This window comes from Pseudonocardia sp. TMWB2A (assembly GCF_017312135.1).
Genome location: NZ_QKQY01000002.1, coordinates 5,579,123 through 5,694,465 on the forward strand (window position 1 = coordinate 5,579,123; position 115,343 = coordinate 5,694,465).

The window sequence follows — 115,343 nt, forward strand, 5'->3', positions numbered from 1 at the left end:
CCTGCAGCGGGCCGAGCTTCGTCAGCGTGTTGGTGGCCTTCCAGGTGAGCTGCCCGAGCTTGCGGGCGTAGGCGTCGCCGACGGTGGTGGGCTCGCCCGCGAACACGAACCGCCCGCCCGGCTCCAGCACCCGCAGGACCTCGCGGAACGCGGCCTCGACGTCGGGGATGTGGTGCAGCACCGCGTGCCCGACGACGAGGTCGAAGCTGTCGTCGGGGAACGGGATGTGCTCGCCGTCGACGACGGCGCCCTCCACCTCGAGCCCGAGGTGCTCGGCGTTGCGGGTGGCGGCGGCGACCATGCCCGGGGACAGGTCGGTGACGACGCCCCGCTCGGCGACGCCGGCCTGCATGAGGTTGAGCAGGAAGAACCCGGTGCCGCTGCCCAGCTCCAGGGCGCGCAGGTAGGGCCGGCCGTCCCACGGGGCCGCGGCGCGGAAGCGGCCCGCGGCGTAGTCGATGCAGCGCTCGTCGTAGCTGATCGACCACTTCTCGTCGTAGGTGCCCGCCTCCCAGTCGTGGTAGAGCACGTTGGCGAGCTTCGGGTCGTGCCAGGCCGCCTCGACCTGCTCGGCGGTGGCGTGCGGGGTGGGCGCCGGGTCCGAACTCATGAGTAGGAGTTTTGCAGAACACGGCCGCCGACCTGCTCCCCGCCCGGGCGCGTCGCGCGTCCGGGCGGGGGCGGGGTGGCTCGGCGGCGGCTCAGCGGCCGGTGAAGGTGGCCTTGCCGGGGCCGTTCTCGACGAAGCTGGCGGTGCCCGCCTTCGCGTCGTCGGTGGCGAACACGCCCGCGAACAGCGCGGACTCGATGTCCAGGCCGGTGCGCAGGTCGGTGTCGAGGCCGTTGTCGATGGCCGCCTTCGCGGCGGCGTAGGCGAGGGCGGGGCCCGCGGTGAACTGCTTCGCCCAGGCGACGGCCCGGGTGTAGACCTCGTCGGCCGGGACGACCTCGTCGACGAGCCCGATCGCCAGGGCCTCGTCGGCCTTGACCATCCGGCCGGTGTAGATCAGGTCCTTCGTGCGCGACGGCCCGATCAGCCGCGCGGCGCGCTGGGTGCCGCCACCGCCGGGGAAGATGCCGAGCAGGATCTCCGGGAAGCCGAGCTTGACGTTGTCGCCCGCGATGCGGCGGTCGGCGCCGAGCACGACCTCCAGGCCACCGCCGAGGGCGTAGCCGGTCACCGCGGCGACGGTCGGCTTCGGGATCGTCGAGATCGCGCCCAGGCCGGCGGACAGCTTGCGGGCCACCACCGTCATGTCCGCGTAGGACATCGACGCCATCTCCTTGACGTCCGCACCCGCGGCGAAGGTCTTCTCCCCGCCGTGGACGACGACCGCACGCACGTCGGCGCGGGTGGCGGCCTCGTCGGCCACCTCCAGCAGCTCACCCTGGATCTGGCGGTTCAGGGCGTTCATCGGCGGGCGGTCGATCCGGATCGTCCCGACGCCCTCGTCCACGGACAGGCTCACGAATTCGGTCACGGAGCGGACTCTAACGGGCTCCGGCGGCGGGTTCCCACGGCTCGGGACCCAGTCCGGTGAGGCGGCCCGCGAGGTGCGCGACGACCAGCTCACGCCGGTTGCGGCAGCCGGTCTTGCCGAACAGCCGGGTGAGGTGGTTCTCGACGGTCTTCTCGCTCATCGTGATCCGGGCCGCGATCTGCCGGTTCGACCGGCCCTCGGTGATGAGCCCCACCAGTCGCATCTCCAGCTCGGAGAGCCGCTGCTCGCCGAGCTCCGGGGTCCGCACGGCGATCCCGTACCGCGACATCGCCCGGCGCACCGAGCGCCTGATCCGGGTCGCCTTCAGGTCGTCGGCGATGGCGAGGGCCTCGTGCAGCAGGGGCTCGGCCTCCTCGGGCCCGACGACGTCGGCGGCCTGCAGGCACGCCTGTGCCAGGTCCGGCAGGCTGGCCCGTTCGCGCCACCACGCGACGCCCCGGCGGGCGGCAGCGGGGTCGTCGCGGAGCATCGCCTCGATGAGCTCGCCGTACTCCGGGCCCACCGACTCCGGTTCGTCGGCCAGCGCCTCCTCGACCGCCTCGGCGATCCGGCGTCGCCACCCGTCGTCGCCGCTGCTGCGGGCGAGCATCGCCAGCCAGTTCAGGACCTCCCCGGCGTGCGGCCCCCGGGAACCGCGTCGCAGCTCGCCGCAGTACACCGCCCAGGTCGCGGGCAGCGCCTCCAGCGGGTTCTCGCCGGTGTGGGCCAGCCGCGCCTCGGCCCACTCGCGCAGCGCGGGCACGGCGGTGTCGGTGTCGGTGTAGTCGGTCTCGGGAATCGTCTGTGCCCACGCGCGGGCGCGCCGTTCCCGGCCCCGGAAACGGTGGACGGCCGCGGCGGCCAGCGCCGCCCACGGCCGGGAGACCAGGTCCGCGGACTCCTGGGTCTGCAGCGACCGGGCGGCCGACAACGCCCGGTTCCAGCGCCCGTCGCCGTAGGCGATCATCATCCGCTCGAACGCGGCGAACGGACCGTCGGCCGGGGGCCGGTAGTAGGGACCCAGCAGCCACCGGAGCATCGGCACCAGCCGTCGCCGGGAGAAGGCGTGCCGGACGTCCGCGGGCACCCGCAGCGAGTCCGCGGACAGGTCCCGCAGCGTGCGGACCGGCCCGCCCGGCGCGAGCGGCGCGAAGCCCTGCACCAGCTCACCGATCGAGAGGTTCTCACCGCGCCACCACCGTTCGCAGAGCTGCAGCGGACAGTAGGGGTCCCCGATCCCCGCCAGGGCCGAGCGGACCGGCGTGCTCACCCGGCGGCCGAGCTGCAGGGCGGCGAGCGCGGCGGCCGCGGCCAGCTCGGCGCGTGACCCCGTCGTCCGGTACCCACCCTCGTCGACGGCGTCGGCGACGAAGTCGGCCAGCTCGTCGAAGCGGCCGGCGGCCCGGGTCGCGCGGATCAGCTCGGCCTGCACACGACGCCGGCCGTGTCCGGGCCCGGCGTGCCGCCACGCACTACGGAGGTGGCTGATCGCGAGGTCGGGGTCGCTGTCGGCGATGCGGACGGCCTCGTCGTGCAGCACCACCGTCAGCCGCCGCTGGACCGGCCACGCCGTCCCGGCCGCGGCGACGTGGCCGGCGAGTGCGGACAGGTCGTCACGGCTGCTGATCCCGACCGTCGACTGCACCCGGCGACCGATCCGCACGTGCAGGTCGCGCAGTGCGTCCTCCCCCAGCCCGGCCCGCACCGTCGTCCCCAGTGCCCGGCACAGCGGGGTCAGACGGCCCCGGAAGTCGCACTCGAGCGCGGACTCCGCGGCGAGGGCGTCGACGACGGCGCCACACCCCACCGCGGTCCGTCCGGTCGCCCCGGCGACGGCGTCGAGGTCGGCGATCCGGAGCCCCGTCGGGCCTGCCGCGAGGGCGACGAGGTCCTCCCCGGCACGGCCTGCGGCGCGCACCGTCTCCACCAGGAAGTGCCCGGTCGGGAGCCCGATCGCCACCCGGTCGTCGCGGAGGCAGAGGGTGCGGTCCACGCGCACGACACGGCCCTCGTCACGCAACGCGGCCAGGGTGGAGATCAGGGTCCCCGGGCACCCGAACAGCAGCCCCAGGGACTCCCGCAGGGCGTCGACGAGTCCCGGGTCGACCGGGCCGCCGGCCGCCCGTCGCAGGATCTCCACCGATGCCTCGTCCGACAGCATCGGGAGGTCGATGATCTCGTCGGCGGCGTCGCCGACCTCGGCGAGCTGCTCGGTCGGGAGCTGCACCGACCGCATCGCGGCGAGCACACGGTGCCCGGCGCGCCGGGCCTCCGCCAGCACGAACAGCGGAGCCGCGACGTGGTCGGCGTCGTCGACGGCGAGGGTGACCGGGCCCCGGGTCCCGACCGCGGCGAGGAGACGACCGGTCTCGGCGCGCAACCGGGAGCGGCCGGCGATCGACTCGTAGGTCTCGGCGGTGGCCAGGCGGCGCACCGACCTCATCGCTCCGGGCAGCTCGGGGCCGGGGTCGAGCTGCTCGAAGGACCGGCCGACCGCGGCCAGCAGCGGACGGACGCCGAACCGGTCCCAGCGCGCATGGTCCTGGACCGCGTCCACGAACAGGACCGTGGAACCCGACTCGCGCAGCTCGTCACCGATCCGGGTGAGCAGCGCGGTACGTCCGCTGGACGTCGGTCCACGCAGGACCGTCAACGACGCCTCGGGGATGCCTCGCAGGGCGTCCAGCACCTCGTCCCGACCACAGAACTCGATCTGTTCCCTGCTCATGTCACCGTCCCGGTCGTGCGGCCTCGCGAGCTACGAAGATCATGACATGTGCCGCGAAACGGTACGATCGACAGCAGGGTCCGGTCCGCACCGCCAGGACCGGTACCCGGGGGGCCGGCGTCGTCCCCACCCGAAGTCCGCTCGTCGTCCCGTGGTGCGAGGAGTTCCTCGCACCGTCGTCGACGACCTCCCTGTGGAGGCACCCTTGCCCGTCCCGGACCTTCCGGACGACGGAACCCGCTCGGCTCTCGTGCACGGGCCGCCGGGTATCGGGCGCACGACCGTGCTCGACCGGCTGGCCGTCCGCGTCGGGGAGCAGGGCGGCGACGTCCTGCGCCTGCGCTACACCCCCGACGGCCCGGTGATCGACGGGAGCACCGCGGTGCTCGCCCGGGTCCCCCCGACACTGCTGCACCCGGTCGACGGCGCGCGTCACTCCCCCGCCCTCGCCGCCCGGGTGGCGGCACCGATCGCGATGGTGCTCGACCGGCACCGGCTCACGCTGCTCGTCGACGACCTGCAACGCAGCGACCCCGACTCGATCGCGGTGCTCGCCGCGCTGGTGCCGTCCCTGACCGACGCCGGTGTCCGGGCGGTGTTCACCGTCCAGACGCCCGTTCCCGGATTCCTGCGCCCCTTCGTCGCGGTGGTCCGTGCCCTGCGCCGCGACGGCGTCCTCGACTCGCACCGGCTGCGGCCGCTCGACCGGGCGCAGACCGCGGTGCTGCTGGGCGAGCAGCTGCGCAGCCGTCCGGCACCGGAGCTGGTCGACCTCGTGCTCGAGCGGACGCGGGGGGTGCCAGAGGCGGTGCTGGACCTGCTGGGGAGCCTGTCGGCGGGCGGCCGGGTGGTGATCTCCGACCGGCACGCCTACCTCGGCCCGGGACCGGAGCCCGGGCCCCGGCCGGACGGACCGCTGCTGCGTCCGGTCCGGCGGCTGGGGCCCGCCATGTGGCCGGTCGCGACCGCCGTCGCCCTGCTCGCACCCCTCGGGCCCGCGCTGCCCCGGCTGCTCGCCGCGAGCCTCGACATCGACGTCGAGCAGGCCCGTGACCACCTCGACGAGCTCGTCGACGCGGGGGTGCTGCACCGTGGTGGGGCCGACGACGGCTGGCGTTTCCCGGTCCCCCAGGTGGCTGTCGAGCTCGCCGCCTGCCTGCGGCCCTACGAGCGGCGCTGGGTGGCCGTCACCGCCGTCGTCGCGCTGTGGACGGGTGTCGCCCACGCCGAGGACCCCGACTACCTCACCGACCGGATCGCCGAGGCGGGCGCGCTGCTGGACACCGCCCGCGCCCGGTCCGAGCTGATCCAGCGGGCCACCATCCGCGCGGCCGACGACCCGCACCGGACCAGGGCCTGGTGGCTGACCGCCGCGGACCTGTCGTCCGACCGCGCCGACGAGGCGCTGGCCCGCTGGATGTACGCCACCAGCTGCTACCGCACCGGTGACTACGCCACCGCCGTCACGACCATCGAGTCCGTCCTGGACGAGCTCGGCGACGTCCTGCCCGAGCACTGGGTCGTCGACGCCGGTGCGACGATGCTCGGCTCGATGCGCAGCCTCGGCGACCTCGACGGGCTCCGCGCCATCGCCCACGGCCGCCGCGAGCTCCCCGGTGACGTGGCCGCCCGGTCCTCGTGGCGTGCGCTGGCCCTGTTCATGCTCGGCCGGTGGCGGGACGCCCTGGAGCTGCTCGACGACACGCGGTGGGCGTGGCGCGGACCGGGGGCGACCTCCTACCTCGGGGACACGCTCTCGATGATGGCCGAGCTGGGGGCGGGGCGTCCGAGGACGTTCGAGGCGCTGCTCGCCGATCGCGGGTCGTGGCCGGAGGACAACTCCGCCCGTCGCCGACTGGCCTTCACCCAGGGACTGGTCACGCTGCTGCTCCTGCTCAGCGAGGTCGACCGGGCGCGCCGGCTCATGGCGGACGAGGGGCTGACCCCGGAGATGCTGAGCCTGTCCGACCGGGCCTCGCTGGCGTTCCTGGAGGGCCGGACCGCCGAGGCCAAGGACCTGGCCCGCCGCTACCGCGTCGGCGGGTTCGTCGTCGGGCACGACGCGGGCCTGGAGATGATGCAGCAGCACCACGCCTTCCTGCTGCTCGCCCGGGGCGAGGTCACCCGGGCCCGGGAGTTCCTCGACGAGGCGATCGCGGCGAAGTCCTCGCTGCGGCACCTGCTCGCCGCCCCGCGCGCCGTCGCCGACGTCGCCGTCGGGGATCTCGACGAGGCGGTGGACCGGCTGCAGAGCTCGGTGGCCGACGCGGAGGAGCGCGGCGTCCTCATCGGCACCGACGCGACCCACCTCCAGGTGGCGCGCATCGCCATGGCCCGCGGCGATCTCGACGGCGCGCGGCGCGCGGGCCGGTCGCTGGAACGGCTGCACGGGATGCTGGCCACCTCGCGGACGGAGCTGTACCTCCAGCTCGTCCGCTCCCTCGTCGACCGCGACCGGGCGACCGTCGAGAGCTGCCTGCGGATCGCCCGGGAGCGCGGCCTCCCCCTGGAACTGGCGACGGTCATCGGCATGCTGGGTGAGCAGGACCTCGTGGGGCCCGACGACCTGTGGGAGTGCTACGACCTCTACGGGGAGCTCGGCGCCCTGCTGTGCCGGAGCTGGGTCCGCGGTCTGATGACCCGCGCCGGGATGACCGTCCCCGGCCGCACCACGGTCGTCGCGGAGAACGAGCGGCTGCTCGGGCTGCTGGTCGGGCAGGGCTTCGGCAACCGCACGATCGCCACGATCCTGCAGGTCAGCGAGAAGAGCGTGGAGGGCCGTCTGGGACGGCTGTTCGCCCGCGCCGGGTACCGTTCGCGCACCGAGCTGATGGCGGCGATGCAGGGCGTGCGGTCCTCCGGATGACCGGGCGCGGCCCGTGCGCGCCGCGGCCTCAGACGGCGAGCTCGAGATCATCCACGGTCAGCAGGGTCAGGTCGGCGGGGTCGACGGCACCGCCGGCGCTGAGCCGGGACGCCTGCCGGTCGGCCATCCGCTCGAACACCCGGCGCGCGGTACGTCCGTTGCCGAACGTGCCGTCCTTCGGGATCCGCTCGAAGTAGGTGAGCAGGGCCTGCTCGGCCTCCGGGGCGAGCCGGTAGTCGTGGCGCTCGCACTGGCTGCGCACGATCGTGACCAGCTCGGGGGCGTCGTAGTTCGCGAACTCGATGGTCCGGCTGAAGCGGGACTCCATGCCCGGGTTGGCCTCCAGGAACTGCTGCATCTCCTTCGAGTAGCCGGCCGCGATGACGACGACGTCGTCCCGGTGGTCCTCCATCAGCTTGACCAGGGTGTCGATCGCCTCGCGCCCGAAGTCGGGGCCGGTCCCGCCCCGGCCGCTGGACAGCGTGTACGCCTCGTCGATGAACAGGACCCCGCCCAGCGCGCTCGTGAACGCCTCGGTGGTCTTGATCGCGGTGCCGCCGATGATCTGGGCGACCAGGTCGGCGCGCGCCACCTCGACCAGGTGCCCGGACCGCAGCACCCCGAGGCGGGCGAGTACCTCGCCGTAGAGCCGGGCGACGGTCGTCTTGCCGGTGCCCGGTGCGCCGGCGAACACCAGGTGGCGGGCCATCGGCGGGGCGGACAGCCCGGCGTCGACGCGGCGCTTGGCCATCTTGTTGAGGTTCACCAGCGAGGTGACGTCGGCCTTCACCCCCTCCAGCCCGACGAGTGCGTGCAGGGCGTCGAGCGGGTCGTTGGTCGGGCGCCGGGACGGTGCCGCACCCGGCGCGGACGCGACGGCCTCCTGCGGGCCGCCGTCGGCCGCCGCGGCCGGACCACCGGACCGGGGCCCCGGCGCGTCCGGGGTCCCGTTGGCGAGGCTGGTCAGACGTTCGACGGTGAGCGACGCGGCGGGGGCCGTCACCCGCAGACCGGCACCGGCGTTGCCCTGCGCGGTGCAGCCGGTGAGGCGGACCGGTTCGGCCGTGGCGACGACGACACCGTCAGCACCGCCGTCGCCGGCGGCGCACTCCTCCAGCGTGCCGCCCGAGCCCGCGCCCAGCCGGAACCCCGCTCCGGGGGCGCCCGCGACGCGACAGTGCTGCAGGGTCAGGTCCGCGCCGGTACCGGCGGCGACGCCGTCGCCGCCGACCGCCGACAGGTCGCAGTCGGCCAGCGACAACGCCGCGCCGGTGACGGCCACACCGGACCCGGCGGCACCGCGCAGGGTGAGCCCGTCGATCTGCGGGCGGGCCCCGTCGGTGACCCGCACGCCGTCGGCGCCGGCCCGCTCGATCTCCACGTTCTCCAGACGACCGCGGGCCCCGCCGGAGACGACCAGTGCGCAGGTCCCGGCGTCCAGGACGCGCAGCCGGCGCAGGAACGGGTCCGCGCCGTCGTCGACGACGACGCCGGCGCCGCTGTCGGCAGCGGTCTCGACGGCGTCGAGCTCGGGGGTGCTGCGCCCGGTCACCCGCAGCCCGTCGCCCGCGGTGGACCCGACGGTGCAGCCGGTGGCGGTGCCCGAGGCCCTGCCGGTCCACAGCAGACCCGCCCCGGTGGCGCCGCGCACGGTGACCGAGCGCAGCTGCGGGCGGCAGGCCTGGTCGACGTGCACACCGACAGCGCCGCAGGGTCCGATCCCGGCCCCGTCGACCTGGACGGAGGCGCTGCTCGCGAGGTAGAGGCCGACCCCGGCGGCGTCGGTGACCTGCAGGTCGGAGGCGGTGAGGGCGCCGTCCTGCTCGACGGCGACGGCCGGCTTGCCCGCCCCGGCCACCGAGGTCCGGGACAGCGTGAGCCGGCCCCGCTCGTGGACGAACACGCCGTTGCCGGCGGGGCCGTCGATCCGGGTCGCGGTCAGGTCCAGCACGCCGTCCCCGGCCACCACGACCGCCGTGGTGCCGATGTCGGTGATGCGGCACAGCGACACGGAGCTGCCCACCGGGGAGCTGACGACGACCCCCGCGCCCGCCGGGGCGGACAGCGCGCAGTCACCGGCGTGTACCGCGCCGTCGTCGCGGGCGAGGACCGCCGACCAGCCCGCGCCGGCGACGGTGCACTCGGTGAGCCGCAGCGCCCCGCTCGTCACCAGCACCGCGGCGACGACGCCCGGCGCGCCCTGCACGGTGATCCCGGACAGCTGCGCGGTCGCCGACGGCGGCCCGGCCAGCACCACCGCGACACCCTCGCGCGGGGCGATCCGGACGGTGCCGGGGCCCTCCTCCGCGGTGACGGTGACCGCCCGGCGCAGCACGAGGGGCTCGGTGTAGGTGCCGGGGGCGACGCTGATGACGGCGCCCTCCGGAGCCGCGGCCACGGCCTCGGCCAGGCTGCGGTGTCCGGACCCGCCCATCGGCGAGACGGCCAGGGCCGCGCTCATCGCGGCACCGGTCCCGTACGGCGTCGCGGCTCCATCGCACCCCTTCGGCAGAGTCGGTTCCGGCGGTCCTCCCCTGTCTAGTGCGGACCCCGGCACCACGGAGCGGCGACGGGACCCCGCGCGCGCCCCACGGGGGACATCCCCCGCGAACCGGTCACCCGGTGGGGGCCCCGCCGGTGAGCGAGCGCAGCGTCGCGGCCGGGATCAGCGCCGGGGCGGGCGAGTCGGGGTTGACCACGACGTCGACGCCCTCGGCGGGCAGGGCGGCGGCCAGCTCCGCGGCGGTGGTCTCGCGCCAGGACGCGACGCCGGTGACCCGGTCGCGGTGCGCGGCGGCGGTGACGACGGGGACCACGCCGCCGCCGGGCGCCGGCCGGACCACGGCGACGCCGGTCTCGTCGAGGGCCACCCCGAGACGGGCCTCGAGCAGGACGGTGTCGAGCAGCTCGAGGGTCTCCTCCTCGGGACGCAGGCCGTCCGCCCGGTCCAGGGCCAGGATCTGCAGGACGGCGTCGACGGGGTCGGTCGGCGACCCGGGGTCCGCGGGGACGTAGTCGGGGTTGGTCTGGAACCCCTCGACCCCGCCGTCGGCGCGCAGGATCCAGGCCCCCACGATCCGGGTCGGGTCGGGCTGGGACTGCTCCGGGGTCGGCCGCCAGGCGGGGTCGACGAGGTAGGCGATCCGGTCCTCGGCCGTGCCGGGGACCTCGGGCTCGGCGGGCCCGCCCTCGGGGGCGGGCGTGTGGTCGGGGGCGGTGCTCATGGACGGTGCTCCGTTCGGGGGCGGTTCGTGGTGTCTGCGGGTGGACGGCCGGGCACGGGGGCGGGCGCGTCACCGTCGACGTCCCAGCTCGGGACCGCCTCGGAGACCCAGCTCTCGTGCACCGGCGGGGCGGCGGGGGCCACGACGACCTCGTCGGCACCCGTGGTCGGACCGCCCGGTGTGGCCACGGTGTCGTCCGGGGCGGGACCGTGCAGCCGGAGCGGGTTCCCGTCGCGGTCCGTCCCCACGGCCGAGACGACCACGCCGGCGCCCGGCTCCCGCCGCACCGCGGCGACGACGCCGCCGTCGGACGGGGTCAACACGACCACCGCCCCCCGGCTGTGGATCATCGACACCGTCTCGGTCCGTCCCGTGGCCGGGTCGTGCATCCGGACCAGCGCCGAGCTGCCGTCCCCGCCGTGGAACAGGCCGTTGTAGACCTGCACCCAGGCGGCGACGCCGGTACCGATCTCCACCGGCGGGGCGCCGAAGGTCTGCTCGACCGCATCCGCCGCGGGCTCGGCGACGACCTCCCGCGGGCGTCCCCGCCACAGGTCGTGCAGCGCCAGATGCCCGTCGAGACCGGCGTCCGCCAGCTCCTCCCACGCCCCACGGTGCAGCGCGAACCGGTCCGTCCGGTCGGTGGTGAACGGGAGCAGGTCGCGCACCAGGTTGCGCATCTCGGCCAGTGCGACGGTCGCACGGGCGAGCGTGTCGACGTCGAAGGGCAGCGGGGAGGTCCGCCGCCGCCACGCGTCGTAGGCGTCCAGCAGCGCCGTGCGGTAGGCCTCGTCCCCGTGGTACGCCGCGCGGTCACGCGCGGTCGCCGCGGCATCGCCGGACCCGGTCGGCCCGTCCGGGGCGATCGGCTCCGGGAGGTGGTCCCGGACGACGGGGAGACCCAGGTCCCTCAGCACGTTCTGGATCGCGGCCCACTGGTGGTGGCCGGGCACCAGCCGATCCCCGGCCGTCGGCGCGGTGACCGACGGCAGCGGCCTGCTCGGCAGCTGCGACCCGCCGAACAGGGCGTCGAGGCGGGCCAGGTCGGCCTCGGTGTACACCAGGATGCCGTCGGGCCCCATCAGGGCCTCGTACGCGGTGGTCCCCCCGACGGCGGCGTCGTTCCCGTGCGGGCCGTACCTGTCCGGCAGGCCGAACACGTGGGAGAGCTCGTGCGCCGCGACGGCGGACCCCGTCGCCTTCAGGCTGCGGATCTGGTCCAGCTGCCAGCGCCCCTGATGGGACGTGGCCGACTGCCCGCGCACCCACGGCACGTCCTCCACCACGACGACCTGGTGCTCGGGGCGGGTGGGCGAGAGATCGAGGCTCAGGTGCAGCTGGTCCCCGCCGGGAAGCCGGTAGCGGTGGTTGAGCAGCTCCAGCTGTTCGACGGCCAGCGCGGTGGCCTCGGCGACCGCGGCCGGGTCACCCACCAGGCGCACCGCAGCGGTCAGCTCACGGACGAAGTGCCCGGGGAACACCTCGTAGCGGCGCACCTCCACCGGCGCGAGGTCGGCGTACCGGGAGACCCCGGTGCCCTGTCCGTCGGGCGGGAGCACCGTGACCGCGTCGGGCCGTACGACGGTCACCGGGGCCGCGGCCCGCTGGGCGTCCCAGACGACGTCGCGGCGGTACAGCTGCTCGGAGTCCGCCGCCGGCTCACGGCCCCCGTGCCATCGGGGGCCGACGCGGTGGCCCGGCTCCGCACCGCCGGGGAGGGCGGCCGGACGGGCGTCGGCGGGCGGCAGCGGCGGCGCCTCGGGCGCCGGTGGCCCGGGCACGGACGGTGCCGGCTCGCCGACCGGGACGGTCCGCACACGGTCGCCCGCGCCGGTGACGCCCACCGCGGTGAGGCGCGCATCCTCGGGGACGACGACGTGCTCGGCGAGCACGACGCCGCCGTCGGACGGGGTCAGTACGAGAACGTCACCCTCGACCTGCACCACGGAGAGCGTCTCGACGCGACCGTCGCCCGGGTGCTCGATCCGGACCAGGCCGGAGCCGCCATGGCCACCGGTGTGCAGCGCGTCGGCGAACCGGGCCCACGCGTCCGGGCCGGCGCCGATGTCGACCGGCGGGAACCCGAACGTCCGCTCGATCTGCTCCCGGGCGTCCTCCCGGTTCCTCCCGCTCCCGGCCGGGTCCGCGGTGCCGACCGGATCGGGTGCGGCGGCCGGCTCGGGCGTCGCGACGGCGTCCGGCGTGGCGCGGGGGCGGCCCCACCAGAGATCGTGCACCGCCAGGTGCCCGTCGAGCCCGGATCCCCGCAGCTGCCGCCAGGTCGGCTCGTGCAGGCCGAACACGGCCGTCGGGTCGTCGGAGAACGGGATCCGCGGAACGAACGGGCGGTCCTCCCGGGGGAAGACCAGCGCCACGCCGTCGGCGCCGGTCCCGACCGCCTCGACCCGGCCCAGGTGGCTCAGGTGGTCGCCGGTGGCCGGGACGACGTCAGCGGTACGCAGCTCGACGAGCTGCACCGCACCGCCGTCGTTGAGCAGGTTCCAGTAGGTCGGCCCGACCAGCCGGAGATGCCCCTCCCCGGTCGCGGGGATCGCGGGGTCGCGCTCGAACGAGCCCCAGACCACCGCGTCGGCGCCCGGCCCGGCCGCCCGGACGGTGTCGATGACCGTGCCGAGCGCGGCCGGACCGGTCCCGATCGGGGTCATCGGGGTGCCGAAGGTCTGCTCCAGCATCCGACGGGTGCCGACGGGCCCGGACGGCTCCTCGCGGGGAGCGGGCGACCGCCCGTGCCAGGCCTCGTGCAACTCGGCTGCGTAGGTGGGGTTCGATCCGGAATAGGTCCAGGCCAGGTCGTCCACCGTCCGCGGGGCCGACGATCTCGTCGCGGCGGAGCCGATCGTGCCGGGGTCGAGGACGACGAGCGACGGCACGGTCGGACTCTGCCCCGCGACGGCGTCGTCGACGGCCCGGAACGCTCCGCGCGCCACCCCGAGCGCGACCACGGCACGGGCGGCCTCGACGACGTCGACGGCCAGCGGCGTGGTGGTCCGACGCCACCGTGTGTAGACCGAGCGGACGTCCTCGTCGCTCGCGGTCAGCCGGCGGGAGGCGAGCTCGGTGTCGATCGCCTCCCGCTGGTCGACGCCCGGGGTGATCGTCGTGCGGGCCGAGGCGTCGATCCCGGCCGGGGCCCCGGGCAGCCGCTGCTCGTCGACGACGACCTGGCGGACCGTGGTCTCGATCTCGTCCAGGTCGGCCTGGGTGAGCACGTCGCGCCGGGTCTCGAGGACGCCCATGACACCGTCGGTGTCGACGACGCCGCCGACCAGCGCCAGGGTCGCGTCGCCGCCGTAGCGGTCCTTCAGGCCGACCAGGTGCAGCAGCTCGTGCAGGGCGACGTCGGCCCCGGTCGTGGCGAGCTCGTCGAGGATCCGGTCGACCCGCCAGTGCCGGTGGTCGGAGACCCCGTCGAACCCGTCGCCCAGCTCCTCGTCGGTGACCCGGATGCGGTACCGGGGGCCCGGCCGCGGATCGGGGTCGACGGCGAGGTGGAACTGGTCCCCGTCGGAGAAGGCGTAGGTGCCGTTGACGCGGGCGACGGCCGCCTCGGCGAGTGCGCGGGCCTGCCGCCGGGCCTCGGGCGGGCCGTCGAACACGATCGGCAGCGTCACGTGGGTGACCCGGCGGCCCGGCTCCGCCTCGAACCGGCGGACCTCGAACAGCAGATCGCCGCCGACGGCGCCCATCGCCCCGTCGACCTCGGCGGCCCGCGGCGTCTCCGGGAGCGCCGTCCGGCCGGGAGCGGCGAGCGCACGCTCCCAGGCGGGACCCGGCTGCAGCGGGTCGGTGAGCGGCGTGGCGCGCGGCAGCGTCCCGGGGTACCAGGTCGGGCCGGTGTCGAGGCGCCCCGGACGGAGCTGCCCGTCCCAGGCCAGCAGCAGCGGGTCCGGGCCACGGCGCGGGGCCGGCGCGGGGCCCGCAGGCGGGGGCGGCGCGGCCGGGCCCGGGAGCGGGGCCGGTGCCGGCCGCTCGGGGGCCGGGAACGGCAGCCGGCCGCCGTCGGCGCCGACACCGACGGCACGGACGACGGCGCCGTCCGGCACGGTGGCCTCCCCCGCCCAGGCGGCGCGGGGCCCGTCGGGGAGCACGACGAGCGTCTGCCCGTCGGCCCGGACGACGCTGACCGGGGTCTCGGTGGTGTCGCCGGGGGCACGGACCAGCAGCAGCGCGTCGGCGCCGTCGCCGGCCCGGCGGACCGTCTCGACGGCCCGGTCGAGCGCCGCCTGCCCGGTCCCGACCTCGGTGGGCGGGTGGCCGTAGGTGCGTTCGACCGCGGCGGCGTGCTCGCCGGCCGGGAGGTCGGGGTCGGCCGGGCGGGGCCGCCCCCACCACATGTCGTGCAGTGCGAGGTGGCCGTCGAGGCCGGGCCCGAGGAGCCGGTGCGCGTCGGACCGCAGGGCGAACCGGGCGCCGGGCTCGTCGGTGACGTCCAGCCGCGGACGGCCGGTGTCGACCGGCGGGAGGTCCAGCGGGCTGCCGTCGGGGTGGGCGGCGACGGCCCGCAGCCGGCCCAGCCGCTCGATCCCGCCCGGGGTCGCCTCGACGTTCGTCCCCGCGGCCAGGTCGACCAGCCGTACCGAGCCCGCGTCGTTGACCAGGAGCCAGGTGCGGCGGACCGGGCCGACCCAGTCGCCGCGCCGGGACCGGGTGCCCGCCGGGAGGGGCTCGGGCATCCCCTGCAGCAGCGCGTCCGCGCCGGGACCCGCGTCGGCCACGGCGCGGACGACCCGCACCATGGCGGCCCGGCCGGCACCCACGTCGGCGGGGTGGGCGCCGAAGGCCTGCTCGACGGGGTCGCCGACCGGGGAGCCGGCCGGTGCCGGGTCGCCGCGCCACAGGCGGCGGAACTCCACCGCGTCCGCGGCCGACCCGGTCCACTCCCCTCCGGACGGACGACGGTCGGCCCGCGGCTGCTCCGGCGCGGCGCCGTCCGCACCGGACCGCGACGACGGATCACCGAGCAGCAGCGCGTCGAGGCCGGCGGCCGGGGCGGGACCGTCGGCCCCGGGTGCCGGGCGCCCGAGGAGCAGGGCGTCCAGCCCGGCCGGGGCCTGCCGGGTGGCCGGGGGGCCGCCCAGCAGCGCGGTGATCCCGGCCCCGGGCCGGGGCCCGGTCTGCGGGCTGAGCAGTGCGAACGGGTCCGCCGCGGCGGCCGCGGCCGGGGGTGCCGCCGGCAGCGTCCTGGCCTCGCCGGAACGCTCGATCAGGTCGACGGTGTGCGCCGCCAGCTGGTCGGTCGTGTAGGACAGGCCGGAGGTCCGCTCGTTCCACCGGGAGTAGGCGGCCAGGACCGCCGAGCGGGGGGCGGCGAGTCCGCGACCGGCGAGGGCCCGGTCGATGGCGGCGAGCATCTGTCCCGACGGGACCGTGGAGGGCCGGAACCCGGCGTCGGGCGCGGGCTGCACGACGATCTCCGGCACCCCGGCGGGCGCGGCCCGCCGGCCGCGGCCCGCCGCGGCGGTGCCGGCGTCGGCGGTGGGCAGCCGCAGGCTGTGGACCACCGCGTGCCGGGACGCCAGGTCGATGCGCTCGATGTCGGTGTTGCTGAGCAGGCGGCTGCGGTTCTCCAGCGCCCCCATGATGCCGGTCCAGTCCCGCACGGAGGCGACCGCGGAGTCCGACGCATCGCGGGTGTAGCGGTCCACGGTGCCGAGCCGGTGCGCCATCTCGTGCATGGCGGTGGAGCGCAGGCCCGCGGCGAGGTTGTCCCGGATCTGGACCAGGTTCCAGCGTGAGCTGTGCGAGTGGTCGGTGCCGTGCACGTAGGAGTCGTCGACCACCTCGACCGTGTGCGGGGTGATGCGGTGGTCGGCCAGCTCGACCGAGACGTGCAGCTGGTCGCCGTCCGGGAACAGGTAGTTCCGGGCGCTGATCTCCTCGGCCGTCTCCCGGGCGAGTGCCGAGGCGGCCTCGACGGCCCGCGGGGTGCCGGTGAACCGGATCGCCAGCGTCAGCTCCCGCACCCAGCGTCCGGGTTCGACCTCGAACCGGCGGACGTCGAAGGTGGCCCGGGTCCCGCGGGCGGCCGGGCGGCCGTCGGCGTCCACCCACGGCTGCACCACGTCGGCGCCCGCCTCGGCGGGTGCGGCCTGCTCGCGTTGCCGGCGCCAGGCCGCGCTCGACGGGTCGAGCGGGGAGGACGCGACCCGCGCGGCGGGCAGGTAGCCGGGCACGGCCGAGGGCCCGGTGGACACGCGGAGGGGGACGCCGTCGCGGGACGCGCCCAGCGGGCCCCGGGCGGTGCCCAGGACCGGAGGCGGGCCGGGCGGGGCCACCTCGAACGGCAGGCCCGCACCGTCGGCGTCCGTGCCGACGGCCGCCACCCACGCGCCGACCGGCACCGACGACGACGCCGGGTCCACCGCGGACCCCGCGGCCGGGTCCACCAGCCAGACCGTGCCCCGCACGTTGACCAGGGTGTGTGCGGAGCCGTCGTACAGCGGGCCGCCCGAGGCGAGGACGAGGGCCTCGGCCCCGTGTCCCGCCGACCGGACGGTCGCCGCCACCGACAGCAGCGCGTCCGGGCCGGTACCCACCCGCACCGGCGGGCGACCGTGGGCACGGGTGACGGCCTCGAACCGGTCGGCCACCGGGACGTCCGGTCCCGCGGCCCGGGGCCTGCCCTGCCACATGTCGTGGAAGGCGAGGTGGACGTCGAACGAGGTGCCGGTGAGCATCCGTGCCCAGTCCCGGTGCAGCGCGAAGCGGTGGTTGCGCAGCAGGGAGACCGGCAGCGCACGCCCGGCGGAGACCGGTGTCGGCAGCGGTGTGCCGGGGCCGGTCATGAGCCGCCGGACCCGGGTCACCGCGGCGCGCAGGACACCGTCCGGCCGGGGGACGGACGGCCGCGGGACGGGAGCGCCGTCCGGCCGCGTCGCGGGGGTGTCGGCGACGGGGCCGGACCGGTGGGCCGGACCGTCGGGGGCGCCGCCGCGCAGCCGCAGGACACCGCCGGTCAGGGCGACCTCGGCGACCTCACGGGCGAGCCGGCGCGCGTCGGCCGGCATCTCGCGGTCGAGCGCGGACCAGCGGTCGAACGCGCGGCGGGCGTCGAGGTCGGCCGCGTCCGGCGGGGTGCGGGGCAGCCCGGCGTCGTCGCGCAGGTCCCGGAGCGCGGAGCGGATCTCCGCGAGCCGCAGCGGGGTGAGGACGGGTCCGCCGGCGTCCGGGACGGACTCCTCCATCGGATCCGGCTCCGTCGGCTCCGTCCGCGACGTCGGCTCCGTCCGCGGCGCAGGTTCCGGGCGTGGGGTCGGCTCCGCACGCGGCGCGGGCTCCGGGCGTGGGGTCGGCTCCGCACGCGGCGCGGGCTCCGGGCGAGGGGTCGGCTCCGCACGCGGCGCGGGCTCCGGGCGAGGGGTCGGCTCCGGGCGCGGCGGGGTCTCCGGCCCGGCCGGGTGGGTGGGCAGCGGCAGCGGCGCCCGGCCGCCGGTGACCGCGGCGGCGCGCACCCCGCGGACGGCGGGCGGACCGTCGGGCCCGACCCGCGTCGCGGTGCCCGCACGCGGGTCGACCAGCCACTGGGTGTCCCCGTCCTGGAGCAGCACCCAGGTGGCGGGAGCGACGCGCGGCCCCCGCCGGCCGGTGTCCCGGACGGCCTCCACGACGGCCGAGGAACCGTGCCCCGCGTCCCGGACGGCCGTGGACACCGCGGCCCACGCGCCCGCGCCGTCGCCGACGGCGACCAGCTCGGTGCCGAGCCCCTCGGCGACGACCTCGTCCGCCGGGCGGCGGTAGCCCGCGTCGGGCAGCCGGGGAGCTCCGTGCCAGGTCTCCACGACGGCCACGGCGGAGTCCGCGGTGTCGCCCTGCAGCAGGTGTGCCCAGCGGTCCGGCGACACGAACGGCCGCGGGGCCCCGTCCCGGCCGGTGACCGCGGTCGTGAGACGTCCCTCGGCGGTGTACCCGTTCCGGTGGGCGTGCTCGACCGCGGCGCGGGCCAGCTCGGTCGGTGACCCCGGCACCGGGCGGCCCTGCTCGCGCCAGCGCTGGTAGACCTCGAACGAGTCGTCGCGGCTGGAGCGCAGCCCGCGGTTGTCCAGGGCGACACGGAGGGCGTCCATCTGCGGTCGCGTCGGCATCTCCGGCGCCGGGAGGGGCGGGTGCACGACCGTCCCGGGGCCAGCCGGGGCCGTGCTCCTCCCCGGCCGGGTCGGCGCCGGGGTGTCGCGCGCGGTGCCGGCGTCCTTCCCGCCTGCGTCCTTCCCGCCTGCGTCCTTCCCGCCTGCGTCCTTCCCGCCTGCGTCCTTCCTGCCGGGGTCCTTCGCACCGGGGTCCTTCGCCTCGGCGTCCTTCGCACCGGCGTCCTTCGCCCCGGAAGCCTTCGCTCCGGGGTCCGTGGCCGGCCCGGTGGTCGTGCGCGGCCCGGTGACCGTCGACGAGCGCGGGGCCCGCTCCGAGGAGGTGTCGGCGGGGCGCGGCGGCGACGGCGGGGTCGCCGGGGGCTCCTCGCCCTCGGGGATCGTGGCCAGCCGCGGCACCCGGGGCGGCAGCGGTGCGGACGCCACCGGACGCCGCTGCACCCACTCCGCGGTGCGCCGGTCCAGCTCGGTCTTGGCCTCGGCCCACCCGCGGGCGGCGTCGGCGTACTTCTCGCCGGCCACACGGAGGTCGGTCGCGATGTCACCGGTCTGCTCGCCGCGCAGGCCCTCCAGGCGGGGGCGGTCCGCCGCGGGGGTGTCGAGCCAGAGCGCGTCGTAGCGGTGCTGGACCGCGACGAGCTCCTTGTCGGCGGCGCGCCAGTCGTCCGCGCGGGCCTTCTCCTCGGTCATCGCGGAACGGACATCGGCCGGCATCGGGCCCAGCAGCGTCTCGGCGTCGCGTTCGGCGATGAACAGGCGCAGGTCCCCGCCGCGCGTCGTGCCCGCGACGTGCAGGTCGTCGCGACCGGGCCGGGTGAGGACCGCCTCGACGTCGTAGCGGTAGGAGCCACCGAGGATCCGGACCGAGCCGCCGAGCTTGGTCTCGTGCTCGCGTCCGGTCAGGGGCAGCTGCATCGACCGGTTGCTCGCCGACGCCTGCCCCTGGGCGTCGCCGCGCAGGTCCCCGCGGGACTCGCCGACGGTGCGGCCGTCCCCGAGCAGTCCGGCGCCGACGCCACCGGACACGTCGCTGTAGGGACCGGCGACCGTCGAGGTCATGGAGTTGGACTCCGCACCGACCCCGAGCTGGGCCGACACGGCCTCGGTGTACAGCGACTCGGGCACGATGCGCAGCCGCGGCGTCAGCACGTACCCGGGCAGGCTCGGGTGCGCGACCGGCGGCAGGTCGGTCGGGCCGTCGAGCAGCAGCGGGATCCAGGTGTCGAGGTACTCGGGGGTGAACATCGCGTCGAGGGCGTGGTGGCCGGGCTCCCCCGGGGTCGTCCAGGCCCGGGGGACGTCCGCGGTCTGCAGCGCCTGCTGCAACGCGGTCCGGGCGCGCTGCGCGTCGCCCCGGATGTTGCCGAGGACGGTCTCCGGGTCGACCGTCGCCGCGGGGCGCCCGTCGGCCGCCGGACGCATCTGGTCCGGCGGCGGGACCGCCGGGTCGGGCCGGGTCGACAGGAACGACACCGGGACCCGCCGGCGCAGGGTGAACGGCACCGAGGCCAGCGACGGGGTGGTCGTCCCGTTCCGGGACACCGACAGCTCCAGATGCCCGTCGCGGCCGAGGATCGCGGTCGGGCCGTCGGATCCCAGCCAGCGCCAGCCGCGGTAGGTGTGGGCCGTCGCGTCGGGGCGGTGGGTCGTCGAGGACCAGGACGCGCCCGCGGCGGCGAGCCCGCCGCCGTAGTGCGCGCTCCCGTCGACGGAGCCCTCCCGGCCTCCCGCGCTGCCGCCGATGTCGGCGCTCGGCCCGGACGACACCGCGGTCACGCTCATCCGCTGGTCGCTGACGTACTGCTCGACCTTCGGCGCGTGCCCGTCGTGGACGACCCGCTCCACCCGCGCCGCGTCCGGTGCCGGGTCGGGCACGAACCGCAGGGTCCCGGTCAGGTCGTGGTGGCCGACCACGCCGCCGCGGGAGCCGGTGAAGGTCAGGCCGTTGCCGCCCAGGCTGTCCTGCATGCCCTTCAGGTCCGTCGCGGTGAACCCGCGCTGCGGGTCGGTGAACCGCTCGGTCAGGGTGCGGACGTCGGCCGCCGGGAGCCTTCCGTCGAAGTGCCCGGGGATCTTCGCGGCGAGGTCGGCGAGGGGGCGGGCGATGTCCTCGTCCATGGCCCAGCCCAGGCCCACCACCGGCGAGGTCCCGCGCAGCCGCGACGGCACCAGCAGGGGCACCTCGGACGTGTCGGGGCGCGGGAGCTCCGGGGGCAGCAGCCCCCAGTCCCGCAGCTGCGCCTCACCGGCGGAGACGTAGACCTGCCGGCGCAGCTCGACGTAGCGGGTCGCGGTCCGTTCGGCCGGCGTGCGCACCAGGTCCAGGAGCTGGTTGGTCACCGTCGTGCGGGCCGTCGCCTTGAAGACCCCGTCCATGACGACCACGTAGGAGCGGCTGCTGCCCAGGTCGTGGAAGGTCTCGCTGGCCCCCGCCGTGCCGCGCGACCGCCCGGCCCGGTGCGACGCCCTGTAGCCGGCGTGCGCGCCGCCCGAGCCGGTCGGGTGCCCGTCGGCCGCGGCGATGTCCTGCGCCGTCAGCGCCTTGTCGCTGATCTCGACGCCGGTGCGGCCGGTGACGGTGTGCGTGCGGTTGCTGCTGCCCGAGGCCAGGCCACCGCTGTAGACGACCTCGCTGCGGGAACGGTCCACCGGCGGCGCGTGGTCCACCGACAGGATCCGCGGGCGGTACAGCATCAGCTCGCCCTCGCCCGTGCCGCGCCGGTCGAACAGGCGCCCCTTGTGCACGAAGACCGGTGTCCCGATCCCCTTCTGCGTGACGGTGCGGTCGTTGGCGACCCGCTCCGGGCCGAAGGTCATGTCGAGGGCGCGGCCGTCATCGGTGCCGGACCGGGCGAGCACCCCGGCACCGGTCGTCGCGTCGAACGCCGCCTCCATGGCCGCGCGCCGGGCGCCCGCCCCGCCGACCCAGGTGATGATCGTGTCGGGCCGCAGGGTCGGGGCGAGATTGGTCCGGTTCGGCCGGATCGGGGTGGCCGTCGGGGCGCCCGGCATCGGGATGCGCCGCAGGTGCGGCGGCGCGCCCGGCCGCAGCATCTCGTCCTTCGGCACGTCGAGGGCGAACGGCTCGGCGACGGGCGGCTCGGCGACGTCGCGCACCGGGGTCCGCTCGACGGCCTGCAGGCCCGGCGTGCCGACGCCGGTGACCCGGCCGAACGCGTTGGTGACCGCGAACCTCTCCGCCGTCACGCGGTAGGTGTTGACGCCGGTGACCCGGTGCGCGTCGCCGCCGGGGCCGCCGACGCTGCGCCGGCCGGTGACGGTGCCGACCGCGCCCCCGGCGTCGCCGCCGTGGGCGTACCCGGCACGGGCCGTCCCGCCCAGGTACACCGGGCCGACGTCGAAGCTCAGGCCGAACCGGCCGCCGAACCCGGCGTCGAACGCGCTGCCCGAGCTCGCCGTGGACTCCTTGCGGTGGCCCGCGCTGGTCTTCACGGCGACGCCCGCCCGCGGGCCCTCGTCGACGACGTCGGACATCACCGCGTCGACGCGGACGTGCAGGTACTCGGTGTGCCGTACCCCGTCCCGGGAGTACAGCAGGTGCACGCCGCCGTCGTAGAGCTGGTCGGCCGTCGCACCGAGGACGGCGTGGGTCGTCTGGTGGTCGAGCATCCGCCAGCTCTCGCTGAAGCCCTCGACCGTGCCGGCCTTCGACGCCGTGCGCTGCGACCCGTCGTGGTCGACCAGCGAGGCCATGCCGCCCTCCTCGGAGGCGGCGATCCGCTCGATGCGCTCCCGCAGCCGGGCCGGGGCGTCGCCCAGCGAGTGCACGTGGGCGCGACCGATGCCGCGGCCCGCCGCGATGTAGGGCGGCAGGGTGTCGGTGCGGGCCGAACGGGGGGCGTCGCGGATCTCGTCGGGGACCGGTAGGCCGGCGTCGCGGGCGTTGTGCGGGTCGTCGGCGAGCAGGGTCTCGACCGGGACCCGCACCGGCGGGGCGGTCTCGCTCGTCGAGCCCCAGGCGACCTTCATCTCCAGGTCGAAGTCGACGTCGAAGGCCTGCAGCCGGGTCTGGTCGACGTTGCGCCGGGAGGCGCTGATGTGGTTGGCGGCCCACCCGCGGCGGTGGTTCCAGCCCGCGCCGACGTAGGGCCCCAGGTTCATGAACAGGAACTTCGGAGCGACCCGCCAGCCGCCACGCAGCTCACCGGACACACCGCGTCCCCGGCTGCGGCCGGACTCCACACCCCAGTCGATGCGCTGGGACAGCGTCGTCTTCCCGGCGACCGGACCGCGCCACGAGCCGGCCCTGGGGACCAGCCGGGCCATCACGAACGCCGACCGGCCACCGCCGACGGCCAGCTCGTCGGACTTCATCCAGCCGCCGGTCAGCCGCTGGAAGTGGTGGGTGAGGGTGTTGTCGGACAGGAAGTGCGCGAGCCGGTTGTGTCCCGGGGTCCCGGGCCTGACCAGCGCCGGCGGGAGCTGACCGGCCAGCGCGGCCAGTGCGGCGTCGACGCCGGGGGTGCGGATGTCGAGGACCGCGGCGTTGGACAGCGCGGGGCCCGCGGTCCCGTCCAGCGGGGCGGGGACGCGCCCGCCGGGCCTGCGGTCGGCGGTGTCGAACCAGCCGCTCGCGGTGCCGGCGAGGGTGCGCGGGCCCGGTCCGACGAGGGCGCCGGAGTCGTCGCGCAGCGTCACGGTGAAGCGCACCGGGACGTCGCCGGCCGGGGCGTGCTTGCCGTCGTAGCCGACGTCGACGTTCACGGTCTTGCGCGTGCGGTGGTGCACGGTGTCGCTGCCGCCGAGGGTGATCCCGCCGCCGGCGAAGCCGGTGATGGAACCGCCGGTGCCGACGACCGGGACCGACAGGCCGGAGGTGTGGTCGAGGCCCTCGACGTGGTTGGCGGTGCCCCGGCGGATCTGCTCGGTGCCGTCGGTGGCCGCGGGGGCGTCCGCACCGCGGGCCGGACCCGGACGGGTCGGGTCCTCGCCGATCGCGACGACGGCCTCGTAGACCCGGCCGCCGACCCGGACGTCGAACGGCAGGCCGCTGTGCAGCGCCTCAGGACGGGCCTGCAGCATCTCGTCGAGCTGCTCGGCCACCGCCCGGTCCCGGCGACGGTGGCGGCCGGGGACCATCTCGTCGATCAGCTCGGCGACGGCGCGGCGCTGGTCGGCGCCGACGGTCCGGACGCGCAGCAGCCGGTCCGGGCCGGGACCGCCGGCGCGGGTCGACGTACCGGCCCCCGCGGGCCCGTCGCCGCGCCGGGGACCGGCGTCGGGACCGGTCCAGGGGGCCAGGACGTCGTCATCGACGCGGTAGCGGCCCGACTCCAGGTCGTCGCGCAGCGCGCGCACCGCGTTCGGGTCGCGGGGCGCGTCGAGGTCGACCAGACCCCGGTTCTCCAGGTACTCGTGCAGCCGACCGGCGACGAAACCGTCCTCGGCCAGACGCGGGGAGTCCAGCAGCGCACCGAGGAACGGCGACCCGGGCGGGGCGACCACGAGCCCGGTGGGCGGCGGGGCGGAGCCGTCGCCGTCGGGTCGGGTGAGCAGCGGGTACAGCGGTTCGCCGTCGACGAGGCCGCGCGGCATCCGCGGCATCGTGTCCGGAAGCGGGCCGAGGGCGCCCGGGAGCACTCCGGGCTCGGCCCAGATGCCGCCGTCGCGGTGCAGGACGGCGACGGCGACGTCCGCACGGGCCCGGTCGAGGTCGCCGGCGATCAACCGGCTGAGGATGCGGTCAGAGGGTCGGGTGCCCGCGGGGAACTCGGTGGCGACGTCGCGGATGGTGAACCCACGCCGGTCCAGGCCGGCCCGGGCGGTGTCGGTGAGCCGGCCCGCGTCGGTCCAGACGTGCACGGTGGCGGGGTCGCCGGTCCGCTCCGCCCACACGTCCAGCGACTGCAGGATCTGTGCGTCCAGCCGCCCGTCCAGCATCGGGAGGTGCACCCGGCGCGGGACGTCGGCGAGGTGGCGCCCGTCCTGGTCGCCCATCACGGTGCGCCGGACGGGCTGGTCGACGAGCGCCTGCACCCCGCGCGACGGGGGTGGGACGACGCCGTCGGGCGCGTCGACGGCGGAGCGGGCGGTGACCCGGACCCCGCCCTCGACGTCGGCGAGCAGGCCGCGCAGGTAGACCGCGGCCGCGGTGGCCCGACCGTGCCCGGTGGTGCGGCGGTGGTCGACGTCGTCGCGCGCGCGACCGGCCCGGTCGGTGTCGGCGTCGCCCAGCAGCCTGCGCGCGTCACCGCGGAGCCGGTCGGCGCGGTGGCCGATGCCGTCGCCGACGAGCCGGACCCGCGGCGGCGGCAGCCCCTGGTCGCGGGCGAGGCGGGCCCGTTCACGGACCTGCTCGGCGATGCCCTGCAGCTCACGGCGGGCGGCGGCGTCCAGGCGGGTGGTGTGGCTGCGGAACGGCACGTCGTGCACCGAGTCCACGGCGGTGACGTCGGCGGTGTCGCGCCCCAGCACCGCGACACGGTGCTCGGCCGGGGACGCCCCGGGCGACGGCGGTCGCACGGTCCCGGCGGCGACGATCCGGAACTCCCGTTCCGCGAGCCCGCCGGTCGCGCCGTTGACGACCCGTGCGCGCAGCCGGGCCCGGGCGATCGACTCGACGTCGCGGGCCCGGTCGAGCCCGGTCCGCTCGGCACCGGTGCGGTCGGCCCACGCCCGCGACGACGAACGGGAGCCGTTGCCGTGCCCGGTCACCGTCAGGGCCGGGGTGGGGCGGCCCTCGGCGCGGGCCGCGACGACGTCGTCGATCCACCGGTCGGTGGCGGCCTGCACGGCGGCCCGCCCGGTCGCGTCCACCCGGTGGACACCCTCGTCGAACGCGACGGTGAGCCGGGTCGCGTCGCCGGGACCGTGGGTGCTCCCGGTGTCGGACGAGCCGTGCGTGCTCTCCGGCCCGAGCGGATCCCCGGTGTCCCCCGGGGCGTCGGTGCCGGAGCGGGTCGTGCCCCAGTCGAAGGAGTCCGGGGCGATCGGGTCGCCGTCGGCGCCGCGCACCGGCGGGCCCTCCGCGGCGGGCGGGGCGGGTGGGGTGGCGTCCCGCGGCGCCGGCAGCGGCAGGTCGTGGGTGGGGGCCTGGCGTGCGACCTCGTCGATCCGGGCCAGGTCGGCGCCGGTGAGCAGCGTGCTCCGCCAGTCCGTGCCCATCACACCGGTCCCGTCGACGACCCCGCCGAGGACCGCGCCGGGGACCCGGTAGCGGTCGGGCAGACCGACCCGGTGCAGCAGCTCGTGGAACGTGCGGCCGACCGCCTGCGCGGGGTCGTCGCCGCGCTCGAGGTGCTCCATCCGCCAGTGCAGCGACGTCGAGTTCGCCCCGGTGTACCCCGGCTCGGAGGTCACGAGGACGCGGTTGGCGTCGGCCCGCGTCGTCGGCTCGATGCGCAGGTGCAGCTGGTCGCCGCCGGGCAGCGTGTAGCGGCCGTCGACGTGGTCGCGCAGCGCCTGCGTGGCCAGCTCCGTGGCGCGGGCGACGTGTGCCGGGTCCCCGACGAGGTGCAGCGGCAGGGTCAGCTCGCGCACCCACCGTCCCGGCTCGACCTCGATGCGGCGCACGTCGACGGTCACCGGGTTGCCCTGCGGGGTCAGGGTGCCGTCCGGCTGCTGCAGGACGCGGATCTGCTCGGTGTGCGCGGTCCCGGGCGTCGCGTCGCCACGGCGGGCCTCCCACTGCGCGGGCTGCAGCGGGTCCCGGAGCTGCGGGGCGGCCGGCGTCGCGTCCGTGCGCCACAGCGGGCCGGGGCGCCACGACCGGGAGGGGGCGGGCGGCCCGGTGTCCGGACCGGCCGTGGTGGTCGGCCCGTCGCCGGGCGGGCCGGTCTCGGGGCGGGCCCCCGCGCCCGGGTCGTCCGGAGCGGTCCGGGCCGCGGCGTCGGGGGTGAACGGGATCGGGGCCGCGTCGGGATCGGCGCCCACGGCGAACACCCGGCCGATCCGCGGGATCGGGTCCGGACCGGCGACGGTGGCCGTGCCGGTCCGCGGGTCGACGAGCCAGACGGTGCCCTCGTGGTTGACCAGGTTCCAGACGCGACGCACCGGCCCGACCCAGTCGCCGCGACCGTAGGAGCGGCCGGGCTCGGCGGCCTCCGGGTAGGCGTGGACGATCGCGTCGGCCCCGTGGCCGGCCCGCCGGATCCGGTCGACGACCGTGCCGAACGCCCCCGGCCCCTCCCCGACCGGGGCGAGCGGAGCGCCGAAGGCGTTCTCGACGTCGGCGACGGCGGCCGCGAGCGGGGTCGCCGCGGAGCCGTACGCGACCCGGGGGGTCCCCCGCCAGGTCTCGTGGGCGGCCAGCCCCGCGTCGAGGCCGGCGCCGAGGCTCTCACCGCGCAGGGCGGGGGCCCACGTCCCCGGGGCGGCGAACGGCGTCGCCGCGATCGACGCCTGGGCGAGCAGCGCCTCGGCCGCGCTGTAGGCCTCCCGGCTCGCCGTACCGATCTCGCGGATGCCGGTCTGCAGGTCCTGGGGACCGGCGAACGGCGACCCGCCGTCGCGCTGGGTGCGCGGCCCCTCGTGGCGCATCTCCCCCACGGCGGCGGGCGGGGTCAGCCGGGGCGTGCCGTCCGCGGCGCGGTTGTGGTCGAGCTCCGGCAGCGTGGTGCTGATCCCCAGCGCCTCGTCGGGGCCCACCCGGCGGCGCTGCGGGTCGTCGCTGAGCCCGCCGTACAGCCAGTCGCGCAGGGTCGCGGTGCTGGGGTCGGAGTCGTTCATGCGGCGCGGGGGGAGCCTGCGGTCGAGCAGGCCGGGGTCGGGGTCCCGGCGGTGTCCCTGCGGGTCGAGGGCACGGAACGTCGAGGCGAACCGCTCCATCACCGGGCCCGTGTTGCGGTGCAGCCAGGCGGCGCCCTCCGGGCCGGTGCCCTCGACGACGTGGTCGGGGAAGTGCCGCAGGTTGAACGCGGAGAAATTCTTGGTCAGCGCGACTCCGCCGTCGGCGTGCAGGCGCTGGGACATGGCCGCGAACTGCAGGTAGAGGGCGGCGACCGTGCCGTGCACGGCCGTCCGGGTCGCGGCCAGGGTGTGCGGCGGCCGGTCGGCGAACGCCGGGTCGGTCACCATCTCCTCGGCCACCCGGCGGCCCAGCTCCAGCCCGTCCGCCAGGTGCAGGCGGGCCGCGTGGGCCGGGAACACGTTGACCGCCGCCGACCGGCCGGACAGCCAGGTCAGCAGGTCCGCGAGTCCGGCGACGGCGGTCCCGGCGGTGTAGTGGGGCGACACCGTGACCCCGCCGGACCCGGTCAGGGGCTCGACCCGGACCCCGTCGGCGTCGGAGGAGAGCCGGTACTCCGGCGACGGGAAGATGGTGGAGAGCGGCGCGGGACCGGTCAGGGCGGCCAGCCGCTGCAGCACCCGGTCCAGCGCCGCCGCACTCTCCTCGAGCGGCACCCGGCCGACGTCGCCGTCGAGGAGGCCGGCCGGCTGGGTGACCAGCTCCAGCGTCATGCCCGACGGGCCGATCTCGGCCACCGCCGTGAGGGCCGTGGACCCGGCGAGCTCGTCACCGGGGGCGACGAACTCCGCGAGGTTCACCAACCGGTGGCGGAGGAACTCCGCCTCGACGCCGATCGCACGGGCACCCGGCCCGTCACCGACCAGGTCCGGGTTCGCGACGGCCGCGGCCAGCGACCAGTCGCCCCCGCGCGGCATCGGCTCGCCGCGCCCGCGCCACTGCGCGTACGCCGCGCGCACCTCGTCCGGGCCGGACGGCCGGTCGTAGACCTGCAGGGCCTGGCCGATCGCCGCGGCCTGGGCGTCGGTGGGCGCCTCGGGCACCGACGGGTGCGGCACCGCCGGGGGCATCCCCTCGGGGACCGGCGACGGGGCCGGTGCGGCCGCGGCCGGACGCTGCGGCGGCGCCGGGGCAGGCGGTGCGGGCGGTGCGGGCGGCGGGGCGGGACGCACGGGCGGGGGCGGGACGACGTCGTCGCGACCGGCACCGGGGCTCACCCACTCGCGGACGCGGCGGTCGAGGTCGGTCTTGGCCTGCGCCCAGGCCCGGGCCGCCTCGTCGAACCGGGTGGCGGCGGTCCGTCGGTCGGCGTCGATCGCCGCGATCTCGGCGGCCCGGTCCCGAGCCAGGGTGGCGCGGCCGCCGGGGCCCGCGTCGAGCCACAGCTGGTCGTTCCGGCGCTGCAGCTCCACCAGCGCGGTGTCGGCGGCCCGCCACTCGCCGGCGCGGGTCTTCTCCTGCTCCATCGCGGTGCGCACCGTCTCGGGCATCGGTCCGAGCAGGTCCGCGGCGTGGCGTTCGGGCAGGAACAGCCGCATCCCGGTGCCGGTCACCGTCGGCACCGTGAACGTCTCCGGGGCCCGACCCGGCCGGTTCAGCTCCAGCTCGATCCGGTAGTCGAACCGGCCGCCGAGCAGCCGGACGGGGTCGCCGAGCTTCGTTTCGTGCTCGCGCCCGATCAACGGTGCCTGGCCGCCGCGGTTGCTCGTGGAGGCTCCGGCCGCGCCGTCGGCGCGCGCGTCGCCGCGGCTGCTGCCGACGTCGCGGCCCTCCCCGACGACCGAGCCGACGACGTCACCGGAGTGGGTCTGCGACGACGCGGTCTGGGTCCCGATGTGGAAGTTGGACTCGGCGCCGAGGTTCATCGCCGAGGACACCCCGTCGGTGTGCAGCGACACCGGGGTCGCCGTGATCCGCGGGGTCAGCGTCACGCCCACCTGGGTGGGGTGCACGACCGGCGGGAGCGTCGCCGAGCCCTTCAGCATCGACGGGATCCACGAGTCGAGGTGTTCGGGCGAGAACAGCACGTCGAGCTGGTGGCGGCCCCCCTCGCCGGGCCGTCGGAACGCGTCCGGCACGTCCACCGTCGCGAGGTGGTCCTGCACCGCGCGGCTCATCGCCACGGCGTCGGTGCGGACGACGCCCATCGCCGTGTCCGGGTCGATCCGCGGCGCGTCACCACCGGGTCCGGCCCGGCGGGTCTGGTCCGGGGGCGGCTGCGGCAGGTCCGGCAGGGACGACAGGAACGCCGCGGGCACCCGGTGGCGGAGCGTGAACGGCGCCGACGTCGGGCCGGGGATGGTCTCGCCGTCGCGGGTGACGGTCAGCGAGAGACGACCGGTCTGCCCGATGATCGCGGTGGGCCCGTCGTAGCCGAGGAAGCGCCAGGTCCGGACGGTGTCGGCCGTGGTGTCGGTGTGCACGTCGGTCCGCGACGAGGACGCGGCGAGCCCGCCGGAGCCGCCGCCGTAGTACGGGTCCTCGCCACCGCTGCCGCCCCGGCCGCCGAGGGTGCCGCCGAACTGCGCGACCGGGCCGGAGCTGCGCACCGACGTCGACGAGCGCTGGTCGGCGAAGTACTGCTCCACCTTGGGCGCGTGCCCGTCGTGGACGACCTGCTCGACGCGCGTCGCTCCCGGGGTGGTGTCCGGCACGAACGACAGGTGCCCGGACAGGTCGTGGTGGACGAAGAAGCCCCGCCGGGAGGCGCTGAACGGCACCCCGTCCCCGCCGAGGCTGCTGTGCAGCCCCTTCAGGTCGGCCGCGGAGATGCCCCGCTGCGGATCGGTGAGCCGCTCGGTCAGCAGCGCGACCTCGTCGGCGTCGAGCCGGCCGGCGAAGTGCCCGGGGAGCTGGTCGTTGATGTCGGCCAGCGGGGCGCGCAGCCCCTCGTCGGTGGGCCAGCCCAGACCGGCGACGGGGTCGTCGCCGCGCAGCGTCGGCGGCACCTGCAGGTCCACCGGTGCCTGGTGCGGGCGGTTCTCCTCCTGCGGGAGCAGGCCCCACACCCGCATCTGCTCCTCGCCGACGGACAGGAACACGTGGTCGGGCAGGTCGACGTAGCGGATGGCGGTCCGGCGGGTGGGGGTGTGCACGGTGTCGAGGAGCTGGTTGCTCTCCCACGACGTCGCCCGGTGGGTGACCACGCCACGGGCCTTCACGACGAACGACCGGCCACCGGACCCGTCGTTGAACGTCTCGCGCGCACCGAGGGTCCCCTGGGCCCCGGTGTCGCGGGCGCCGACCTGGTAGCCGCCGTGGATCCCGCCCGACCCGGTGGGGTGGCGCGAGGACTGCTCCAGCTCCTGGGCGGTCAGCGACGAGTCGTTGACCTCGAACCCGGCCCGTCCCTGGGCGCCCCGGGCGTTCGACGACGAGCCGGACGCGACGTAGCCGCCGTAGACGACCTCGCTGCGGGCGCGGCCGGTCGGCGGCGCGTGCCGCACGTCGACGACCCGCAGGTCGTAGAGGCCCAGGGTGGACACGACGGTGCCGCGCCGGTCCCGCCAGCGGCGCTTGTGCACCTGCTCGGGTGTGGCGAGCCCGCGTTCGGTGACCCCGCGGTCGTTGGACACCCGCTGCGGGGCCAGGACGGCCTCGAGCGCGCGGCCGTCCTCGGTCCCGCGCCGGCCCAGTACCGCGTCTCCCCCGGCGGCGGCGGTGAGCGCGGCCTCGGCGGCGGTGCGGCGCTCCCTGACCCCACCGACCCAGGTGAAGGTGCTGTCGGCCAGCAGGGTCTGTGCGAAGTCCCGGCGCCGGGCACCGACCGGGCTGTCCATGGTGATCCGCGGCCGGCTGCGGATGCCCTGGGCCTCCGGCGGCGTACCCGGGGTGAGCATCTCGTCGGCCGGCACGTCCAGCGCGAACGGCTCCCGGATCGGCGGGCCGTCGGGCAGCACCACCGGGGTCCGGGGGCTCACGTGCCGACCGGGCGCACCGATGCCGGTGAGCCGCCCGAACGCGTTGGTCTCGCTGAACCGCTCCGCGGTGATGGTGTAGAGGTTCTCGCCGGTGACCCGGTGCGAGGTCCCGGCGGGACCGGCGACCGCGCGCCGGCCGGTGATGGTGCCGCCGGCGCCGCCGTCGCTGTGGCCGAGACCGGCCGAGGCCCGTGCCCCCAGGCCCGGGTAGACCGCGCCGGCCTCGAACCCGAGCCCGGCCCGCAGCCCCAGCGTCCCCTCGATCCCGGTGGCGGCACCGCTGACGGACTCGGTGCGGTTGCCGGCGCTGGTCTTGACGCTGATCCCGTCGAGCGGGCCCTCGTCGCCGACGTCGAGCATCTCGGCGGTGATCCTCAGGTGCAGGTACTCGGTACGGCGGAACCGGTTGCGCGCCAGCACGAGGTCGACGCCGCCGTCGTAGAGGGAGTCGGCGCTGGTGCCCAGCAGCGTCTGGGTGGTGTTGTGGTCGAGCATCCGCCAGGTCTCACCGAGGTCGCGGACCGTCGAGCTGCTGGTCGACGCGCGGTGGCTCCCGTCGCCGTCGGCGAGGTCGGCGAACGGGCCGCCGACCGAGGCGATGATCTGGTCGATCCGCTCGCGCAGCCGGGTCGGTGCGTCGCCGAGGGAGTGCATGTGTCCCCGGCCGATGCCCAGGCCCGCGGCCAGGTAGGGCGGGAGGGTGTCGGTCCGGCGGTCGGTGTTGCGGGCGTCGCGGACGGTGTCGGTGACGGGCAGTCCCGCGTCGCGGGCGTTGTGCGGGGAGTCGGCGAGGACCAGCTCCACCGGCGTCCGGGCCGGGGGTGCGACGGGGCTGGTCGACCCCCACCGCACCCTGGTCTCGCGCACGAGCTCGACCTCGTAGGCGCCCAGGGAGCTCTGGTCGACGTTGCGCCGCGACGCCCCGATGTGGGTGGCCGCCCAGCCGCGGCTGCGGTTCCAGCCCACCCCGAGGTACGGGCCGAGGTGCAGGAAGGCCACCTTCGGGAAGAACCGCCAGCCCCCGCGGATCTCCCCGGAGACACCGAGACGGGAGCTTCTGCTGCCCTCGACGCCCCAGTCGATGCGCTGCTGCTTGGTGGTCTTGCCGTCGAGCTCGGCCAGCCACGACCCCTTCTTCGGCACCAGCCGGGACTCGACGTACACCGGTGGCCCGCCGGGGTTGCGCAGCTCGTCCGAGCGCACCCAGCCGGTGGTGAACCGTTCGTAGTGGTGGGCGAGATGGTTGTCGGACAGGAAGTGCAGCAGCCGGTTGCGGCCCGGGGACCCCGGTTGCAGCAGCCCGGGCGGGAGCTGGTCGGCCAGCGCGGCCAGGACCGCGTCCGGGCCGGGTCCACGGACGTCGAGGACCGCGGCGTTGGACAGCGCGGGCCCGGCGCCGGGACCGAGCTCGACGGCGGGGCGGGCGCCGGCGTTCGGGGTCGGCTGGTCGAACCATCCGGTGGCGGTGCCGTCCAGGACGCGTGGTCCGGGCCCGACGAAGGCGCCGGACTCGTCGCGCAGGGTGACGGTGAAGCGGACCGGGACGTCGGCGGCCGGGGTGTGCTTGGCGTCGTAGCCGACGTCGTTGTTGACCGTCTTGCGGGTCCGGTGCCCGACGGTGTCGCCCCCGGTCACGGTGACCGCGGCACCGCCGTACCCGGCGAGCGAGCCGCCGGAGCCGGCGATCGGGACGGCGCGGCTGCTGTCGTCGTAGCGGCCCTCGACGAGGTTGTCGGTGCCGCGCCGGATCTGCTCGGTGCCGTCGGTCGCGGCGGGGTCGGGGCCGTGGCCCCGGCGGCCGGGGTCGTGGTCCACGGCGACGACGGCCTCGTAGCGGCGGCCGCCGACCTCGACCTCGGAGGGCAGTCCCTGGTGCAGCGCCGACGGCCGGTGCGTGAGCATCGCGTCGAGCTGCGACGACGTCGCCGTCCCCGACCGCCGTGCCGATGCGCCCGGGACCATCGACGCGATGAGGTCCGCGACGGCGCGCCGCTGTTCGGGGCCCACCGACTGCACCCGCAGCAGCGAGCGGGGCGCGGCGGCCGGGGCGGGCACGTCGCGGCCGGTCCACGGCGACAGCACGTGGTCGTCGACACGGAACCGGCCGGAGCCGAGGTCGGTGCGCAGGTCGGCCTCGGTGCCGCGGTCGGCCCGCGCGGTCAGGTCCACCGGGCGGGAGTCGAGGTGCTCCTGCAGACGGCCCGTGAGGAACCCGTCCTCGCCGAGCCGGTCGGAGTTGAGCAGGGTCTGCAGCAGCGCCGAGCCGGGTGGGGCGACGAGCAGCCCGGTACCGGGACCGTCGAGCCCGTCCACGCGGCCGGTGAGCAGCGGGAACAGCGGCTCGCCGTCGGTGACGCCGCCGGGCATGCGGGGCATGGTCGCGGGGAGCGGGGCGGGTGGGCCGTCGCCGGTGGCGCGCACGGCCGGGTCGGCCCAGACGCCGCCCTCGGAGTGGACGACCGACAGCGCGACGTCCGTGCCGACCCCGGTGAAGGAACCGGTGCGGAGCCGGTGGTTGAGGATCCGGTCGGTCGCGCGGGTACCGGACGGGAGGTCGGTGGAGACGTCGCGGACGGTGACCCCGAGGTCGGTCAGGCGGCGCCGGGACACGGCCGAGAGCCCACCGTGGCCGCGGGCGGGGGCGTCGGCCCACACGTGCACGGCGGAGGGGTCGCCGGTCCGGGCGATCCACATCTCCAGGGCGCGTCGGACGTCGGCGGTGAACCGTCCGCCCAGCAGCGGGACGTGGACCCGGCGGGGCACGTCCTGCAGGTGACGGCCCTGCGGGTCGCCCATGACGGTGCGCGGCACCGGCGCGTCGACGTGCGCCTGCACGCCGCGGCCCGGCCGGGGCACGACACCGTCCGGTGCGTCGACCGCGGCGCGGTGCACGATCCGGACCCCGGGGACGTCCGCGAGCTGCCCGCGCAGGAACACGGCCGCGGCCAGCGCCCGCGCACGGCCCGTCGCCAGCCGCTGGGCCACGTCGTTGCGCGGCCGGCCGGCCCGGTCGGTGTCGGCCCGGCCGATGAGGGACTCCGCGGTGCCGCGGGCCCGGTCGGCGCGGTGCCCCATGCCGTCGCCGACGAGCAGCACCCGGGGCGGGGGGTTCCCGGCCGCGACGGCCAGACGGGCGCGTTCACGGACCTCCCCCGCGAAGGTCGTGAGGTCGCGGCGGGCGTCGTCGTCGAGGCGGGTGACGTGGGAGTCGAAGGCCACGTCGTGCACCGAGTCGGTACGGGCGACGTCGTCGGTCCGCTGCTCGACGACGGCGACGCGGCGCTGCTCCACGGACGCGTCCGGGACGGGCGGGCGCGCGCTGCCGCCGGAGACGATGCGGAAGTCCTCGCGGGTGAGGCCGCCCGCCCGGTCGGTGCGCAGCCGCTCGGCCAGGCGCTGCTCGGCGACGTCGTGCACGGAGCGGGCGCGGTCGCGGCCGGTGACCTCGGCGCCGGTGCGGTCGGCCCAGGGGCGGACGAGGTCGCGCGACCCGTTGCCGTGCCCGGTGACCACCAGGGCGGGCGTCGGGCCGCCGGCCGCACGCGCGGCGACGACGTCGTCGATCCACGCGTCGGTGGCGCGTTCGACCGCTGCGCGGTCGCGGTGGGCGATCCGGTGGGCGCCCTCGGCGAACGGGATGCGGACGGGCGCGCCGGCGGGGGCCGCGTCGCTCCGGGCGCTGTCGCCGCTGTCGCGGGGGCCGCCGCCGTCACCGTCACGGGCGCCGTCGCCGTCGTTCCGCAGCACGCCGTCCTCGGCGGGCCCGCGGCGGCCGACCGCCTCCGGCGGGCGCTGCGCGTCCTGTTCGACGACGGCACGCACCGACCGGGACGGGGCACCGACCGGCCCGTCCGGAGCGCGGTCGACGGCGGCCCGGGTCGCGATGCGCACCCCGTCGGCGTGGTCGCCGAGCAGCTCGCGGAGCCGGTTCGCGACGGCGTCGGCCCGCTCCCGGCCGGCGGTGCGCCGTTGCTCCAGGAGTGCCTCGGGGCCGGCCGACGGTGGCCGGACCACCCACCGCCCCGGCGGACGGGGGTCGTCGGCGGGGTGCCGGAGCAGGTCGCGGGTCCACTTCTCGGCGCTGCCGAGCCTGGTCTTCGCGACCCGGCCGGAGGACTCGATCAGCGCGCCGCCGCGGTTCGCCAGCCGCTGCGCGGGACGGCCGGTGCCGTCGCCGACGATCTCCACGCGCACCGGGCCGCCGTCGCGGAGGCGTTCGCGGACCTGACCCGCGAGCGCGACGATGTCGGCGTCGGCACCCGGGCCGGGACGGTGCTGGCCCGAGGAGAAGGTCACCGTGCTCTCCGACCGGGGGCCGGTGACGTCGTCGGTGGTGTAGTCGATGATCGCGATCCGGTTCGTGTCGCGCAGCGCGCCGGGGGTCAGCGGCGTCGCGTCCGTCCGCGCCAGCACCCGGAACTCCGAGGTGTCCCGGCCCCCCAGGCCGCCCTCGCGGGCGAGCTCGTCGAGCCGCTCGAGGACGACGGCCCGCACCGCGTCGGCCCGGGCCCGGCCGGTGCCGGTGCCGTCGATCGACCACGGTGTGCGGCGCATGGTCCCGTTGCCGTGGCCGGTGATCGTCATGGCGGGGGCCCGGCGGTCCGGCGGCGTGGCCAGGACGTCGCGGACGAACGCGTCGGTGGCGTCGCGGATCGGGCCGCGGGCGTCCTCGTCGATCGAGGTGGTGGACTCGCGGAACCGGACCGGTGTGACCGGCGCGCTCTGTTCGGACCCGGGTGCGGCGGACCGCCCCCCGTCGTCGCCGCGGCGCGGGGCGGGCGGACCGGACTCGGCGGGATCCGGGGTCGGCACCGGCAGGACGACGGTGCCGTCCTCGCGGTCGCGGGTGCGCGAGCGCCCGCCGGACTCGGCCGGGCGGGACTCCGGGACGCGAGGATCCCCCTCCGGGGTGCGGGCACCGCGGGCGGTGGCCGGGCGGTGTTCGCCGGACGCCGGGTCGCCGGTCCGGGTCGTGTCCGGCCCGCCGGACCCGGCGGTGCGTGCCGGGGCCGGCGTGCTGCCGTCGGTGCGCGCAGGGGCCGGCGTGCTGCCGTCGGTGCGCGCCGGTGTGGTGCCGTCGGTGCGTGCGGGGGCCGGCGGGGCGCCGTCGGTGCGCGGCGCGGGCGGTGGGGCACCGTCGGTTCCGGTGCGGGGCGGGGCGGACGTCGGGGACGCCGTCGGGGTCTGGGTCGGAGCCGGGGTCGAGGACGGCGGGGCCGGGGGCGTCGGGGCCGCGGACGAGGGCGTCGGGGCCGGGGCTGCCGGGGTCGACCCCGCCGTGACCGAGGTGGACACCGGCGGGGGCGTACCGGTCGCGGGCGTGGACGACACGTCCGCGGGCAGGACCGTGGGCTCGACGGGTGCGGTGGGCGGGGTGCGGTCGAGGTCGGTGAACGGGGACCCCGACGTCTCCCAGGTGGCCCGGTCCCCGGCGGCCGGGGCGAGCGGGGATCCCCCGGAGCGGGAGGTGTCCGCGGAACGGGCGCCGTCGGCGGCGGTCGGGGCGGCGTCGCGCCCACCACCGGTCGCGCGGGTGGCGGACTCGCCGCCGACGGTGCGCCCCTCCCCCGCCGACGTGCCGGTCGACGGCGCCTGCTGGGCGGATCGGGGGGTGTTCGCCCCCGAGCCCTGGCCGGACGGGGTGGCGTCGGTGCGCCCTCCGCCGGAGGTCGTGGCGGTGTCGCGACCGGCCCCGGACGTGGCCGGCTGGGTGGTCGACGACGCGGCGGGCGGCTGCGGGGTGGCGACCGGGCCACCCGTCCCACGACCGTCGGTGTCGTCGGCGACGCGGGACGGGGAGAGCTCCGGGGTGCGCGCGTCGCCGCCCACCGTGGGCGCCTGCTCGCCCCGGACCGGCTCGCGGACCGGACCGCCTGCGGAGTCGGTGGTCGCGTCGCGCACGGTCCCGGTGGATGCGGTGGGTTCGGTCGGACGGGTCCCGACGGTGTCGCGGGATCCGTCCGGTGTGGAGGGACCGTCGCCGGTCGTGGCCCGTCCGGGCGGGGCGGCGCCGTCGGACTGCACCGCCGCCGGGCCCGGAGCGTCGGTCCCGCGGCCGCCGGTGCCCTCCCCCTCGACGGTGCCCCGCTGAGGCGTGGAGCCCTGGTCCCGACCCTCGCTGACCGGCGCCGCCGGGTTCGGTGCCTCCCCGCCGGTGCTCCTGACCGCGGTGTCCGACGTCGGCCGGGGCGCGGTCGAGCTGCCACCGGACGCGGTGTTGCCCGACGCGGTGTTGCCGGACGCGGCATTGCCCGACGCAGGGCTGCCCGACGCGGTGTTGCCCGACGCAGGGGTGCCCCCGGCAGGGGTGCCCGCGGCGGTGCCGGCCGGCGCTGCACCGACCGGCGCGCCGTGACCGGGCACGGCGCTGGGCGGCGCGTCGCTTCCCGGTGCGATGCTGCCCGGTGCGTCGCCACCCGTGGCGGTGTTGCCCGGTGCGGTGCTTCCGGGAGCCGTGCTGCCCGGCGCGCTGTTCTCCGGAGCCCCGGTGCCCGGCGCCCTGTCCCCCGGCGCGGAGTCGACCGTGGCGGGGCTGCCCGGCGCGCTGTTGCTCGGTGCGTCGTTCCCCGGCGCGCTGTTGCTCGGTGCGTCGTTGCTCGGCGCGCTGTTGCTCGGTGCGTCGTTGCTCGGCGCGTTGCTGCCCGGCGCGTTGCTGCCCGGCGCGTTGTTGCCCGGCGAGTTGCTGACCGGCGCGCTCTCACCCGGCACGTTGCTACCCAGCGCGTTGCTACCCGGCGCGCTGTTGCCCGGCGAGTTGCTGACCGGCGCGCTCTCACCCGGCACGTTGCTGCCCGGCGCATTGCTACCCGGCACGTTGCTGCTCGGCGCGCTGTTCCCCGGCGCATCGCGGCCGCCCGCAGCGCCGCCCCCCGTGTCGCCACCCGTGCCGCCGCTGGTGTTGCCGCTGGTGTTGCCGTTGCCCAGGACCGGCGCTCCGTCCGGGGTCGACAGGTTCGTCGTGTCGCCGGCGACGGGCGTGACGGAGGAGGCCGGAGGCTCCGACACCGGTTCCGGCCGGGCGCCGGCGGCCGAGCCCCACGTCGGGCCGGACGCGGTGCCGGACGATCCGCCGGTCACCGTCGCCGGCACGGACTCCGGCGTCGCCGTCGACGACGAGCTCACCGTCGGCGACGACGGGATGACCAGCGGCGGCCGGCTCTCCGGTCCCTGCCCCGACGACCGCGACGGCGCCGACGAGTCCCCGTCGTCGCCCCGGGACGTCGCCGGGTCGTCGCCGGACGGGCGCGTACCGGGGGTCGGCCCCGACCCGTCGGACGTCGTGGGGATCCGGAGGACGTCGTCGGGACCGGCGGAGGACATCCAGGGCGGCGGGGTCGCCGAGGGGCCCAGCCCCTCCTTCTTCATGTGGTCCAGCAGGGACGCCCGGTTGAGGAAGGGGACCTTGCTCGCGGCGAGGCCGAAGTCGCCGCCGGGCCGGCGGCGCATCCCGCCGAGTGCGCCGATCGCACCGAAGAACGGGTTGGAGTCCTCGCCGAACACCGCGTTGATGACCGCGCCGGACGCCGGCGCGGTCATGATCTGCGCACCGGCGTAGCCGAGGATGCCGAACGCGCGCACGTGGCGGGCGAGCTGCTGGGGCGGGGCTCCGGGCGGACGGGCCCGGTTGAGGTTGCGCATCGCGCTGTTGCTCCAGCTGCGCACGCCCCCGGCCGCCGCGCGCGCGAGCCCCGCACCGGCTCCGCCGATCGCACCACCGATCGCGCTGTGCCCGATGGAGTCGAGGTCGTAGCCCTCGCGGCCACCCGACTCGTTCTGCCCGACCTGGATGAGACCGTCGAGGCCGGCCATGAGCCCGGCGCCGGCCGCACCGTAGAGCGCCGCCCGCTTGGTCGCCTCCGCGAGCGCCTTCGAGATGCCCCGCAGCAGCGTCTGGGCGGTCGCCTTGTTCAGCCCGAGCCGCGCGACCGCCTGGATCATCTGCTTGACCATCTGCCGGAGCAGCGCCCACAGGCCGACCCGGGCCGCGGCGAGGACGGCCGGCACGAAGATCGCCCCGAACAGCGACACGAGCAGCTCGATGACGGCCGCGAGGGTCATCGCGGCCATCACGATCAACATGATCTTGCCCTTTTGGATGTCCGCCGCGGCGTTCTTCGTCGCCTTGCGGAACTCGTCGGCACCCTGGGCCAGCTCGGTGAGGCTGGCGGCGTAGTCCTCGCCGAGGAGCTTCGCGTTCGCGGCCCCGGTGTCGCCGCGCAGGACGTCGTCGAGGTCGGCCCCGGACCGCCGAGCGTCGATCGCGGCCTGCTCCAGTGCCGCGGCGAGGTCGGCCCAGGCGCCGCTCAGCGCCCGCAGGTTGCCCTCGTTGCCCTCCGGCCACTCCATCCCGAGGGTGACCTTGAAGAACTTCTGGAGGGAGTCGGGCAGCTCGGTCGACCCACCTGGCATCGCAGGGTTCCCTCCTTCCTCGTTCCACCGATCGTGTGAGGGTCGGACCCGGCGGTGCGGCCGGATCGGGTTGGTGTCGTGCGGGGACGGACGGCGTGCGCTACGCGGGAGGGACGTGGGAGGCGTTGTCCTCGTCGAGCCGCGACAGGTTGTCCGCCGAGATCTCGAGGTTGTCGGCGTAGATGTCGAGCCCCTCGGTCGTCTCGCCGACACCGGCGCGGGCCTCGGTCGAGTCCGGGGAGTACTTCTCCCCGAAGGCCTTGCCGATGTCGTCGGTGCCCCAGCAGCCCTCGTACTCCGCGCTGAGCGCGTTCAGACGCTCCAACGGCCCTGCCAGGTCGCTCCGGATGCGGCGCACCCCCTCGGCGTTGCGCCGGACGCCGGGGAGGTCGACGTAGGTCTCATCGGCCACGACGCTCACCCCGGGTCGGGTCCTCGACGCCCATCTCGGCGAACATCGAGCCCATCAGCGACTCGATCATCTCGGAGGGGTCGACCTTCCCGGTGGCCAGTCCCACCAGGTCCAGCCCCTCCGCGCCACCGCCCTCCTGCACGATCGCGGCGGTGCGCTCCAGGGCCTGCAGCCGACCCGCCTGCAGCGTCCCGACGATCAGGTGCGCGAGCTCGGTGGGCGCCAGCGAGCGGTACCGGGTGCCGTGGAAGCTGAGGTCGGCGAGATCGCCACGGCCGTCGAAGGTCATGGTGAACGAGCGGTCCTTCGCGACGACCGTCGTCTGCTCCTCCTTCCAGACCCGGCTGACCTCCCCGACCCGGGCGCGTTCCTGCTCGACCTGCTCGAAGGCCTCGTCGAGCCGCCGGGCGTAGTACCCCTCGTGGTCCGTGGCGTCGCTCATGGGTGTCTCCTCCTCGTGTGGTCGGTCGGGTGGATGTCGGGCCTCAGCTGCGGCCCAGCACTCCCGGCACCCCGTCGTCCTGCCAGTTGCTGGGATCAGCGGTCAGTGAGGTCTCGCGGGCGCGGTCGTCGTTCTGGTTCATCCCGGCGGCCATCCCGGCCCCCATCGGCATGAACGGCCCGCCCATCGGCGCCCCGCCGGGCATCCCCGCCTCACCGGCTGCCGGGGACAGCGGGAGGCGTCCGGCGCTCCGGGGGTCCGGGGTGGGTGTCGTGACCGGCAGCGTCGCGATCGCCGCCGCGTCGCCGGTGACCGGCAGCGTCGGCACCCGTATCGCCGGTCCGCCCGACGACACGGGCGGCGAGGACGGCAGGCCCACCGACGACGTCAGCGGACCCGCACCCGCGCGGATCCGGTCGGACGGCGTGGACGGGCCGCCTCCGGAGGTGGTGGCCTGCAGCGCCTCGACCTCCGGCAGCGACACGGACCCGACCGCGTCCGTACCGGTGGTGCGCCCTGCCTCGCGACGGGTCGCGTCCGTCCGCTCCGTGGCGGGGGACGGCCCGGTCCCGGCCGGGGTCCTGCCCTCGGTCGTACCGCGTCCGAGCACGCCGCCCGCCGCCATCCCGACCAGCCCCCCGGGGAGCGTTCCACCGCCATCGGCGGACCGGTCCGGGTCGGCCCCGGGCGACTCCGGGGAGAGGGCGGCCCGGGTGCCGACCGGCGCGGTGACCGTCGCCGGTGTGCCGGTCCGGCTGCTGTCCGACGGGCGCCCCAGCACCCCCGACGGGGCCACGGCCGTGGCTCGCGCGGCAGTCGACGGCGCGGGGGTCACCGGCGCGGACTGCAGCGTCCCGGAGGGGGCGGCCGCGGGGGCACCGAGGGTCTGGCCACCGAGCGCGAACGCCGTCGGGGCGAACGCCGCGTCCCCCGGCGCCGTGGGCGACCCGTCCGTCACCGGGGCGGGTGCCTCCGGGAGCGCGGCCGCGCGGATGCCCGCCGCCTCCGGGCCGGGTGCGGTCAGCCCCGGGATCCCGGCCGTCGGGCCCGCCGACCCCGGCCGCACCGCGGTGACCACCTCCGGCTGCGGCGGCGCGGTGGTCGACACCGCGGTCACCGTCGGCCCACCGGCCGGCGACGACCCCGGTACCGCCGCGATCGGCTGCTGCGCACCGCCCGACGAGGCGAAGGCCGTCTCCACCCGGGCCAGCTCCGCGCGCGCCGCCGCGGCGAACGTCGCCTCGACCTCGGCGGCCTGCGGGTGACCGGCCCAGGCGGCGCGCTGCTCGCGCAGCGACATCGCCGCGCTGCGGGCGCGCCCGAGCTCGTCGCCGGCGCCGCGCAGGGCGAGCGGCCAGGTCCGGACGGCCTCCAGCGACCGTTCCAGTGCGGCCACCTTCGACGCGGACTCGGCGGCGAACCCGTCCGCGGTCGCGCCGAGCATCGCCTCCTGGACGCGGCGGGTCTCGCGGCGCAGCCCGTCGCGGGCCGTCTCCAACTCGACGACGACGGCGTCGACGGCGTCCGCCCGCCGGTACAGCACGTCGGGGTCGGCCGCGAGCAGCTGCGCGACGATCGCGTCGAACCCGGTGTCCACCGGGGGCACGGGGGTGGTCACGGTCAGGTCCGTCCGATCACACCGGGGGCGAGATGGTCGGTGTCCTCGTCCCAGATCCCGCCCTCGGCCTGCAGCCAGGTGTGCGGCTCGCGCTCACGCTCCTGTCCCATGCCCTGCGGGGACATCCCCGCACCGCCCATCGGCATGCCACCCATCGGCATACCGCCGCCCATCGGTCCGCCGGCCGCGGCGTTGGCCGCGGGGAGCACCTGCCCGTTCGGGACGCCGCCGGGCGGCACACCGAAGCCGCGTTCGGCGGCGACGTCGGTGTCGAACCGGGCCAGGCTCGGGTCGAGCGCACCCGGGCCGCCACCGGCACCACCGCCGAGGCCGCCGCCGGCGCCACCGGCACCGTCGTCGGCGCCGCCGCCCGCGCCACCGGACTCGCCCATCAGCTCCTCGGCCGACGGCAGGTCCGGCGGCGACACCGGGCCGCCGCCACCCGCGCCGTCCTCCGGGCCGCCCCCGGCACCACCGGCACCGTCGTCCGCGCCGCCGCCCGCGCCACCGGACTCACCCATCAGCTCCTCGGCCGACGGCAGGTCCGGCGGGGACGCCGACGACCCACCGCCGGTGCCGTCGCCCTCGGTCGCGGTCCGGGCCCCCGGGTCGTCCCCGAGGCCGGTCTTGTCCGCCGCGTCCTGGCCGAGCTCCTCGAAGGCCTTGTCCATCGCGTCCGAGACGCGACCGGGCGGCTCGTCGCCCAGGGCATCGGTCGCGGTCTTCTTCAGCTCGTCGAGTACCGCCTGGCGGTGCGGGTCGCCGGTGGGGTTTCCGAGGTCGTCGATGGCCTTCTCGACGGCCGCCCTCGCCTGCTCGGGCGTGGCGTCCGGGCCCAGCTCGGCGAGTGCCTTGTTGGCCGCCCCGTGCGCCTGGTCGAGCAGACCGCGGTCGTCGGGCCGCAGTGCCGTGCCGTCCGTGTCGGCCCCCTCGGCGGCGAGGTCCTCGATCGCCTGGTTCGCGGCCTCCTTGGCCTGGTCGAGGGCGTCGTTGCGGACCGGGTCGTCGGTACGCAGCTCGTCGATCGCCTTGTCGGCGGCCTCCTTCGCGTCCCGCATCGCCTGGTCGTGCGCGGGGTTGCCGCCCTCGTCCCCGGAGCCCGGACCCCCACCGGAGCCACTGCCGTCCCCGGAACCGCTGCCGTCCCCGGAGCCACCCTCGGAGACCGGGTCCTGGAGGTCCTCGATGGCCTCGTTCGCGGCCTTCTTCGCGTCCTCCAGCGCCTGGTCGCGCTTGGCGCCCTCGGAGCCGGGTCCGCTGCCGCCACCCGACCCCGGCGACTTCGCACCGCCGCCCGAGCCCGAGCCCGACCCCGGCGAGCCGCCGCCCGGCGAGCCGGTCAGACCTCCGCCCGCGCCCGTCGAGCCGTCGCCGGTGCCGCCGGAGCCGCTGCCCGACAGATCGTCGATCGCCTGGTTCGCGGCGTTCCTGGCGTCCTCGAGCGCCTTGTCGCGTGTGGGGTCGGACGTCTCGCCGCGGAGGCCGTCGATGGCGTCGCCGGCGGCCTTCTTCGCCTGGTCGAGCGCTGCCTGGCGCTGCGGGTCCGCGGTCGACCCCCCGGAGCCACCGGTGTCCTCGCCGCCCGTCGACAGGTCGGGGATCTCGGGGGCCGGGACGCCCCCGCCCGAGCCCCCGGTCTCGCCGGAGCCGGAGCCGGGGTCGCCACCGCCGGTGCCGCCGCCGGTACCGCCACCGCCCGCCAGGTCGTCGATGGCCTGGCCGGCCGCGTTCCGGGCGTCGTCCAGCGCCTTGTCGCGGGCGCCGCCACCGGCGTTGCCCCCACCGTGGGCGCCACCGCTGCCGCCGGAACCCGAACCCTCATCCGAGCCGGAACCGGAACCGGAACCCGAGCCGGAACCCGAGCCCTCGTCGTCGCCGAGGCCGTCACCGGCACCACCGATGCCGTCACCGGCACCGTCGCCGCCGCCGGTCCCACCGGTCTCCAGCTCCTCGACGCGTTCCTCGAGGTCCTCGATCTGCTGCTCCAGCTCCTCGACGGTGGGCGGGGCCCCGTCGGAGTCGGAGTCCGAGTCCGAGTCGGTGTCGTCATCGTCGTCCCCGGACCCGGAGCCCTCGGAGTCGTCATCGTCGTCGTCGGACCCGGAGCCGTCGGAGTCGTCGTCGGAGTCGTCGTCACCCTTCTTGTCGAGCTTGGCGACGGCCTCCTTCGACCCGCGCGCCTTCTCGCCGCGCACGATCTCCAGCGCAGCCATGTCCCCGGCCGCCGTCGAGTAGTCGTCCGCCAGCCCGCCGAGCAGCTTCTGGAGTGCCGTGACGAGCTCGTCCTCGTACTCGTTCTCGATCCGGCGCACCACGTTCTTGTAGGTCTGCACGACGTCGGCGATCAGGGACGAGTCCCCCGCCGCCGCCGCGAGCGTCACGGCCGAGACCGCCTTCGCGCGCACCTTGTCCTGGGCCGCGCGACGGTCCTCCCAGCTCTGCTCGACCGTCTCCCACCACTTGTCCCGGAAGGTGGAGATGTCGGTGCCGACGCCGCGGACGGTGTCGGCGTACTTCTTGTCCGCCAGGACCGCGGCGAAGGCCTTGCTCTCCTTCAGCACGCCGTCGGCGTAGTCCTGGAAGGCCGTCCCGGCCTGTCCCTCCAGCGCCTCGTCGACCTGCTTGACCAGCTTGGCGACGTCGTCGTTGATCGACTGGAGGCGCTCGGTGGCGGTCTGGAACTGGTCGCCGAGCTTCTTCCACGCCGCCGGCGCGGCGGACTGACCCTCCTGGGGCGCGATGCCCTCGACCTGGAACTGCAACGTCGTCCAGGTCTTGAAGTCCGAGGCGTTGAACGCCGGAGGGGGCGCGGTGTCCTGTCCGGCGAGGCCGAACGCGTCCGGGTCGTCGGCGTCAGGCATCGACGACCTCGTCACCGGGCAGGCCGGTCACCCGCGTGCCGGAGACGACGTCGGTGTCGACCAGGTTGCGGGCGGTGGCGGCGAGGGAACCACCGAACTCCCCGAGCTCGGTGCGGAGTGCGGTGACGTAGCTCAGCAGCTCCTGGGCGCGCGCGTCGGACACCCCGTCGAGCTGCTGCGCCGCCGCGAACGGCCCCGAGGGCGACCAGTCCGCGCCGAGCCGGTCCCGGGAGCCGGAGCTCGGGGGCAGCAGGGCACCGACGGCGTCGGCGGATGCGGTGACGGCGCCGACGTCGACGCGGGTCTGCTCGGCCATGGTCCTGGGTGTCCTCTCGGGAAGGGTGGAGCCGGCGCGGGCGGCGACCGGACTCAGGAGTCGGGCCGGTCGTCCTCGAACTCGTCCAGGAACTCCTCGTCGGTGGTGTCCTGGTCGGTGTCCTCGGTCTGGCTGGGGGCGTTGAGCACCTCGTCCTGCGGGACGCTGCCCACGCCCTCCTCGCCCTTGGGCACACCGGTGATGATCTGGCCCTGGGTGTCGTCGTACCCGTCGCCGTCGGAGGTGTTGCTCTCCTCCGACTCGTCGTCGGTGGTGAAGTTGTGCTGCTGGTGCTCGATCTCGTTGGCGCGGTCGACGATCTCGTCGTCGGCGTCGGCACGCATCTCGTCGATGCGCGCACCGACGGCCGCCGCGCTGTCGGAGTCGACGTCCACCAGCATCTTCGACACGTCCTTGAGCGAGGGCTCCATCGCCTCGAGGATCGTCTTCATCCGCTTCGCGTGGTCGATGACCGCGTTGCGCCGGTCGTCGACCCGCCGCTCGACGTACTGGGCCACGGAGAACTTGCCCGCGTCCGGCCAGTGCGGGTCGAGATCGGTGAACGCCTTGATGTCGTCCATCAGCTTGCCGAGCTTGCCCGCCGCCTCGTCGATGGCGGCCCGGTCGACCTTCGTGTGCTCGCCCATCCCTGCTCCGTTCTCCGCAACGGCCGAAGGCCGGTGTCACCCCGTCGGGGTGACACCGGCCGGGGCATCAGAACGCGTTGACGCCCGCGCGGTCGGACGCGCGCATGCGCTCCATCGAGTCCATGACCTGACGGTGCAGGTCGTCGATGTACTGGTTCTTGGCCTGCAGCTGCTGCTGCAGCTCGTTGGCGGTGGAGTTGTACTGGTCCGCCGAGGCACCGACGAAGTCCGCGCCGAACAGCTGCTGCACCGCGCTGCGCAGCTGCGAGGTCTCGTCCTGCAGCGTCTGCGCCGAGCGCTTCATCGCCGCGAGCGCTTCCTCGATCTGCTCGTACTGGTAGAACATGGTGTCCATGTGAGGGACTCCTTACCTGGTCAGAGGGGTCGGGCTCAGTTGGCCTGCGGAACGCCGCCGGCGCTCTCGACGTCGGTCTGCATGTTCTCGGTGGCGGCCCGGCGCATGGCCTCACCCATGTGCTGCAGGTCCGCCTGCGCCTTCTTGCCGAACTCCTGCAGGTCGAGCCAGGCCGCGTGGGTCGCCTTCGCCAGCTCGCTCGACGTCGGGTCGAACTGACCCTCGACCTCGGACGCGGCGGTGCGGATGAGCTGCTGTACGCCGTTGCCGGTCTCGTCGTGCTGCGCCGCGGTCGATTCGATCCGCGGCATGTCCGCCTTGGTCAGCGCCATGTTCGTCCTCCGGGTCGGGGCCCGGCCCAGTCCGGCCGAGCCTCCTGGTGCGTTCCGTCGATCGGGTTCCCGACGCCTGAAGTGAATCGGTCCCGATCGCCGGAGACGTAACGGCTTACGTCCGTTCGCCGGATCGGTGGGGATTTCCCCCGCCAAGTCGCATGCGAGCGGTCACGACTGCGGTGACCGGGTCTGCAACGCCGGCTCCCGGTCGAGCACCGGGCCGGTCGGCAGCAGCTCCAGCAGCTGCTCGGGCACCGCGACGGCGCTGCCGCCCTGCATGCCGAGCGCGGTCAACGCCTCGTCGTCGGCGACCGGGAACCGCACCCCGATGTCGGTGACGAGGAACGCCGCTCCGGGCGCGGCTCCCGGCGCGGCCGCCACCCGGGCGAGCACCCCGGACGCGGCCGGGATGCCGATCCGGTCGGCCTGCAGCCCCGGGGTGTGCGTCCCGGCCGGGACGGTGGCCGCCGCGACGGCCGCCGCCGGCAGCGTCCCGATCCGCACCGGGGCGTCGGGATCGGCGACGTCGACCCGGACGCAGGGGATGTCCTCCTGATGGGTCACCACCAGCCGCGGCGGCACCGGGGGCAGGTCACGGCCCAGCTCCGGGCCGGCCGACCGCGGCACCGCCGCGATGTCGGCGGGCCCCACGCGGACCGTGCTGCCGCCACCCGACATCGCCAGCGCGGCCATCGTGCGGCTGAGCGGGGCGACGCCGTCGGCACGGACGAGGTAGAGGTCGTCGGAGGCGAGCGCGGGGTTGTCGACCTGGTACACCTGCCCGACCCGGCTGGGCCTCCCGGCGATGGTGGGCCCCGGCGCGCCGGGGGTGCCCATCGCCGGGACGCCCAGGTCCGGTCCGGCCGGGACCGCGGCCAGCCAGCCGGGCTGCACGGGTGCCGGGGCGACGTCGTCGTAGCCGAGGGCGGCGGCGACGCCCGCCCCGCCGAGCCGGTAGCGCCGGCCCTGCCAGACCAGGCTCTCCTGGCCGTCGGGGGTGGCGACGAGCAGCCCCTCGTCGTCCGCCGGCTCGGGACCGGCCGGGGCGCCGAGCAGCAGCGACAGCGTCGGCGGTCCGACCGTGCCCGCGGCCGGCGGGCTCGCGCACACCGTCCACGGGGACCGGTTCAGCGACGCCGCGGCGGGCACCGAGTCCGGCGCGTCGGGGATGCCGATCGGCGCCCCCACCGGGGTCCCGGCCAGCGACGCCGCCGACACCGACGTCGGTGCCGCGGTCGACCCGGTCGCCAGCCGTGCCGAGGCCAGATTGAGCACCGGGTGCAGCGTCCCGTTCAGGTAGACGAACCGGGCCCCGGAGGTCTTCTCCGTGACGATCGCGCCCGCCGTCCGCCACGAGGTGTTCCCACCCGGCTTGAACAGCCCGTACACGCCGAACCCGGCGCAGAGGACCGCGGCGACCAGCACCCCGATGGCGAACCCGGTGCTGAGCCGCCGCCCCGGCGGGCGGACGACGTCCGGCCGTCCGTGGGTGACCGCGGAGGTCATCCGCCCGACGACGTAGAAGTAGGCCTGGACCTGGTCCCGACGCGACTGCACCTGCTCAGCCCGCCAGTCCGCGCATCCAGGCGAACACGCCCAGCACCTGCAGCAGCAGCGGGAGCACCGCGACCGCCGTCAGCGACTCGACGATCTCGACGGCCCGCCCCCAGTACGGCCGCAGACGGTGGCCGGGCAGCCGCTCGGCCGCCACGGCGAGCAGGGCGCCCGCGGCGAGCACCGGCAGCCACAGCCCCAGCACCCGCGCGGTCGGCGACAGGACCGGGGCGACCCCGACCGCGCACACCACCAGCGCGGTGACCACCGGTGCGAGCACCGCCCACCGGGCCACCACGGAGTCCAGGTGCCGTGCGCGCAGCGCCATCAGCGCCGCGACGACGAGCACGAACACCACCGCCCAGACGGTGGCCTCGACGAGCACCAGGGGCAGCAGCACGAGCTGCGCCGCCCCCAGCCCGACGTGCAGGGCCGCGGTGTACCCGACCGTCGCGGTCCCCCGCTCGACGACGAGCGCGTAGGGCACCGGCTCGACGTCGTCGGAGAGCTGCTCGGGCTCCCCGGGCAGCAGCGGCAGCTGCAGGCCGGACAGCCGGAAGGCGGTGGAGGGGACGAACACCCCGGCCACCAGCGACAGCACCACCGCGATCGCCGCGGCCTTGGGCGCGGACACCCCGCCCAGCGCCCCGGCCAGGCCCGCCGCGGCCGTGACCAGGCCCGCCGTCGCGGCCCCGACGAACAGCAGCGCGCCGTCCGCGACGAGCGCCGTCCCGATGGCGAGCGCCATCAGGCCCAGCGCGGCCGCGCAGGCGACCACGGTCATCACCGGCGCGCCCGGCTCGATGAGGCGGATCAGCAGCACACCGGCGGTGGCGGCGTAGCAGACGGCGACGCCCGCCAGCCCGGCCGCGGGTACCGTCCCGACGCCACTGCGCGCGACCAGCCCCGCCGCTCCCAGCAGTACCACCGCGATGGCCCCGGCCAGCGCGAGCGCCAGCGCCGGGACGGTGACCTGCAGGACCAGCGGGACCCCGGTCAGCAGGGCGAGTGCCGCCAGGAGTCTGAGCATCGCCCGGGTCCGGCTGTCGTTCCACGACCAGGGATGGGTGCGGACCTGCTCGCCCACGCCGTCCACGACGTCGTCGTAGTCGATGGGGGCCAGCCCGTCGGCCCGTGGCCGGACGTGCACCACCTCCCCGTCGCGCAGGCCCAGCTCGCCGGTCGTGCGTTCCTCGTCGAACGGCGGGTCACCCAGCCGTTGCAGGACCCAGCCCTCGTGCTCGGCGCCCTGCTCGATCGCCTCGCCACCGAAGTGCGGCAGCACCGCGGGCAGCAGGTCGGCGAGCGGGACCTCGGCCGGCACCGTGATGTCCGCGGACTTCTCACCGAGGACGAAACGTAGCCGGGCCGAGCTGCGTGTGCGATGCTGGATCTGCTCTTGCGTCACGGTTCCTCGGGTCCTCTCCTGCCAGGGTGTCGACCACCGCGAACCGCCCGGAACGCTAGGTCCGCCCCCACGCACACGTGCGGCGCCGCGGCCCCGCCCGGGCTTTCCAGGGGAGATCACCCACGAAGGGGAAGCGCGTGAGCACCGAACTGTTCGCCCGACGGGCGCGCCGTCAGAAGCCCCCCGTGCCCGACGAGACCGTCGAGATCCAGGAGCCGCCCGCGGTTCCCGAGGAGTCGGGCGGGGGCATGAGCTCGGCGCTCATGTACGCGCCGATGGGTCTCGGCTCGCTGGCCATGGTGATGATGTTCGTCCGCCCCGGCGGCGGTCCGCTGATCTACGTCGGCGGCGGCCTGATGGTGCTCTCCGCCATGGGCATGATGCTGGTCGGGTTGCTGCGCAACTCCGTCAACCACAAGCAGAAGCTGCACGGGCTGCGCCGCGACTACGTCCGCTACCTCACCCAGCTGCGTGGCCGGGTCCGCCGCTCGCTGGCCGCCCAGCAGACGGCCGCGAAGTGGCTGCACCCCGATCCGCGCTCGCTGTGGTCGATCGCGCTGGGCTACCGGCTGTGGGAGCGCCGTCCCTCGCACGACGACTTCGGCGAGATCCGGATCGGGCTGGGGACCCGGCGCTCGTCGCTGGCGCTCAAGCCGCCGGAGACCAAGCCCGTGGAGGACCTGGAACCGCTGTCGGCGCACGCGCTCCGCCGCTTCCTGCGCGCCTACTCGACCGTCCCCAACGCCCCGATCGCCGTCTACGTCCGCGGGTTCGCCCAGATCCAGATGACCGGCGACGACGAGGCCGTCCTCGGCCTGGCCCGCGCGATGCTGGCCCAGCTCGTCACCGCGCACGGACCCGCCGACCTGCGGGTCGCGGTGGCCTGCAGCGACGAGAACCGGCACCGCTGGGACTGGTGCAAGTGGCTGCCGCACGGCCAGGACCCCGACGCCCCCGACGCCGCCGGTGCGCGGCGGATCGTGACCGACAGCCTGGCCGAGGCGGAGGACCTGCTCGGCGGTCCGGCGTTCGCCGGCCGCCCGCGGTTCGAGGCGGGGTCCCCGGTCACCGCGACCGAGCCGCTGGTCGTGCTGGTCCTCGACGGGGTCGGCGTGCACCCGGAGCACCGCTGCGTGCTGGAGGGCTACCGCAACACTGTGCTCCTGGACGTCGGCGGCTCGCTGCCGTGGACCCAGCGCGCCGACGCGCTGTTCCTGGAGGTCGACCCGGACGAGGTCCGCACCGTGGTCTTCGACCGGCTGGGCCGCCCGCGGCCGCGGCCGCTCTGCCGCCCGGACCGGCTGGGACCGGCCGGGGCCGCGGCGCTGGCCCGCACCGTGGCCCGGTTCCGGATCGGGACCGCGACCGGGACGACCGAGGAGCCGCTGGCCTCGGACTACGACCTCGCCGCGCTGCTCGGGCTCGGCGACGTCCGGACCTTCGACCCGGTCCGCTACCGCAGCGGCCGGGCGGGCGCCAAGCGACGGCTGCGGGTGCCGATCGGCATCTCCGCCGCCGGGGCACCGCTCGAGCTGGACCTCAAGGAGTCCGCCGAGGACGGCATGGGCCCGCACGGCATGTGCATCGGCGCGACCGGGTCGGGCAAGTCCGAGCTGCTGCGGACGCTGGTGCTCGCACTGGCGACGACGCACACCTCCGAGGACCTCAACTTCGTGCTCGTCGACTTCAAGGGCGGTGCCGCGTTCCTCGGGTTCGACGCGCTGCCCCACACCTCCGCGGTGATCACGAACCTGGAGGACGAGCTGGAGCTCGTCGACCGGATGCAGGACGCGCTGACCGGTGAGCTGAATCGCCGCCAGGAGCACCTGCGCCGGTTCGAGTACGCCTCGCGTCGCGACTACGAGGCCGCCCGCGCCGCCGGGGCGCCGCTGGAGCCGATGCCCGCGCTGCTCGTCGTCGTCGACGAGTTCAGCGAGATGCTGTCCTCCAAGCCGGAGTTCGTCGACGTGTTCGCCATGATCGGACGGCTGGGCCGCAGCCTCGGGGTGCACCTGCTGCTGGCCAGCCAGCGCCTCGACGAGGGAAGGATCTCCAAGGTCGAGACGCACCTGTCCTACCGGATCGGCCTGCGCACCTTCTCCGCCGGGGACAGCCGCAGCATCATCGGTGTCCCGGACGCCTACGAGCTGCCCTCCGCACCCGGCAACGGCTACCTGCGTCCGGACACCCAGACCCTGCTGCGGTTCAAGGGCGCCTACTCCTCGGCGACCTACCGCCCGGCCCGGCGGCGCCGGCGCCGCGACGACGTCGAGCAGCAGGTGGTGGCCTTCGGCACCGAGTACCTCCCGCCGCCGGCCCTCCCGGAGGCCGACGAACCGGAGCCCGAGGAGCCCACCGAGACCCGCGCCATGATCGACGTGCTGCTGGGGCGGCTGACCGGGATCGGGCCACGGGCCCACCAGGTGTGGCTGCCGCCGCTCGTCGTCCCGGCCGCGCTGGACCAGCTGCTCCCCCCGCTGGTCGACGACCCGGAGCTGGGGCTGCGCGCCGTCGGCGCCCTGGACTCGGGCACCCTGCGCGCCCCGGTCGGGCTGATCGACCTGCCGGCCCAGCAGCGGCGCGAGCTGCTGACCGCCGACCTGTCCGGGGCCGGCGGCAACGTCGGCGTCGTCGGCGGGCCGCAGACCGGCAAGTCCACCCTGCTGCGCACGGTGATCTCGTCGCTGGCGCTGACCCACTCCGCCGCGCAGGTGCAGTTCTACTGCCTCGACTTCGGCGGCACGCTGTCGTCGCTGTCCGGGCTGCCGCACATGGGCTCGGTCGCGAACCGGCTCGACCGGGACCGGGTCACCCGCACGGTGCTGGAGGTGACCAACCTGCTGGCCCGGCGGGAGGCCCTGTTCGCCGAGCACAACATCGACTCCATGGCGACCTACCGGCGGGCCCGGCGCGCTGGCCGCTTCCTCGACGAGGACCCCTACGGCGACGTCATGCTCGTCGTCGACGGCTGGTACACGGTCCGTCAGGACTACGACGAGCTGGAGGAGCGGTTCCAGGAGCTGGCCGCGCGCGGGCTCGGCTTCGGCATCCACCTGATCATCGCCTCCAACCGGTGGGCGGAGATGCGCCCCTGGCTGCGCGACGTCCTCGGCACGCGCTTCGAGCTGCGTCTGGGTGACCCGGTCGACTCCGAGGTCGGGAGCCGGGTGGCGGCGACCGTCCCGGAGGGACGGCCGGGGCGCGGTCTCACCCGCGACCGCCTGCACTTCCTGGCCGCGCTGCCCCGTATCGACGGGTCCGGTGCCACGGACGACCTGTCCGAGGCGACCGTCGAGCTCACCGAGGCCCTCACCACGCCCCGGGCACCGGTCGCCCCGCCGGTACGGCTGCTGCCCGGGCGGCTCGCGCCCGCGGACCTGCCCGCACCGACGGCGGTCAGCGCCACCGCCGAGATGCGGATGGCGCTGGGCGTCGAGGAGACCCGGCTCGGCGTGCAGTGGTGGGACCTCGACACCAGCCCGCACCTGCTGGTCTACGGCGACACCGAGACCGGGAAGACGGGTCTGCTGCGCCACATCGCGCGCAGCGTCGCCGCCCACCACACCCCCGACGACGTCCGGATCGTGTTCGGCGACGTGCGCCGCGAGCTCTACGACGCGGTGGGGCAGGAGTACCAGCAGGACTACTCGGTCGGCGTCGACGCCCTGACCACGGCGCTGCGGACGGTCGGGGAGACGCTGCGGGCCCGGGTCCCCGGACCGGACATCACCCCGGACCGGCTGCCGCGCCGGGACTGGTGGACCGGCCCGCGCTACTACGTGCTGGTCGACGACTTCGAGCTGATGGAGGGCGGGATGGGCGCCGGCGCGCTCGAGCCGCTGGTGCCGCTGCTCGCCCAGGGCGCCGACATCGGCCTGCACCTGGTGATCGCCCGCAGCACCGGTGGCGCGTCGCGGTCGATGATGAACGCCGGGATCCGGCGGATGTGGGAGCTGGGTTCGCCCGCGCTGCTGCTGTCCTGCCCGCGCGAGGAGGGGCGCTTCCTGGGGACGGTGCGGCCGCGCACCCTGCCGCCCGGGCGGGGTCAGTTCGTCGACCGCAGGCGGTCGGTGCGCCTGGTGCAGACACCCCGCACCGACGGCGGGTGACCGGCACGGTGCCGGCGTGGCGGGTACCGCGCCGGCACCCGGGTCAGCCGAGCTGGTTGGTCGCGAACAGCTCCGTGATGTGGCCGCCGAGCCGCTCCCAGTGCTGCCCCGACGAGGCCGCGGCGGCCGCGCCGTCGCCGGAGGCGCAGAGGTCCACGAACGCGTCGTGGTGCTCGATGGTGTTCCGGCCGCCCAGCAGCGTGGAGAACTTCCGGTAGAGGATCCGGTGGATCTGCGGGTGCAGCTGCTCGACGATCCGGGTCAGCGTCGGGTTGTCCGCGACGCGCAGCGGCACGCCGTGGAAGCGGTCGTCGGCGTCGAGGGCGGCGTCGGTGTCGTCGGTGTCCACCGCGCGCTCGAAGTCGCGGTTGGCCGCACGCATCTCCTCGAGGTCGGCCGCGGTCATCCGGGGTACCGCCGTGCCGACGGCCAGGGTGTCCAGCGACCTCAGCACCGCCAGCGCGCGCTCGGCGTCGGTCCGGTCCAGCGGGGTGATGCGGGTGTAGACACCGGGCTTGGCCTCGACCAGCCCGGTGTCCGCCAACCGGTTGAGCGCCTCCCGCACCGGGGTCCGGCTCAGGCCGAACCGCTCGGCGAGCTCGGTGTCGCGGACCTTCTCCCCCGGCGCCAGCTCGAAGTGGACGATGGCGTCGCGCAGCCGCGCGAACACCTCGTCACTGAGCAGGCGACGCGGGACGGGAACGATCTGCATGCAGCACACAGTATATCAACAGCACGTTAAATCGGTGCCGTCAGCGCCACCATCGCCCGGGCCAGGATCCGTGCCGGGTCCAGCAGCGGCACCGTGACGTCGGTCGTGGCCAGGCACAGCGGGATCTCCGTGCACCCGGCCACGACCGCCTCCGCACCGGCCCGGGCGAGCCGGTCGGCGACCGCGGCCAGGGCCGCGGTCTCGGCCGCACCGCGACGACCGGCCTTGATCGACAGGATCGCCGTCATCACGGCCCGCTGGTCGCGGGCGTCGGGCACGATCACCTCGACCCCCCTGCGGTGCAGCCAGTCCTGGTAGAGCCCGGTCCCGACGGTCCCGTCGGTCGCGAGCAGGCCCGCGCACCGGACGGGTGGCGCCGCGCCGGCGAGGGACCGGGCGACCTCGTCGATCATGTGGACGACCGGGACGTCGACGTACTGCAGCAGCGCCGGCACGAACGCGTGGGCGGTGTTGCAGGGGATGGCGATGTGCGTCGCGCCTGCCTCCTGCAGCTTCTCCGCACCCGCGCGCAGCCAGGGCAGCGGGTCGGGGCCACGCCCCTGCAGGCTCTCGGTCCGGTCGGGCACCGTCGGGTCGGACCAGATGACGACCCGACGGTGCTCCTGGTCCCGCGACGCGGGGGTCGCGTCCACGAGCTTGGTGTAGAAGTCCGCGGTGGCCGCGGGGCCCATGCCGCCCAGGATCCCGATCACCGGGACGTCCGGCGCGCCGGGCCCGGCCGGGCCCCGCGCCGCGACCGGAGCCGGGGCGGTCCCCGGCCCGGTCGCGCGCGGGGCGCGTTCCGGGGCGATCATCAGCGCTGCGCCCCCTGGGTCGCGTCGACCCGCTCGTCCGGGGCGGGTGCCCCCGCACGGTCCGCCGTGACCGGCGACGGGCGCCCTTCGTCGGCCCCGGCCGGTGCCGACGGTGCGGGTCCGCCGGCAGCGACCCCCGGGGACCCGTCGGCCGGGTCGGCGTCGGCCGCGGCGGCCGCGTCGAGGTCGGCGGGCAGCGGCTCACCGCGGCGGCGGGCGCCCCGGATCTCCGACTTGTCGATGACGGCGGCGGCCAGCGAGTTGCCGACGACGTTCACCCCGGTACGGGCCATGTCGACGATGAAGTCGACGCCCAGCAGGAGCGCCACGCCCTCGGGCGGCAGCCCGATCGTCGTGCTCGCGGCGAGCAGCACGACCACCGACGCGGAGGCGACCCCGGCCATGCCCTTCGACAGCACGACGAGCACGCCGACCATCAGCAGCAGGCTGCCCCAGGAGGTGTCGAGACCGAAGGCGTTCGCGATGAACACGAGGGCGACGGCCTGGTAGAGCACCGACCCGTCGGTGTTGAAGGAGTAGCCCAGCGGGACCACGAACGACGAGGTCGAGCGGCTCACCCCGAACTTCTCGAGCCGGCCCAGCAGCGGCGCCAGCACCGCCTCCGAGCTGCGGGTGACGAACGCCAGCCCGGCCAGGTCGCCGATCGAGCGCAGCATCGCGACGTAGCGGACGCCGTAGATCGCCGCGATGACCGGGAAGACGACACCGAGGACGAGGATCAGCCCCAGGTAGACCACGCCCACGAAGCCGAGCAGGCTCACCAGGTTGCCGAAGCCGTAGTGCGCGACGTCGTAGGCGATGAACCCGAGCACGCCCAGCGGCGCGAACGCGATGACGTAGCCGACGACCTTGAACATGGCCCCGGCGAAGGAGTCGAGGACGTCGTTGACCGGCTGTGCCTTCTCCCCGAGCGCGGCCAGTGCGATGCCCACCAGCGTCGCGAACACGATGACGCCGAGCAGGTTGCCCTCGGCGAACGCCTGGAACACGTTCTTGGGGATCGCGTGCAGGAGCAGCTCGTGGAAGTCCACGCCCTGCTGGAGGTTGCCCACCGCGGCCGCGTCGCCACCCGAGGTAGGGGCGCCGACGCCGAGGTCGAACGCCTTCGCCAGGCCGACCGCGAGCAGCAGGATGACCGTGGTGACGATCTCGAAGTAGAGGATCGACTTGCCGGCGATGCGGCCGACCTTCTTGACCGACTCCATCCGCGAGATGCCCAGCACGATCAGCGGGAACACCAGGGGGACGACGACCATCTGGACCGCGTTCAGGAACGCGTCACCGAGGATCTTCAACCCCTCGCCGACGACGGGGAACGCCCAGCCGATCGCCGCTCCGAGGGCGACCGCGATCAGCGACTGGACACCGATCGGGTAGCGCCAGAACCGCCAGTGCACGCGCGCGGCCACGGAGCCGCGGCCGGCACGGGGCTGCGGTGGTTCCTGGGGCGTCGACGGCGTCGGGGACACGGCCATTGTGACTCCTCGCTGTTGTTTGCGTGCAGTATATTGCACTCTGAGCTTTGCGCTTCGCATCCAACATTGAGTAGTCTGGCAGCCGTTGTCAAGAGTGGGGAGCAGCCATGAACGCGATGACGCGTACGGAGGGGGATTCCCTCGGCACGGTCGAGGTGCCCGCGGACGCCTACTGGGGGGTGCACACCGCACGGGCGGTCGCCAACTTCGCCGTGACCGGCGAGACGGTCGGTGGTTTCCCCCGGCTGGTGCAGGCCCTGGCCGCGGTGAAGGAGGCGGCCGCCCTGGCCAACCGGGACCTCGGGCGGCTGAACGGGCGCCGGGCCGACGCGATCGTCGCGGCCTGCCGGGAGCTGCGCGCGGGCGCACTGGCCGACCAGTTCCCGATCGACCCGATCCAGGGCGGGGCGGGGACCTCGACCAACATGAACGCCAACGAGGTCGTCGCGAACCGGGCCCTGGAGCTGCTCGGGCACGCCCGGGGCGACTACGCCGAGCTGGACCCGCTGACGCACGTCAACCTGGGCCAGTCGACCAACGACGTCTACCCGACGGCGATCCGGCTGTGCATCCTGACCCACCTGCACGAGCTGGTCGCCGGTCTGGAGCACCTCGCCGCGGCGTTCGCGCGCAAGTCCGAGGAGTTCCACGACGTCGTCAAGATGGGGCGCACCCAGCTCCAGGACGCGGTCCCGATGACGCTGGGCCAGGAGTTCCACACCTACACCACGATGCTGCGCGAGGACTGTGCGCGGCTGCGTGAGGCGGCCGCCCTGCTGTGCGAGAGCAACCTCGGCGGCACGGCGATCGGGACCGGTATCAACGGCCACCCCGACTACGCCCGGGTGGCCTGCGCGCACCTGCGCGACATCACCGGTGAGGAGGTCGTCCCGGCGGGCGACCCCATCGAGGCGACCCAGGACTGTGGGGCGTTCGTGCAGGTCTCCGGCGTCCTGAAGCGGGTCGCGGTGAAGCTGTCCAAGGTCTGCAACGATCTGCGCCTGACCTCGTCGGGCCCGTCGGTCGGGTTCGCCGAGATCAACCTGCCGCCGGCCCAGGCCGGGTCGTCGATCATGCCGGGGAAGGTCAACCCGGTCATCCCCGAGATGGTCAACCAGGTGGCGTTCGAGGTCATCGGCAACGACCTGACCGTCACCATGGCCGCCGAGGCCGGCCAGCTGCAGCTCAACGCCTTCGAACCGATCATCGTCTACGGGCTGATGCGGTCGACCTCGCACCTGGAGGCCGCGGCGCGGACGCTGGCGGACCGCTGCGTCGACGGGATCACCGCGAACCGTGAGCACCTGGAGCAGGGCGTGCGCGGGTCGGTCGGGATCGTCACGGCGCTGTCCCCCGCGCTGGGGTACGCCACGAGTGCGGAGATCGCGAAGGAGTCGCTGGCCACCGGACGCCCGGTCGGCGACATCGCGGTGGCCCGGGGGCTGCTCGACGCCACGCGGGTCGACGAGCTGCTCTCCCCCGCCGCGCTCACCGGGCTGGCCGCCCCGGCCCGGTCGCTGCCGCGGGACCTGGACGCCGCCCTCCACTGACCGCCGCTCCGGCACGGGCCGGGACCGGTTCATCCGGCCCGGATGCCGGAGGGCCGCTCCGGCACACCGCCGTCGTCCGTCGCAGCACCCGCGACCGCCTCGGCCGGGGTGGGCCCGCGGATCTCGACCCGCCGGGGCGGGGACCACCCGCGACGGTGCCCGGCCGGGCCCAGCCGGACCAGCAGCACGACCACCGCGGCCGTGCCGGCGGCGGCGAGCACGCTGAGCACCGCCGTCAGCGGCCCCCACGACGGGGCGACCGGATCGGGTGCACGGACCGGCGGGGCGACGACGGCGGCCTCCCGCCCCGTCCCCTCCTCGGGCAGCACCGCGGTGACGGCGTCGACCGGGTTCACGGTGCCCCAGCCGAGTGCCGGGTCGGGGAGCGGGACCGCGGGGTGCGTCGCGGTCGCCTCCAGCCGGTGCTTGACCTGGTCGGCCCGCAGGTCGGGCCGGTAGGCGCGGACCAGTGCGGCGGTACCCGCCACGAACGGCGCCGCGTAGCTGGTGCCGCTGCCCTGCCAGTGGCCCGGCCCGCCCGGGCCGATGCTGACGACGTCGCTGCCCGGGCCGACCAGCGACAGGTACGGGCCGGTCTGGGAGAAGTCGGCGCGCCCGCCCTCGGCGTCGACGGCACCGACCGCGATCACCGTCGGGTAGGAGGCCGGGTAGGTGACGGGATCACCCGTGCGCGCCCCGTTGGCGGCCGAGGCGACCACGACGACGTCGCGGGCGGCGGCGTGCGCCACCGCCTCGGCGAGCCCGGCGTCCGGGATGCTGGTGCTGGCCGACACGTTGATCACGCGAGCGCCCTCGTCCACGGCGCGGCGGATGCCCGCGGTCAGGGACGCGGCGGTCACCCGGCCGGCGTCGCCGTCCGCGTCCGGGACCGTGACCCGGATCGGCAGCAGGGTCGCGTCGGGGGCGATCCCGGCGAACCCGCTGCCCTCGACCGGCTGCGCGGCGATGATGCCGCCGACGAAGGTCCCGTGGCCGTAGCAGTCGCTGTCCGCCGGGCCGGGCGACACCACGTCGGCACCCGGGAGCACGTGCGCGCCCGCGAGCTGCGGGGTCCGGGCGTCGACGCCGGTGTCGACGACGGCGACGACCACCCCCGCACCCCGGGTCACCGGCCACACGCGCTGCGGCGCGAGCTGGCGTTGTGCCCAGGGCAGCGTCGGTTCGGTCACCGTCGGCGGGGGCAGACAGCCCGGCGGGACCGCCGGGGCGGCGAGGGCCGGTGGGGCGGCCGTCAGCAGCGTGACGAGCGCGGCCGCACCGAGCGCCACGGCCCGGCCGGCGGCGCGGGACCTCGCCCGTCTCACGACGCGGCGGCCGAGTCGCCGGTCGCGCCCGCGTCGACCGTGAGGAGCGGGACGGTGAGGCGCCGGACGACGTCCGGGTCCTCCACCGTCCGCAGCACCATCCGGCGTCGCCGCTCCAGGGCCCGTTCCAGCCTGGCCAGTGCCGCCTGGTCGCGTTCGCCGAGCCCGCCGGAGCCCTCGCCCTCGTCGGCGCCGAGCTCCCGGACGAGCAGGGCGAGGCGCGGTGCCACCGGCCCGCCGTCGACGTCCTCGGGCGCGGGCGCGTCCCGCACCCCGATCGTCCGGAACCGGGTACCGGCCGGGAAGACGACCTCCGCGACGGGGCGGCCCGCGACGAGCTCGCTCGTGCGGCGGGCCGTCATGGGCCAGATCAGGACGTCGTAGCCGGCGTCGGGGACGGTGACGTCGAGCTCGCCGGCCGCGCTGAGGAAACCCGGCTCGGCGAGTGTCCCGCCCACTACGGTGTGGTCCGGCGGCGGTTCCGGCGCCCGACCCTGACGCAGCACCGGGCGACGGTGCGTCGGGAGGCGACGCAGCCCGGAGACCAGACAGGCCAGCTGCCCCTCGGGCAGGTCGCGGCCGCCGGACCGGACGCCCTCGTTGACCGGGCCGCCGCCACGCTCGCCGTCGCCGAGGTGCAGGCACACCGCGGCCAGGTCGGTCTTCACCCCGGACGTGTCCCCGGTGCGCAGCGACGGCCAGGAGGCCAGCGCTGCGTTCACCGTCGCGAGGGCCTCGGTGTACAGGTCCCCGGCGGCGGCGACGAACCGTTCGCGTTCCTTGCCGGTGCTGGGCCGGTCGTCGACGACGAGCGGCGGACCCGCGTCCGCGGCCCCCGTGGTGGCCGCGGGGTCCGTGCTCCCGGGGCCGTGGTCCCCGGTGACGGGGCCGACCGGCCCGGCGTCGGCGGCCGGTCCCGGCGGGGTGACGTCGGCGTCCGGTGGCGGGACCGCACCGCCGGTCGGGCCGTCAGCGGTGTCCCCCGGCTCCGGTGCGTCGTCGACGGCCGGATTCTCGCCGGGGGTCGGCGGTTCCGCGACGGCCGGGACCGGCACCGCGGGCACCGCCGACTCGACCCGCAGGTCCGGCACGGTGGTGTCCCAGCTCGCCGGGGCCGGCCGGGGCAGCAGCCCGAGCGACACGGCGCGCTCGGCGTCCTCCGGGGTGGCCCAGACCCCGCGGAGCCGGACCCGGTGACGGGCACGGCGCTCGTCGTCGAGGGAGTCGACGAGCGAGCGGGCGGCGGCGAGGAGCGCGGCCCCGACGGGCTCGCCGTCGTGGCCGAGGTGGAGGGTCCAGACCGCCGGGTCGTACGGGTCGGGCGGCACCGGCCCGGCCTCCCCGGCGCCGAGGACCAGGCCCGACGGGACGACGGTGGCGACGACGTCGTCGCGGACGTAACTGCACCCCCGTGCGTCCCACCCGGCCGGGGGGAGGCCCACCGACAGCACGTCCTGCCCCCCGTCGGAGCGCTGGCGCAGCACCGTCGGGAACGGACGCATCCGGGTCTCCCGCCCGGGTTCGACGACGAAGGTCTCCACCCCCGACGCCGTCCGCAGTGCGACACCGGTGCCCAGGGCGAAGTCCGCGCCGATCGCCTCGCCGATCGCCGCCGGGAACCCGTCGGTGAGCACGGCGGGGGTGAGCGGCGCGACCAGCACGGGGCACCCGGAGGTGATCGTGCGCGCGGCGCCGGCGATCGCCTCCGGCGTCGGGACAGGGCCGGTGCCGCCGACGAGCAGCTGCACGAAGCGACGGTCGAGAACGGCACGCAGCGCCACGTCGTCGTTCTCGGTGCCCTCCTCCGGGGCGGGCAGGCCGCGGACCGCGAGCCCGCCCGGGACCGGCTCGACGGCCGCTCCCCCGACGACCGCGGGCTCGTCGGGGAGCGCCCCCTCCCAGTCCGGGCGCGGGAAGCGCGTGCCGTGTGCCTGCGGTGGTGATCCCGGTGCGAAGCGCACCCAGCCCGTCCCGCCGACCGTGGGACCGGTGAGGATGCCGGACCCGACGGAGAACCGCATGGCCCCCGACGGGGCGACGAGCGCGACACCGGTGGCGTCGGTGACCTGCTGCAGCCTGGCACCCAGGGCGGCGATGTCGGTGACGGCCAGCCACAGCTCGCCGTCGGCGCCCGCGGGGCCGGTCACGACCTCGTGCAGCAGCCGGAGGAGCTCCCCCGCGAGTCCCGGCCTGCGGTAGGCGGTCCCGACCAGCATGGCGACCGGCGGACCCGACGAGCCCAGGCTGGACAGGAACCCGCGCTCCCGGGACGCCTCCGTCCCGTCGGCGATCAGGACGTGCGGCCCGACCCGGGTTGCGACCAGGGGGGCCACGACGGACTCGGCCCGCGCGTCGGTCACCGGTCCCACCTCGCTCTCCTCGGGCACGCGTCCACCGCCCCCGGCGGGACGGACCCGATCCACCGTCGATCATGGCCGCGCCGGGCACGCGGTTCGGCCCGGTGCTCCGTGCGCACACCGAACACGGGGGTTTCCCCCGTCGGCCGCGGGGATCAGCTGTCGAAACCGTCGGTGATCCGGGCGGCGAGCAGGAGAACCGCGTCGACGGTGGCCGGCGCCAGCCGGGACAGGTCGATCCGGCCCCCGTGCGCGAGGTGCTGGTCGAACGGCAGCTCCACGACGGCGCGGACACGGGACTCGAAGTGCCTGCGGACCAGGTCCCGGTCGATCTCCCGGCTCCACCGGTCCTGGGACAGGACGACGACGGCCTGCTCGGCGAGGGCGGAGAACCCGTGCCCGTGCAGCCAGTCCAGGGTCCTCGACGCCCGGGTCGCCCCGTCGACGGTCGGGGTCCCGACGACGACGAGCGCGTCCGCCAGCGTCAGCGTCCCCTCCATCGCCGAGTGCACGAGGCCGGTCCCCGAGTCGGTGACGAGCACGTTGGCGAACCGGCCGATCAGCCCGCAGACCGCCTCGTACTCCTCCCGGCTGAACGACTCCCCCGCCGCCGGGTCCTGCTCCGAGGCGATGACCCGCAGGCGTCCGGCCAGGCTGCTGAAGCGGTCGAGATCGTGGACCGACGACGCGTGTGCGGCCCCCGCGAGCAGCTCGCGGACCGTCGCGGACGTGTCGCCGGTGAGCCGGTCGGCCAGGGTGCCCGCGTCGGGGTTGGCGTCGAGGGCGACGATCCGGTCGCCGCGGTTCTCCGCCAGGACCAGCCCCAGCAACGCCGACACGGTCGTCTTGCCGACGCCGCCCTTGATCGAGGCGACCGCGATCCGCCGGACCCCGGCCAGCGGTCGGCGGATCTGCTGGATGAGCTCCTGGCGGGCGAGCTGGGCCGGGGACGGCCCGGGGTTGTAGCGGCCCGCGGTGACGGCGTAGACGCCGCGCCGCCAGCCGTGCATCGGTTGGTCCCCGGCATAGCGGATGGGCGCGTTCGGCGCGACGGGCCGGACCGGGCCGGCGCGCTCGGCCGGGAGCGGGACCGGCGCGGGCCGCGGGCCGGCGGGCGGTGCGGACCGGCGCGGCCGGGGCGGAGCGTCCGGGTGCTGCGGCGCGTCCGGGCGCTGTGCAGTGTCCGGGCGCGGCGGAGCGTCCGGGTGCTGCGGCGCGGCGGGCGGTCGCCCGGCGCCCGGTCCGGGCGGAGGTCCGCCCGGCGGCGAGGCGGGTGGCCGGGACGGCGGGTGCCCCCGCCCGCGGGGCGGTGTCGGTCGGTCGGCTCCGCCACGGGGCACCGGACCGGTCGCGGAGCCGGTGCCCACCGGTGGGGCGGCCCTCCCGGCGGCCGGGGTGGGGCGGCCCGTGACCACCGGGATCGCCGTCGTGGCCGGGGGTGCGGTCTCCCCGGCGGTCCCGGTCGTCCCGGTCCTCCCGGTGGTCCCGGTCCTCTCGGTGCTCCCGGGCGTCCCGGCCTTCTCGGTGCTCCCGGGCGTCCCGGCCTTCTCGGTGCTCCCGGGCGTCCCGGCCTTCTCGGTGCTCCCGGGCGTCCCGGCCTTCTCGGTCGTCCCGGACCTCTCGGTGGTCCCGGACCTCCCGTCGGACGGGTCCGGGCCGTCGGACGCGGGCCGGTCGCCGGGCGACGGCGTGGGTCCGGTGCCGGTCGTGCCGGCGACGCCGGGCGGCGCACCGGTGGTCTCCCCGGTCGCCCGTCCCACCCGCCCGGTGGACGTCGCGGGTGCCGCCGGCGGGGTCACCCGCAGGGCGCGGGTCTGGGGGTCGGCCGCGCTCGCGGGTCCCGACGGCCCGGTGGGCCCGGCCGTCGCGGCCGTGTCCCGGACCGGCGCCCCGGTGTCGGCAGCGCCTCCCCGGTCGCGGGCCGGTGACACCGGGACCGACGCCGGCGGCTCCGCGGGCGATGCGGGTCCGGCAGCCGGCGCCGGGCGCGGCGACGACGTCCGCGCCGGGAGCGGCGCGGGAGCCGGGGACGGCGTCGGACCTGCGGACGGCGTCGGAGCCGGGGACGACCGGACCGGCGGCTCCGGCTCCGGACCGGTCCCCGGAGCCGGACGGTGGGGCTGCCCGGCATCCTCCGTGGACCGCTCCGGGCGCCCCGCGTCCCAGGTCACCGTCCAGTCGACGGGGACCCACTCGTCGGTGGCGTCACCCGTCGCCGGGTCCTGCGACGTCCGGTCCTGCACAGTCCGGCCTCCGTCCTCAGCCGACCGACACCTCGGTCGACCTCACCGACGAGGGGTCGACCGGCTCGTCCAGGGAGACGGTCACCGAGGAACCACTGATCGTCTTCGTCGCGGACGTGCCGCCGTCCTCGGTGTTCACGGTGACGTGGGCGGTCCGGCCCGAGCAGTGCTCGTCGAAGCCGGAGATGCGCACGGTCGTCACCTGGCCCTCGTCGTTCTGCTTCACCGAGACCGACAGCGACGACGCGTCGGTCGAGCACTGCTCCGAGGCCTTCTGCTCCTCCTCGGCCCGCTGCCGCTCGGCACGCTCCGCGGCCGCCCGCCGTTCGGTCGCCCGCTGCTCGGCCGCCTCGCGCTCCGCCGCCTTCTGCTCGGCCCGGCGCTCGGCGGCCTTCTGCTCGGCGGCTTCCTGCTCGGCCGCCTTGCGCTCGGCGGCCTTCCGCTCTGCGGCCTTCTGCTCCGCGGCCTTCCGCTCGGCGACCCGCTGCTCGGCCGCCTGCCGCTCCGCGGCCTGCTGCTGGGCGGCCTGCTGCTGGGCCGCCATGAACTCGGCCACCCGCTGCTCGATCGCGCCGTCCGACGCCTCCTCGGCACGCGGGAGGTCGGACGAGTCCCGGCCGGTCGTGTCCGGGGTGGTCTCCTCCGGGACGGTCCGGCTCGGCGCCGCGTCGCCCGCGGCGGAGCCGGTGGCGGTCCGGGCGGACGTGTCGTCCGCGCCGACCCGGCGCTCGGGCTGCCCGGCGACGGCCGCCCCGCGGGACGGCGCCTGCGCGAGCAGCTCGGGCAGCCGCCCGCGCTCGGTCGCGCCGGTCGTCATCCGCGCGATCCACTGGTCGGCGAGCGAGAGCGCCTCCCGCTCGGAGACCCCCTCGGGAGCGGCGGCCACCGGAGCGGACTGCGGCGTGCCCGCGGCGGCGAGCGCCTCCTGCACTGCCGGTGCGGTCGGCGCCGGCGCGGTCTCCTCGGGGGCGGTCTGCGCCGGGGCGGTCTGCTCGGGCGCCGTCTGTTCGGGAGCCGTCTGCTCGGGGGCCGTCTGCTCGGGTGCGGTCTGCGCCGGTCCGGACTGCTGCGTGCCCTCGGCCACGAGCTCCTCCGTCTGCTGCGCGGGGCCGCTCGACGCCGGGGTCTCGGCCGGGGCCAGCACACCCAGCGCCGTGAGGGCCTCGGCGACCTCCTCCTGCCGGTCGGTGCGGGTCGGCAGGTCGGCGGAGCCCTCGGAGGTCGCGGAGCGGGACTCCTCGGACGGCCGGTCACCCGTGACCAGGGACGTGACGGGCGCGGCGGCGGAGTCCACGGTCTCCACGGGCCGTTCGAGCGTCGTCGTGACGGACCTGCCGACGGTGTCGGTGGCCTCTCCGGCCGACTCGGCCACCGGGGTCACGACCTCCCGCACGGGGGCGGCGGGCACCGGCAGCGAGACCGGGGCCGCCGCCACGGGTGCCGGCAGCGCGACGGGGGCCGCGGGCACCGGTGCGGCCGCCACGACCGGACCGAGCACGGACGGCGCCGGGGGAACCGCCGGCAGCAGCGCCTCGGGGGCCACGACCTCCGGCTCGGCCACACCGACGCCGTCGAGCGACGGCAACTTCGGCCCGGCCGCGGCCGACGGGGACGGCGCGGACTCCGGCGCGGACTCCGGGGCGGCGTCGCGCGATGCCAGGATCTCCGCGTCGTCCGGCTGCCGCGCCTCGTTCCGCTGTCCCGCGGCCCAGGCGGCCCACTCCTCGGTGGAGCCGGTGGCCTTCCCCGCCGGCGCACCGGCCATGGCCGCCCCGAACACCCCGACGGCGGTGAGCGCGGTCAGTCCTGCGACCAGTGACTGCCGCGGGGCCGCAGAGCGGCGCTGGGGCCGCGTGGGGTCGTCGCGTCGGGGAGCCGACATCGTGCACCTTCCGTCCGGTCGTCGTGCCGGCCGGGTTCTCCGGCCCACAGCTGATCACGACCATCGCGTGCGACCGGCCCAGACGTACGTCGCGAAGGCGGCGAACGGCCCATCCGAGGGGGATCCCTCGCCAACCGGCGGCGCGGACCGGTGCTCCCGGCTGGGCCGGACGGCCCACGCGGCCCCGGCCTCAGTCGCGCCGGTAGGCGGTGAACCGTCCGTTGCCGCGACGCTCGACGGTCAGCGGCAGCCCGAACGTCTCCGACAGCGGCTCGGAGGTCATGACCTCGTCCAGGAGCCCCGCGGCGACCACACGCCCCTCACGCAGCAGCAGCCCGTGGCTGTAGTTCGGCGGGATCTCCTCGACGTGGTGGGTGACCAGCACCGACGCCGGGGCGTACGGGTCGTCGGCGAGGTCGGCGAGCCGGGTGACGAGGTCCTCGCGGCCGCCGAGGTCGAGCCCGGCGGCGGGCTCGTCGAGCAGCAGCAGCTCCGGGTCGGTCATCAGCGCGCGGGCGATCAGGGTGCGCTTGCGCTCGCCCTCGGAGAGCGTGCCGTACGCGCGCCCGGCGAATCCCGCCATGCCGAGCTGGCCCAGAAGCTGCTCGGCGCGGCCGGTGTCGTCGCGCTCGTACTCCTCGCGCCAGCGCCCGAGGACCGCGTAGCCCGCGGAGACGACGACGTCGGAGACGATCTCGTCGCCCGGGATCCGGACGCCCAGGTTGGCCGAGGTGAGGCCGATCCGGGTGCGGAGCTCGAAGACGTTGACCCGGCCCATGCGCTCGCCGAGCACGTAGACGGTGCCGGAGGTCGGGTGCAGCTCGGCACCGGCGAGGCGGAGCATGGTCGTCTTGCCGGCGCCGTTCGGGCCGAGGACGACCCAGCGCTCGTCGAGTTCCACCCGCCAGTCGACGGCATCGAGCAGGGTGGTGTCGCCGCGGCGGACGGTGGCGCCGTCCATCCCGACGACCACGTCCTCGTCGTCGATCGGGGTGGAAACGGGTGTGACACCGGGCGCGGACGGGGTTCGGGGCGAAGTCACCCCCCTATCCTGGCCGATCGTGCCTGTCTTCCCCCTCGGTGCCCACCCCGACGACCACGGGACCCGCTTCGCGGTCGCCACCACCAGCGCCGAGACCGTCGAGGTGTGCCTGATCGACGGCGCCGCCGACGGTGAGGGCGGTGGTCTCACCGAGCGGCGCGTCGAGCTGCGCGAGCACACCTTCGGCGTGTGGCACGGCCACGTGCCCGGGGTGCGGCCCGGCCAGCGCTACGGCTACCGCGTGCACGGTGCGTACCGGCCGTTCGAGGGGCTGCGCGCGAACCCGCACAAGATCCTCGTCGACCCGTACGCGGCCCGGATCACCGGCCGGGTGACCGACGCCGTCGCCGCCCGCGGGTGGGACGGCGACCCGATGTCGGGGCGCCCCAGCACCGTCGACTCGCTCGGGTCGGTGCCGCTGTCGGTCGTCACCGCGACCGACCTGGCGCCCCGCCCGCCCCGCCCGGACGTGCCGTGGTCGGAGACGGTGATCTCGGAGATCCACGTGCGCGGCTGGACGAAGCTCCACCCCGAGGTGCCCGAGGCGCACCGCGGCACCTACCTCGGGCTGGCCCACCCGGCGGTCATCGCGCAGCTGCAGCGCACCGGGGTGACGGCCGTCGAGCTGCTGCCGGTGCAGGCCAACGCGCCGGAGCCGCCGCTGCTGGAGCGGGGCGCGTCGAACTACTGGGGCTACGCCACGCTGGGCTTCCTCGCCCCGCACGCCGGCTACGCCTCGGACCCCGGCAACGAGGTCGCCGAGTTCCGCTACCTCGTCGACACCCTGCACGCGGCCGGGATCGAGGTCATCCTCGACATCGTCCCCAACCACACCTGCGAGGGCGGGGTCGGCGGCACCACCCTGTCCTACCGCGGCCTCGACGCGCCGGCGTACTACTCGCTCGGCGGGTCCGGGCACGACGCCGACATCACCGGCACCGGCAACACCCTCGACGCCGGCTCCCCCACGGTCATCCGGCTGGTCTGCGACGCCATGCGGCACTGGGTGCACGCCTACGGCGTCGACGGGTTCCGGATCGACCTCGCCTCGGTGCTCGGCCGCCCGCGGTCGGGCCCGTTCTCGCCGGACTCCGCGCTGCTCACCGCGATCGCGCAGGACCCGACGCTGTCGACCTGCAAGCTGATCGCCGAGCCGTGGGACGCGACCGGCGAGGGGTACCGGGTCGGCGGCTTCGGCGTCGCCTGGTCGGAGTGGAACGGCCGCTACCGCGACGCGGTGCGCGACTTCTGGCGCGGTCACGGCGGCGTCGCCGAGCTGGCGTCGCGGCTGACCGGCAGCTCCGACATCTACCAGCTCTCCGGGCGTCGCCCGTGGGCCTCGGTCAACTTCGTCACCGCTCACGACGGCTTCACCCTGCGCGACCTCGTGTCCTACGAGCGCAAGCACAACGAGGGCAACGGCGAGAACAACCGCGACGGCACCGACGACAACCGTTCGCAGAACCACGGCGCCGAGGGCCCGACCGACGACGCCGGCATCCGCGCCGCCCGGCAGGCCACGGCCCGGGCGATGATGGCGACGCTGCTGCTGTCGATCGGCACCCCGATGATCACCGGCGGCGACGAGCGCTGGCGCACCCAGGGCGGCAACAACAACGCCTACTGCCGCGACGACGAGACCTCCTGGGCGGACTGGACCCGCACCGACGAGACCGCGGCGATGGAGGCGTTCACCGCCAAGGTCGCCGCGCTGCGCCGCGAGTCCCCGGTGCTGCACCGCGACCAGTTCTACGTCGACGGTGAGGTCCTCTGGTGGGACCCGTCCGGGCGGCCGATGGAGCCCGGCGACTGGCACGACGGCGGCCGTCGCACCCTCGCGCTGCTGCTGGCCGACTACTGGCTACTGGTCCTGCACGCCGGCGACGAGCCCGCCGACTGCGTGCTGCCCAGCGACCACGGTTTCGACCCGGTCCTGGACTCGACCGCGCCCGACGGCACCCCCGTCGACACCACCCCGCTCGAGGCCGGGGCGACGGTCGTCCTGCCGCCCCGCTCGGTACACCTGCTGCGCAGCCGCTGACCGGCGGTCCGGGGTGGTCGCGAGGCTGGGACGGGCCGGCCGCGCGGCGTAGGCTCCGCGCATGCCGCGCTACGAGTTCCGCTGCCGCGAGTGCAGCACGACGTTCGAGGTCGAACGGCCGATGGCCGCGTCGTCGGACCCGGCGGACTGCCCGCACGGGCACGCGGACACCGTCAAGCTGCTCTCGACGATCGCGCTCGGCGGCCGGTCCGGTGCCGCGCCGCGGCCCGCGATGGCCCCGGCCGGTGGCGGCGGGGACTGCTGCGGCGGCGGGTGCTGCGGCGGCTGACCCCTTGCCGACGACGGGTCCCGCCCCCTCGGGCCACGGTCCGGCGGGCCACTGTCCGGCGGGCCACGGTCCGGCGGGCGGCGGGACGTCGCGGGCGGCCCGGCGCGTGGTGCTCGTGCTCCCGGCCGTCCTGCTGGTCGGCGTCCTGGGCGCGGGCTGCGCGGGTTCCTCCCCGCTCGCCCCGACCCGCGGCGCGGAGACCGCGGCGGGCCCGAGCGCGTCCGCCGTCGCCGCGCCGTCGGACTCGACGTCGACGAGTACCGGACCGCCGGTGACGATCGTGCTCGGCAGCCCGGACCGGCCGCAGGCCCGCGGCCTCGGGACCCCGCGACCGTCGCTGGTCGACCTCGGCGGGGCGAGCTCCACCGGCATCGTCGAGGACCTGACGTGGCAGAGCTGGGGCGCCCCGACCGCCACCGGCACCGGGACGGCCGCCTACGCCGCCCCCGGGCAGCCGCTCGCCGCCGCGACGCGGGAACGCGCGACGGTGGTCGCGGCCGACCCGGGCTCCTGCGCCGGGCGCCCGGCCTACCGCACGCTGACCTGGTACTTCCCCCAGCACGGCGAGGTCCCCGGCGCCCACCCACCGCTGCCCGTCTGCGGCGACTGACCGCCACACCGCTGCTAGGCCGAACGGGCGTATTCCGCTCCATCGTGTGACGTAGGTCAACACTGCTCCGATACGCCGAGTGCATCTGTCCCCGTGGAACTGGAGTCCACGTGCCCCGAGCGCTCCCCCGTCTTCTCCGTGCCGCCACCGCCGTCGCCGCCGTGGCCACCACCGCCCTGCTCACGACGGCGGCGACCCCCGCCCCGCCGTCGCCCCCGGCCGAGGCGCTCACCGCGCCCGGCCCGGTGCAGGCCCTGCAGGTCTCCCCCGTACCCGGCGGCGGCGCCCGCGGCCTCGGCCTGCAGGTGTCCTGGTCCCCGCCCGTCGAGAACGAGGGCGCCCTGCGCACCCACTACGACGTCGAGGTCCGCGACCACGCGGGCGCCGTCCTCCACTCGGCCTCGACCGAGACCACCACCAGCGCCCCGGTGTACGGCGACTACTGCGTCGCGCCGTTCACGGTGTCGGTGCGCGCGGTGACCCGCGACGTCGACGAGAGCCGGTCCGAGCCGGGGCCCGCCGTCCTCACCACGTTCGGCGAGCGGGCCCCGTGCGCCCTCACGATGTCGATCACCGCGGCCCGCGCCGCCGACGGCACCGTGCACGTGCGCGCCGTCCGCGAGGCCCCGGTCGACCCGTACGTCTCCGGGCCCTGCACGCTCGCGACGGCCGGCCGGGTGCTCTGGTCGGGCACCTGCGGCGGCTACGCCACCACCCAGGACATCGTGGTCGGCGCGCTGCCCCCGGGACCGCGGGAGCTCGCGCTGACCACCGTCGCCCCGCGGGGTGAGCGCAGCACGAGCCGGACCACGCTGCGCTAGCCCGCCAGGACGATCCGCCCCAGCTCGACCGACGACGCCAGGTGCGGGTGGTGCGGCAGCACCCGGACCGTGTACCCGGTCAGCCCCGCGTGCGGCAACGGCACGGCGACCTCCCAGGACCCGTCGCCGCGGTGCTCCATCGCGACGGTCACCGGGTCCGCCAGCTCGTCGGAGGAGTCGACCCGCCCGACGACGGCCTCGACCGTCACGTCCGACGGGTCCAGCCCGGCCAGGTCCACCCCCGCCCGGACCGTCATCGGCGACCCCACGACCGGGGTGTCGGGCAGCCCGGACGCGTCGACGCCGGTGATCCGGACGTGGTTCCACGCCTTGTTCAGCCGGGCCCGGAACTGCGCGATGTCGCGGGCGACGGCGTAGTCCGACGCGGCCGCGTCCGCGGCGGCGCGGGCGGCCGGGGTGTACCAGTCCTGCACGTACTCCCGCACCATCCGGGTGGCCTGCACCTTCGGCCGCAGGGTGGTGAGGGTGTGGCGGACCATCTCGACCCAGCGGTGCGGGACGCCGTCGACGCGGTCGTAGAACGCGGGGCCGACCTGGGTGGCGATGAGCTCGTAGAGGGCGTTGGCCTCCAGGTCGTCGCGCCGGGTCGGGTCCTCGACGCCGTCGGCGGTGGGGATGGCCCAGCCGTTGGCGCCGTCGTAGAACTCGTCCCACCAGCCGTCGCGGATGGACAGGTTCAGCCCGCCGTTGAGCGCGGACTTCATGCCGGAGGTGCCGCAGGCCTCCAGCGGGCGCAGCGGGTTGTTCAGCCAGACGTCGCAGCCCCAGTAGAGGTAGCGGGCCATCGACATGTCGTAGTCGGGCAGGAAGACGATGCGGTGGCGCACGCCGGCGTCGTCGGCGAAGCGCACGATCTGCTGGATGAGCGCCTTGCCGCCGTCGTCGGCGGGGTGCGACTTCCCCGCGACGACGAGCTGCACCGGCCGGTGCGGGTCGAGCAGCAGGCTGCGGAGCCGGTCGGCGTCGCGCAGCATCAGCGTGAGCCGCTTGTAGGTCGGAACCCGGCGGGCGAAGCCGACGGTGAGCACGTCGCGGTCGAAGACGTGGTCGGTCCAGCCCAGCTCCGGCTCGGACGCACCCCGCTCCAGCCAGGCGGCGCGCACCCGGCGGCGGACCTCGTCGACCAGCCGGGACCGCAGCGTGTTGCGCAGGCCCCACACGTCGGCGTCGGACACCTCGGCGGTGCTGCTGCCGGGCTCGCCGAGCAGCTCGGTGACCTGGTGGGCCTCCCAGGTGGGGCCGTGCACGCCGTTGGTGACCGAGCCGATCGGCACCTCCTCGCGGTCGAACCCGGCCCACAGCCCGCCGAACATCTCCCGCGACACCGTCCCGTGCAGCCGGGAGACACCGTTGGCGCGCTGGGCCAGGCGCAGACCCATGTGCGCCATGTTGAACGTCTCCGGGTCCTCCTCGGCGCCGAGCGCGAGGAGCCGGTCGGTCGGCAGGCCCGGCAGCAGCCGGTCGGTCAGGTAGTGCCGGACCAGGTCCAGGCCGAACCGGTCGATGCCGGCGGGCACCGGGGTGTGGGTGGTGAACACCGTGCCCGCGCGGACGGCGGCGAGCGCCTCGTCGAAGTCGAGCCCGCCGGACGACGCGGACGCCGTCGCCGGGCCCGCGCCGTTGGACGACACCGCCGAGCCGGTGCACAGCTCGCGGATCCGCTCGCAGCCGAGGAACCCGGCGTGGCCCTCGTTGGTGTGGAAGACCTCCGGCGTCGGGTGCCCGGTGAGCCGGCAGAACGCGCGGACCGCGCGCACCCCGCCGACACCGATGAGGATCTCCTGCTGGATGCGGTGGTTCTGGTCGCCGCCGTAGAGCCGGTCGGTGACCCCGCGCAGGTCGGCCCCGTCGTCGGAGCCGGCGTTCTCCTCGATGTCGGTGTCGAGCAGCAGCAGCGGGACCCGCCCGACCGCGGCCTGCCAGATCCGCGCGTGCAGCGTGCGGTCCCCCGGCATCGCGACCTCGACGAGCTCCGGCGCGCCGGAGGCGTCGGTGAGCAGCTGCAGCGGCAGCCCCTGCGGGTCGATCGCCGGGTAGTGCTCGAGCTGCCAGCCGTCGAGCGACAGGGACTGGCGGAAGTACCCCGACCGGTACAGCAGCCCCACCGCGACGAGCGGGACGCCCAGATCCGAGGCGGCCTTGAGGTGGTCGCCGGCGAGCACGCCGAGCCCGCCGGAGTAGTTGGGCAGCACCTCCGAGACGCCGAACTCCATCGAGAAGTACGCGACGGCCGACGGCCTGCCCGCGCCGTCGGCGTCCGCGCCGCGGTACCAGCGCGGCTCGGACAGGTAGGTCTCCAGCTCCGCGGCCCGCTCGGCGACCTCGGCGGCGACCGCGTCGTCCGCGGCGAGCTCGGCCAGGCGGCCGGCGGGGATCTCGCCGAGCAGGCGGACCGGGTCCTGTCCGCTGGCGTCCCAGGCGTCGGGGTCGAGGGAGGCGAACAGTTCCCGGGTCGGCGCGTGCCAGGTCCACCGCAGGTTCGTCGCCAGTGTCTGCAGCGGCGCGAGCGGAGCGGGGAGCTGGGCACGGACGGTGAAACGACGGAGGGCTCTCACGGCCGCGAGGGTAGCCGGGAACACCGACACGCACGCGGTGTCCCGCCCGGCCGTGACGGGGTCCCACCGGTAGGGTCGCACTGCCGCGGGATCAGTGGGTCCGTGCACGTCGAATCGGTTCCGTCCACATCCGTTCCGATCCGTTCACGCCGATGGTCCCGCGGGTGTGGCGACAGGTGACGTGGCGGCGTCAGACTGGCCGTCTCGACTCTGGTGGGACTTCTACCGACGGTGACAATTTCCTGGGGGTGCAGCCGATGACCGGTCGGCTCGGAATCGACGACGTGACCCCGTTCGTGGAGAGCGGAGACCCGGCCAAGGCCGTGGTCGGCGAGGTCGTCCCGATCCGGGCGACCGTGTGGCGGGAGGGACATGACGCCGTCGCGGCGAACGTCGTGTTCACCCCGCTGTCGGCCGACGGGACGCCGGGCGACGCGCAGTACGTGCGGATGCAGCCCGACGGGGTGGGCACCGACCGCTTCGTGGCCTGGGTCCGCCCCGACGCCGAGGGTCGCTGGACCTTCCGCGTCGACGCGTGGAGCGACCCGTGGGCGACCTGGCGCTCGGGCGTGGAGAAGAAGATCGCCGCGGGCCAGACGGCCGAGGAGCTGGCCAACGACCTCGAGGTCGGCGCCCGGCTGCTCGCCAGGGTCGGGCGTCGCCCGGCCGAGAAGGACAGCCGCGACCTGCTGCTCGGCGCCGCGAACACGCTGCGGGACACCGCGCTGCCGCTGCGCGCGCGGGTCGCCCCCGCCCTGTTCGACGCCGTCGTCGCGATCATGGTCGAGCGTCCCGTCCGGGAGCTCATCACCCGCGGCCCGGAGCGGACGATCTTCGTCGACCGGCCCCGCGCGCTGTACGGGTCCTGGTACGAGTTCTTCCCCCGCTCCACCGGCGGGCGCGACGAGACCGGCCGCCCGGTGCACGGCACGTTCGCGACGTCGTCGAAGGAGCTCGACCGCGTCGCGCGGATGGGCTTCGACGTCGTCTACCTGCCGCCGATCCACCCGGTCGGCACGGTGCACCGCAAGGGCCGCAACAACTCCACCCACGCCGAGCCGGGCGACGTCGGCTCCCCGTGGGCGATCGGCTCCGCCGCGGGCGGGCACGACGCGATCGACCCGGAGCTGGGCGACTTCGACGACTTCGACGCGTTCGTCGCGCGGGCGAACGAGCTCGGCATGGAGATCGCGCTCGACCTGGCGCTGCAGTGCGCGCCCGACCACCCCTGGGTCACCGAGCACCCGGAGTGGTTCACCGTGCGCCCGGACGGGACGATCGCCTACGCGGAGAACCCGCCGAAGCGCTACCAGGACATCTACCCGCTGAACTTCGACCGCGACCCGGCCGGCATCTACGCCGAGTGCCTGCGCGTGGTGCTCAAGTGGGTCGAGCACGGGGTGACGATCTTCCGGGTCGACAACCCGCACACCAAGCCGCCGAACTTCTGGCACTGGCTGATCTGGGAGGTCAAGCGGACCCACCCGGAGGTGCTGTTCCTGGCCGAGGCGTTCACCCGCCCGGCCCGGCTGTTCGGGCTGGCGCGGCTGGGCTTCACCCAGTCCTACACGTACTTCACGTGGCGGACCGAGGCCGAGGAGCTCGCCGACTTCGCGACGATGCACGCCGAGCACGCCGACGAGTGCCGCCCCAACCTGTTCACCAACACCCCGGACATCCTCCACGAGTCGCTGCAGACCGGCGGCCCGGCGATGTTCGCGATCCGGGCGACCCTGGCCGCGACGATGTCGCCCACCTGGGGCGTCTACTCCGGCTTCGAGCTGTACGAGGGCACCCCGGTCAAGCCGGGCAGCGAGGAGTACCTGGACTCGGAGAAGTACGAGCTGCGCCCGCGGGACTTCGAGTCCGCCCTGAACCAGGGGCGCTCGCTGGAGCCGTACGTGACCCGGCTCAACGAGATCCGCCGCGCCCACCCGGCGCTCCAGCAGCTGCGCGAGATCCACTTCCACGAGGTGGACAACACGAACGTCATCGCGTTCTCCAAGCTGGACCCGTCCACCGGTGACCAGGTGCTCGTGGTCTGCACGCTGGACCCGACGGCCCCGCAGCAGGGCACTCTGAAGCTGGACATGCCGGCGCTGGGGCTGCGGTACACCGACGTCGTCGAGGTGCACGACGAGGTGTCGGGCGAGACCTACCGCTGGGGCGAGTACAACTTCGTGCGGCTGGTCCCGACCGACCACGTCGCGCACGTCATCACGCTGCCGGCGCAGGCCCCGCTGCTCTGAGAGCCGCTCCGGGTCGCACGAACGGGCCCCTCGTACGGACTGTCCGTACGAGGGGCCCGTTCGCGCAGGAGGGTCAGGCGGGGTCGGCGTCGTCCGCCGGGGGCTCCAGGACGACGGCGGTCGCCCGGAACGGGGCCATGTCGATCCGGAAGCCGTTGAGGTCGTCGACGGTGCCGACGGTCTCGCCGGAGAACAGGTCGGTGACGGTCGCGCCCGGCGCCAGGTGCTCGGACCGCACGAACGCGTCCACCTGCTCGTCGGCGAAGTTCAGGACGGTCACGCTGGTCCGGTCGTCGTCGAGCAGGTGCACCATCACCAGCAGGCCGCGGTGCGACACGTCCGGCACGTCGACCTGGCGGGCCGTCGCCACCCCGGAGCGCTTGCGCACCGCCAGGATCGCCTGCATCTGGCGGACGAAGCTGGTCTCCTCGGTCAGCTGGTCGGGCAGCGACCCGTAGAGGCTGCGCCCGCGGGGCATGCCCGACGAGGACTTCTCGGCGTCCGGCCGGTGCCCCATCAGGTCGTGCGCCGGCCGGGAGATCCACCGGGTGTCCCCGGAGTTCAGCAGGTCCGAGACCGAGTCCGGCGGCAGCGTCAGCATGCCGAGCAGGTCCCAGCCCGACAGCGCGAACACCCCGGGCTGGAAGGCGTTGAACATGACCAGCAGCAGGTGCACCCGCCGGATGCGCTCGACGTCGTCGGGCCCGATGTCGTCGAGCGCGGAGATGCCGAGCGAGGCGGCGATGACGGTCGCGGTGGTGCAGGCGATACCGTTCGTCGTGAAGATCAGGTTGTAGGGCGCGTCCGGCCCGGTGAGGACGTCGCACAGGTCGCGGCGGATCGTGTCGGCCAGGTCCCCGCCGCGCATGTCCTCGCCGCGGAAGTGGAACAGCTCGTCGGTGTGGCCCGCGGTCCAGTGCACGAGTTCGTAGGTCAGCTCGTCGTGGTTCTGCAGCGCGTGCACCAGCGACGCCGGGTCGACGCCCAGGTCGAGCGCGGTGCGCAGGGTCAGCCGCAGGAACTCGGTGTCCGAGGTCGCGAGCGCGTGGTGGTAGGCGGGGCGGTTGATGAAGTCGTAGGACAGGTCCGCGCCCGCCTCGGAGGTGACCTTGATGTCGTCGACGGTCAGGTTCAGCTCCTGGAAGGTGAACCCGCCGACCTTGCGCACCATGCTCGCGATGAGGTGGTTCGCGGCCTCGGACAGCGGGTGCCCCTCGGACCAGCCGGGGTTCCCGGAGCCCGCCTTCTCCACGCCGAGGAAGCCGTTCGCGTCCAGGCGCAGCGCACCCGAGCCGAGGTCGGCCAGCGAGTGCAGGGCGTCGCCGATGACCATCCGCATGCCCGCGAAGGTCGGGTCCAGCCAGTTGACCGACGGCTGGCCGTCCTTGAAGTAGTGCAGGTACACCCAGCGCCGCACGACGCCGTCGACGCCGGTGACCTCGCCGGTCGCCGACCAGTTGGTCTCCTTCACGCCCTCGCGGTAGAAGATGACCCGCTGCAGCCGGCCGACGATGTAGCCGGCCTTCTCCAGTGCCTCCTCGGTCGCGGCGTCGAGGTTGGCCGAGTCCTTCCCCGGCGGCACGTCCGGCAGCATCCCCCAGTCGGACTGCTCGATCTCGACCATGTGGTAGATGCCCGGGTAGTCGCCGTAGGCGAGCTCGGCGAGCCGGAAGTCCGGCCCCTTGCCGGTGTGGCCGGGGACGATGTCGTCGATGATCGTGCCGCCGTGCCAGGTGGCGGTCGCGCACATCGCACGGAACTCGTCCTCGGTGCCGAAGGCCGGGTCGAGCTCGTTGGAGATGCGGTCGAAGTGGCCGTCGACGCTCGGGGTGGGCTGCCAGCCCGAGAGCCCGCCCGCCTTCTTCACCGGCCCGGTGTGGACGCCCTCGATGCCGATCGTCTCGAACGCCTGCCACAGCTCCTCGTTCCCGAGTGCGGCCAGGAACGACTCGCCGGAGGCGGTGATCAGCGAGATCGGGTAGGCGGTGAACCACACCGACGCCGTCTCGACCGCGTGCCGCGGGCCGGGGCTGGCGTAGGGGTTCTGCCACATCGAGCCCTGCCCGGAGAACTGGCGGGCCAGCTCGTCGGCGTGGCCGAGCATCGACTGGGACAGCAGCCACGACACGTAGACCGGGTTCTCCCCCGACGCCGGGCCGTCCTGCGACACCGACCGGCGCCGCACCGTGGACCGCACCCGGGCGCGGTGACGCAGGGTGCGCGGACGCGCCTCGTGGTAGTACTCGGCGAAGTTCACGTCCGGTGGCTCCGGGACGTGCTCGGCCTCGGCGGGCACCGGTTCGACGGCGGCGAGCGGATCGGCCGGTGCGATCCGGGCCTGGGTCTCCGGGATCGTCGGGGGGATGTCGGCCTTCGGCTCTCGCTCGGTCACGCCGCCGGTCCTCCGGTCGCTGTGGGGGGCAGGTCAGGGCAGGTTCTGGGCATGTCCGGCCCACGGTGCGCCCTGCGACGGCGATCCGCACGCGGGCGCGTGCGCACCGTCGCGGGGTACCCGCGGGCACCACGTCCAGTATGGGTTTCCCGGCACGGGGATGCCGGACAGAAGCGTGATCACCGCCCGTGACCAACGGGTGGTCGATCCGACACGGACAGTACCGCCCACCCGACCTCCTGACCCGGCCGGGTCGGCCTGTCCCGGTTAGGGTTTTCGCCTGCGGGCCCGGGTGGCGCCGACCGGTACCGGACGTGGTGCGGGCGGTGGTCGCGACCGGTCCGCGGTGGTGTTCACAGGCCGGGCGGACGCCCGGCAGGAGGGGGACGACGCGTGCGGCCGACCGGAGCTTCCGAGGACCTGACGGCGCTCCCGGGCCTGTTGCGCGACTGGCTGCCCGGGCGTCGCTGGTTCGCCGAGAAGGGGCGTCCGCTGACCGGCGTCGCCGTCGCGTCGCGGCACCCGCTGCCCGCCGCCGAGGGCGTCACCGGGCTCGAGGTGCTGGTCCTCGCGGTGTCCTTCGCCGACGGTCCGGACCGGCACTACCAGCTGCTCCTGGCCCGCGCCCCGCACGCCCCGGTCGGGGCCGCACCGATCGGCGGCCACGACGGGCAGGTCCTCTACGACGGCCTGCACGACCCGGCCGTCACCGCGCTGCTGCTGCGGCTGATCGCCGAGGGCGCGACCGCCGGTGACCTGTCGTTCGTGCCCGAGCCGGGCGCGGTGCTGCCGCTGACCGAGACCGGCCGCGTCGTCGACGCCGAGCAGTCCAACACCTCGGTCCGCTGGGGCGAGCGCTCCATCCTCAAGGTCTACCGGCGCCTGTCCCCCGGTCTGAACCCCGACCTGGAGCTGCACCGGGCGCTGCGCGCGGCCGGGTCGACGTCGGTCGCGGCGCTGCAGGGCGGGATCGAGGGGGTCCTCGACGGCGAGCCCGCCACTTTCGCGCTGCTGCAGGAGTTCGCGGCCGGCTCGCACGACGGCTGGGAGCGGGCCACCGCGGCGGTCCGCGACCGGACCGACTTCACCGGCGACGCCCGCGCGCTCGGTGAGGCGCTCGCCGACGTGCACGTCGCGCTGCGCGCCGAGCTCGGCACCTCCGAGGCCGACCCGCGCGAGCTGGCGGCGTACTGGACCCGGCGGTGCACCGAGGTCGCCGACCAGGTGCCGGTGCTCGCCCCGCACGTGCCCGCGATCCGCGCCGTCTACGACGAGGTGGCCGCGCTGGGCGCGCCCGTCGTCGTGCAGCGGGTGCACGGCGACCTGCACCTCGGGCAGACGCTGCGCCGCCCGGACGGCCGCTGGCTGGTCATCGACTTCGAGGGCGAGCCGGCCGCCTCCCCCGAGGAGCGGCGCGCGCCGGACTCCGCGGTGCGCGACGTCGTCGGGATGCTGTTCTCCTTCGACTACGCCGCCTTCCACCACCTGCTGACCCGGTCCGACACGCCCGGGGCAGGTCTCGGTTCGGACACCACCGAGGCACGTCTCGCTCACGACTGGTCGGCCGCGAACCGCGACGCGTTCTGCGCCGGCTACGCCGCCCGCGCCGGTGAGGACCCACGCGCGCACGCCGCGCTGCTGCGCGCCTACGAGCTGGACAAGGCCGTCTACCAGGTGCTCTACGAGACCCGCAGCCGTCCGACCTGGCTGCCGATCCCGCTCACCGCGATCGCGCGCAGCACCGCTTAGCACGTCCGGGCCGTCGGCGACACCCGGTGGTCACCGGACCTTCCCGCCGTCGACGCCGGGGCGACGCCCGACTCCCCGGGCGGCCCGGCGCGGGATCGTGGAATCCTCCCCGACCAGGAGGACACCCACCGTGAGACCACCACCCGCCACCCGGCCCGAGGACCTGTCGTGACCCCGGCCGGTCTGCTCGGTGTGGACGGTCTGGACGGGGTCCTGGGCCTCGTCCAGCGCCCCGACGGGCCCACGCTCGGCGTGACGCTGGCCGTGCTCTTCCTCGGTGTGCTGGTGGAGGGGCCGGTCGTCAGCGTCGTCGCGGGCTCGCTCGCGGGCGCCGGGCTGCTCGACTGGTGGGTGGTGTGGCTGGTGGCGTTCGCCGCCGACGTCGTCGCCGACACCGTCTTCTACGTCCTCGGCCGCGGCGGGCGCCGCCCGGCCGTCGCTCCGCTGCTGGTCCGGCTGGGTCTGACCGAGCGGCGCTGGGACGCACTGCGCGCGAAGGTGGGGGGCCGTCCGGGCCGGTTGGTGCTGGGCGCGAAACTGGTGGACGTCGGCGCGATCCCCGCGTTCCTGGCCATCGGCCTGGCCGGGGTGTCGTACCGGCGGTTCGTGGCCTGGGTGGTCCCGCTGACGGCGGTGCGTTCGGCACTGCTGGTCGGGATCGGCTGGGTGGTCGGGGGCCGGTTCGCCGCGGAGCTGGCCGACCGGCCGTGGATCATCGTGGCGGTGGGGCTGGGCGTGGGCCTGGTGCTCGTGGCCGGGCGCGCGCTGTGGGTGCGCGCCAGGACCTCGCGGAAGGAGAACGTGTGCGCGTCCTGATCGGGGCCGACACCTGGGCACCGGACGTCAACGGAGCCAGCTACGCCGGGCAGCGGCTGGCGGCCGAGCTCGCCGCCCGCGGGCACGAGGTGCACGTGGTCGCGCCGTCGCGCGGTCTGCGCAGCGTCCCACCGCGCCGGGTCGGGCCGGTGACCGAACACCGGGTCCGCTCCTGCCGTGTCCCCAAGCCGCCGGGCTTCCGGCTCTGCCCGCCGCCCGGGTTGCGGCAGACCTGCCGCGCGATCCTGCGCCGGGTCCGGCCCGACGTCGTGCACGTGCAGAGCCACATGGTGCTGGGCCGGATGCTGCTCACCGCGGCCGCCGACCTCGGCGTCCCGTCGATGGCGACCACGCACATGATCCCGGAGAACATCATCCCGGCGATCAGCTTCCTGCACCTGCCGGAGTCCGGGCTCAAGAAGCTGTTCTGGTGGGACGCGGTGCGCGTGCTCAGCCGGGCCGGGCTGGTCACCGCGCCCACCCCGCTGGCCGCGTCGATGGCCGAGCAGGGCGGCGTCCCCGGCCCGGTGCTGCCCGTGTCCAACGGCCTGGACCTGGGCCGCTTCCGGCCCGACACCACCGGTCGCGGGCCCGCGTTCCGCGCCCGGCACGGCATCCCCGCCGACGCGCCGCTGGTCGGCTTCGTCGGGCGGCTGGACCGGGAGAAGCACGTCGACGAGCTGGTCCGCGCCACCGCGCTGCTGCGCGCCGGTGCGGTGCCCGGGGCGCGGCTGGTCGTCGTCGGCGACGGCGAGGAGCGGGCCCGGCTGGGCGCGCTGGTCCGCGCCGAGCACCTGGAGCACGCGGTCACCTTCACCGGCCGGCTCACCGACGACGAGATCCCCGACGTCTACCCGGCCCTGGACGTGTTCGTGAACGCCGGCACCGCCGAGCTGCAGAGCCTGGTCACGCTGGAGGCGATGGCGACCGGGAAGCCGGTCGTCGCCGTCGACGCGGGTGCGCTGCCGCACCTGGCCCGCCCCGGGGTGAACGGCTGGCGCTACCCGCACGGCGACGTCGCCGCGCTCGCCGACCGGCTGTCCCGGGTGCTCGGCGACCCCGACGGCGCGGCCGCGCTGGGGGCGGCGAGCCTGCGGATCGCCTCCGAGCACTCGCTGGCGACCACGGTGGACACCTTCGAGGAGCTGTACCGGACGAAGGCCCGCCCGGTCGTGCCGGTGCGCGCGTTCCGATCGGCGCGCCGCGCCCGCCGGCACGCGGACACCCGGCGGTGACCGCGACGCTGACGCCCGCCCGGGAGCACGTGATCGACGGCGCGCCCACCGTCGTGCACACCCTCGGGGACCCGGACGGGGCACCGGTGCTCGCGCTGCACGGGCTGCGGGGCAGCCACCACGGGCTCGCGCCGCTGGCGTCGCGGCTGACCGGGTACCGCGTCGTCGTGCCGGACCTGCCCGGGTTCGGGGCGTCGCCGCCGTTCACCGACCGCACCCACGACGTCGACGGCTACGCCCGCTGGGCCTCGGCGCTGCTCGCCGACCTCGGCCCGGACACGGTGCTGCTGGGGCACTCGTTCGGGTCGATCGTGGCCGCGGCCGTCTGTGCCGCCGCCGCGACCACACCGCGGGCGCTGGTCCTGGTCAACCCGATCGCCGAGCCCGCCTCGGGCGCCGGCGGCGTCACCGGCATCGGGACGGCGGCCACCGCGCTGCTGCACTCCGGCGCCGCCCGGTTCGGCCTCGACGGCGTGCTGCGCAGCAGACTGCTCGCCGACGCGGCCACCCTGTCGATGACCACCACCCGCGACCCGCTGCTGCGCCACTGGATCTCCGACGAGCACCGCGCCCACTTCGGCACCTTCGCCACGACGGCGTCGCTGCTGGAGTGCTTCCGCGCCGCCGGTTCCGGCTCGGTGCGGCCCTGGGCGCCCCGGATCACGGTGCCGACGCTGCTGCTGGCCGGGGCCCGCGACCGGGTCGCCCCACCGGCCGGGCAGCACGCGCTCGCCGCCGCCTTCGCCGACGCCCGGCTGGTCCTGCTGCCGCGCACCGGCCACCTCGTGCACTACGAGGCCCCGGCGTGGGCGGCCCGCGAGATCCGGGGTTTCGTGGCGCGGTGAGGGTGCTCGTCGACTGCCGCTACATCCGTCCCGGACGCCCGGACGGCATCGGCCGCTACACCACCGGGCTGGTCCGCGCGCTGGACCGGATCGCCCCGGTGGAGCTGCTGGTGTCCGACCCGCGCCAGCGCGACGGGCTGCCCGACCGGCCCGCGCACACCCTGCCCGCCCCGACCGGGGCCGGGGAGCCGCTGGTCGCCCGGCGGGTGAACCGGATCGTCGCCGGGTCACCCGATGCGGTCGTCTTCAGCCCGATGCAGACGATGGGCACGCTCGGGCGCCGCTACGCGGTGGTGCTCACCGTGCACGACCTCATCTACTACCGGCACCCGGCGCCGCCGCCGTGGCTGCCCGCGCCGGTGCGGGCGGTGTGGCGGGCCTACCACCTGTCGTGGTGGCCGCAGCGGCTGCTGCTGGCCGGCGCCGACGCCGTCGCGTGCGTGTCCGCCGCGACCGCGGACCTGGTCGCGGCGCACCGGCTGTCCCGCCGGGAGGTCGCCGTCGTCCCGGACGCCACCGACTTCCACCTGCCGCCCGGCACGCCGACGCGGTCCCGCCCGCCGGGGAACCGGATCGTCTACGCCGGGTCGTTCATGCCCTACAAGGACGTCGCGACCCTGGCCCGGGCCGCGGCCCGGCTGCCCGGCCACGAGCTGCACCTGGTCTCCCCCGTCCCGCCGGGGGTGCGCGCGGAGCTGGAGCGGCTCGCCGCACCGGCCCGGCCGGTGTTCCACGACGGCGTCGACGACGACGGCTACCGCGCCCTGCTCGACGGCGCCACCGCGCTGGTCTCCGCCTCCCGCGACGAGGGGTTCGGGCTCCCGGTGCTGGAGGCCATGGCGCGGGGCTGCCCGGTCGTCGTCACCGACATCCCGGCCTTCCGCGAGGTCGCGGGCGACGCCGGCGTGTTCGTCGCGCCGGGTGACGACGCCGGGGTCGCCGACGCCGTGCGCGGGCTGGACGCGACCTGGACCCGGCGCTCCGACGCGGTGCGGGCCCGCGCCGCCGACCAGACCTGGGACGGAGCCGCCGTCGCGCTGCAGGCGGTCCTGGAACGGGCACTGGGGCGCCACCGGCGCCGGCGGGCCTGACCCGGTCCGCTCACGCTCGACTGCGATCCGGCAACACTGTGCGACCGCGCGCGGCGGGCGTCGGTCACCCGCAGTACGGTTCCGCGGTGACCTCCGAGGAGACCCGAGCGACCCGCTCCGAGACCGATGCGTACGCACCGGACCAGGCGACGACCGACCGGCTCCTGGGCGGTGCCCACCACGACCCCCACTCGGTGCTCGGCGCGCATCCGCACGTCGACGGCACCGTGGTCCGTGTCCTGCGGCCGCACGCCGTCTCGGTGGCGGTGCTGCCGAACGGTGACCGCGCGCAGGCCTGCGAGCTGACCAGGGTGCACGACGCCGGGCTGTTCTCCGGCCTCGTCCCCGGCTCCGGCGGCGACTACCGGCTGCTCGTGACCTACGGCGACGGCGCCGGCGGCACGACCGAGCAGACGGTCGACGACCCGTACCGCTGGCTGCCGACGCTCGGCGACATGGACCTGCACCTCATCGGCGAGGGACGGCACGAACGCCTGTGGGACGTCCTCGGCGCACACGTCCGGGACTACGACACCCCCTCCGGCGAGGTCGCCGGGACCAGCTTCGCCGTGTGGGCGCCCAACGCCCGCGGTGTGCGGGTCACCGGTGACTTCGACGGCTGGGCCGGCTGGGCGCTGCCGATGCGCTCGCTGGGCAGCTCCGGGGTCTGGGAGGTGTTCGTGCCCGGCGTCGGCGTCGGCGACCGCTACAAGTTCCGCATCCTCGGCCCCGACGGCCGGTGGCGGGACAAGGCCGACCCGATGGCCTTCGCCACCGAGATCCCGCCGCAGACGGCGTCGGTCGTGACCCGCGACGTGTACGAGTGGACCGACGACGCGTGGATGGCCGACCGCGCGCAGCGCCGCCCGCACGCGGAGCCGATGAGCGTCTACGAGATGCACCTCGGCTCCTGGGTGCCGGGGCTGGACTACCGCGAGATCGCCGAGCGCCTGGTGGCCTACCTGGACACCACCGGGTTCACCCACGTCGAGCTGCTGCCGGTCGCCGAGCACCCGTTCGGCGGGTCCTGGGGCTACCAGGTGACCTCGTACTTCGCCCCGACCTCGCGGTTCGGCACGCCCGACGACTTCCGGTACTTCGTCGACCGGCTGCACCGCGCGGGCTACGGCGTGATCGTCGACTGGGTGCCCGCGCACTTCCCGCGCGACGAGTGGGCGCTGGCCCGCTTCGACGGCACGGCCTGCTACGAACACGCGGACCCGCGCCGCGGCGAACAGCCCGACTGGGGCACGCTCGTGTTCGACTTCGGCCGCAACGAGGTGCGCAACTTCCTCGTCGCGAACGCGCTGTACTGGCTCGAGTCGTTCCACATCGACGGCCTGCGCGTCGACGCGGTCGCCTCGATGCTCTACCTGGACTACTCCCGCGCCGACGGCCAGTGGCTGCCGAACGTCCACGGTGGTCGGGAGAACCTCGACGCGGTGGCGTTCCTGCAGGAGATGAACGCGACCGTCTACCGGGAGCACCCGGGTGTCGTGACGATCGCCGAGGAGTCCACCGCCTGGCCGGGCGTCACCCGGCCCACCTACATGGGCGGTCTCGGGTTCGGGCTGAAGTGGAACATGGGCTGGATGCACGACACGCTCGACTACACCGGGCGCGACCCCATCCACCGCAGCTACCACCACAACCAGATGACCTTCTCGCTGATGTACGCGTTCAGCGAGAACTACGTGCTGCCGATCAGCCACGACGAGGTCGTCCACGGCAAGGGGTCGCTGTGGACCCGGATGCCCGGCGACGACTGGAACAAGGCCGCCGGCGTCCGCGCGCTGCTGGCCTACATGTGGGCGCACCCGGGCAAGCAGCTGCTGTTCATGGGCGGTGAGTTCGGGCAGCCGCGCGAGTGGTCCGAGCAGCGGTCGCTGGACTGGCACCTGCAGAGCGACGAGCCGCTGCACGGCGGGATCACCACCCTCGTCGGGGACCTGAACCGGACCTACCGCGCGCAGTCCGCGCTGTGGTCGCGCGACACCACCCCGGACGGCTTCGGCTGGATCGACGCCAACGACGCGCAGGGCAACGTGTTCTCGTTCCTGCGCCACGGCGTCGACGCCGAGGGCCGCGCCACCGTGCTGGCCTGCGTCGCGAACTTCTCCGGCTCCCCGCGCGAGGACTACCGGGTGGGCCTGCCATTCGCCGGGAACTGGACCGAGGTCGTCAACACCGACGCGTCGGCCTACGGCGGATCCGGGGTGGGCAACCTCGGCCGGGTCAAGGGCGAGCAGGTCATGTGGCACGGCCAGCCCGCGTCGGCGGTGCTGCGGCTCCCGCCGTCGGGTGTGCTGTGGCTGGTGCCGGAGGAGACCGGCGGCCCGGTGCTGTCCGCCCCGGCGCAGGAGGCGGCCCCGGCCGCGACGGTCCCGCCGCCGCTGCCGGCCGCCGCGCTGCCCGACGAGCCGGAGGACACCGACGTCGAGGCACCGGTGACCCCGGACGACGACCTGCGGGTCTCCGCCGCCCCGGCGGACCCGGCCGACCTCGTCGACCCGGGGCCGGACGACTCCGAGGACGCCCCGGACGCCGGTCCGGTCTCCACCTCGGTCGCGCCCGCACCCGGCACCGTCGGTGTCCGGGCGGTACGCACCGGCACGTTCGTGAACGGGAGCTCCGGGACGGGCGCGTCGGACACCGGGACCACCGCGGGCGACTGAGCTCCGCCCCGCGACCGGCCCGGCCCCGCGCCGGGCCGGTCGCGGGTCAGCGCTCGGCCGTGTCGGGCTCCTCGCCGGGCAGGTCGGAACGGGCCGTCGTCGGCCGTGCCGGACCCGTGCTCCCCGTCACGGCGCCGCCCACCGGGGGACGGTCGCCGTCGACCGGTGGCCTGCCCGACGGCTCGTCGTCGGGGCCCATCCAGACGCGCGCCATCGGCTCACCCCGTCACGCGCCGGTCGGCGGGCACCGCCAGTACCGCCAGGGCCCCCAGCGCGGCGACCGCCCCGAACGCGAAGAAGCCCCACGGGTAGGCGAGGCCCGCGGTGAGCAGCACACCGCCGAGGATCGGACCGCAGATCGCACCGAGCCGGCCGATCCCGCTGGCCGCCCCGAGCGCCGAGGCCCGCGCGTGGTCCGGGTAGTGCCGGCTGACGAACGCGTAGACCAGCACCTGCGAGCTGAACACGAACACGCCCGCGAGCAGGACGCTCACGTAGATCCCGCCGCCGGGCAGCGGCACCGCGAGCAGCGCCAGGAACACCGCGCCCGCGACGAACCAGCCGACCGTCGCCGTGCGCAGCCCGATCCGGTCGGCGACCCGGCCCGCGACGAGCAGCCCGACGATCGCGCCGACGTTCAGCACGAGCAGCTGGGCCAGCGCCGCGTCGAGCCCGTACCCGGCGACCCGCATGATCTGCGGCAGCCAGGTGTTGAGGCCGTAGACCAGCAGCAGTCCCATGAACGAGGCGACCCAGAACGCCACCGACGAGCGCAGGTAGCCGTCGCGGACGAGCTGGGCGACCGGGTTGCGCGACCGCGGCCCGGCCGGTGCGGCCGTCGCGCGGGCCTCGGCGGGCAGCGTGTCCGGCAGGTACCGGGCCAGCAGCGGGACCAGGACGATCGCCGGGAGCGCGCCGAGCACGAACATGGGCCGCCAGCCCCAGACCGGGATGACCAGGATCCCGAGCAGCGAGGTCGCGACGGCGCCGACGTGGTAGCCGGTCATCAGGGTCGTGGTCGCGCTGCCGCCGCGCCCGGGCCTGCTGTGCTCGTTCACCATCGCCAGCGCCACCGGCAGCACCCCGCCCAGGCCGAGCCCGGCCAGGAAGCGCAGCGCGCCGAACGTCCACGGGCCGGTCGCGACCGCGCACAGCAGCGTCAGCACGGAGAACGCGACGACGGTCGCCAGCATGGCCCGGCGGCGGCCGACGAGGTCGGCGAGCGGGCCCGCCGAGAGGGCGCCGGCCATCACGCCGAGCAGCCCGGCGGTGGACACCAGCGACGCCGTCGCCGGGGTCAGGCCCCAGGCGGGCTCCTCCAGCAGCGACGGCAGCACGACGCCGAGCACCACCAGGTCGAAGCCCTCGAGTGCCACCGCCGCCCAGCACAGTGGGGCCACCCAGCGCCCGTGGCGGACGGCGTCGGGGGCGGTGGTGGGTCCGCGGGCGGGGTCGGGCCGTGACGTCTGCGCCATCCGGGAGCCTCCTTGCGTCTCGGGTGGCGCGGAGTCTGGACCGTCAGGCCGGTGCGCGGGTCAACTCTTCCGCAGAGCGGAAGGACCCGCCGGGAACCGGTCCGGTCGCCGGACGCAGCAGCGACCACCAGGTCACCACGAGCACGGCCGTGTAGAGCGCCCGCCCGAGCGGGGTCGCCCAGCCGCCGTCGGCCCACAGGTCCGACCAGCTCACCGGGACGACGGCGAGACACCCGATCGCGACGACGACCCGGCGGCGGGTGTCCCCCGCCCGCCCGGACGCGACGAGCGCCAGCAGCCCGGGCACGAGCAGCAGCAGGTAGTTGTGCCAGGCGATCGGCGCGGCCAGCAGACCGGTGGCGAGCACCGCGAACAGCGCCGTCCGGCCCGGGTCGGTGCCCGCGGCCGGGCCGGCTCCGTGCCGGCGGGTGCGCCGCCCGAGGTGGACGAGCGTGCCGACCGCGACCACCGCGCCCGCCAGGGTGCCGACGACGGTCGGGATCCCCCAGCGCAGCGCCTGGCCCGGGAGCGAGGCGTTGTCCGGGGTGGGGCCGACCGGCTCGGACAACGCCATCGCCAGCCACTGGAACGCCGTCGGCCACCCGGCGACGGCGACGCCGACGAGCGTCGCGACCGCCGCGGCGGCGATCCCGGCCACGAACGGCCGCCACCGGGCCTGCACGGCGGGGAGCAGCAGCACCGGCGCGAGCGAGGGCTTGAGGGCGACCGTCACGCCGTAGCAGGCGGCGGCCAGCAGCGGGTGCCCGCGCCGTTCGGCGACCCAGCCCGCGGTCAGCCCGGCCAGCAGCAGCGGGTAGATCTGGCCCAGCAGCAGCGTCCCGTGCAGCGGCGACGACGCCAGCACCACCACGAGCGCGCCGGTCGTCCAGCGGCGGCCCAGCCGCAGCTCCCGGCAGACCAGCAGCACCGACCCGGCGACGAGCAGCACCGACAGCGCCGTCAGGAGCCGGTAGCCGGTGACCGGGTCGAGCAGGGCCAGCGGCGTGAGCAGCACCGACAGCAGCGGCGGGTTGAGGTTGTGCAGTCGGGCGCCGGTGTCGTAGATCGCGGCGCTGCCCGGGCCGTGCTGGACCAGCGCGTACGCCGAGGCCCGGAAGGTGTCGAAGTCGACGTGCATCCGCGCGATGTCGGTCGCCGGGATCCAGCGCAGCAACGGCGGGCCGCCCAGCAGGAACAGCAGTGCCGCGGTCACCAGCGCGGCGACGGCGACGACCGGCGCCACCGGCCGGGCGAGGCGGTGCACGCCGTCGCGCACCGCGCGCGCCCGCCGCGCCGTCCGCCCGGTCCACCCCGTGCGCACGGGGTCCGCCGCGGCGGGGCCCGACCGGAGGTCCGCGGTCACCGCGTGTCCCGCTGACCGGCCGATGCGGCCCCGGTCCTCGTGGGCACCGGCTCCGGCGGCCGCGGGGTCCGCGGGTGGACCACCGGCGGCCGGTGGGTCATCGGGGCGGGGTCCGGCTCAGAACAGGGCGCGGGCGAGCGCGCGCCGGGCCGTGGCGACCCGCGGGTCGTCGGCCGGGAAGAGCTCGAAGAGCCCGACGAGGTGCCCACGGGCCCGGTCACGGTCCTCGCCCCCGGTCCGGGCGACGGTGCCGACCAGCCGGGTGAAGGCGGCCTCGACCCGGTCGGCGGCCAGCTCGGCGTCGGCCGCGGCGAGCTGGGCGTCGACGTCGTCGGGCGCGGCGTCGGCCCGCTCGATCGACGACGGGTCGGCCTGCTCGGCACGGGCGAGGAACCGGACCTGCGCCAGCGCCGCCTTCGCCTGCTCGTTGGCGGGCTCGGTGTCGAGGATCGCGGTGTAGGCGGCCTCGGCGGCGGCGTAGTCGCCCTGCTCCAGGGCGTCCTCGGCGGCGGTGAAGCGCGGGTCCTCGGGCTCCTCGACGGGCTCGTCCGAACCGGCCGCGGCCGCCCGGCGCTCACCCTCGGCGATGGCCGGCATCCGGTCGCGCAGCGCGTCGAGCAGGGACGTCACCCACTCGGCGACCCTGTCCTCGGGGATCGCGCCGTTGACCGCGTCGACCGGCTGACCGCCGACGAGCACGACCAGCATCGGGACCTGCTGCACGCCGAAGGCCTGGGCGACCCGGGGCTGGGTGTCGATGTCGACCCGGGCCAGGCGCCACGCGCCGCCACCGGTCGAGGCGAGCCGCTCCAGCTCGGCCGACAGCTGCTCCTCGCGCGGGTAGCGGCTGGCCCACAGCTCGACGACGACCGGGACCTGCAGCGACGGCTCGAGGACCTCGTTCTGGAAGCCCTGTTCGGTCGCGTCGACGACCCAGGAGCCGTCGCCCCCGCCGGGCGCGGGCGGAGCACCCGCGGCACCGCCGGACGGGGCGGGCCGGTTCGCCGCATCGGCACGGGCCTTCAGCCCGGAGAGGTCGACCGCCCCGGCCATGGCCGAGGACATCGCCGCACGCTGGGCCGCCTGACGAGGATCTGGGCGAGACACGCCGTCCATCCTGGCACGTCCGTGTGTCCGGCGTGACACGCCCCGCCCGGTGACCCGCGCCCCCGCGCGACGCGTGCGCCCCAGCCGGTCGGCGTCATCCCCTCGCCGACTCCGGGCCCCGTTCCCTCCCGGCCCGTTCCCTCCCCGCCCCCGGGCGACGCTGCTCCGTCCGGCCGCCCCTGCGCCGTTCGGTCGCCGGCCCGGCCCCCGGTACTGGGCCGCACGGCCGACGGCGGGGACGACGGCGCTCCCACGATCACCGGACCGGCGGAGCAACACCGGGCCTCGTCACTCGTTGAACACCCTGCAGGGACTCGATGCTGACTCTGCGTGATCGCGGCGGGGCGTTCCCCCGGTTGCCCCACCCCGCGGTTCCCTTCCCCGACAGAACGACCGCCGGCACCCCGGCGCACAACGGAGGGCTCCAACCCGATGAGCAACATGCAGACGACCGACAAGCCGACCCTGGCCTACGCGTCGCTGGCGCTGGGCATCATCGCGATCGCCGCGTTCCTCGTCCCGATCGCCGCCTGGATCCTGGGTGCCGCGGGCCTGGTCACCGGCTTCCTCGCCTACCGCAAGCCGGGCATGGCCAAGCTCGCCCAGATCGGCATGACCGTCAGCTTCGTCGGCATCCTCGCCGGCGTGTACTACTTCTCGACGATCATAGCGGGCTGACGACGGCTCTCCTCGCGGTACGCCGCGACGACGACACGGCCTCCGGACCCGGTCCGGACGCCCGACGGCCGGTGACGGGTCTCCCGTCACCGGCCGTCGTCGTCCCGGCCCCCGGCGCTCCGGTGACCCCGCCCCGGTGCGCGTCGGCCGGCAGGGCCCGTCGTCAGGCCGGCGCGGCGAGCCCGGCCAGCAGCTCCGCCGTCTCCTCCGGCCGGGTGAGCATCGGGAAGTGCCCGCCCGCGAGCTCCACGAGCCGCGCCCCGATCCGGTCCGCCTCCCGCCGTCCCGCGACGGGGCTGACGACCCGGTCCTCCGCGCACACCACCGACACCGTCGGCACCGCGGGCCACGACGGCACCGGGCACGGCTCGGCGAGCAGCGACCAGTCCTGCGGGCGCAGCTCCGCCGCCGCGACCGCGACCTCGGCCCGCCCGTCGCGGCCCGCCGCGTCGAGCTCGTCGGCGACGCCCCGGTAGAGCCCGTCGGCGACCGCCCGCGCGTCCGGCCAGTACGTGCTGACCCCCGGGCCGCGACGGACCTCGGCGTCGTAGCCGGCGACCATCAGGTCGCGCTCGGCACGCATCCGGTCCCGGTAGGGACGACCCGGCTCGGGGACGAGCGCCGCGACGAGGACCAGCGCCCGGACCCGGTCGGCGATCCGGCCGGCGGCCGCGGTGGCCACGAGACCGCCGAGCGAGTGACCGACCAGCACCACCGGCGGACCGTCGCCCCGGGTACCGGGCCCGCCCGGCCCGTCGCCGGCTCCGGCCAGGACCGCGTCGACGAGCTCGGCGTGGCCGACCCCCGGCGTGTCGGACGGGAGGTCCGGCGTGACCGCCTCCACACCCCGGGCCGCCAGTGCCCCGGCCACCGGCGCCCACGACACACCGCGGTGCCAGGCGCCGTGGACCAGCACGACCCGGGCCGGGCCGGGTCCCCCGGCCCCCGGTGCGGCCGGGGCGCTCACGCGCCGCCTCCGCGCAGGTGCTCCTCGACCCGCTCCACCTTGGCCTGCAGCTGCCCCTGGTACCCGGGCCGGATGTCGGCCTTGAGGACCAGGCTGACCCGCGGCGACACGGCGGTGACGGCCTCGACGGCGCGCTTGACCACCGCCATCCCCTCGTCCCAGGTCTCGGACTCGATGGTGGTGAACATCGAGGTGGTCTCGTTCGGCAGGCCGGACTCGCGGACCACCCGGACGGCCTCGGCGACGGCCGCACCGACGCTGCCGTCCCCGGAGTCCGATCCGGACGGGGCGATGCTGAAGGCGAAGAGCATGCCGACACCGTGCCACGCCCGGCATACGGAACGGATCCGGTCACGGCACTTGCTAGCGTCGGGCCATGGCATCCCGCGGGTCGCTCCCCTTCGACCCGATCCAGCGTGCGGCCGAGCTCTGGGAGGAGCGGGTCGGCCCCGCGCGCACGATGGCGACGGTCACCAGCGTGATGCGGGTGCAGCAGATCCTGCTCTCCGCCGTCGACGCGGCGCTGCGGCCGCACGGGCTGACCTTCGCCCGCTACGAGGCCCTGGTGCTGCTGGACTTCGCGCGCCGCGGCAGCCTCCCGATGCGGGTGATGGGTGAGCGCCTGCAGCTGCACCCGACGAGCGTGACCAACATCGTCGACCGCCTGCAGGGCGACGACCTCGTCCGGCGGATGCCGCACCCCACCGACCGCCGCGCCACCCTGGTCGAGCTGACCACCGAGGGGCGTGCCCGGCTGGAGAAGGCCACCGCCGCGGTGACCGGCATCGACTTCGGCCTGTCCGGGCTGGACCCGGCCGAGGAGGAGCAGCTGACCGCGCTGCTGCGCTCGGTGCGCCGCGCCGCCGGCGACTTCGCCTGACCCGCGCACCTCAGCCGGCCCGTCTCCGCCGTCGCGGCCCGCCCGGTGGCGGACCGCCGTGTCCCGGGCCGCGCCAGCTGCGCATCACCGATCCGCGGGGCGGCCGGGGCCACAGCATCCGCCGCACCGCGGCCCGCCCGGCCAGCGCTCCGCTGAGGCCGGACAGACCCACGCACGCCAGGTAGTCGATGAGGTCCACGAGCACGCTCCGGAGGGTTCGGGGGTGGTGGTGACGCGGGTTGCGTCAACGGTGTTGACCCTACGACGGGGCACCGACAGAATCGGTCGCGTGCACGCTCCACCGCCCTCCACCGACCGGCCCTCCCCCGCCCGGTCCGGTACCGGCGCGGCGCTGCGGGCGGCGCGCGACCGGCGGGGCTGGTCCCAGTCCGAGGCGGCCCGCGCGCTGGCCGAGCTCGTCGCCGGGAGCGGCGGCACCGCGCGGGCCGCGAGCCTGAAGACCCAGCTGTCGCGCTGGGAGAACGGCCACGCCGTCCCGGACGCCGCGCACCGCGCCCTCCTGGCCGAGCTGTACGACAGCACCCCCGCCGGGCTGGGCCTCGCCGACGCGACCGGGCCGGACCCCCTCGACGGGGCGGCGCGGCTGCGCGCGGCGCTGGAGCGGGCCGCCGCCGTCGGGGAGGAGGAGCTGGACCTGCTGCGCGCCCAGTGGGCCGCCACCACCGCGCTGGACGACCGGCTGGGCACGGCCGCCGCCCACGACGCGGTGGCCGCCGTGGTCGCCCAGCTGCGCGAGCCGGCCGCGCACGCGCGGGACCCGCGCCGGGTGCGGGCACTCACCGGGCTGCTCGCCGCGGCCGCGCTGCGGCTCGGGGACCAGGAACGCGACCGTGCCGCCCCGGACCGGGCGTGGGCGGCCTACGTCGAGGCGGAGTCCGCGGCCCTGCGGGCCGGTGACCCGGGCGCCGCGGACGAGGCCCGGCACCGGCGGGAGCGGCTGCTGGCCGAGCTGCCGGCCGTCGACGTGCAGGACGGCGCTCCGGATCCGGCCGGACCGCACGGCACCGGCGGACGGCGTGCGGCCACCTCGACGGGCGCCGCCGGGCCCGGTGGGGCCGTCCCCGGGGACGAGGCCGGGCACAGCGGCGAGACCGGGCCCCGCCCGACCATCGACGTCCACACCGCCCCCGCGTGGCTCGCCGTCGCCGACGGCCCGCCGCAGCGCCCGGTCCGCGAGCGCACCGACCTCGCCCTGGACGAGGTGCTCACCGCCCTGCGCGACGGCGACGGCCCCGCCGCACGGGCCGCCCACGCCCGGGCCCGGGCACTCGCCCTGCGCAGCGGGTCGCAGCGCGTCCTGGACCGGCTCGCGACGTTGCCCGGGGCCACGCCCCCCTGACCGGGGGGCATCGGCTCAGCCCGACTGCTCCAGCAGCTCGTCGGCGGCGGCCCACGGGTCCAGCTCGCCGCCCAGCACCCGCTCGGTGAGGGTGTCGAGCGCGTCGCCGCCACGCACCCGTTCCATCCGGGCCCGGACCTGTTCCATCCCGATGCCCTCGATCTCACGGCGCGCCCGCTCGCGACGCCGCCGTTCCCGTTCAGCGGACTTTTCGGCCCAGGCGAGGTGCTCGTCGAGGGCGTCGGCGACGGCCCCGATCCCCTCCGAGCGGGACGCGACCGTCGAGAGCACCGGCGGCTCCCACGGCTCGGCACCGTCCGGGGTGCGCAGGTGCAGCATGTTCCGCAGCTCGCGCACCGTGCGGCGGGCCCCCTCGCGGTCGGCCTTGTTGACCACGAAGACGTCGCCGATCTCCAGGATCCCGGCCTTGGCCGCCTGGATGCCGTCGCCCATCCCGGGCGCGAGCAGCACGACGGTGCTGTCCGCGAGCCCGACGATCTCCACCTCGGACTGCCCGACGCCGACGGTCTCGATCAGCACGACGTCGCAGCCCGCGGCGTCGAGCACCCGCAGGGCCTGCGGCGTCGCCCAGGACAGCCCGCCCAGGTGCCCGCGGGTGGCCATCGACCGGATGAAGACGCCGTCGTCGTCGGCGTGGTCGCCCATCCGCACCCGGTCGCCCAGCAGCGCCCCGCCGCTGAACGGTGAGGACGGGTCCACCGCCAGCACCCCGACCCGGCGCCCGCGCGTCCGCAGCTCGGTGACCAGCGCCGACGTCGACGTCGACTTGCCCACCCCCGGGGACCCGGTCAGCCCGACGACGTGCGCCCGCCCGGTGTGCGGCGACAGCGCCGCCGACACCTCCCGCAGCTGCGGGCCGGCGTTCTCCACCATCGAGATGAGCCGGGCGACGGCGAGCTGCTCGCCGCGACGGGCGCGTTCCACCAGGTCGCGGGGGTCCGGCGGTCCGGGCACGGTCGGCCTCCTTGTCGGGGGGCGGATGCACGTCGGCCCCCGCCGAGGCGGGGGCCGACGTGGACTACACGGAGATCAGGACTTGGGGACGCGCACGATCAGCGCGTCGCCCTGGCCACCGCCGCCGCACAGCGCGGCCGCACCGACGCCGCCGCCGCGCGCCTTGAGCGCGAGCGCCAGGTGCAGCGCGATCCGCGCGCCGGACATGCCGATCGGGTGGCCGAGGGCGATGGCGCCGCCGTCGACGTTCACCTTCTCCTCGTCGATGCCGAGCTTGCGGGCGGAGACGATGCCGACCGCGGCGAACGCCTCGTTGATCTCGACGAGGTCGAGGTCGGCGGGCTGGATGCCCTCCTTCTCGCACGCCTTGGCGATCGCGTTCGCGGGCTGCTCGTGCAGCGAGGCGTCCGGACCGGCGACGACGCCGTGCGCGCCGATCTCGGCGATCCAGTCCAGGCCCAGCTCCTCGGCCTTGGCCTTGCTCATCACGACCACGGCGGCCGCGCCGTCGGAGATCTGCGAGGCCGACCCCGCGGTGATGGTGCCGTCGGCGGCGAAGGCGGGGCGCAGCTTGCCGAGGCCCTCGGTGGTGGTGTCGCCGCGCACGCCCTCGTCGGTGGAGAAGACGACCGGGTCGCCCTTGCGCTGCGGGATCTCGACCGGGGCGATCTCCTGGTCGAACGTGCCGTCCTGCGCGGCGCGGGCGGCGCGCTGGTGCGAGCGGGCGGAGAAGGCGTCCTGCTCCTCGCGGGTCAGGCCGTAGCGCTCGTTGTACTTCTCGGTGGAGGCACCCATCGCGACCTGGTCGAACGCGCAGAACAGACCGTCGTAGGCCATGTGGTCGGTGAGGGTGGTGTCACCGAACTTGGTGCCCTCGCGGGACTTGGTGAGCAGGTGCGGGGCCTGGGTCATCGACTCCTGGCCACCGGCGACGACGATGTCGAACTCGCCGGCGCGGATGAGCTGGTCGGCCAGCGCGATGGCGTCGACACCGGACAGGCAGACCTTGTTGATGGTCAGCGCCGGGACGTCCATCGGGATGCCGGCCTCGACGGCGGCCTGACGCGCCGGGATCTGTCCCGCGCCGGCGGTGAGGACCTGGCCCATGATCGTGTACTGGACCTGGTCGGGGGCCACACCGGCGCGCTCGAGCGCGGCCTTGATGGCGACGCCGCCCAGCTGGGCCCCGGAGAAGCCCTTCAGGGAGCCGAGCAGACGGCCCATCGGGGTGCGGGCGCCGGCGACGATCACGGTTCCGGACACGGGGTCCTCCATCAGGCTTCGTTGTCAGGTGGGCCGCCACCATACCCACGGCCACGACCCGTCCGGACGCACCGAACGGTGGGGGTGACCAGCGGCACAGGCTCCTACCGACGAGTAGAACCGGTAGCTTCTGCCCCCATGACGACAACCGAGGACGCCCTGTCGCCGCTGGTCGTGGCCGTGGACCACGTGGGCATCGCGGTGCCCGACCTGGACGAGGCCATCCGCTGGTACGCGGAGAACCTGGGCCTGGTCGCGGTGCACACCGAGACCAACACCGAGCAGGGCGTGCGCGAGGCCATGCTGGGAGCACCGGGCGAGGCGGCCGGCGCCACGAAGGTGCAGCTGCTCGCCCCGCTGAACGACGACTCGACGATCGCGAAGTTCATCGGCCGCAACGGCCCGGGGCTGCAGCAGGTCGCCTACCGGGTCACCGACGTCGCCGCCGCGGCGGACGCGCTGCGGGCGAAGGGCCTGCGCCTGCTCTACGACGCCCCGCGCCGCGGCACGTCGAACTCGAAGGTCAACTTCGTGCACCCGAAGGACGCCGGTGGAGTGCTGGTCGAGCTCGTCGAGCCGGCCGCGGACGCGCACTGACGGACGAGGCACGACCCCGTCCCGAAGGACAGTACGGACGTCCGGTGGGGTGCATCACGAAGCGCACTTCGGGTATCACCCTCACCGGCGACCTACGGTTAAGATACTACGCAGTAACTTGCGGTATCCCAAGCATCATCGGGTGAGCCCACCCGACTCCCCTGACAACGTCGCCATCGGAGGCCAGCAGTGAAGGACATCCGCGACGCCATCCTCGCCGGACGGTTCACCGACGTCGGAGGCCTGGAGGTGCCCGAGCACTACCAGGGCGTCACCGTCCGCGCCGAGGACGCGGACATGTTCGAGGGTCTGACCACCAAGGAGAAGGACCCGCGCAAGAGCCTGCGCGTCGAGGACGTCCCGGTCCCCGAGCTCGGCCCCGGTGAGGCGCTCGTGGCCGTCATGGCCAGTGCGATCAACTACAACACCGTCTGGACCTCGATCTTCGAGCCGGTCTCGACGTTCAGCTTCCTCAAGCGCTACGGCAAGCTCTCGCCGCTGGCCAAGCGGCACGACCTGCCCTACCACGTGGTCGGCTCCGACCTCGCCGGTGTCGTCGTGCGGACCGGGCCGGGCGTGAACAGCTGGAAGCCGGGCGACCAGGTCGTCGCGCACTGCCTCTCGGTCGAGCTGGAGAGCCCCGACGGGCACTCCGACACGATGATGGACCCCGAGCAGCGCATCTGGGGCTTCGAGACCAACTTCGGCGGCCTCGCCGAGCTGGCCCTGGTCAAGTCCAACCAGCTGATGCCGAAGCCGGACCACCTCACCTGGGAGGAGGCCGCGTCCCCGGGCCTGGTCAACTCCACCGCGTACCGCCAGCTGGTGTCGAAGAACGGCGCCGACATGAAGCAGGGCGACGTCGTGCTGATCTGGGGTGCCTCCGGCGGCCTCGGCTCGTACGCCACCCAGTTCGCCCTCAACGGCGGCGCCACCCCGATCTGCGTCGTCTCCTCGGAGGAGAAGGCCCAGATCTGCCGCGACATGGGCGCGGAGCTGGTCATCGACCGCAACGCCGAGGGTTACAAGTTCTGGAAGGACGAGACCACCCAGGACCCGAAGGAGTGGAAGCGGCTCGGCGCGAAGATCCGCGAGCTCACCGGCGGTGAGGACCCGGACATCGTCTTCGAGCACCCGGGCCGCGAGACCTTCGGCGCCTCGGTCTACGTCACCCGCAAGGGTGGCCAGATCGTCACCTGCGCCTCGACCTCTGGCTACATGCACGAGTTCGACAACCGCTACCTGTGGATGAACCTCAAGCGGATCGTCGGCTCGCACTTCGCGAACTACCGCGAGGCCTACGAGGCCAACCGGCTCGTCGCCAAGGGCATGATCCACCCGACGCTGTCGCGGGTGTACCCGCTGACCGAGACCGGCCAGGCCGCCAACGACGTCAAGCAGAACCTCCACCAGGGCAAGGTCGGCGTGCTCGCGCTGGCGCCCGAGGAGGGACTCGGTGTCACCAACCCGGAGAAGCGCGAGAAGCACCTCTCCGGCATCAACCGGTTCCGGGGCGTCTGATCCCCCGTTCGGTCACCCGGAGGCCCCGTCCGTGTCACACGGACGGGGCCTCTGTCCATAGCGGGGTGAACCCCGTGACCCTCGGTGCCGAACTCACGGCTGTGGAACGTCGGCGACGGTACGGTGAACGACATGGCCGGTGACCACGATGTGCCCGTACCCCGGACCGGTTTCTCGATCGCGCGCCGCGGCTACGACCAGGCGCAGGTCGACAGCCATCTGCGCCGGCTCGACGCCGAGGTGCGCATGCTGGCGGCCGACCGTGACGCCGCGGTCGCCCAGAACACCCGGCTGAGCCGCGAGCTCGACGACGCCCGTACCCGCTCCGAGGCCATGCAGCAGCAGGTCAACCGGCTCGCCGGCCCGCCGCAGAGCGTGCAGGGCATGAGCGAGCGGCTCCGGTCGATGCTGCGCCTCGCCGAGGACGAGGTCGCCGAGATGCACGCCGCGGCGAACCGCGAGATCGCTGAGCAGCGCCGCCAGGCCGAGGAGCACGCCCGCACCGTCGTCGAGGACGCGCGCGTCCGGGCCGAGCAGACGGTCGCGCAGGCCGAGGCCACGGCCGCGGAGGCCGCGCACCGGTCCGCCGAGCGCGAGCGCGCCGTCGAGGAGAAGCAGGCCCGCGTCGAGCGGGAGCTGGCCGCGCTGCGCGAGCGCACCGAGGCCGAGCTCGCCGAGCGGCGCCGTGTCACCGAGGCCGAGCTGGCCGAGCAGCGCACGACGACCGAGCGCGACCTCGCCGAGCAGCGCAGCACCACCGAGCGCGAGCTCACCGAGGCCGAGCGCACCGTCACCGCCCGGATCACCCGCGCCGACACCGAGGCCCGGGAGAACCGCGAGCAGGTCGAGCACGACTTCCGGATCGCGATGGACCAGCGCCGCACCGAGGCGCTGACCTCGCTGTTCGCCGAGCGCGACGCGCTCGAGGCCGACATCTCGCGCCGTGAGCGCGAGGCCGCGGAGCGGATCCGCCGCGACCTGGACCAGGCCCGCACCGACGGCGAGAAGGTCCGGTCCGACGCCCGCCGGGACGCCGAGGCGACCACCTCCGCCGCCCAGCGCCGCGTCGAGCAGCTCACCGGGCTGCGCGCCCGGGTCGCCGAGCAGCTGCGTGGCGCGCGGTCGCTCATCGAGTCCGGCGTCGACGACCTCGACGCGGGCCCGGCCCTGGCCGACCTGCCCGCCGACGAGCCGCCCGCGGGGCAGGCCCCCGTCGAGCAGCCCCCGGCCGGGATCGCCGAGCCGCACACCGCCGTGGCTCCCGCCGCACCGGTCGCCGCCGACACCGCAGCGAGCACGCCCCGCACGGTCGAGGAGGCCGTCGCGGCGAAGGAGCGCCGGTCCGCCGCGGCCGCGGAGAGCGAGCCGGAGCCCCCGGCCGGGCCGGCGGGCAGCAGCGGGTCCTCCGGGTCCGGCCGCCCCCGGCCCTCGCCGCGGGCCCGCAGCGGCTACGGCGGCAGCAAGCGCGCCGCCCGCACCCGCTGACGCGGAGCCGGGCGGCTCAGTGCCGCCGGAACCCCGCCCGACGACGGTCGCGCGCGTTCCAGCACGGCAGGTGCCAGTGCCGCCGCTCCTCGACCCCGCGGCCGTCCTCGGCGGGCCAGGTCACCACGTGCGGCATCCCCGAGGGCAGCAGCTGGTCGCAGCCGGGGCACCGGTAGTGCTTCACCGTGGTGCCACCCGGCACCCGGCGGACGTAGTGCTCGCCGTCGCGGCCGCTCTCGAGGTCGGTCGTCATGCCGCTGCCGAGCGGCGGTGCGACGGGACGGCCCCGCCCCCGTTCCGAGGGGCGGGGCCGTCGCGCACGCCTGCCTGCCATGCTCCCAGTCTCCCAGGGAGATCGGGATCTCTCAGCGCTTGGTGTAGTCCCGGAACCCGTGCCCGGTCTTCCGCCCGAGCCGCCCCGCGGTGACCAGGTGCTCCAGCAGCGGCGCCGGGGCGAACCCGGCCTGGTGGAACTCGGCGTGCAGGGACTTCTCGATCGCCAGCGACACGTCGAGCCCGACGACGTCGAGCAGCTCGAACGGGCCCATCGGCAGCGCGCAGCCGGTCTTCATGGCGGCGTCGATGTCGTCGGCGGTGGCGTAGTGGGCCTCGAGCATCTTCACCGCGTCGTTCAGGTACGGGAACAGCAGCGCGTTGACGATGAACCCGGCCCGGTCGCCGCAGCTCACCGGCACCTTCTTGAGCTTCTGGCACACGTCGAGGACGGTGGCGGCCACGTCGCGCGAGGTGCCGATCGTGGACACGACCTCGACCAGCTTCATGACCGGCGCGGGGTTGAAGAAGTGCATGCCGATCACGTCGCCGGGGCGGCCCGTGACCGCGGCGCACTCGACGACGGGCAGCGAGGACGTCGTCGTCGCCAGGATCGCGCCCGGCTTGCAGATCTCGTCGAGCGCGCCGAACATCGCCCGCTTGACGTCGAGCTCCTCGGCGACGGCCTCGACGACGAGGTCGACCTCGGCCATGTCCTCCAGCGCAGTGGTGCCGCTGATCCGGGCGAGGACGGCGTCGCGGCCCGCCTCGTCCAGCTTGCCGCGGGCGACCGCCTTGTCCAGGGACTTGCGCACCAGCGCGACCGAGCCCTCGACCTTGGAGTCGCTGCGGCCGCGGACGACGACGTCGTAGCCGGCCTTGGCGAACACCTCGACGATGCCCGAGGCCATGGTGCCGGTGCCGATCACGCCGACCCGCTGCACGTCGCGCAGGGTCACGTCGTCGGGCACGGCCGAGGCCGGGGTCTCGCCGTCGGCGACGACGGTGGAGCTGTGCGGGGCGGAGTAGGTGTAGAAGCCGCGCCCGGTCTTCCGGCCGAGCAGCCCTGCGGTGATCATCTGCTTGAACACCGGGTTCGGCGCGTGCATCAGGTTGCGCGACTCGCCGTACATCGTCTCGAGGATCTCGTAGGCGGTGTCCAGGCCGATGAGGTCGAGCAGGGCCAGCGGGCCCATCGGGTAGCCGCAGCCGTAGCGCATGCCGGCGTCGAGGTCCTCGCGGCTGGCGTAGCGCTCGGCGTACATCTTCGCCGCGTGGTTCAGGTAGCCGAACAGCAGCGCGTTGGCGATGAAGCCGGCGCGGTCGCCGATGACGACCGGGACCTTGCCGAGGGAGTCGGCGAACGCCTGGACGTCGGAGATGACGTCGGGCTCGGTGACGACGGTCCGCACGACCTCGACCAGCTTCTGCACCGGTGCCGGGTTGAAGAAGTGCATCCCGACGACCTTGCCGGGGCGGGTGGTGCGCACGGCCAGCTCGGTGACCGACAGCGACGAGGTGTTCGAGGCGAGGATGGTGTCCTCGGCGACGACCTTGTCGACCTCGGCCAGCAGCGCGGTCTTGGCGTCCAGGCTCTCCGGGATGGCCTCGACGACCAGCTGCGCCGGCGCCAGGTCGGCCAGGGTGGTGGTGACGGTGATGCGACCGAGGAGCTCGTCGGCCTGCTCCCGGGTGAGCTTGCCGCGCTCGATGGCGCGGTCGGTCGAGGCCGCCAGGTGGGCCCGGCCGCGCTCCCCCGCCGCCTCGTCCACCTCGACGGCGATCACGTCGAGACCGTTGCGGGCGAAGACCTCGACGATGCCCGCCCCCATCGTGCCGAGGCCGACCACTCCGACGGTCCGGAACTCACGTGCCACGCTGCAACCTCCTGGATCGGGACAACCCTGTCTTCCGCGTCGGCGCCGATCCTGTCATCCCGAGGTGCTACCAGTGGGTAACATGCGACCAGGACCACCCCTAGGTGCAGGAACGGCCCTGGTCGTCGGGTGAGGACGCCCCGTCGAGACGGGCCAGGAGCCGGGCGAGCACGTCACAGGCGCCGGTGAACTCGCCGTCGTCGAGCAGGGCCGACCACCGGCCCTCGATCTCCGCCACCCGCCCGCCCGCGACCTCCAGCGCGACCCGGCCGCGTGCCGTCGGGCGGATCAGCCGGGCCCGCCCGTCGTCGGGGTCGCGGACGCGTTCGAGGTAGCCGCGCCGCTGCAGGTCGTCGACGAGCTCGGCGGTGGCGGCCAGGCTCAGGTGCGCCCGTGCGGCGAGCGTCGTCAGCCGGACGCCGTCCACCCCGCCGAGGTTGCCGAAGATCTGCAGGTGCGCCTCGCGGATGTCACCGAACCCGCGCTCGGCGGCGACCGCGAAGACCTCGGCCCGGAAGTGCTGGAGCGTGCGGACCAGGAGCTGGCCGACGGCGGGCCGGTCCGCGGGAAGGCTTGACGCGTCCATGGCGCGTCATGATACTTCGGAAACCGAAGCTACGGATTCCGAAATATCTGGAGGAGCCATGCCGACCACCGTCCGGACCCGCGCGGGACGACTGTCCGTCACGGTCGAGGGCTCGGGTCCGCCCGCCCTGCTGTGGCACAGCCTCCGGGTCGACTCGACGCAGTGGGACCGTGTCCGCGCGGAGCTGGGCGCCCGGCGCACGCTGCTGCTCGTCGACGGGCCCGGGCACGGACGGAGCGGCCCACCGCCGCGGGGCACGTCGTTCGCCGGGTGTGCCGACGCGGCGCTGGAGGTGCTCGACGCGGTCGGCGCCGACGGACCGGTGGACTGGATCGGCAACGCCTGGGGCGGTCATGTCGGGTACCACTTCGCCGCACGCCACCCGGGGCGGTGCCGCACGCTCGTCGCGGTCGCCGCGCCGCACACGCCGCTGCCGCCGTCGCAGCGGGCGCGGATCGCCGCCCTGGTCGCGCTCCACCGGCTCACCGGGCCACACCCGCTGCGGGGCGTCGTGGTCGACACGCTGCTCTCCCCCGCCGCCCGGGCCGGGGACCCGGAGGCCGTCCGCCGCGTCGAGGAGGCCTTCCTGCGCGGGCACCGCACGGGCATGAACCGGGTCATGGTCGCGATGATGCTGCGCCGCCCCGACCTGACCGGGGTCCTGCGCCGCGTCACCGCGCCCACACTGCTGGTCGCGGGCGCGGCCGACCCGCTGTGGTCCGGGCGCCGGGCGGACGCCGCCGCCGCGGTCCTCCCGGCGGGATCGGCACTCGTCGTCGACGGCAGCGGGCACCTGCCGCCGCTGGAGGCCCCGGCGGCGTTCGCCGGGGCCGTCGTCGACCACTGGGCCGCGCCGGTCGGCTGACCGGCACGGCGGTGGGTCAGCGCCCGTGCCGGGCCTTCACGATGCCGACGAGCGTCTGCATCGTCCGCGCGGTCCGCTTGAAGCTGGTGACGACGATCGGCATCCCGAACCGCTGCCGGGCGATCGACTGGGCGCGGGTGAACTCGCGGAGCCCGTCGGCGCCGTGGATGCGGCCGAAGCCCGACTCCCCCACCCCGCCGAAGGGCAGCGACGGGATCCCGGCGAAGGAGATCACGCCGTTGATCGAGACCATCCCGCAGCGCAGCCGCTCGGCGATCTGCTCGCCGTGCTTCGCGGAGAACACGGTCGCGCCGAGGCCGTAGCCGGTGGCGTTGGCGCGGCGGACCGCCTCGTCGACGTCGGGCACCCGGTTGACCACGACCAGCGGGCCGAAGGTCTCCTCGGTGACCGCGACGGAGTCCTCGGGCACGTCGGCGATGACGACCGGCGAGATCGACCCGCCCTGGGCGGGCACCGAGTCGGCGCCGCCGACGATCGCGCGGCCGCCGCGCTCCAGGGCGTCGGTGACGTGCCGGCGCACGATCTCGGTCTGCGACGGCATCGTCATCGGCCCGAGGTCGCCCTCGTTCGTGGCCGTGCCGACCTGCAGCTTCGACGCCGCGGCCCGAACCTTCTCCAGGAACCGGCCCGCGACGGACTCGACGACGTAGACCCGCTCCACCCCGACGCAGGTCTGGCCCGCGTTGGACATCCCGCCCCAGACGGCGGCGTCCGCGGCGGCGTCGAGGTCGGCGTCGGCGTCGACGATCAGCGGGTCCTTGCCGCCGCACTCCATGAGCACCGGCACCAGGTTCTCCGCGCAGGAGGCCATCACCCGGCGGCCGGTCGCGGCGGACCCGGTGAACGCGATCTTGCCGACGCCGGGGGCGCGGCACAGCTCGGCGCCGGTCGGCCCGAACCCGGTGACGACGGTCAGCAGCGGGTGGCGGCCCACCTCGGGAACGGCCTCGGCGAGCGTGCGGGCGATCTCGTGCCCGACGCCCGGGGTCAGCTCCGAGGGCTTGAACACCACGGTGTTGCCGGCGGCCAGCGCGTAGGCGATCGAGCCCATCGGCGTGAAGATCGGGTAGTTCCACGGCCCGATGACGCCGACGACGCCCAGCGGCCGGTACGCCACCGACGCCGCCTGGTTCGCCATCAGCAGGCCCGGGGACACCGAACGCTTCCCGAGCACCTTCGCGGCGTTGGCCGAGGCCCAGTCCAGGTGGTCGATGGCGAGCACGACCTCGAGGCGGGCGTCGTCGAGCGGCTTGCCGGTCTCGGCGGCGACGACACCGGCGACCCGGTCGAGCTGCGCGACCAGCACCTTCTTCCAGGCCGCGAGCCGGCGACGGCGCTCGGCGAACCCGAGCCCGTCCCACCACACCCCGGCCTCGCCGGCGTCGCGGACGGCGGCACGCACGTGCTCGCCGTCGTGGACGGGGTAGCGGGCGAGCTCCTCCCCGGTGCGCGGGGAGAGGGACGCGAAGTCCCCCGAGGCGGGCACGGCGGCGGTCGTGGGGGCGGAGTCAGCGGCGGTGGCACTCACGTGGTCAGGCTAGACGCCGCGGCAGGGCCCGGCCGGGCCCGCGCTGGCCCTGCGGGGCCGCTCGGGCCGTCCGGGTCAGAACAGGAGCAGGTCGTCGCGCGCCATCCCGCGCAGCGCGTCGTAGTCGACGGTCACGCAGCGGATCCCGCGGTCGACGGCCAGCGTGCGCGCCTGCGGCTTGATCTGCTGGGCCGCGAACACCCCGTGCACCGGCGCGAGCAGCGGGTCGCGGTTCATCAGCTCCAGGTACCGGGTGAGCTGCTCGACGCCGTCGATCTCGCCGCGGCGCTTCACCTCGACCGCGACGTGCGCGCCGTTCCCGTCGCGCAGCAGCAGGTCGACCGGGCCGACGGCGGTCATGTACTCGCGGCGGACCAGCGTGTGGCCCTCCCCGAAGGTCTCCGGGTGCGCGGCGAGCAGCTCCTGCAGGTGCGCCTCGACGCCGTCCTTGACCAGGCCGGGGTCGACGCCGAGCTCGTGGCTGGAGTCGTGCAGCACCTCGTCGATGGTGATGACCAGCGACTCGTCGGCCTTGTTCTTCACCGTCCACACGCCGGGCTCCTCGGTGAGCCAGCACGGTGGCGACATCCAGTTGAGCGGCTTGTAGGCGCGGTCGTCGGCGTGGATGCTCACCGAGCCGTCCCGCTTGACCAGAAGCAGACGGAGGGCCATGGGCAGGTGGGCGGTCAGCCGTCCGACGTAGTCCACCTGGCAGCGGGCGATGACGAGACGCACCCGGCTCACTGTAAGGCCGGGTGGATGGATCATCCTGGGCGGGTGATCGAGCAGACCTCGAGCCGCCAGGTGTACGCCAACGACTGGATGACCGTCCGGGAGGACGGCATCCGGCGTGCCGACGGCACCGGGGGGATCTACGGCGTCGTCGACAAGCCCACCTACGCACTGGTGATCCCCCGCGACGACGACGGCCGTCTGCACCTGGTCGAGCAGTACCGCTACCCGGTGGGCGGCCGCCGCTGGGAGTTCCCGGCGGGCACCGCGCCCGACCGGGCCGACGTGGACCCGGCCGAGCTGGCGGTGCGCGAGCTCGTCGAGGAGACCGGGCTGGCCGCGGCGCGGATGACCCTGCTCGGCACGCTGGACTGCGCGCCGGGCATGTCCAGCCAGCGCGGTCACGTCTACCTCGCGACCGGGCTGACCGCGGGCCCGCCGCGCCGCGAGCACTCCGAGCAGGACATGCGTGCCGCCTGGTTCACCGCGGACGGGTTCGAGGCGATGGTCCGCCGCGGCGAGCTGACCGACGCCCAGTCGCTCGCCGCCTGGGCGCTGCTGGCCCTGCACGACGCGCGGGCATGATCGGCGGGAGTGGAGCGCGGGACGCAGTGCACCGCACCCGGCGCTCCACCCCCGGCGATCACCCGGTGAGCACCGGCAGCGCCGCCACCCGGCTGAACCCGGGGCGGGGCAGCCAGGGGACCTCCGCGGCCGGTACGGCGAGCCGCAGGCCGGGGAAGCGGTCGAACAGCATCCGGAAGGCAACCTCGCCCTCCTGCCGGGCCAGCGCGGCGCCCAGGCAGTAGTGCGCGCCCTGCCCGAACCCGAGGTGTCCCTCGCCCCGCCCGGTCTCCCGGGCGACGTCGAGCTCGTCGGGCCGGTCGAAGGCGCGCGGGTCGTGGTTGGCCGGCAGCAGCCCGGCGATGACCGGGGTCCCGGCGGGCACGACGGTGCCGCCCAGCTCGACGTCGACGGTCGGGTACCGGAACTGGGTGAACTGCACCGGGCCGCGGGCGCGCATCAGCTCGTGCACCGCGCCCGGCCAGCCCGCCGGGTCGGCCCGCAGCGCGGTGAGCTGGTCCGGGGCGCCCAGCAGCGCCAGCACGCCGTTGGTGACCAGGTGCGCCGTCGTCTCGTGCCCGGCCATGACGATCGCGAAGATCATCGTGACCATCTCGCGGTCCGAGAGGCGGTCGCCGTCGTCGTCCTGGGCGGCGATCAGGGCGCTGACCAGGTCGTCGGCGGGCTCGACCCGGCGGGCGTCGACGAGGGCGTGCACGTGGGCGATCGCCGCCCGCAGAGCGGGCCCGGTCCGCTCGCGGTCCATCGTGGTCAGCACCGCGCCCCACTCGTGCCACTGCGGCCGCTCGGGCTCGGGCACCCCGACGAGCTCGCAGATCACGGTGATCGGCAGCGGGTAGGCCAGCGCCTCCACCAGGTCGACCGGCGCGCCACCGGCCCCGGCGGCGGCGACGTCGTCGAGCAGGGCGGCGGTGATCTCCTCCACCCGCGGGCGCAGCGCCGCCACCCGCTTCACCGTGAACGCGCGCGACACGAGCTTGCGCAGCCGGGTGTGCTCGTCGCCGTCGACGGTGAGGATGGTGCGCACCAGGTAGCCCGCGACGTCGTCGGGCACCCCCATCTTCGCCATGATCTTCTCGCGGGTGTCCGGCCCGCCCGCGAGCGTCCGGTCGGTGACGAACCGCGGGTCGGTCAGGACGGCGCGCACGTCGTCGTAGCGGGTGACGAGGACGGCGGGCGGACTGCCCATCATCGTCACGGTCGTGGTCGGGGCCTGCTCGCGCAGGCGCGCGTAGGCGGCGTACGGGTCGGCGGCCAGGGCAGGGTCCAGCAGGTCCACGGCTCCGGTGTCCGGTGCGGCCATCTCACCACTCCTCTCCTCGCGCGCCCGGATCAGCGGACGCGACGTCTCCACTCCGCGTCGATGTGCTCGACGAGCGGCCGGTACAGACCGGCGACGGCCGCGGCGACCTCCGACGCCCGGGCGGCCGGGGCGGGCCCGGTCAGCAGGCGGGCCACGCCGTGCTCGATCAGCTCCGCGGTACGCCGCGGATCGGTGGGGGCGAACGGGCTCGCCGCGCTCTCGGTGAACAGGTAGCCCCAGGTCAGCGCACCCCAGGCGTGGACCTGCTCGTCCGGGGACAGCGCGTCGTCGACGAGGCCGGCCGACCGCAGCAGCCGGAAGTGCTCGCGCACCACGGCGTCCCGGCGGCGGCCCAGCTCCCCGAGGGTCCCGGCGGCCTCGTGCGCGAGCCGGCCGAGGACCTCGCCGTCGCCCAGGTACAGCGCACGCGCCACCTCGTCGGCGCGCAGCCGCTCGTACAGCGCGCGCGACATGCCCCAGGGCAGCGCCACGGCGGGCTCGACGAGCATCCGGTCGGCCAGGTCGGCGAACAGCCGCCGCTGCGAGCGCAGCAGCACGGTGAGGAACAGCGCGTCCTTGGTGCGGACGTGCAGGTAGACGGTGCCCTTGCCGACCCCAGCCCGGCGCGCGACGTCCTCGACGGTCACCCCGCGGTAGCCGCGGCGCACCAGCAGCTCGGCCGCCGCGTCGAGCACCCGCTCCATCCGCGCGGTGTCCTCCGCCGCGACCCCGTCCGGTACCGCCACCGCTCCCCCGTTCCTCGTCGTGACCGGATCAACGAATCCGGTCACGAGGTCACGGTAGCGCGTCCACCCCTCGGCGGCGAGCGGATTCCGGGCTACCGTCGTTCCATGACCGACTACGAGCACCTCCTGGTGAAGCAGGACGGCGACACGGTCCGGATCACGATGAACCGCCCGCAGCGCCGCAACTCCCTCACCGAGGACCACCTGCGCGAGCTGCTGGACGCCTTCGAGAGCGCTGGACGCAGCGACGCGACCGGGATCGTGCTGGCCGGGGAGGGCAAGGCCTTCTCCTCCGGGCACGACTTCGGCGACGTCGCCGCCCGCGACCTCGCGGGGGTCCGCTCCCTGCTGCGGCTGTGCACGACGGTCATGCGCACCGTGCAGGAGGTGCCGCAGGTCGTGATCGCCCGGGTCCACGCGACGGCCTGGGCCGCGGGCTGTCAGCTCGTCGCGTCCTGCGACCTCGCCGTCGCCGCGGAGTCCGCGACGTTCGCGCTGCCCGGCGGCAAGGGCGGCTGGTTCTGCCACACCCCGGCCGTCCCGGTCGCGCGGAACATCGGCCGCAAGCGGCTGATGGAGCTGGCCCTGACCGGGGACCCGGTCGACGCGGCCACCGCCGCCGACTGGGGCCTGGTCAACTACGCCGTCCCCGACGACGACCTCGACGCCCGCGTGGACGAGCTGCTCGCCCGTGCGACCCGGGGCAGCAGGCTGTCCAAGGCCGTCGGCAAGCAGACCCTCTACGCCCAGCTCGACCGTCCCGAGGCCGACGCCTACGGTGTCGCGGCCGAGGTCATGGCGTCGATGTCGCAGTCCGGGGGCGCCCGCGAGGGCATGGCGTCGTTCCTGGAGAAGCGGGCCCCGGAGTGGACCGACTGATCGGCACCTAGGCTCGCGGGACCATGCAGATCCGCACCACCACCCGGCTGAGCCGGCGCCGCCTGCTGGGGGCGGCCGCCGCCCTCGGCGGGACCGCGCTGGCCGCGCCGCTGCTGGGTGGCTGCGGGGGGCCGTCGGACCCGCTGTCCCGGCTGCGGGCCGGCGGCGACGTCGTCGTCGGGCTGTCCGGGGAGCGCCCGTTCGGCTACACCGACGGCTCCGGCCGGGCCACCGGGGAGAGCCCGGAGGTGGCCCGCGCGGTCGTCACCGGCCTCGGCGGCAGCGGCCTGGCCGCGGTCCAGACGAGGTTCGACCAGCTCGTCCCCGGCCTGCTCGACGGCCGCTTCGACGTCATCGCGGTCGGGCTGACGATCACCGCGCTGCGCTGCCAGCAGGTCGCGTTCTCCCGCCCCGACTACGTGGCGGGCACCGGCCTGGTGGTCCCGGCCGGGAACCCGCTGGGCGTCGCGACGCTGGCCGGGGTCCGCCGGTCCGGGGCGACGCTGGCGGTGCTCGACGGCAGCGCCGAGCAGGAGTACGCGCTCGCGGCGGGCATCCGGGCCGAGCACATCGTCACCGTCGACTCGCAGGGCGCGCTGGTGCGCGAGGTCGCGAACGGCGGCGCGCAGGTCGGGGCGCTCACCCGCATCTCGCTGCTCGACGAGGTCCGCCGCAACGCGGGCATCGGCCTGGAGGTGACCGCCGCGTTCGCCCCCGAGGTCGCGGGACGACCGGTCGTCGGGGCCGGGGCGTTCGCGTTCCGCCCCGCCGACGGTGCCTTCCGCGACGAGTTCGACCGCGGGCTCACCGCGCTGCAGGACTCCGGGCGCTGGCTGGAGCTCGCCGCGCCGTTCGGGTTCACCGCGGCGAACCTGCCGCCGCGCGACCTCACCGTCGACGAGCTCTGCGCCCGCACCCCCGACTCCTGAGCCGCGCGGCCGCCGGACTGGAATGATCCGGGCCATGGCGCTGCGCATCGCGGGTATCGACGTTCCCGGCCCGTCCGACCTGCTCTCCGGCGCGGCCTCCGTGGTCGAGGCGACCGGTGACCTCGCCGGGACCGTCGCCGGGCTGCCCGCCCGGGCCGGGGAGCTGCTGGAGGAGGTCGGCTCGCTGGTCGGCCGGATCGGCACGATCGCGACCCGCGCCGAGCAGCTGCTCGACCGGGTGGACGGCGTCGTCGACCGGGCCGAGGGGCTGATCGGGACCGTCGACACCGTCGCCGGGGAGGCGACCGAGCTCGTGGCCCGGGTCCGCCCGGTCGCGGAGCAGGCCGAGGCGCTCGTCACCCGGGTCACCGGCGTCGCGGGGAACGCGGAGGAGCTGGTCGGACGGGTCACCGGTGTCGCCGGGGACGCCGAGGAGCTGGTCGCGCGGGTGGGCGGGGTCGCCGACGAGGCCGACACCCTGGTCCGCAAGGTCACCACCGTGTCCGAGCAGGCCGACGGCCTGGTCCGCCGGGTCACCACCGTCTCCGAGGAGGCGGGCGACCTGGTCCGCCGGGTCACCACGGTCTCGCAGAACGCCGAGGGCATCGTCGAGCAGGTCTCGGTGGTCACCGGGAACGCGAGCGGGCTGCTCGCGCGGGTCGACACCGTCACCGGCGAGGCGGGCGGGCTCATCCGGACCGTCGGCGAGATCAGCGAGCGCGCCGGCGGCCTCATCGGGCAGGTCGAGACCGTCACCACCGACGCGACCGGTGTCGTCACCGCGGCGAAGGCGGTGTCCGACCGGGCGGGCGAGGTCGTCGGGCAGGCCGCGGGCGCCAGCGAGCAGGCCGGTGAGCTGCTGGACCTCTACGGCCCGCTGGCCCGCCGGGCGGCCCCGCTGGCCCAGCGCTTCGTCGACGAGCTCTCCGAGGAGGAGGTGCGCGCCGCGATCCGGCTGGTGGACCAGCTGCCGAAGTTCACCGAGCACATGGAGGAGGACATCATGCCGATCCTCACCACGCTCGACCGTGTCGGACCGGACGTGCACGAGCTCCTGGACGTGCTCAAGGAGGTCCGGCAGGCGATCATCGGGATCCCCGGCTTCCGGCTGCTGAGCCGCCGGGGCAGCGAGAAGGACGAGGGCTGAGCCCCGGGCCGGGCGGCGTGTGCCGCCCGGCCGGGCACTCAGTCCAGACCCTGGGACTGCCGGATCAGGGTGACGATCTCGTCCATCATCCCGGTCAGCCGGAAGTTCTTCGGCGTGAACACCGCGGCGACCCCGCCCTCGCGCAGCCGCTTCTCGTCCTCGGGCGGGATGATCCCGCCGACGACGACCGGCACCTCCCCGGCCCCGGCGTCGCGCAGCCCCCGCACGACCGCGGGCACGACCTCCAGGTGCGACCCGGACAGCACCGACAGCCCGACGGCGTGCACGCCCTCCTGGACCGCCGCCGCCACGATCTGCGACGGCGTCAGCCGGATCCCCTGGTAGACCACCTCGAACCCGACGTCGCGGGCGCGCACGGCGACCTGCTCGGCGCCGTTGGAGTGGCCGTCGAGGCCGGGCTTGCCGACCAGCATCCGCAGCCGCTGCCCCAGCTCGTCGCCGGTGGCGCGGACCCGCTCGCGGACCTCGGAGATCTCGGTGGCGCCCTCGCCGGACATGCTCGCCCCCGCCACCCCGGTCGGTGCCCGGAACTCCCCGAACACCTCGCGCAGCGCACCGGACCACTCGCCGGTGGTCACGCCCGCCTTCGCGCAGTCGATCGAGACCTGCATGAGGTTCTGCTCGGTCTTGGCCGCGTCGCGCAGCGCCCGCAGCGCCTCGTCGACGGCGTCCTGGTCCCGCGCAGCGCGCCACTCGCGGATCGCCTCGACCGCGGACCGCTCGGTCGCCGGGTCGACGGTGAAGATCGCGTCGGCGCCCTCGGCCTGCAGCGGGCTCGGCTCGGTCGTGTCGAACTTGTTGACCCCGACCACGACCTCGTCGCCGGACTCCAGCCGGCGACGACGGGCGGCGAGGGAGTTGACCAGCTCGCCCTTCATGTAGCCGGACTCGACGGCCGCGACCGCGCCGCCCATCTCCTGCACCCGGTCGATCTCCGCGCGGGCGCCCTCGACGAGCTCGGCCACCTTCGCCTCGACGACCCGGGAGCCGTCGAAGATGTCCTCGTACTCCAGCAGGTCGGTCTCGTAGGCCAGCACCTGCTGCATCCGCAGCGCCCACTGCTGGTCCCACGGCCGCGGCAGCCCGAGCGCCTCGTTCCAGGCGGGCAGCTGCACCGCACGGGCCCGGGCGTCCTTGGACAGGGTGACGGCGAGCATCTCCAGCACGATGCGCTGGACGTTGTTCTCCGGCTGCGCCTCGGTCAGCCCGAGCGAGTTGACCTGCACGCCGTAGCGGAGGCGTCGCTGCTTGGGGTTCTCGACGCCGTAGCGCTCCAGGGTGATCTCGTCCCAGAGCCGGCCCAGCGCCCGGAGCTTGCACATCTCCTCGACGAACCGGATGCCGGCGTTGACGAAGAACGAGATGCGCCCGACGACGTCGCCGAACTTCTCCGGCGGCACCTGCCCGGAGTCGCGCACCGAGTCGAGGACGGCGATCGCCGTGGACAGCGCGTAGGCCAGCTCCTGCGTCGGCGTCGCCCCGGCCTCCTGCAGGTGGTAGCTGCAGATGTTGATCGGGTTCCACTTCGGGATCTCGCCGACCGACCAGGCCACCATGTCGGTGATGAGCCGCAGGCTGGGCCCGGGCGGGAACACGTAGGTGCCCCGCGACAGGTACTCCTTGACGATGTCGTTCTGGGTCGTCCCGGCGAGCTTCGCGCGGACCTCGGCGTAGTCCAGACCGGACTGCTCCGCCTGCTCCTCGGCGACGGCCACGTACAGCGCGAGCAGCCACATCGCCGGGGCGTTGATCGTCATCGAGGTGTTGGCCTCGGCGACCGGGATGCCCTCGAACAGCGTGCGCATGTCACCGATGTGGCTGACCGGCACGCCGACCTTGCCGACCTCGCCCTTGGCGAGCTCGTCGTCCGGGTCGTAGCCGGTCTGGGTCGGGAGGTCGAAGGCCACCGACAGACCCGTCTGGCCCTTGGCCAGGTTGCGGCGGTAGAGCTCGTTGGTCTTCTCCGCCGAGGAGTGACCGGCGTAGGTGCGGATCACCCACGGACGGTCGCGCTCACGATCGGTGGGGTACGGCACCGGAACCTCCGTGTCGTCGCGGGAGCACAGTCGGCACTGCCTGTGATGCGGACAGAGACTACTCGTCAGTAGCCGGCGACGGGCACGGAGTCGTCCCTCGTCACAGTCCTGTGTTCGGCAAAGTACGCGACGCGCGCGGGAAACCGAGCGCTGGATCGGTTCACCACCCGACCCCTCGGACAGGGCGCGTCGCCCGTCCGGGTGCGACCATCGGCGGATGGAGCTCGACCTGGTCCCGCGGCTCGGCGCCGTCATCGGCCTGGCGGTGGTGCTGCTGGTGCTCGGGCTGCTGCTGCGCTGGACCTACGGCCACCAGAAGCACCACGCGCTCCCGACCGACGACCCGGACGACCCGGTGGCGACCGGGCTGCTCACCGAGGTCTCCCGGGTGCCCGGGCCGGAGGCGGCCCGGGTGCTGCGCGACCGGCTGCGCTCCGAGGGCATCCGCGCGACGACCTCCCGCGCCGACGGCGGCGGCTGGGCACTGCTCGTCTTCCCGAAGGACGTGCAGGACGCCCGCGTGGTGCTCAGCCGCCGCTCCCTGGACTGAGCGCTCAGTCCACCCGGTGGTAGCGGGCGTCGAGGAAGCAGAACACCCCGTAGCAGGCGATCCCGATGCCCACCGCGACCAGTAGGAACACCCCGTAGGGCTGTTCGCGCAGCGTCTTGAGCGCCGAGTCGAGCCCGTTCGCGCGCTGCGGGTCGAAGGTCAGCGCGGCGACGCCCATCAGGATGCCCAGCACACCGATCGCGATCCCCTTCGCGATGTACCCGGCCTGCCCGGTGCGGGCGTTGATCCGCCGCAGCCGGCTGTCGGCGCCGCCGAGGTCCTGGTCCTCGGTGAACTTCTTCTGGTAGCCGTTCCAGGCCATCACCCCGCCGCCGACCAGCACACCCAGCCCGACCAGCGCGGTGAGGACCTGCCCGCCCGGCAGGCCCAGCAGCCCGGCGGTCGCCCGCCCGCCGCCGCCGCTCGACGCGCGTCCGCTGATCGCGGTGGTCGCCGCGGTGACGGCGAGCACCGCGTAGACGACGGCCTGCCCGCCGGCGACGACCCGCTTCACCGTCCGCTTCGTGCTGTCGCCGATGTAGTGGAAGCCCCACACCGCCGAGACGGCCCGCCACAGGACGACCGCGGCGAACCCGACGACCAGCGCCCACAGGAACACCCGGCCCACCGGCTCGGCGGCGATCGCCCCGAGGGCGCCGTTCTGGTCGGCCTGCCCGCCCGAGCCGAGCGCGATCTGGACGGCGAGCCAGCCGATCAGCAGGTGCAGCACCCCGTTCGCGGCGATGCCGACCCGGGCGGCGACGCGCACCGGTGTCGAGTGCGCGGCGTCCCGCGCCCCGCGGCCCGCCTTGCGGCCGGCCTGCGAGACGTCCGCGGCGTCGGGGGTGCTCACCATCACGGGCCTCCTCGTCGAGTCGACGCGAAGGGTGGCACGGCGCAGGCCGGTCCGCCGGACTGATGGGCCGTTCGGAGCAACGGCGTCGCCGCTCCGGCGTCGGGGCTCAGCCGGCGGCCCACATCTGGGCGTAGGGGTGCGAACAGACCTCGATCACCGTTCCCCACGGGTCGGCGCAGTAGACGATCTCGAAGCCACGTCCGGCGTCGAGCGTCACCGGCTCCGCACGCACCCGGCCCCCGGCCGCGGCGATCCGTTCGGCGAGCCCGCGGGCGTCGGCGCAGGTGAGCGAGAAGTGGTTGATGCCGGTCATCCAGAACTCGAAGTCGTCGTCGCGGCGGCGCACCGCGGGCCGGTCGAAGCAGAACAGCTCCAGGCCGACGCCGTCGGGCAGCACCAGGTGGGCGAAGCGGAAGCGGGTGAAGCCCTCGCC

At 75.6% G+C, this 115,343-nt stretch carries 71 protein-coding genes (2 of these 71 running past the window's edge); 26 read left to right on the forward strand and 45 right to left on the reverse strand.

Annotation, left to right across the window (positions count from 1 at the left end):
• The 3 genes from DMP17_RS40735 to DMP17_RS40745 form a co-directional block, all read right to left on the reverse strand.
• A protein-coding gene (locus DMP17_RS40735) for a class I SAM-dependent methyltransferase (RefSeq protein WP_337832341.1) crosses the window boundary here: on the reverse strand, positions 1-610 show its 5' portion. Its footprint begins 347 nt before the window's first position; only the first 610 of its 957 coding nucleotides appear in the window; the start codon lies at positions 608-610; its stop codon lies beyond the left edge, outside the window.
• Positions 611-701: 91 nt separating this feature from the next.
• Positions 702-1,481 carry an enoyl-CoA hydratase/isomerase family protein gene (locus tag DMP17_RS40740; RefSeq protein ID WP_226350140.1) on the reverse strand — a complete coding sequence of 260 codons (780 nt, stop codon included), beginning with the start codon at positions 1,479-1,481 and terminating at the stop codon, positions 702-704.
• A 10-nt stretch (positions 1,482-1,491) separates the two neighbouring features.
• Positions 1,492-4,209 carry a helix-turn-helix transcriptional regulator gene (locus tag DMP17_RS40745; protein WP_337832342.1) on the reverse strand — a complete coding sequence of 906 codons (2,718 nt, stop codon included), beginning with the start codon at positions 4,207-4,209 and terminating at the stop codon, positions 1,492-1,494.
• 205 nt (positions 4,210-4,414) lie between these two features.
• On the opposite strand from DMP17_RS40745, the gene DMP17_RS40750 reads away from it, so the two are divergent.
• Positions 4,415-7,075 carry an ATP-binding protein gene (locus tag DMP17_RS40750; protein WP_337832343.1) on the forward strand — a complete coding sequence of 887 codons (2,661 nt, stop codon included), beginning with the start codon at positions 4,415-4,417 and terminating at the stop codon, positions 7,073-7,075.
• A gap of 28 nt (positions 7,076-7,103) precedes the next feature.
• Here the strand turns inward: DMP17_RS40750 and DMP17_RS40755 are convergent, their stop codons facing one another.
• The 13 genes from DMP17_RS40755 to eccD all read right to left on the reverse strand — a co-directional run bounded on the left by DMP17_RS40755 (position 7,104) and on the right by eccD (position 49,385).
• Positions 7,104-9,536, reverse strand: a complete 2,433-nt coding sequence (locus DMP17_RS40755) for a right-handed parallel beta-helix repeat-containing protein (RefSeq protein ID WP_337832344.1) — start codon at positions 9,534-9,536, stop codon at positions 7,104-7,106.
• Positions 9,537-9,690: 154 nt separating this feature from the next.
• Entirely contained in the window at positions 9,691-10,299 is a 609-nt protein-coding gene (locus tag DMP17_RS40760; RefSeq protein ID WP_226350136.1) for a type VII secretion system-associated protein, read from the reverse strand.
• Entirely contained in the window at positions 10,296-39,437 is a 29,142-nt protein-coding gene (locus DMP17_RS40765; RefSeq protein ID WP_337832345.1) for a toxin glutamine deamidase domain-containing protein, read from the reverse strand. The genes DMP17_RS40760 and DMP17_RS40765 overlap by 4 nt, the downstream gene beginning before the upstream one ends.
• 100 nt (positions 39,438-39,537) lie before the next feature.
• A complete protein-coding gene (locus DMP17_RS40770; protein ID WP_226350132.1) occupies positions 39,538-39,849 on the reverse strand; it encodes a WXG100 family type VII secretion target in 312 nt (103 codons plus the stop codon).
• Positions 39,839-40,291: a YbaB/EbfC family DNA-binding protein gene (locus tag DMP17_RS40775; protein WP_226350131.1), complete on the reverse strand. Its 453-nt coding sequence runs from the start codon at positions 40,289-40,291 to the stop codon at positions 39,839-39,841. Before DMP17_RS40775 ends, DMP17_RS40770 begins: the two co-directional genes overlap by 11 nt.
• 43 nt (positions 40,292-40,334) lie before the next feature.
• Positions 40,335-41,909: a hypothetical protein gene (locus tag DMP17_RS40780; protein ID WP_337832346.1), complete on the reverse strand. Its 1,575-nt coding sequence runs from the start codon at positions 41,907-41,909 to the stop codon at positions 40,335-40,337.
• Positions 41,910-41,911: 2 nt separating this feature from the next.
• Positions 41,912-44,770 (reverse strand): hypothetical protein, encoded by a 2,859-nt coding sequence (locus DMP17_RS40785; RefSeq protein WP_337832347.1) that lies wholly within the window; start codon positions 44,768-44,770, stop codon positions 41,912-41,914.
• The gene (locus tag DMP17_RS40790; RefSeq protein WP_337832348.1) at positions 44,763-45,086 is read right to left on the reverse strand and encodes a hypothetical protein; all 324 of its coding nucleotides are present in this window, start codon (positions 45,084-45,086) and stop codon (positions 44,763-44,765) included. Before DMP17_RS40790 ends, DMP17_RS40785 begins: the two co-directional genes overlap by 8 nt.
• A 53-nt stretch (positions 45,087-45,139) precedes the next feature.
• On the reverse strand, positions 45,140-45,733 hold the full coding sequence (locus DMP17_RS40795; RefSeq protein ID WP_226367435.1) for a hypothetical protein: 594 nt from the start codon (positions 45,731-45,733) through the stop codon (positions 45,140-45,142).
• A gap of 67 nt (positions 45,734-45,800) precedes the next feature.
• Positions 45,801-46,088, reverse strand: coding sequence for a WXG100 family type VII secretion target (locus tag DMP17_RS40800; RefSeq protein WP_226367436.1), 288 nt, complete (start codon positions 46,086-46,088; stop codon positions 45,801-45,803).
• Between the two features lie 35 nt (positions 46,089-46,123).
• Entirely contained in the window at positions 46,124-46,420 is a 297-nt protein-coding gene (locus DMP17_RS40805; RefSeq protein ID WP_226350127.1) for a type VII secretion target, read from the reverse strand.
• A gap of 171 nt (positions 46,421-46,591) precedes the next feature.
• Complete coding sequence (eccB, locus tag DMP17_RS40810; RefSeq protein ID WP_226367437.1) at positions 46,592-47,980, reverse strand: type VII secretion protein EccB; 1,389 nt, start codon at positions 47,978-47,980, stop codon at positions 46,592-46,594.
• A 4-nt stretch (positions 47,981-47,984) separates the two neighbouring features.
• Positions 47,985-49,385 (reverse strand): type VII secretion integral membrane protein EccD, encoded by a 1,401-nt coding sequence (gene eccD, locus DMP17_RS40815; protein WP_226350125.1) that lies wholly within the window; start codon positions 49,383-49,385, stop codon positions 47,985-47,987.
• A 137-nt stretch (positions 49,386-49,522) separates the two neighbouring features.
• Between eccD and eccCa the strand changes: the two genes are divergently transcribed.
• Complete coding sequence (eccCa, locus tag DMP17_RS40820; protein ID WP_337832349.1) at positions 49,523-53,494, forward strand: type VII secretion protein EccCa; 3,972 nt, start codon at positions 49,523-49,525, stop codon at positions 53,492-53,494.
• A 43-nt stretch (positions 53,495-53,537) separates the two neighbouring features.
• Here eccCa and DMP17_RS40825 read toward each other — a convergent pair whose 3' ends face one another.
• Genes DMP17_RS40825 through DMP17_RS40835 form a run of 3 tightly spaced genes read right to left on the reverse strand, consistent with a single transcriptional unit; the run spans position 53,538 to position 56,517 of the window.
• Positions 53,538-54,206, reverse strand: a complete 669-nt coding sequence (locus DMP17_RS40825; protein WP_226350123.1) for a GntR family transcriptional regulator — start codon at positions 54,204-54,206, stop codon at positions 53,538-53,540.
• A 26-nt stretch (positions 54,207-54,232) separates the two neighbouring features.
• The gene (locus tag DMP17_RS40830) at positions 54,233-55,021 is read right to left on the reverse strand and encodes an aspartate/glutamate racemase family protein (protein WP_226350122.1); all 789 of its coding nucleotides are present in this window, start codon (positions 55,019-55,021) and stop codon (positions 54,233-54,235) included.
• Positions 55,021-56,517 (reverse strand): dicarboxylate/amino acid:cation symporter, encoded by a 1,497-nt coding sequence (locus tag DMP17_RS40835; RefSeq protein WP_337832350.1) that lies wholly within the window; start codon positions 56,515-56,517, stop codon positions 55,021-55,023. Before DMP17_RS40835 ends, DMP17_RS40830 begins: the two co-directional genes overlap by 1 nt.
• Positions 56,518-56,633: 116 nt before the next feature.
• Between DMP17_RS40835 and DMP17_RS40840 the strand changes: the two genes are divergently transcribed.
• Positions 56,634-58,067 carry an aspartate ammonia-lyase gene (locus DMP17_RS40840; protein ID WP_337832801.1) on the forward strand — a complete coding sequence of 478 codons (1,434 nt, stop codon included), beginning with the start codon at positions 56,634-56,636 and terminating at the stop codon, positions 58,065-58,067.
• Between the two features lie 29 nt (positions 58,068-58,096).
• On the opposite strand, the gene mycP is transcribed toward DMP17_RS40840, so the two are convergent.
• The 5 genes from mycP to DMP17_RS40865 form a co-directional block, all read right to left on the reverse strand.
• Positions 58,097-59,392, reverse strand: a complete 1,296-nt coding sequence (mycP, locus tag DMP17_RS40845; protein WP_226350120.1) for a type VII secretion-associated serine protease mycosin — start codon at positions 59,390-59,392, stop codon at positions 58,097-58,099.
• A complete protein-coding gene (locus tag DMP17_RS40850) occupies positions 59,389-61,752 on the reverse strand; it encodes a hypothetical protein (protein WP_337832351.1) in 2,364 nt (787 codons plus the stop codon). The genes mycP and DMP17_RS40850 overlap by 4 nt, the downstream gene beginning before the upstream one ends.
• A gap of 152 nt (positions 61,753-61,904) precedes the next feature.
• Entirely contained in the window at positions 61,905-63,992 is a 2,088-nt protein-coding gene (locus DMP17_RS40855) for a MinD/ParA family ATP-binding protein (RefSeq protein WP_337832352.1), read from the reverse strand.
• Between the two features lie 16 nt (positions 63,993-64,008).
• Positions 64,009-65,874, reverse strand: coding sequence for a hypothetical protein (locus DMP17_RS40860; protein WP_337832353.1), 1,866 nt, complete (start codon positions 65,872-65,874; stop codon positions 64,009-64,011).
• A gap of 190 nt (positions 65,875-66,064) precedes the next feature.
• Positions 66,065-66,835, reverse strand: a complete 771-nt coding sequence (locus tag DMP17_RS40865; RefSeq protein WP_226350629.1) for an ABC transporter ATP-binding protein — start codon at positions 66,833-66,835, stop codon at positions 66,065-66,067.
• A 100-nt stretch (positions 66,836-66,935) separates the two neighbouring features.
• On the opposite strand from DMP17_RS40865, the gene glgX reads away from it, so the two are divergent.
• The 4 genes from glgX to DMP17_RS40885 all read left to right on the forward strand — a co-directional run bounded on the left by glgX (position 66,936) and on the right by DMP17_RS40885 (position 70,677).
• Positions 66,936-68,957, forward strand: coding sequence for a glycogen debranching protein GlgX (gene glgX / locus DMP17_RS40870; RefSeq protein WP_337832354.1), 2,022 nt, complete (start codon positions 66,936-66,938; stop codon positions 68,955-68,957).
• A 61-nt stretch (positions 68,958-69,018) separates the two neighbouring features.
• On the forward strand, positions 69,019-69,246 hold the full coding sequence (locus DMP17_RS40875) for an FmdB family zinc ribbon protein (RefSeq protein ID WP_226350115.1): 228 nt from the start codon (positions 69,019-69,021) through the stop codon (positions 69,244-69,246).
• Between the two features lie 106 nt (positions 69,247-69,352).
• Positions 69,353-69,856 (forward strand): hypothetical protein, encoded by a 504-nt coding sequence (locus tag DMP17_RS40880; protein WP_337832355.1) that lies wholly within the window; start codon positions 69,353-69,355, stop codon positions 69,854-69,856.
• 110 nt (positions 69,857-69,966) lie between these two features.
• On the forward strand, positions 69,967-70,677 hold the full coding sequence (locus tag DMP17_RS40885) for a hypothetical protein (RefSeq protein WP_337832356.1): 711 nt from the start codon (positions 69,967-69,969) through the stop codon (positions 70,675-70,677).
• Here DMP17_RS40885 and glgP read toward each other — a convergent pair.
• The gene (gene glgP, locus DMP17_RS40890; RefSeq protein ID WP_226367447.1) at positions 70,674-73,253 is read right to left on the reverse strand and encodes an alpha-glucan family phosphorylase; all 2,580 of its coding nucleotides are present in this window, start codon (positions 73,251-73,253) and stop codon (positions 70,674-70,676) included. The genes DMP17_RS40885 and glgP overlap by 4 nt on opposite strands.
• A 257-nt stretch (positions 73,254-73,510) precedes the next feature.
• On the opposite strand from glgP, the gene DMP17_RS40895 reads away from it, so the two are divergent.
• Complete coding sequence (locus tag DMP17_RS40895) at positions 73,511-75,502, forward strand: alpha-1,4-glucan--maltose-1-phosphate maltosyltransferase (protein WP_226350111.1); 1,992 nt, start codon at positions 73,511-73,513, stop codon at positions 75,500-75,502.
• 73 nt (positions 75,503-75,575) lie between these two features.
• Here the strand turns inward: DMP17_RS40895 and treS are convergent, their stop codons facing one another.
• The gene (treS, locus tag DMP17_RS40900) at positions 75,576-77,894 is read right to left on the reverse strand and encodes a maltose alpha-D-glucosyltransferase (protein WP_337832357.1); all 2,319 of its coding nucleotides are present in this window, start codon (positions 77,892-77,894) and stop codon (positions 75,576-75,578) included.
• A gap of 393 nt (positions 77,895-78,287) precedes the next feature.
• On the opposite strand from treS, the gene DMP17_RS40905 reads away from it, so the two are divergent.
• The 6 genes from DMP17_RS40905 to glgB all read left to right on the forward strand — a co-directional run bounded on the left by DMP17_RS40905 (position 78,288) and on the right by glgB (position 86,305).
• The gene (locus DMP17_RS40905; protein WP_226350109.1) at positions 78,288-79,643 is read left to right on the forward strand and encodes a maltokinase N-terminal cap-like domain-containing protein; all 1,356 of its coding nucleotides are present in this window, start codon (positions 78,288-78,290) and stop codon (positions 79,641-79,643) included.
• A 168-nt stretch (positions 79,644-79,811) separates the two neighbouring features.
• Positions 79,812-80,459, forward strand: coding sequence for a DedA family protein (locus tag DMP17_RS40910; RefSeq protein ID WP_226367448.1), 648 nt, complete (start codon positions 79,812-79,814; stop codon positions 80,457-80,459).
• On the forward strand, positions 80,447-81,694 hold the full coding sequence (locus tag DMP17_RS40915) for a glycosyltransferase (protein ID WP_337832358.1): 1,248 nt from the start codon (positions 80,447-80,449) through the stop codon (positions 81,692-81,694). Before DMP17_RS40910 ends, DMP17_RS40915 begins: the two co-directional genes overlap by 13 nt.
• On the forward strand, positions 81,691-82,539 hold the full coding sequence (locus DMP17_RS40920) for an alpha/beta fold hydrolase (RefSeq protein ID WP_337832359.1): 849 nt from the start codon (positions 81,691-81,693) through the stop codon (positions 82,537-82,539). Before DMP17_RS40915 ends, DMP17_RS40920 begins: the two co-directional genes overlap by 4 nt.
• On the forward strand, positions 82,536-83,630 hold the full coding sequence (locus DMP17_RS40925; protein WP_337832360.1) for a glycosyltransferase family 4 protein: 1,095 nt from the start codon (positions 82,536-82,538) through the stop codon (positions 83,628-83,630). Before DMP17_RS40920 ends, DMP17_RS40925 begins: the two co-directional genes overlap by 4 nt.
• Before the next feature lie 86 nt (positions 83,631-83,716).
• Positions 83,717-86,305 (forward strand): 1,4-alpha-glucan branching protein GlgB, encoded by a 2,589-nt coding sequence (gene glgB / locus DMP17_RS40930; RefSeq protein ID WP_443217954.1) that lies wholly within the window; start codon positions 83,717-83,719, stop codon positions 86,303-86,305.
• Positions 86,306-86,351: 46 nt separating this feature from the next.
• Here glgB and DMP17_RS40935 read toward each other — a convergent pair whose 3' ends face one another.
• The 4 genes from DMP17_RS40935 to DMP17_RS40950 all read right to left on the reverse strand — a co-directional run bounded on the left by DMP17_RS40935 (position 86,352) and on the right by DMP17_RS40950 (position 90,208).
• The gene (locus tag DMP17_RS40935) at positions 86,352-86,519 is read right to left on the reverse strand and encodes a hypothetical protein (protein ID WP_226350103.1); all 168 of its coding nucleotides are present in this window, start codon (positions 86,517-86,519) and stop codon (positions 86,352-86,354) included.
• A gap of 4 nt (positions 86,520-86,523) precedes the next feature.
• On the reverse strand, positions 86,524-87,780 hold the full coding sequence (locus DMP17_RS40940; protein WP_226367451.1) for an MFS transporter: 1,257 nt from the start codon (positions 87,778-87,780) through the stop codon (positions 86,524-86,526).
• A 43-nt stretch (positions 87,781-87,823) separates the two neighbouring features.
• On the reverse strand, positions 87,824-89,143 hold the full coding sequence (locus DMP17_RS40945; protein ID WP_337832361.1) for a glycosyltransferase family 87 protein: 1,320 nt from the start codon (positions 89,141-89,143) through the stop codon (positions 87,824-87,826).
• A 117-nt stretch (positions 89,144-89,260) separates the two neighbouring features.
• The gene (locus DMP17_RS40950) at positions 89,261-90,208 is read right to left on the reverse strand and encodes a tetratricopeptide repeat protein (protein WP_337832362.1); all 948 of its coding nucleotides are present in this window, start codon (positions 90,206-90,208) and stop codon (positions 89,261-89,263) included.
• 474 nt (positions 90,209-90,682) lie between these two features.
• Here DMP17_RS40950 and DMP17_RS40955 point away from each other — a divergent pair, with 474 nt between their 5' ends.
• Complete coding sequence (locus DMP17_RS40955; protein ID WP_337832363.1) at positions 90,683-90,928, forward strand: hypothetical protein; 246 nt, start codon at positions 90,683-90,685, stop codon at positions 90,926-90,928.
• A gap of 163 nt (positions 90,929-91,091) precedes the next feature.
• Here the strand turns inward: DMP17_RS40955 and DMP17_RS40960 are convergent, their stop codons facing one another.
• Together DMP17_RS40960 and DMP17_RS40965 are read right to left on the reverse strand one after the other, a co-directional pair.
• Complete coding sequence (locus DMP17_RS40960; protein WP_337832364.1) at positions 91,092-91,895, reverse strand: alpha/beta fold hydrolase; 804 nt, start codon at positions 91,893-91,895, stop codon at positions 91,092-91,094.
• Complete coding sequence (locus tag DMP17_RS40965) at positions 91,892-92,206, reverse strand: thiamine-binding protein (RefSeq protein WP_073578490.1); 315 nt, start codon at positions 92,204-92,206, stop codon at positions 91,892-91,894. Before DMP17_RS40965 ends, DMP17_RS40960 begins: the two co-directional genes overlap by 4 nt.
• 65 nt (positions 92,207-92,271) lie before the next feature.
• Between DMP17_RS40965 and DMP17_RS40970 the strand changes: the two genes are divergently transcribed.
• Complete coding sequence (locus DMP17_RS40970) at positions 92,272-92,775, forward strand: MarR family winged helix-turn-helix transcriptional regulator (protein WP_062397315.1); 504 nt, start codon at positions 92,272-92,274, stop codon at positions 92,773-92,775.
• 10 nt (positions 92,776-92,785) lie between these two features.
• On the opposite strand, the gene DMP17_RS40975 is transcribed toward DMP17_RS40970, so the two are convergent.
• Positions 92,786-92,980, reverse strand: a complete 195-nt coding sequence (locus DMP17_RS40975) for a hypothetical protein (protein WP_226367454.1) — start codon at positions 92,978-92,980, stop codon at positions 92,786-92,788.
• An 84-nt stretch (positions 92,981-93,064) separates the two neighbouring features.
• On the opposite strand from DMP17_RS40975, the gene DMP17_RS40980 reads away from it, so the two are divergent.
• Positions 93,065-94,135, forward strand: coding sequence for a hypothetical protein (locus tag DMP17_RS40980; RefSeq protein WP_337832365.1), 1,071 nt, complete (start codon positions 93,065-93,067; stop codon positions 94,133-94,135).
• Between the two features lie 15 nt (positions 94,136-94,150).
• Here DMP17_RS40980 and meaB read toward each other — a convergent pair whose 3' ends face one another.
• Positions 94,151-95,110, reverse strand: coding sequence for a methylmalonyl Co-A mutase-associated GTPase MeaB (meaB, locus tag DMP17_RS40985; protein ID WP_337832366.1), 960 nt, complete (start codon positions 95,108-95,110; stop codon positions 94,151-94,153).
• Between the two features lie 75 nt (positions 95,111-95,185).
• Positions 95,186-96,373, reverse strand: a complete 1,188-nt coding sequence (locus DMP17_RS40990) for an acetyl-CoA C-acetyltransferase (protein WP_226367457.1) — start codon at positions 96,371-96,373, stop codon at positions 95,186-95,188.
• 138 nt (positions 96,374-96,511) lie between these two features.
• Here DMP17_RS40990 and mce point away from each other — a divergent pair, with 138 nt between their 5' ends.
• The 3 genes from mce to DMP17_RS41005 all read left to right on the forward strand — a co-directional run bounded on the left by mce (position 96,512) and on the right by DMP17_RS41005 (position 99,976).
• The gene (gene mce / locus DMP17_RS40995; RefSeq protein ID WP_337832367.1) at positions 96,512-96,970 is read left to right on the forward strand and encodes a methylmalonyl-CoA epimerase; all 459 of its coding nucleotides are present in this window, start codon (positions 96,512-96,514) and stop codon (positions 96,968-96,970) included.
• A gap of 189 nt (positions 96,971-97,159) precedes the next feature.
• On the forward strand, positions 97,160-98,491 hold the full coding sequence (ccrA, locus tag DMP17_RS41000; protein WP_062397321.1) for a crotonyl-CoA carboxylase/reductase: 1,332 nt from the start codon (positions 97,160-97,162) through the stop codon (positions 98,489-98,491).
• Between the two features lie 132 nt (positions 98,492-98,623).
• Positions 98,624-99,976 (forward strand): hypothetical protein, encoded by a 1,353-nt coding sequence (locus DMP17_RS41005; protein ID WP_337832368.1) that lies wholly within the window; start codon positions 98,624-98,626, stop codon positions 99,974-99,976.
• A 16-nt stretch (positions 99,977-99,992) separates the two neighbouring features.
• On the opposite strand, the gene DMP17_RS41010 is transcribed toward DMP17_RS41005, so the two are convergent.
• The 3 genes from DMP17_RS41010 to DMP17_RS41020 form a co-directional block, all read right to left on the reverse strand.
• Positions 99,993-100,310 (reverse strand): hypothetical protein, encoded by a 318-nt coding sequence (locus DMP17_RS41010; protein WP_062397326.1) that lies wholly within the window; start codon positions 100,308-100,310, stop codon positions 99,993-99,995.
• 31 nt (positions 100,311-100,341) lie between these two features.
• Positions 100,342-102,126: a 3-hydroxyacyl-CoA dehydrogenase family protein gene (locus DMP17_RS41015; protein WP_226350094.1), complete on the reverse strand. Its 1,785-nt coding sequence runs from the start codon at positions 102,124-102,126 to the stop codon at positions 100,342-100,344.
• A gap of 100 nt (positions 102,127-102,226) precedes the next feature.
• Positions 102,227-102,712, reverse strand: a complete 486-nt coding sequence (locus DMP17_RS41020; protein ID WP_178376196.1) for a MarR family winged helix-turn-helix transcriptional regulator — start codon at positions 102,710-102,712, stop codon at positions 102,227-102,229.
• Between the two features lie 58 nt (positions 102,713-102,770).
• Between DMP17_RS41020 and DMP17_RS41025 the strand changes: the two genes are divergently transcribed.
• A complete protein-coding gene (locus DMP17_RS41025; RefSeq protein ID WP_337832369.1) occupies positions 102,771-103,577 on the forward strand; it encodes an alpha/beta fold hydrolase in 807 nt (268 codons plus the stop codon).
• A gap of 16 nt (positions 103,578-103,593) precedes the next feature.
• Here DMP17_RS41025 and DMP17_RS41030 read toward each other — a convergent pair whose 3' ends face one another.
• Both DMP17_RS41030 and nucS read right to left on the reverse strand, forming a co-directional pair.
• The gene (locus DMP17_RS41030; protein WP_374203650.1) at positions 103,594-105,126 is read right to left on the reverse strand and encodes an aldehyde dehydrogenase family protein; all 1,533 of its coding nucleotides are present in this window, start codon (positions 105,124-105,126) and stop codon (positions 103,594-103,596) included.
• A gap of 75 nt (positions 105,127-105,201) precedes the next feature.
• On the reverse strand, positions 105,202-105,861 hold the full coding sequence (gene nucS, locus DMP17_RS41035; protein ID WP_226350092.1) for an endonuclease NucS: 660 nt from the start codon (positions 105,859-105,861) through the stop codon (positions 105,202-105,204).
• Between the two features lie 45 nt (positions 105,862-105,906).
• On the opposite strand from nucS, the gene DMP17_RS41040 reads away from it, so the two are divergent.
• Complete coding sequence (locus tag DMP17_RS41040; RefSeq protein ID WP_434092825.1) at positions 105,907-106,443, forward strand: NUDIX domain-containing protein; 537 nt, start codon at positions 105,907-105,909, stop codon at positions 106,441-106,443.
• Positions 106,444-106,501: 58 nt separating this feature from the next.
• On the opposite strand, the gene DMP17_RS41045 is transcribed toward DMP17_RS41040, so the two are convergent.
• Positions 106,502-107,746 carry a cytochrome P450 family protein gene (locus DMP17_RS41045; RefSeq protein WP_226350090.1) on the reverse strand — a complete coding sequence of 415 codons (1,245 nt, stop codon included), beginning with the start codon at positions 107,744-107,746 and terminating at the stop codon, positions 106,502-106,504.
• A gap of 29 nt (positions 107,747-107,775) precedes the next feature.
• Complete coding sequence (locus tag DMP17_RS41050; protein ID WP_337832370.1) at positions 107,776-108,537, reverse strand: TetR/AcrR family transcriptional regulator; 762 nt, start codon at positions 108,535-108,537, stop codon at positions 107,776-107,778.
• Positions 108,538-108,597: 60 nt separating this feature from the next.
• Between DMP17_RS41050 and DMP17_RS41055 the strand changes: the two genes are divergently transcribed.
• The 3 genes from DMP17_RS41055 to DMP17_RS41065 are packed head-to-tail and all read left to right on the forward strand — an operon-like array spanning position 108,598 to position 111,447.
• Complete coding sequence (locus tag DMP17_RS41055; protein ID WP_226367460.1) at positions 108,598-109,371, forward strand: enoyl-CoA hydratase-related protein; 774 nt, start codon at positions 108,598-108,600, stop codon at positions 109,369-109,371.
• Positions 109,372-109,394: 23 nt separating this feature from the next.
• Positions 109,395-110,300, forward strand: coding sequence for a transporter substrate-binding domain-containing protein (locus tag DMP17_RS41060; protein ID WP_337832371.1), 906 nt, complete (start codon positions 109,395-109,397; stop codon positions 110,298-110,300).
• Positions 110,301-110,334: 34 nt separating this feature from the next.
• The gene (locus tag DMP17_RS41065; protein WP_226350086.1) at positions 110,335-111,447 is read left to right on the forward strand and encodes a methyl-accepting chemotaxis protein; all 1,113 of its coding nucleotides are present in this window, start codon (positions 110,335-110,337) and stop codon (positions 111,445-111,447) included.
• Positions 111,448-111,485: 38 nt separating this feature from the next.
• Here DMP17_RS41065 and DMP17_RS41070 read toward each other — a convergent pair whose 3' ends face one another.
• Positions 111,486-113,504: a protein meaA gene (locus DMP17_RS41070; RefSeq protein WP_226367462.1), complete on the reverse strand. Its 2,019-nt coding sequence runs from the start codon at positions 113,502-113,504 to the stop codon at positions 111,486-111,488.
• Positions 113,505-113,721: 217 nt separating this feature from the next.
• Here DMP17_RS41070 and DMP17_RS41075 point away from each other — a divergent pair, with 217 nt between their 5' ends.
• Positions 113,722-114,054, forward strand: coding sequence for a hypothetical protein (locus tag DMP17_RS41075; protein ID WP_226350084.1), 333 nt, complete (start codon positions 113,722-113,724; stop codon positions 114,052-114,054).
• Positions 114,055-114,058: 4 nt separating this feature from the next.
• Here the strand turns inward: DMP17_RS41075 and DMP17_RS41080 are convergent, their stop codons facing one another.
• Together DMP17_RS41080 and DMP17_RS41085 are read right to left on the reverse strand one after the other, a co-directional pair.
• Positions 114,059-114,910: a DUF1206 domain-containing protein gene (locus tag DMP17_RS41080; RefSeq protein WP_337832372.1), complete on the reverse strand. Its 852-nt coding sequence runs from the start codon at positions 114,908-114,910 to the stop codon at positions 114,059-114,061.
• A 106-nt stretch (positions 114,911-115,016) separates the two neighbouring features.
• Positions 115,017-115,343 carry the 3' portion of a VOC family protein gene (locus DMP17_RS41085; protein WP_226350082.1) on the reverse strand. It continues 165 nt past the right edge of the window, so 327 of the gene's 492 nt are visible here — the last part of the coding sequence; its start codon lies beyond the right edge, outside the window; the stop codon is at positions 115,017-115,019.

Coding starts and splice junctions, on each gene's coding strand:
- DMP17_RS40755 (WP_337832344.1), bottom strand. CDS start 9,536: ATGAGCGCGGCCCTGGCCGTCTCGCCGATGGGCGGGTCCGGACACCGC.
- DMP17_RS40800 (WP_226367436.1), bottom strand. CDS start 46,088: ATGGACACCATGTTCTACCAGTACGAGCAGATCGAGGAAGCGCTCGCG.
- DMP17_RS41065 (WP_226350086.1), top strand. CDS start 110,335: ATGGCGCTGCGCATCGCGGGTATCGACGTTCCCGGCCCGTCCGACCTG.
- DMP17_RS40965 (WP_073578490.1), bottom strand. CDS start 92,206: ATGCTCTTCGCCTTCAGCATCGCCCCGTCCGGATCGGACTCCGGGGAC.
- DMP17_RS41075 (WP_226350084.1), top strand. CDS start 113,722: ATGGAGCTCGACCTGGTCCCGCGGCTCGGCGCCGTCATCGGCCTGGCG.
- DMP17_RS41025 (WP_337832369.1), top strand. CDS start 102,771: ATGCCGACCACCGTCCGGACCCGCGCGGGACGACTGTCCGTCACGGTC.
- DMP17_RS41060 (WP_337832371.1), top strand. CDS start 109,395: ATGCAGATCCGCACCACCACCCGGCTGAGCCGGCGCCGCCTGCTGGGG.
- DMP17_RS41080 (WP_337832372.1), bottom strand. CDS start 114,910: ATGGTGAGCACCCCCGACGCCGCGGACGTCTCGCAGGCCGGCCGCAAG.
- DMP17_RS40935 (WP_226350103.1), bottom strand. CDS start 86,519: ATGGCGCGCGTCTGGATGGGCCCCGACGACGAGCCGTCGGGCAGGCCA.
- DMP17_RS40970 (WP_062397315.1), top strand. CDS start 92,272: ATGGCATCCCGCGGGTCGCTCCCCTTCGACCCGATCCAGCGTGCGGCC.
- DMP17_RS40765 (WP_337832345.1), bottom strand. CDS start 39,437: ATGCCAGGTGGGTCGACCGAGCTGCCCGACTCCCTCCAGAAGTTCTTC.
- DMP17_RS40775 (WP_226350131.1), bottom strand. CDS start 40,291: ATGAGCGACGCCACGGACCACGAGGGGTACTACGCCCGGCGGCTCGAC.
- DMP17_RS40895 (WP_226350111.1), top strand. CDS start 73,511: ATGACCGGTCGGCTCGGAATCGACGACGTGACCCCGTTCGTGGAGAGC.
- DMP17_RS40875 (WP_226350115.1), top strand. CDS start 69,019: ATGCCGCGCTACGAGTTCCGCTGCCGCGAGTGCAGCACGACGTTCGAG.
- DMP17_RS40865 (WP_226350629.1), bottom strand. CDS start 66,835: ATGGACGGCGCCACCGTCCGCCGCGGCGACACCACCCTGCTCGATGCC.
- DMP17_RS41010 (WP_062397326.1), bottom strand. CDS start 100,310: ATGGCAGGCAGGCGTGCGCGACGGCCCCGCCCCTCGGAACGGGGGCGG.
- mce (WP_337832367.1), top strand. CDS start 96,512: ATGACGACAACCGAGGACGCCCTGTCGCCGCTGGTCGTGGCCGTGGAC.
- DMP17_RS41020 (WP_178376196.1), bottom strand. CDS start 102,712: ATGGACGCGTCAAGCCTTCCCGCGGACCGGCCCGCCGTCGGCCAGCTC.
- DMP17_RS40840 (WP_337832801.1), top strand. CDS start 56,634: ATGACGCGTACGGAGGGGGATTCCCTCGGCACGGTCGAGGTGCCCGCG.
- DMP17_RS40805 (WP_226350127.1), bottom strand. CDS start 46,420: ATGGCGCTGACCAAGGCGGACATGCCGCGGATCGAATCGACCGCGGCG.
- DMP17_RS40860 (WP_337832353.1), bottom strand. CDS start 65,874: ATGTCGGCTCCCCGACGCGACGACCCCACGCGGCCCCAGCGCCGCTCT.
- DMP17_RS40790 (WP_337832348.1), bottom strand. CDS start 45,086: ATGGCCGAGCAGACCCGCGTCGACGTCGGCGCCGTCACCGCATCCGCC.
- DMP17_RS40955 (WP_337832363.1), top strand. CDS start 90,683: ATGAGCAACATGCAGACGACCGACAAGCCGACCCTGGCCTACGCGTCG.
- DMP17_RS40835 (WP_337832350.1), bottom strand. CDS start 56,517: ATGGCCGTGTCCCCGACGCCGTCGACGCCCCAGGAACCACCGCAGCCC.
- DMP17_RS40745 (WP_337832342.1), bottom strand. CDS start 4,209: ATGAGCAGGGAACAGATCGAGTTCTGTGGTCGGGACGAGGTGCTGGAC.
- DMP17_RS40795 (WP_226367435.1), bottom strand. CDS start 45,733: ATGGGCGAGCACACGAAGGTCGACCGGGCCGCCATCGACGAGGCGGCG.
- DMP17_RS40785 (WP_337832347.1), bottom strand. CDS start 44,770: ATGCCTGACGCCGACGACCCGGACGCGTTCGGCCTCGCCGGACAGGAC.
- DMP17_RS40760 (WP_226350136.1), bottom strand. CDS start 10,299: ATGAGCACCGCCCCCGACCACACGCCCGCCCCCGAGGGCGGGCCCGCC.
- DMP17_RS41055 (WP_226367460.1), top strand. CDS start 108,598: ATGACCGACTACGAGCACCTCCTGGTGAAGCAGGACGGCGACACGGTC.
- DMP17_RS40950 (WP_337832362.1), bottom strand. CDS start 90,208: ATGTCCTCGGCCATGGCCGGGGCGGTCGACCTCTCCGGGCTGAAGGCC.
- DMP17_RS40940 (WP_226367451.1), bottom strand. CDS start 87,780: ATGGCGCAGACGTCACGGCCCGACCCCGCCCGCGGACCCACCACCGCC.
- DMP17_RS40830 (WP_226350122.1), bottom strand. CDS start 55,021: ATGATCGCCCCGGAACGCGCCCCGCGCGCGACCGGGCCGGGGACCGCC.
- DMP17_RS41005 (WP_337832368.1), top strand. CDS start 98,624: ATGGCCGGTGACCACGATGTGCCCGTACCCCGGACCGGTTTCTCGATC.
- DMP17_RS40825 (WP_226350123.1), bottom strand. CDS start 54,206: ATGCAGATCGTTCCCGTCCCGCGTCGCCTGCTCAGTGACGAGGTGTTC.
- DMP17_RS41045 (WP_226350090.1), bottom strand. CDS start 107,746: ATGGCCGCACCGGACACCGGAGCCGTGGACCTGCTGGACCCTGCCCTG.